The sequence below is a fragment of the Thermopirellula anaerolimosa genome (assembly GCF_054657335.1).
The window spans coordinates 2,306,861-2,422,203 of the sequence record NZ_BAAHYX010000006.1; the positions used below are offsets into that span (position 1 = coordinate 2,306,861).

81 protein-coding genes, 1 tRNA gene and 1 other RNA gene (2 of these 83 running past the window's edge) are annotated in these 115,343 nt (G+C 62.4%); 39 read left to right on the top strand and 44 right to left on the bottom strand.

Going from position 1 to position 115,343, the window contains the following annotated elements:
• Positions 1 to 1,209: the 3' portion of a type I restriction-modification system subunit M gene (locus ACYQ6J_RS14325; protein ID WP_460184869.1), read on the top strand. 423 nt of this gene lie to the left of the window's left edge; the window shows 1,209 of its 1,632 coding nt (coding positions 424-1,632); the start codon falls outside the window, past its left edge; its stop codon occupies positions 1,207 to 1,209.
• A gap of 341 nt (positions 1,210 to 1,550) precedes the next feature.
• On the opposite strand, the gene ssrA is transcribed toward ACYQ6J_RS14325, so the two are convergent.
• Positions 1,551 to 1,912: a transfer-messenger RNA gene (gene ssrA / locus ACYQ6J_RS14330) on the bottom strand.
• A gap of 426 nt (positions 1,913 to 2,338) precedes the next feature.
• Here ssrA and ACYQ6J_RS14335 point away from each other — a divergent pair.
• The 5 genes from ACYQ6J_RS14335 to ACYQ6J_RS14355 all read left to right on the top strand — a co-directional run bounded on the left by ACYQ6J_RS14335 (position 2,339) and on the right by ACYQ6J_RS14355 (position 6,373).
• Positions 2,339 to 2,662, top strand: coding sequence for a hypothetical protein (locus ACYQ6J_RS14335; protein WP_460184870.1), 324 nt, complete (start codon positions 2,339 to 2,341; stop codon positions 2,660 to 2,662).
• A gap of 485 nt (positions 2,663 to 3,147) precedes the next feature.
• Positions 3,148 to 3,220 (top strand) — tRNA-Gly (locus ACYQ6J_RS14340).
• A gap of 42 nt (positions 3,221 to 3,262) precedes the next feature.
• Entirely contained in the window at positions 3,263 to 4,840 is a 1,578-nt protein-coding gene (gene tig / locus ACYQ6J_RS14345; protein WP_460184871.1) for a trigger factor, read from the top strand.
• Between the two features lie 212 nt (positions 4,841 to 5,052).
• The gene (locus tag ACYQ6J_RS14350) at positions 5,053 to 5,688 is read left to right on the top strand and encodes a ClpP family protease (RefSeq protein WP_460184872.1); all 636 of its coding nucleotides are present in this window, start codon (positions 5,053 to 5,055) and stop codon (positions 5,686 to 5,688) included.
• 79 nt (positions 5,689 to 5,767) lie between these two features.
• Complete coding sequence (locus ACYQ6J_RS14355) at positions 5,768 to 6,373, top strand: ATP-dependent Clp protease proteolytic subunit (RefSeq protein ID WP_460184873.1); 606 nt, start codon at positions 5,768 to 5,770, stop codon at positions 6,371 to 6,373.
• Between the two features lie 43 nt (positions 6,374 to 6,416).
• On the opposite strand, the gene ACYQ6J_RS14360 is transcribed toward ACYQ6J_RS14355, so the two are convergent.
• Together ACYQ6J_RS14360 and ACYQ6J_RS14365 are read right to left on the bottom strand one after the other, a co-directional pair.
• A complete protein-coding gene (locus tag ACYQ6J_RS14360; protein ID WP_460184874.1) occupies positions 6,417 to 7,358 on the bottom strand; it encodes an AAA family ATPase in 942 nt (313 codons plus the stop codon).
• Positions 7,359 to 7,763: 405 nt separating this feature from the next.
• Positions 7,764 to 8,102, bottom strand: coding sequence for a HesB/IscA family protein (locus ACYQ6J_RS14365; RefSeq protein ID WP_460184875.1), 339 nt, complete (start codon positions 8,100 to 8,102; stop codon positions 7,764 to 7,766).
• Positions 8,103 to 8,405: 303 nt separating this feature from the next.
• Between ACYQ6J_RS14365 and ygfZ the strand changes: the two genes are divergently transcribed.
• The 3 genes from ygfZ to ACYQ6J_RS14380 all read left to right on the top strand — a co-directional run bounded on the left by ygfZ (position 8,406) and on the right by ACYQ6J_RS14380 (position 10,455).
• A complete protein-coding gene (ygfZ, locus tag ACYQ6J_RS14370) occupies positions 8,406 to 9,440 on the top strand; it encodes a CAF17-like 4Fe-4S cluster assembly/insertion protein YgfZ (protein WP_460184876.1) in 1,035 nt (344 codons plus the stop codon).
• A gap of 246 nt (positions 9,441 to 9,686) precedes the next feature.
• Complete coding sequence (locus tag ACYQ6J_RS14375; protein WP_460184877.1) at positions 9,687 to 10,115, top strand: type II toxin-antitoxin system RelE/ParE family toxin; 429 nt, start codon at positions 9,687 to 9,689, stop codon at positions 10,113 to 10,115.
• A complete protein-coding gene (locus ACYQ6J_RS14380) occupies positions 10,087 to 10,455 on the top strand; it encodes an XRE family transcriptional regulator (protein ID WP_460184878.1) in 369 nt (122 codons plus the stop codon). The genes ACYQ6J_RS14375 and ACYQ6J_RS14380 overlap by 29 nt, the downstream gene beginning before the upstream one ends.
• Before the next feature lie 174 nt (positions 10,456 to 10,629).
• Here the strand turns inward: ACYQ6J_RS14380 and ACYQ6J_RS14385 are convergent, their stop codons facing one another.
• Positions 10,630 to 11,127, bottom strand: coding sequence for a carboxypeptidase-like regulatory domain-containing protein (locus ACYQ6J_RS14385; protein WP_460184879.1), 498 nt, complete (start codon positions 11,125 to 11,127; stop codon positions 10,630 to 10,632).
• A 718-nt stretch (positions 11,128 to 11,845) separates the two neighbouring features.
• On the opposite strand from ACYQ6J_RS14385, the gene ACYQ6J_RS14390 reads away from it, so the two are divergent.
• On the top strand, positions 11,846 to 13,183 hold the full coding sequence (locus ACYQ6J_RS14390; protein WP_460184880.1) for a glycosyltransferase: 1,338 nt from the start codon (positions 11,846 to 11,848) through the stop codon (positions 13,181 to 13,183).
• 409 nt (positions 13,184 to 13,592) lie between these two features.
• On the opposite strand, the gene ACYQ6J_RS14395 is transcribed toward ACYQ6J_RS14390, so the two are convergent.
• The 3 genes from ACYQ6J_RS14395 to ACYQ6J_RS14405 all read right to left on the bottom strand — a co-directional run bounded on the left by ACYQ6J_RS14395 (position 13,593) and on the right by ACYQ6J_RS14405 (position 17,739).
• Positions 13,593 to 15,185, bottom strand: a complete 1,593-nt coding sequence (locus ACYQ6J_RS14395) for a sigma-70 family RNA polymerase sigma factor (RefSeq protein ID WP_460184881.1) — start codon at positions 15,183 to 15,185, stop codon at positions 13,593 to 13,595.
• Positions 15,186 to 16,154: 969 nt separating this feature from the next.
• Positions 16,155 to 16,601 (bottom strand): hypothetical protein, encoded by a 447-nt coding sequence (locus ACYQ6J_RS14400; protein ID WP_460184882.1) that lies wholly within the window; start codon positions 16,599 to 16,601, stop codon positions 16,155 to 16,157.
• A gap of 67 nt (positions 16,602 to 16,668) precedes the next feature.
• Positions 16,669 to 17,739, bottom strand: a complete 1,071-nt coding sequence (locus ACYQ6J_RS14405; protein ID WP_460184883.1) for a DUF1559 domain-containing protein — start codon at positions 17,737 to 17,739, stop codon at positions 16,669 to 16,671.
• A 460-nt stretch (positions 17,740 to 18,199) separates the two neighbouring features.
• Between ACYQ6J_RS14405 and ACYQ6J_RS14410 the strand changes: the two genes are divergently transcribed.
• On the top strand, positions 18,200 to 18,616 hold the full coding sequence (locus ACYQ6J_RS14410; RefSeq protein ID WP_460184884.1) for a cupin domain-containing protein: 417 nt from the start codon (positions 18,200 to 18,202) through the stop codon (positions 18,614 to 18,616).
• A gap of 20 nt (positions 18,617 to 18,636) precedes the next feature.
• Here ACYQ6J_RS14410 and ACYQ6J_RS14415 read toward each other — a convergent pair whose 3' ends face one another.
• Together ACYQ6J_RS14415 and ACYQ6J_RS14420 are read right to left on the bottom strand one after the other, a co-directional pair.
• Complete coding sequence (locus tag ACYQ6J_RS14415) at positions 18,637 to 20,166, bottom strand: BBP7 family outer membrane beta-barrel protein (RefSeq protein ID WP_460184885.1); 1,530 nt, start codon at positions 20,164 to 20,166, stop codon at positions 18,637 to 18,639.
• A gap of 324 nt (positions 20,167 to 20,490) precedes the next feature.
• Entirely contained in the window at positions 20,491 to 23,742 is a 3,252-nt protein-coding gene (locus ACYQ6J_RS14420; protein WP_460184886.1) for an SBBP repeat-containing protein, read from the bottom strand.
• Between the two features lie 1,073 nt (positions 23,743 to 24,815).
• On the opposite strand from ACYQ6J_RS14420, the gene ACYQ6J_RS14425 reads away from it, so the two are divergent.
• Both ACYQ6J_RS14425 and ACYQ6J_RS14430 read left to right on the top strand, forming a co-directional pair.
• Entirely contained in the window at positions 24,816 to 25,478 is a 663-nt protein-coding gene (locus ACYQ6J_RS14425; RefSeq protein ID WP_460184887.1) for an RNA polymerase sigma factor, read from the top strand.
• A gap of 96 nt (positions 25,479 to 25,574) precedes the next feature.
• Positions 25,575 to 27,284: an anti-sigma factor family protein gene (locus ACYQ6J_RS14430; protein WP_460184888.1), complete on the top strand. Its 1,710-nt coding sequence runs from the start codon at positions 25,575 to 25,577 to the stop codon at positions 27,282 to 27,284.
• A gap of 78 nt (positions 27,285 to 27,362) precedes the next feature.
• Here the strand turns inward: ACYQ6J_RS14430 and ACYQ6J_RS14435 are convergent, their stop codons facing one another.
• The 6 genes from ACYQ6J_RS14435 to recO form a co-directional block, all read right to left on the bottom strand.
• Entirely contained in the window at positions 27,363 to 28,778 is a 1,416-nt protein-coding gene (locus ACYQ6J_RS14435) for an ArnT family glycosyltransferase (RefSeq protein ID WP_460184889.1), read from the bottom strand.
• 45 nt (positions 28,779 to 28,823) lie between these two features.
• Positions 28,824 to 30,080, bottom strand: a complete 1,257-nt coding sequence (locus ACYQ6J_RS14440; protein ID WP_460184890.1) for a hypothetical protein — start codon at positions 30,078 to 30,080, stop codon at positions 28,824 to 28,826.
• Between the two features lie 1,225 nt (positions 30,081 to 31,305).
• The gene (gene folP, locus ACYQ6J_RS14445; RefSeq protein ID WP_460184891.1) at positions 31,306 to 32,136 is read right to left on the bottom strand and encodes a dihydropteroate synthase; all 831 of its coding nucleotides are present in this window, start codon (positions 32,134 to 32,136) and stop codon (positions 31,306 to 31,308) included.
• A gap of 88 nt (positions 32,137 to 32,224) precedes the next feature.
• Complete coding sequence (gene lptE, locus ACYQ6J_RS14450) at positions 32,225 to 32,749, bottom strand: LPS assembly lipoprotein LptE (RefSeq protein ID WP_460184892.1); 525 nt, start codon at positions 32,747 to 32,749, stop codon at positions 32,225 to 32,227.
• Positions 32,750 to 32,838: 89 nt separating this feature from the next.
• The gene (locus ACYQ6J_RS14455) at positions 32,839 to 34,236 is read right to left on the bottom strand and encodes a tetratricopeptide repeat protein (RefSeq protein WP_460184893.1); all 1,398 of its coding nucleotides are present in this window, start codon (positions 34,234 to 34,236) and stop codon (positions 32,839 to 32,841) included.
• Complete coding sequence (gene recO, locus ACYQ6J_RS14460) at positions 34,208 to 34,969, bottom strand: DNA repair protein RecO (RefSeq protein ID WP_460184894.1); 762 nt, start codon at positions 34,967 to 34,969, stop codon at positions 34,208 to 34,210. Before recO ends, ACYQ6J_RS14455 begins: the two co-directional genes overlap by 29 nt.
• Before the next feature lie 429 nt (positions 34,970 to 35,398).
• Here recO and ACYQ6J_RS14465 point away from each other — a divergent pair, with 429 nt between their 5' ends.
• From ACYQ6J_RS14465 to ACYQ6J_RS14485, 5 genes are all read left to right on the top strand, one after another.
• Positions 35,399 to 35,911: a carboxypeptidase regulatory-like domain-containing protein gene (locus ACYQ6J_RS14465; protein WP_460184895.1), complete on the top strand. Its 513-nt coding sequence runs from the start codon at positions 35,399 to 35,401 to the stop codon at positions 35,909 to 35,911.
• 367 nt (positions 35,912 to 36,278) lie between these two features.
• The gene (locus ACYQ6J_RS14470; RefSeq protein ID WP_460184896.1) at positions 36,279 to 37,373 is read left to right on the top strand and encodes a DUF1559 domain-containing protein; all 1,095 of its coding nucleotides are present in this window, start codon (positions 36,279 to 36,281) and stop codon (positions 37,371 to 37,373) included.
• Positions 37,374 to 37,696: 323 nt separating this feature from the next.
• A complete protein-coding gene (locus tag ACYQ6J_RS14475) occupies positions 37,697 to 39,370 on the top strand; it encodes a CRTAC1 family protein (RefSeq protein WP_460184897.1) in 1,674 nt (557 codons plus the stop codon).
• 31 nt (positions 39,371 to 39,401) lie between these two features.
• Positions 39,402 to 40,982 (top strand): tetratricopeptide repeat protein, encoded by a 1,581-nt coding sequence (locus ACYQ6J_RS14480; protein WP_460184898.1) that lies wholly within the window; start codon positions 39,402 to 39,404, stop codon positions 40,980 to 40,982.
• A 469-nt stretch (positions 40,983 to 41,451) separates the two neighbouring features.
• Positions 41,452 to 42,795: a PQQ-binding-like beta-propeller repeat protein gene (locus ACYQ6J_RS14485; RefSeq protein WP_460184899.1), complete on the top strand. Its 1,344-nt coding sequence runs from the start codon at positions 41,452 to 41,454 to the stop codon at positions 42,793 to 42,795.
• Between the two features lie 392 nt (positions 42,796 to 43,187).
• On the opposite strand, the gene frr is transcribed toward ACYQ6J_RS14485, so the two are convergent.
• The 5 genes from frr to ACYQ6J_RS14510 all read right to left on the bottom strand — a co-directional run bounded on the left by frr (position 43,188) and on the right by ACYQ6J_RS14510 (position 47,061).
• Positions 43,188 to 43,748: a ribosome recycling factor gene (frr, locus tag ACYQ6J_RS14490; protein ID WP_460184900.1), complete on the bottom strand. Its 561-nt coding sequence runs from the start codon at positions 43,746 to 43,748 to the stop codon at positions 43,188 to 43,190.
• A gap of 100 nt (positions 43,749 to 43,848) precedes the next feature.
• Positions 43,849 to 44,622 carry a UMP kinase gene (gene pyrH, locus ACYQ6J_RS14495; RefSeq protein WP_460184901.1) on the bottom strand — a complete coding sequence of 258 codons (774 nt, stop codon included), beginning with the start codon at positions 44,620 to 44,622 and terminating at the stop codon, positions 43,849 to 43,851.
• A 7-nt stretch (positions 44,623 to 44,629) separates the two neighbouring features.
• Positions 44,630 to 45,460 carry a translation elongation factor Ts gene (gene tsf, locus ACYQ6J_RS14500; RefSeq protein WP_460184902.1) on the bottom strand — a complete coding sequence of 277 codons (831 nt, stop codon included), beginning with the start codon at positions 45,458 to 45,460 and terminating at the stop codon, positions 44,630 to 44,632.
• 140 nt (positions 45,461 to 45,600) lie between these two features.
• Positions 45,601 to 46,383, bottom strand: coding sequence for a 30S ribosomal protein S2 (gene rpsB, locus ACYQ6J_RS14505; RefSeq protein ID WP_460184903.1), 783 nt, complete (start codon positions 46,381 to 46,383; stop codon positions 45,601 to 45,603).
• A 393-nt stretch (positions 46,384 to 46,776) separates the two neighbouring features.
• A complete protein-coding gene (locus ACYQ6J_RS14510; RefSeq protein ID WP_460184904.1) occupies positions 46,777 to 47,061 on the bottom strand; it encodes a transcriptional regulator in 285 nt (94 codons plus the stop codon).
• A 367-nt stretch (positions 47,062 to 47,428) separates the two neighbouring features.
• Between ACYQ6J_RS14510 and ACYQ6J_RS14515 the strand changes: the two genes are divergently transcribed.
• On the top strand, positions 47,429 to 50,449 hold the full coding sequence (locus ACYQ6J_RS14515; RefSeq protein WP_460184905.1) for a hypothetical protein: 3,021 nt from the start codon (positions 47,429 to 47,431) through the stop codon (positions 50,447 to 50,449).
• A gap of 75 nt (positions 50,450 to 50,524) precedes the next feature.
• Here ACYQ6J_RS14515 and ACYQ6J_RS14520 read toward each other — a convergent pair whose 3' ends face one another.
• Positions 50,525 to 52,972 carry a beta-L-arabinofuranosidase domain-containing protein gene (locus ACYQ6J_RS14520; RefSeq protein WP_460184906.1) on the bottom strand — a complete coding sequence of 816 codons (2,448 nt, stop codon included), beginning with the start codon at positions 52,970 to 52,972 and terminating at the stop codon, positions 50,525 to 50,527.
• Between the two features lie 376 nt (positions 52,973 to 53,348).
• Positions 53,349 to 53,675: a hypothetical protein gene (locus tag ACYQ6J_RS14525; protein ID WP_460184907.1), complete on the bottom strand. Its 327-nt coding sequence runs from the start codon at positions 53,673 to 53,675 to the stop codon at positions 53,349 to 53,351.
• Positions 53,676 to 53,831: 156 nt separating this feature from the next.
• Between ACYQ6J_RS14525 and ACYQ6J_RS14530 the strand changes: the two genes are divergently transcribed.
• Positions 53,832 to 54,329: a DUF6790 family protein gene (locus tag ACYQ6J_RS14530; RefSeq protein WP_460184908.1), complete on the top strand. Its 498-nt coding sequence runs from the start codon at positions 53,832 to 53,834 to the stop codon at positions 54,327 to 54,329.
• A gap of 11 nt (positions 54,330 to 54,340) precedes the next feature.
• Here ACYQ6J_RS14530 and tnpC read toward each other — a convergent pair whose 3' ends face one another.
• The 4 genes from tnpC to ACYQ6J_RS14550 all read right to left on the bottom strand — a co-directional run bounded on the left by tnpC (position 54,341) and on the right by ACYQ6J_RS14550 (position 60,634).
• The gene (gene tnpC, locus ACYQ6J_RS14535; RefSeq protein ID WP_460182980.1) at positions 54,341 to 55,804 is read right to left on the bottom strand and encodes an IS66 family transposase; all 1,464 of its coding nucleotides are present in this window, start codon (positions 55,802 to 55,804) and stop codon (positions 54,341 to 54,343) included.
• A gap of 728 nt (positions 55,805 to 56,532) precedes the next feature.
• Positions 56,533 to 57,558, bottom strand: coding sequence for a hypothetical protein (locus ACYQ6J_RS14540; protein ID WP_460184909.1), 1,026 nt, complete (start codon positions 57,556 to 57,558; stop codon positions 56,533 to 56,535).
• Between the two features lie 362 nt (positions 57,559 to 57,920).
• The gene (locus ACYQ6J_RS14545) at positions 57,921 to 59,498 is read right to left on the bottom strand and encodes a serine/threonine-protein kinase (protein ID WP_460184910.1); all 1,578 of its coding nucleotides are present in this window, start codon (positions 59,496 to 59,498) and stop codon (positions 57,921 to 57,923) included.
• 143 nt (positions 59,499 to 59,641) lie between these two features.
• On the bottom strand, positions 59,642 to 60,634 hold the full coding sequence (locus ACYQ6J_RS14550; protein ID WP_460184911.1) for a GTPase: 993 nt from the start codon (positions 60,632 to 60,634) through the stop codon (positions 59,642 to 59,644).
• A gap of 1,259 nt (positions 60,635 to 61,893) precedes the next feature.
• Between ACYQ6J_RS14550 and ACYQ6J_RS14555 the strand changes: the two genes are divergently transcribed.
• The 14 genes from ACYQ6J_RS14555 to ACYQ6J_RS14620 are packed head-to-tail and all read left to right on the top strand — an operon-like array spanning position 61,894 to position 82,845.
• Positions 61,894 to 62,646 carry a vWA domain-containing protein gene (locus ACYQ6J_RS14555; RefSeq protein WP_460184912.1) on the top strand — a complete coding sequence of 251 codons (753 nt, stop codon included), beginning with the start codon at positions 61,894 to 61,896 and terminating at the stop codon, positions 62,644 to 62,646.
• The gene (locus ACYQ6J_RS14560) at positions 62,625 to 63,422 is read left to right on the top strand and encodes a vWA domain-containing protein (protein WP_460184913.1); all 798 of its coding nucleotides are present in this window, start codon (positions 62,625 to 62,627) and stop codon (positions 63,420 to 63,422) included. Before ACYQ6J_RS14555 ends, ACYQ6J_RS14560 begins: the two co-directional genes overlap by 22 nt.
• Complete coding sequence (locus ACYQ6J_RS14565) at positions 63,422 to 63,691, top strand: WXG100 family type VII secretion target (protein WP_460184914.1); 270 nt, start codon at positions 63,422 to 63,424, stop codon at positions 63,689 to 63,691. Before ACYQ6J_RS14560 ends, ACYQ6J_RS14565 begins: the two co-directional genes overlap by 1 nt.
• A 14-nt stretch (positions 63,692 to 63,705) precedes the next feature.
• Complete coding sequence (locus ACYQ6J_RS14570) at positions 63,706 to 65,016, top strand: hypothetical protein (RefSeq protein ID WP_460184915.1); 1,311 nt, start codon at positions 63,706 to 63,708, stop codon at positions 65,014 to 65,016.
• The gene (locus tag ACYQ6J_RS14575) at positions 65,013 to 65,354 is read left to right on the top strand and encodes a hypothetical protein (RefSeq protein ID WP_460184916.1); all 342 of its coding nucleotides are present in this window, start codon (positions 65,013 to 65,015) and stop codon (positions 65,352 to 65,354) included. The genes ACYQ6J_RS14570 and ACYQ6J_RS14575 overlap by 4 nt, the downstream gene beginning before the upstream one ends.
• Entirely contained in the window at positions 65,335 to 65,559 is a 225-nt protein-coding gene (locus ACYQ6J_RS14580) for a hypothetical protein (RefSeq protein ID WP_460184917.1), read from the top strand. Before ACYQ6J_RS14575 ends, ACYQ6J_RS14580 begins: the two co-directional genes overlap by 20 nt.
• Positions 65,560 to 65,573: 14 nt before the next feature.
• Entirely contained in the window at positions 65,574 to 68,762 is a 3,189-nt protein-coding gene (locus tag ACYQ6J_RS14585) for an FtsK/SpoIIIE domain-containing protein (RefSeq protein WP_460184918.1), read from the top strand.
• Positions 68,756 to 69,223, top strand: a complete 468-nt coding sequence (locus ACYQ6J_RS14590) for a hypothetical protein (RefSeq protein WP_460184919.1) — start codon at positions 68,756 to 68,758, stop codon at positions 69,221 to 69,223. The genes ACYQ6J_RS14585 and ACYQ6J_RS14590 overlap by 7 nt, the downstream gene beginning before the upstream one ends.
• Positions 69,220 to 69,942, top strand: a complete 723-nt coding sequence (locus ACYQ6J_RS14595) for a PP2C family serine/threonine-protein phosphatase (protein ID WP_460184920.1) — start codon at positions 69,220 to 69,222, stop codon at positions 69,940 to 69,942. Before ACYQ6J_RS14590 ends, ACYQ6J_RS14595 begins: the two co-directional genes overlap by 4 nt.
• A complete protein-coding gene (locus ACYQ6J_RS14600; RefSeq protein ID WP_460184921.1) occupies positions 69,935 to 71,275 on the top strand; it encodes a protein kinase domain-containing protein in 1,341 nt (446 codons plus the stop codon). The genes ACYQ6J_RS14595 and ACYQ6J_RS14600 overlap by 8 nt, the downstream gene beginning before the upstream one ends.
• Positions 71,272 to 74,703 (top strand): DEAD/DEAH box helicase, encoded by a 3,432-nt coding sequence (locus ACYQ6J_RS14605; protein WP_460184922.1) that lies wholly within the window; start codon positions 71,272 to 71,274, stop codon positions 74,701 to 74,703. The genes ACYQ6J_RS14600 and ACYQ6J_RS14605 overlap by 4 nt, the downstream gene beginning before the upstream one ends.
• Positions 74,694 to 76,658 (top strand): hypothetical protein, encoded by a 1,965-nt coding sequence (locus ACYQ6J_RS14610; RefSeq protein WP_460184923.1) that lies wholly within the window; start codon positions 74,694 to 74,696, stop codon positions 76,656 to 76,658. The genes ACYQ6J_RS14605 and ACYQ6J_RS14610 overlap by 10 nt, the downstream gene beginning before the upstream one ends.
• A complete protein-coding gene (locus ACYQ6J_RS14615) occupies positions 76,658 to 79,540 on the top strand; it encodes a hypothetical protein (RefSeq protein ID WP_460184924.1) in 2,883 nt (960 codons plus the stop codon). Before ACYQ6J_RS14610 ends, ACYQ6J_RS14615 begins: the two co-directional genes overlap by 1 nt.
• Before the next feature lie 8 nt (positions 79,541 to 79,548).
• Positions 79,549 to 82,845, top strand: a complete 3,297-nt coding sequence (locus ACYQ6J_RS14620; protein ID WP_460184925.1) for a hypothetical protein — start codon at positions 79,549 to 79,551, stop codon at positions 82,843 to 82,845.
• Positions 82,846 to 83,506: 661 nt separating this feature from the next.
• Here ACYQ6J_RS14620 and ACYQ6J_RS14625 read toward each other — a convergent pair.
• The 3 genes from ACYQ6J_RS14625 to ACYQ6J_RS14635 all read right to left on the bottom strand — a co-directional run bounded on the left by ACYQ6J_RS14625 (position 83,507) and on the right by ACYQ6J_RS14635 (position 90,349).
• Positions 83,507 to 85,669 (bottom strand): glycoside hydrolase family 88 protein, encoded by a 2,163-nt coding sequence (locus tag ACYQ6J_RS14625; RefSeq protein WP_460184926.1) that lies wholly within the window; start codon positions 85,667 to 85,669, stop codon positions 83,507 to 83,509.
• 288 nt (positions 85,670 to 85,957) lie between these two features.
• Positions 85,958 to 88,693: a right-handed parallel beta-helix repeat-containing protein gene (locus tag ACYQ6J_RS14630; RefSeq protein WP_460184927.1), complete on the bottom strand. Its 2,736-nt coding sequence runs from the start codon at positions 88,691 to 88,693 to the stop codon at positions 85,958 to 85,960.
• Positions 88,694 to 88,768: 75 nt separating this feature from the next.
• The gene (locus tag ACYQ6J_RS14635; RefSeq protein ID WP_460184928.1) at positions 88,769 to 90,349 is read right to left on the bottom strand and encodes a YifB family Mg chelatase-like AAA ATPase; all 1,581 of its coding nucleotides are present in this window, start codon (positions 90,347 to 90,349) and stop codon (positions 88,769 to 88,771) included.
• Between the two features lie 218 nt (positions 90,350 to 90,567).
• Between ACYQ6J_RS14635 and ACYQ6J_RS14640 the strand changes: the two genes are divergently transcribed.
• From ACYQ6J_RS14640 to ACYQ6J_RS14655, 4 genes are all read left to right on the top strand, one after another.
• Positions 90,568 to 91,278, top strand: a complete 711-nt coding sequence (locus ACYQ6J_RS14640) for a DUF502 domain-containing protein (protein ID WP_460184929.1) — start codon at positions 90,568 to 90,570, stop codon at positions 91,276 to 91,278.
• A 112-nt stretch (positions 91,279 to 91,390) separates the two neighbouring features.
• Entirely contained in the window at positions 91,391 to 92,776 is a 1,386-nt protein-coding gene (locus ACYQ6J_RS14645; RefSeq protein ID WP_460184930.1) for an alpha-L-fucosidase, read from the top strand.
• Between the two features lie 659 nt (positions 92,777 to 93,435).
• The gene (locus ACYQ6J_RS14650; protein ID WP_460184931.1) at positions 93,436 to 97,818 is read left to right on the top strand and encodes an FHA domain-containing protein; all 4,383 of its coding nucleotides are present in this window, start codon (positions 93,436 to 93,438) and stop codon (positions 97,816 to 97,818) included.
• Positions 97,815 to 98,882, top strand: a complete 1,068-nt coding sequence (locus ACYQ6J_RS14655) for an SDR family oxidoreductase (protein ID WP_460184932.1) — start codon at positions 97,815 to 97,817, stop codon at positions 98,880 to 98,882. The genes ACYQ6J_RS14650 and ACYQ6J_RS14655 overlap by 4 nt, the downstream gene beginning before the upstream one ends.
• A gap of 251 nt (positions 98,883 to 99,133) precedes the next feature.
• Here the strand turns inward: ACYQ6J_RS14655 and ACYQ6J_RS14660 are convergent, their stop codons facing one another.
• Positions 99,134 to 100,861, bottom strand: a complete 1,728-nt coding sequence (locus tag ACYQ6J_RS14660) for a thioredoxin domain-containing protein (protein WP_460184933.1) — start codon at positions 100,859 to 100,861, stop codon at positions 99,134 to 99,136.
• A gap of 1,014 nt (positions 100,862 to 101,875) precedes the next feature.
• Here ACYQ6J_RS14660 and rho point away from each other — a divergent pair.
• Positions 101,876 to 103,165: a transcription termination factor Rho gene (gene rho / locus ACYQ6J_RS14665; RefSeq protein WP_460184934.1), complete on the top strand. Its 1,290-nt coding sequence runs from the start codon at positions 101,876 to 101,878 to the stop codon at positions 103,163 to 103,165.
• A gap of 548 nt (positions 103,166 to 103,713) precedes the next feature.
• Here the strand turns inward: rho and ACYQ6J_RS14670 are convergent.
• The 14 genes from ACYQ6J_RS14670 to ACYQ6J_RS14735 all read right to left on the bottom strand — a co-directional run.
• A complete protein-coding gene (locus tag ACYQ6J_RS14670; protein WP_460184935.1) occupies positions 103,714 to 104,556 on the bottom strand; it encodes a hypothetical protein in 843 nt (280 codons plus the stop codon).
• Between the two features lie 101 nt (positions 104,557 to 104,657).
• Positions 104,658 to 105,167, bottom strand: a complete 510-nt coding sequence (locus ACYQ6J_RS14675) for a hypothetical protein (protein ID WP_460184936.1) — start codon at positions 105,165 to 105,167, stop codon at positions 104,658 to 104,660.
• Positions 105,168 to 105,238: 71 nt separating this feature from the next.
• On the bottom strand, positions 105,239 to 105,637 hold the full coding sequence (locus ACYQ6J_RS14680; protein WP_460184937.1) for a hypothetical protein: 399 nt from the start codon (positions 105,635 to 105,637) through the stop codon (positions 105,239 to 105,241).
• Positions 105,638 to 105,839: 202 nt separating this feature from the next.
• Positions 105,840 to 106,493 (bottom strand): hypothetical protein, encoded by a 654-nt coding sequence (locus ACYQ6J_RS14685; RefSeq protein ID WP_460184938.1) that lies wholly within the window; start codon positions 106,491 to 106,493, stop codon positions 105,840 to 105,842.
• Between the two features lie 64 nt (positions 106,494 to 106,557).
• Positions 106,558 to 106,782, bottom strand: a complete 225-nt coding sequence (locus tag ACYQ6J_RS14690) for a hypothetical protein (RefSeq protein ID WP_460184939.1) — start codon at positions 106,780 to 106,782, stop codon at positions 106,558 to 106,560.
• Between the two features lie 57 nt (positions 106,783 to 106,839).
• Entirely contained in the window at positions 106,840 to 107,238 is a 399-nt protein-coding gene (locus ACYQ6J_RS14695; protein ID WP_460184940.1) for a hypothetical protein, read from the bottom strand.
• Between the two features lie 42 nt (positions 107,239 to 107,280).
• Entirely contained in the window at positions 107,281 to 108,114 is an 834-nt protein-coding gene (locus ACYQ6J_RS14700; protein ID WP_460184941.1) for a LamG-like jellyroll fold domain-containing protein, read from the bottom strand.
• A gap of 49 nt (positions 108,115 to 108,163) precedes the next feature.
• Entirely contained in the window at positions 108,164 to 109,333 is a 1,170-nt protein-coding gene (locus ACYQ6J_RS14705) for a phage major capsid protein (RefSeq protein WP_460184942.1), read from the bottom strand.
• 82 nt (positions 109,334 to 109,415) lie between these two features.
• Positions 109,416 to 109,928, bottom strand: coding sequence for a capsid cement protein (locus ACYQ6J_RS14710; protein WP_460184943.1), 513 nt, complete (start codon positions 109,926 to 109,928; stop codon positions 109,416 to 109,418).
• Positions 109,929 to 110,006: 78 nt separating this feature from the next.
• Positions 110,007 to 110,969, bottom strand: coding sequence for a hypothetical protein (locus tag ACYQ6J_RS14715; protein WP_460184944.1), 963 nt, complete (start codon positions 110,967 to 110,969; stop codon positions 110,007 to 110,009).
• Positions 110,970 to 111,027: 58 nt separating this feature from the next.
• Positions 111,028 to 112,383, bottom strand: a complete 1,356-nt coding sequence (locus tag ACYQ6J_RS14720; RefSeq protein ID WP_460184945.1) for a phage portal protein — start codon at positions 112,381 to 112,383, stop codon at positions 111,028 to 111,030.
• Between the two features lie 93 nt (positions 112,384 to 112,476).
• Positions 112,477 to 114,072, bottom strand: coding sequence for a phage terminase large subunit (gene terL / locus ACYQ6J_RS14725; RefSeq protein WP_460184946.1), 1,596 nt, complete (start codon positions 114,070 to 114,072; stop codon positions 112,477 to 112,479).
• Positions 114,073 to 114,115: 43 nt separating this feature from the next.
• Complete coding sequence (locus ACYQ6J_RS14730) at positions 114,116 to 114,649, bottom strand: hypothetical protein (RefSeq protein WP_460184947.1); 534 nt, start codon at positions 114,647 to 114,649, stop codon at positions 114,116 to 114,118.
• A 105-nt stretch (positions 114,650 to 114,754) separates the two neighbouring features.
• Positions 114,755 to 115,343: the end of a GNAT family N-acetyltransferase gene (locus tag ACYQ6J_RS14735; protein ID WP_460184948.1), read on the bottom strand. Its footprint extends 620 nt past the window's final position; 589 of the gene's 1,209 nt are visible here — the last part of the coding sequence; the start codon falls outside the window, past its right edge — the gene reads right to left on this strand; it ends in the stop codon at positions 114,755 to 114,757.

Below are 115,343 nucleotides of genomic sequence, written 5' to 3' on the forward strand. Positions count from 1 at the left end.
GAGATCAACCTGGATTCGGAAAAGCTCGGGAAGAGCTACAAGCAGCGCAACTCACGGCTTTGCACCATCATCACGACGATCGACAAGGGGCTTTCTGAGTTTCCCAGGGAGCGGGATCTCTTGGGGGACGCCTACGAGTACCTCATCGGGCAATTCGCCGCAGGCAGCGGCAAGAAGGCGGGCGAATTCTACACCCCGCAGGGCATCTCCAGCATCCTCTCCGGCATCGTCTCGCTGGATGCCCAGGACCCGGCCGCCGGCAAACGGGAAAGACTCCGCAACGTGCTCGATTTCGCCTGCGGCTCGGGTTCGTTGCTCCTCAATGTGCGCCAGCGCATGGGCAGGGACGGCGTGGGCAAGCTCCACGGCCAAGAGAAGAACATCACCACCTACAACCTGGCCCGTATGAATATGCTGCTGCACGGCCTCAAGGACACCGAATTCGAGATATTCCACGGCGATTCTCTCCTCAACGAGTGGCCGCTTTTGCGCGAGGAGAACCCGGCGGAAAAGATCGAGTTCGACGCGGTGGTGGCCAATCCACCATTCAGCTTCCGCTGGGAGCCTAGCGAGGCGCTGGCCGAGGATTTCCGCTTCAAGGACTACGGGCTGGCCCCGAAATCCGCCGCCGATTTTGCTTTCCTGCTGCATGGCTTCCACTTCTTGCACAAGGAAGGCACGATGGCGATCATCCTGCCGCACGGCGTGCTCTTCCGCGGCAACACGGAGGCGAAGATCCGCAGAAAGCTGCTGCTCGACGACAACATCGACACGGTGATCGGCCTGGCGCCGAACCTGTTCTACTCCACCGGCATCCCGGTGTGCATCTTGGTGCTGAAAAAGTGCAAGAAGTTCGACGACGTTCTCTTCATCAACGCGGCCGAGCTCTACGAGAAGGGCAAGCGGCAGAATCGGCTACTGCCGGAGCACATCGACAAGATCGTTGAGACGTACCAGTACCGGCGAGAGGTGAACGAGGAGCTTCCGAATGGAGCGCTTTTCGTTTCCCGCCGGGTGAGCATGAAGGAGATCGAGGAAAACGACTTCAACCTCAACATCACCCGCTACGTGAGCACGGCGCGACCGGAACCGGAGATCGACCTGGCGCAGGCGCACGGCGAGATCACGCAGATCAGCCGCAAGCTGGTCGAGGCCCGCAAGCGGCACAATGCCTTTTTGAAAGAACTGGGGTTGCCGGAACTTCCCTGAGCCGACGGTCCGGCTCGCCCCGTCGGCGCGCGACGCGCAACTTCGGCTTTTTTTGATCGAGTATGGCAAACCGTGCCCCCTGCCGAGCGGATCGCAACCGCGAAGAATCCGGCCGGTCGGGATTGTCCCCGGTTGGGAGCGTGCCGCCTCGGGCCAAGACAAGACTTGGGGCAAAACAAGGTGGGGCACCATGGGATGGGTTACCCCGGGCCAAGGCGAAAATGGAACACCCCGGGCCGGATCAAGACAAGAACGGAACACTCTGCGCCAAGTCAAGACGAGAATGGATACCCTGGGCCAAGAAACGGCAAGGGTGACGGCGTTCGGCCGTCACCCGGGCAGAGTGGAGGCGGCGGGAATCGAACCCGCGTCCCGTGACATTTCGGCACCAGCTTCTACGTGCGTAGCCGATTTTTTGGGTTCTCGTCGGTCCGGTCGCCAATCGGCAGGCTACCATCTCGACCAGTCGAGGACGGGGATCTCGTCTCGGGCGTTCTCGACGTGACCCGAGACCAGTCGGATTTGGCGGCCGACTTTCAGGCCCCTCCGACGGGAGCCATCAGTCGGGGCTGCGCGTTTTAGGCAGCCAAGGCCAAGCTGTGGTTGGCACTTATTGTTGTGACCGGCTTTTTACGTGGGCCACCGATCAACCACGGCACGCCGCTGGAACCTCAACCTGTCCGGTCGAAGCCAGTTCGCCCCCGAAGTGCTCGAATGTTCTACTTCTATCTTATCGACCCGCCGCCCCAAAGACCACAACCGCAGCGAGTTTTTCCCCAGTTTCCCGGTCGGGCAGTCCGTCGGACAAGGCAAGCCGCCCTTTTCCGCCCCTCCATGCTATGTTTCCATCGAGGCCGCGCGTGTTGCCTTGGGGGACGATTTTCCGCACGAGCGACCGCCGACCGCGCTTCACCGCCGGGCTTTCGTGCCGTGGTCCTTGCGGCAGCCGTGGTCGGAGACGGACGCCGCGCCCGTCATCAACATATACGTTGCGGACGCGACGCCGGTATCGAGAAACCCGACCGGGACGCCGCGTGCAACGCCGCCCGACCGCCCGAGGAATGACGCCGATTCCCCGCGCGGCCGATGACTCGCCGGGGCGCTAGTTCGCTGGGAGGAATGCCGCATCATGAACCAAGCGATTGCCGGTACGTTGCAGGAACCGTCGCGTGCCGCCGGTGACCATTGGGGCGAATTCTTCTCCCGGTGGCCGAGCGGGATACCCAAGCGGGGAATCTTGGTGACGCTATTCGGGGAGCAAGTCCCGTTCTCGGCCTTTTTGTACCGCGACGGCATCCTATTCGTGGAACGGACGACTCCCGACCAATTGGGGGGACGCGCCCTGCTGATCCCATTCGAGCAGATCGCCGCCGTCAAGTTTTTGGACGTAGTCAAGACGAAGAGTTTGGAGCTGAGCGGCTTCCGGCAGTCGGAATCGAAAGCGGAGGGCTAGCCGGTGCCGGGCAATCGTGCGAAGAATCGCATCGGAAACGAAAAAGCGGACGAGCGGATCGCGCCGTAGAAGAGACTGCGCGTCCGCTCGTCCAACGAAGCGGGGGTTGTGCCCAAATGGAATCTAAGGAGCAAGGCCCCCTAGAGGAAGGAGAAACCCGCCGGGCAGGCGATTCGGCTTTGCGGTTTGCTTTCGGCCGCGAAGTCCGTGGCTCGCCGATCATCACGTCGGTTCTCGATCCGCCTCCCCCTTGGTGGGATTCACCCATCGAGGGGCCGACGAGAAGAACGTTCGCCCTTGCGGACATCTCGACCTATTCATTGCGCCTCGTGGAGAGGGCGCACGCGGTGAGATCGCTCGATCGGGCAAATTGCGGAGAGGTTTCGCCGATCCGCCGCCAGGGGACTTGACGTGGGGCGGCCGTAAACTACAAAATGAGAAGCGTCGATGATGCGTTGGCATCCAAACGCCGTCGGCTGAAGATCGCGGGTGTAGCTCAGGTGGTAGAGCACGACGTTGCCAACGTCGTTGTCGTGGGTTCGAGTCCCATCACCCGCTCTTTTAGGTGACAATCGTTTTTTTGCACTGCCGGGTCGCTCCATGACTTTTTCCAACCCCTCCGAATTCGACGATTCTCTGTCGTCTTCTTCCGGCGATCAACCGGTTTCCGATGTCTCGGGTGAATCCGCGAGCGAACCTCAGAGCGACTTGGAGCAAGGCGTAGCGGTTGCCGCACAGGCGGAAGGGGAAGAGGACGCCGAGGCCCCTCAACCGCCTTTGGAGTACGAGCACGCCATCGAGGAAGTGGACGCTTGCAAGCGCCGCGTGCTGGTGACGGTTCCGAAGCGGGAAGTGCAGCGGTTCTTCGCCGACGAGTTGAGCGAAATCAAGGACACCGCTGCGGTTCCGGGTTTTCGACCGGGCCACGTTCCCCGAAAACTGTTGGAAAAGCGCTACTGGGTCGAATTGAAGGATTCGCTGAAGGCCAAATTGATGCTGGCGGCCTTCGAGGATCTGTCCGAGAAAAAGGCCTTTTCGCCGATTTCCGACCCGGATTTGGACCTCGACAGCGTGGAATTGCCGGATGACGGCGATTTCGTGTTCGAATTCAGCATCGAGGTGCGTCCGGAGTTCACGGTCGAGAATTGGAAGGGCCTGAAGGTGAAGCGGCCCATCTATCGGATTTCGGAAGAGCACCGCAACCGGCAGGCGCGTCGCAGTCTGGAAAAGATGGCCGAGCTGGAGGAAATCGACGACGCCGCCGAGATGGGCGATTACATCGTCGCCGACGTGACGCTGCGGTTGGATGACCGGGTCGTCAATTCCTCCGAGAATGAGACGATCCGAATTCGGCCTACCCTCAGCTTCCTGGACGCCGTGGCGGAGAGCTTCGGCGAGACCATGGCGGGGGTTCGGGCGGGTGAAACGCGGACCTGCCCCGTGGTCGTGTCCCAGGAATGCCGGGACCCCGAGTTGGCCGGCAAGACCGTCGAGGCGGTTTTCAAGGTGCGTGCCGTGAAGCGGCCCAACATCGCCGCAGTCCTCGCCGAACAAGGCAAGACCGAGGAACAATTCCTGAATGAGTGGCGAGAGGAAGCCGAGCGGTATATCGATTCCTGGCTAGAGAGCAACCAGGCGAGAGTGATTCGGCAAAGCGTGCTCAACCAATTGATCGACCAAGTCCGCTTCGACCTGCCGCGCGATTTGGTGAAGAAGCAGACGGTGCGGGAAGTTCGCCGGATGGCCTTGGAGTTGCAGTCGCAGGGCTATACCAAGGAGGAGATCCAGGCGCGGCTCAATCAATTGCAGCGGGAGGCGGCGGAGCGGGTCGATCGTCTGCTGCGGGAGCACTTCTTGCTCGAGCAATTGGCCGAGCAGGAAGGAATCGACGCCTCGGAGGAGGATCTGGAACGCGAAGTGATCCGCATTGCGGAGCAGGCGGGCGAAAGCCCTCGGCGCGTCCGCGCCCAAATCGAGCAGGAAAACGCGTGGGACGTGCTTCGCAACCAGGTGATCGAGCGCAAGGTCATCGAGCGGGTCCTGGAGTTCGCGGAGGTCGAAGACGAGGCCAAGGACCTGGAATGGCCGGACGAGGATGTCGAGTTCGCGCTGTCCGAAAGCGTGGCCCGGTCCCGGTCCGAAGAGGCCGCAGACCAGGCGCAAGGCGAATCGGCGTGAGTTGCGAGATCGTTTCCCGCTCGCGAAGAGTCTCCGAACATGACGCAGAACCGCGCGGATCGACGCGGTTCTTTTTTTGGGGCTATGCTTGAAAAGTCGCGGAGCCTTCGCCGCCCGGTGCGAGGCGGAGAACCGTAGGCCGACGCGGCGGCGCGGCGCTCGTGCCGAATTTGGTCCGAAAGGACGTCAGCGAAGAACGATAGGAACCGACCATGGACGATCCCCTCCTTTCCTTGCGTCCCCTGATGGACCCCGTCGCGAGCTATCGCGATTACCAGCGGCAGCGGCAGTTGACCTTGGGCGATTTGCTGCTGGAAAACCGGATCATCCTGCTGCAAGGCGTGATCCACGACGGGAACGCCAGCGAAGTGATCATGAAGCTGCTGTATCTCCAAAGCGAGAACCGGCGGAAGGAGATTCACTTCTACATCAATTCGCCGGGCGGCAGCGTGAGCGCCACGCTGGCGATCTACGACACGATGCAGATGGTCAGTTGTCCGGTCGCCACGTACTGCGTGGGGCTTGCCGCCAGCGGCGCCGCCGTACTGCTGGCCGGCGGGACCAAGGGACGACGCCTGGCCTTGCCGCACTCCAAGGTGATGATCCACCAGCCCTACGGCCAAGTGGGCGGGCAAGTCTCCGACATCGAGATCCAGGCTCAAGAAATCCTCCGCACGCGAGACTTGCTCAACGAGATTCTGGCGCAGCACACCGGGCAGCCGCTGGAACGCATCGCCAAGGACACCGACCGCGACTTTTACATGACCGCCGAAGAGGCCAAGAATTACGGTGTCGTGGACGACATCCTGAGAAAGCAGGCGGTGGAAGAAGAGGAACAGAACGCTTGATCGAACCGGCGCCGAGCGACCGCCGCAAGGCCGGTTTCGGCAGTCCGCTTTTCGCGCACTGGCCAGGGAGACGGACCCCATGACACTGATACCCTTCGTGATCGAACGGACGGGCCGAGAAGAGCGGGCGATGGATATTTACAGTCGCCTGCTCAAGGACCGCATCGTCTTCATCGGATCGCCCATCACCGACGAGCTTTCCAACGCCGTGGTGGCCCAACTCTTGTTCCTCCAATCCGAGAACCCCAAGGCCGACGTGCATCTCTACATCAATTCGCCGGGCGGCAGCGTGACGGCGGGATTGGCCATCTACGACACCATGCAGTTCATCCGCTGCGATGTGGCCACGTATTGCATCGGCCAGTGCGCATCGATGGCCGCCGTGCTCCTGGCGGCGGGGACCAAGAACAAACGCTTCGCCCTGCCCAATTCGCGGATCATGATCCACCAGCCGATGGCCGGCATGGAAGGTTCGGCCGCCGATATCCTGATCCACGCCAAGGAATTCAGCGCCGTCAAGAAGCGGCTCAATTCGATCCTGCTGAAGCATACGGGCCGACCGCTGGAGGAAATCGAGCGCGACACCGATCGCGATCGGTTCATGTCGGCGGAGGAAGCCCGGGACTACGGCCTGATCGACCAGGTCATCGAACGCGCCCCGGAGACGGAACCCGCGGGAACGTGACACCCTCCGCCCTCAGTCGCGCCAATCCCGGCGTCCAAGCGGTTCACGCCGGGACGGGGACCTCTTGAACGAGCCGCGCGACGAGCGATTCCACGGCCTCCCGCTGATTGCCGTGCAGATACCCCTGCGGCACGACGCGATGCGCCAAGACGGGCACGGCCAAGGACTGCACATCGTCGGGGACTACGTAATCTCGACCCGCCAAAAAGGCCGACGCCTGGGCCGCCCGATACAGCATCAGCGTGCCCCGGACGCTGACTCCCACCCGAAGCTCGGAACAGCGCCGGGTGGCGTGGACCAACTCCAAAAGATAGCCGTCGATTTCCCGCGTCGTACGGACCGTGCGGACCGCCGCTTGCAGCGACAGAATCTCCTCGGCGGACGCCACCGGTTCCAGGCGATCGACCGGTTCGCCGTTTTGGTGTTGCGCCAAGAGTTGCAGTTCCCACTCCCGCTCGGGATAGCCCAACGAGATCCGCAGCAGGAAACGATCCATCTGACTCTCGGGCAGCGGATAGGTGCCCTCGAACTCGATGGGGTTCTGCGTGGCGATGACGATGAAGGGCTTGGGCAGCGGATAGGTACGGTTGTCCACCGTGACCTGAAACTCGTTCATGGCCTCGAGGAGGGCGCTTTGCGTGCGGGGCGTGGTCCGATTGATCTCGTCGGCCAGCAGGACGTTGGCGAACACCGGTCCGGGATAGAACACGAACTCCCGTTTCTCCGGTTGGAACAGATTGCTGCCCGTAATGTCGCTCGGCGTCAGGTCCGGCGTGAACTGGATGCGTTGGAACACGCCGTCGATACTGCGGGCCAGGGCCTTGCCCAAGAGCGTCTTGCCCACCCCCGGCACGTCCTCCAGCAGGATATGCTCGCCGGCGAAAAGGGCCGTCAGACAAAGGCGGATGACCTCGTCTTTACCCAGCAGTACCCGGCTGATATTGGCGTGCAATCGCCGAACAACCTCGGGGGATCGGTCGAGCATGATCAGGTCCAAAGATGACGGAATTCGATCGCGACGGCGGCGCTTCCGCGGCGACGGGCCGAAAGGCACCGACCGACTGCGCCCCCGCCGGTCCGCGCGCCCGGCAAATCAGGTGGAAGAACAACCTGTTCCCCCTACAGGAAGAACCCCGCCGCGCCGCTTTCGGTATCTCCTTATTTTAGCGGAGCCTGCGGCGAGAGCGATATCGGCGAAGAAGAGCGGATGGGCGGTTCCCTCGCATCAAGAAAAAACTCGCCGCCGTATGCGGTCACTTCGCGGGCGAGGAGGGGGAATTTCGTCGGTAGCTACCCGCGAAACATACGGCGGCGTGTACGATGCCGGCGAATCACCGGCGGCCCCTGGTGCGAAACGGAGGTTGCAGCGGGGGGCTCCCGGTCGGTCGCTTCACGAGACGGCGAACGATGTCCCGCACCCGCACGTCTTGACGGCCAAGGGGTTATTGAAAACAAATCCCTTTTGCATCAGGGAATCGTGAAAATCGATCGTCGTACCCTGCAAGAATCGCACGCTGGCGCGATCCACCACCACGCGGACGCCCTGGCTGTCGCCGACGACGTCGTCCTCCGAAGCCGGAGACGTATCGAAGTCGAGCCGATACTCGAAACCGCTGCATCCGCCGCCCACCACGGCAACCCGAAGCGCCGTTTCCGGGGACATGCCGTTTTCCGCGAGAACTCGCTTGACCTCTTGCGCGGCTTTCTCAGTTAACGTGACGGGCACCATCGTTGCTACTTCGCTCCTTTCCTAAAATGAGACTTTTGAATCGTGGATAGCCGTTTCACCAACCGATGGTCGGTACAATTTCAACCTACGGGGACCCCGGTCTCTTCCCAAAGCACGCTCGAATCAGAAGATAGGAAGCGTCATCCCCATGCCAACCCGGGAACTCACATCGGGCGGTCTCCTAATCTTACGCGCCGGGTATAATAACGTCAATTGCGGTAGAATATATTGCGACAAATAGCCCGATCAGTGCGGCAGTCGAAAACTCGGGCGGGAGATAGAGATATCGGATCGAGGAATCGCATGGCAACCGAGTTCGGTGTAACCGATTTGCAATTGTTTGTACCCACCCTCCAGGAGGGTCGGTGTTTGGTGGAAATCGCTGACGCGACGGAAATCTCGGTCCGCGGTCGGGATGCGGGAGATTTTTTGCACCGTCTGTGTTCGGCCGACCTTCGGACCATCCAACCGGGGGAAGGGTTGCCAGCCTTCTTCCTGGACGCCCGGGGGCGGGCGGTGGCCCTGGTGGACATCTACCGCCTTGCCGACGGTTTCGAGATCGCCTCCGCGCCAGGCCAAAGCGGCCCGATCTTATCGCACCTCCAGCGCTACCGAATTCGGGAAGCGGTGACGTTCGAGGATCTGTCCGATCGACGACGCCACTACCGCCTCTTCGGCCGAGGTGCGGCCTCGCAATTGCAGACGTTATTCGACCCATCCCCGGCGGAAGGCGATGCAGTTGCCGGGGAGCACCTGCTCCGAAACGGCGGTCGCTCCGGGGATCACGGCACGCTTTCCGTCGGGGGACGCCTCGTGACCCTCCGCTGCATTCTTCGCGGAGAATTGGAGGCCTTTGCTCTTGTCTGCGACGCCGCGGACGGAGACGCCGTCCTTCGCTGGATGACGGAACGCGGAGTCGTCCCGGGTCCGGCGCCGCTATGGGACGCCGTCCGCATCGAACTGGGGTTGCCGGACTTCGGACGGGACATCGGCCCGGATTGCCTGGGTCCGGAGGTCTCGCCGGATCCCCGCGCCATTTCCACCACCAAAGGCTGCTATTTGGGGCAAGAGACGGTGGCGCGGCTGGATGCCCACGGGCATTTGAATCGCAGGCTTCGCGGACTGCGCGTGCGGGGCGAGATTCCCCCGCCGGGTACCGAGTTGCTGCTCAGAGACAAACCGGTCGGTCGCGTGACGTCGGCGGCCTATTCTCCCCTCCGGGGCGAGGGCGTGGCCCTGGCCATGATCCGCCGCGAGGCATGGGAACCCGGCACCGTGGTAACCTGGGAGAAGGGCGAAGCCGTCGTTACGGATCTGCCCATGGTGGACTCTCAATGACGCAACAATACGCCAACCCGCCCAGGCTGGAGCCCGGCACAGTCACGCAACCAATACCACCGTTTGCCGTCGAGCCTGCGAACCCCGCCGCTATTGCAGCGTGATGTCGTAGGTGTTGGACTTGGCTTGGTCCGACTTCGCGTCTCTTGTCGCACGGCAACACCTACGCACCGAATGGGGATTCTCCGCAATTGACGATATATCGTATTTGATATATAATTCACCGCACCGTAGGAGGTGCGAGGCATGGCAAGGGCACAATCGCCGGATGGGGGCGCGCCGGATCTGAGGCCTTTGGTTTGGCTGCACGGCGAGGTCAAAACGCCTCCTTTCTCGGCGGAAGCTCGGTTGGAGGCCGGGGTACTTCTCCGCCTGCTACAGCAAGGTCGGCGATTGGAAATGCCGCAGTCGGAATGGCTGCCTGCCGTCGGCAAGCGGTGCGGGGCGCTACGGATTCGCGATAGGCAACACAACTGGCGGATCGTGTACCGCGTCGATCACGATGCCGTCTTGATTTTGGAAGTCTACGCCAAGAAGACCCGTGCGATCCCGAAAGAGATCATCGACCGATGTCGAGACCGACTCAAGCGGTATGACGAGGCGGTCCAAGCCGCCCAAAAGCAACCGAGCAAGCGAGGACAAGGTGATGGACGCGGCAAAACGCGAGGCAATTGAAGCAGCGGGTTGGAAGGTCGGCGACGCGGCGGATTTCCTCGGGATGAGCGAAGAGGAACGCCAACTACTCGAGATGCGTCTCGAACTGGCCCGGGCGATTCGCCGTCAGCGCGAGGCACGCAAACTCTCGCAAAAACAGTTGGGGCTGATTCTCAAGACGAGCCAGCCTCGCATCGCCAAAATCGAGCAGGCGGCGCCCGACGTTTCCCTCGACCAATTGGTCCGCGCCTTCACGGCGGCGGGAGGCGTGATGGTCATAAAAAAGGCGAAGACGACGAAGAAAGAAAATCTCGCCGGACGCCGTGAAAGACTCGTCCTGGAGTTGACGACGCCTGAATAGTCCGATCGCCAAGTAACGCCCCCTTTCACGTGCCGCGGTAGCGTCGGCCGACGCCACCTGTCCACACCGGAGGCTCCTTAACGCAAGGGCCACCGCTTGCCGCGCCGAGAATAGAACCCGGCACAGTCACGCAACCAATACCACCGTTTGCCGTCGAGCCTGCGAACCCCGCCGCTATTGCAGCGTGATGTCGTAGGTGTTGGACTTGGCTTCGACTTTGAAGCTCAGGCCCGAGGTATTTGGGTTGGCATACTGCGCCGGCAAGACGTTCTTGGGTACAGGGGCTTCCTGGCCGGGGACGGGAGGCGTGTATTCTTCCTCCGATCCGCTGCCGCCGCCGGTCGGACCGGCCCCCTCGTACTTCGTCACGGAGACGAGGTATTCGCCGGGCAACGCCCCGTCACCCTTGGCGAAGGTCCCGATCTGATACTTTCCCTCGTTATCGGTAACCGCGCTGGCTGCCAGCGGCCCTTCTTGGCCCGGCGCGGCCGGTTCCTTCGGCGTGAACGTCACCGTGGCGCCGGGGACGGGCTGACCATTCATGGTGACGGTCCCCGTGACGGGATAAGTCTTCGGTTTGTCCGATCCACGATTGCATGCCCCACCCAAGACGATCGCCGCCAGCGCCGCGCCGGCGAGCATCACCGTCAGCCTCGACATGTACCTTTGCATAGCACGAGACTCCCAGAAAAAGAACCTCAACCTCTAACGAAAGAACTCCACCCTACGGCACGCCTCAAGACACCTGCCCCATCAAGACCGGACGGCGGCCCGTGCGCGGAACCAAAGGAAACTCGGATCGATGAGCCTGCACGTTGACTAACGAGGGGTGCCCTCACCCTCGATCGCCGACAAAACACCCCTAATTTCGCAATCAACTTATCACAACGTGCCCCGGATGTAAAGTCTTGTGCCGGAAAAAAGCGCAAGGTGATTCGCGTCCGGTTTGGTCGGTCACCACCGGCTTACGCTCGTGGCTCGCAAAGTATTTCGCCACATTTCACCACCAGCTTACGCTGGTGGCTCTAGTTTCGTCACCATCGGCTCACGCTGGTGGCTCTGGGCTTCCAACAATGGCACATGGAGCCTCCAAGATGGAGCCTCCAGCGTGAGCTGGAGGTGTTTCAACGCCGCCCAACGTGAGCTGAAGGTGTTTCAACGCCGCCCAACGGAGGCCACCCCACCGTAGTAGTGTTGTTCGAGCTCAGCCTAGGCGTTATCCTGCGGTTACGTTTCGCCGTGCACGGCCTCACAGGAAGAACACTACCAACAGGGGGCCGTTGCCGGTGATCGGCCGCATTTCGGTGCCGTCGCTGGGACGCACTAACCGCCCACGACGCCGAGTCGCCCGGCTTCACCTCCGTTTCCCAGCTTCTCTTTGTCGGAAATCATGGCCCGACCCGACGTCTCGATCATCATTTCCACCTACCAGCGGCCTCGCAACTTGCGGTTGTGCCTGCTCGCCGTGACCGCACAGCGGGACTTTCCCTACAAGACCGAACTGATCGTCGCGGATGACGGTTCGCAAGACGAGACCGCGGAAATCGTGGAGCGATTCCAGTCCGAGACGGGAACGCCCGTGAAGTTCCGCACGCATCCCCACGACGGTTTTCGCGCCGCCTTGACGCGCAACGAGGGGTTCGCGGTTTCCACGGCGCCGTACGTTTTGTTCTTGGACGGCGATTGCCTCATCCCGCCGGACCATTTGGCCGTCCACTTCCGCCTGCGGCGCCCCGGTTTGGCCCTGACCACGGACGCGGTCCGCTGGGATCGCGAGGTGAGCGCGGCGTGCGGCGAGAACCACGTCGTGAGCGGTGAGTTCACGCGGCACGTGCCCCGGGCGGAGCGACGGCGACTCCGCATCGCCCATTGGAAGGCCGTGCTCTATCACCGCTTGCGGCACCCCAACAAGCCGCGACTGTTGGGCGGCAATTTCTCGGTCTGGCGACAAGATCTCGAAGCGATCAACGGTTTCGACGAGAACTATAACGGTTGGGGTTGCGAGGACGACGATGTGGGCATCCGGTTGCATCAATTGGGCGTCCGCGTCTATTCCATTCGGCGACATACGCACACGTTTCACCTTTGGCACCCGCCCGTCGATTCCGTGCCCGACAAGATCCGAGAAGGGAGCAACTTTCGCTACTTTCAGCGTCGCGGACGATTGACGCGCTGTCGCAACGGCCTGAAAAAACGGGAGGCGAGCGATTTGCACGTGGTTCTTTCCGGGGTGGAGCGGAGGGATCCTTGGCTGGGGCGATTGCAAGAGTTGGGGATGCGCCCGATTGCGATCCCCTCGCCGGAGGCGATCTTGTCCCGGCCCGAACCTTCGCCCGGTCCCGCTTGCTGGATGGCAGGCCCCGGGGACCGAATTGCACAGCACGAGCGACCTCGGATCGGACCGAGCGACGCTCCCGCCCCCCGATTTCGCCCGGACCAAGCGCACGTCGGCACAGCCGCCGCGGTCGCGACCGAATCCCCGCCCTGCGAATCGGCGGACCCGGAAATCGAGATCGCGGTTTGGCCCCGGGTGACGGCTTTCCACGGTCGAGCGGACTGCCGCGTGCTGCTGATCGCCGAGAACAGCGTGCCTCACCGCCGTCTGTCCGCGGAGGCCGACATCATCTTGGGACCGTGGGAATCCCCTCCCGGCGCCCTCCGCCTCGTCCGCGGCGCCCGATACTTCCCGCTCTCTCAGTTGGAAGAGGCCGCGGCGGCCATTCAATGAGGGAACGCCCGGCCGCGCCGAACCCCGCCGGTGCACACCGCCGGCTTTTACACCACCGGCTTACGCCGGTGGCTCTAGTTTGGTCACCACCAGCTTACGCTGGTGGCTCTTGGTTTTTGTATCAACATGCGATGGCACATGGAGCCTCCAGCGTAAGCTGGAGGTGTCTTACCACCACGTTGCGAGCGTCAATACGATCGTTTGCCCCTTCACCACCAGCTTACGCTGGTGGCTCTGGGTGTTTCGCTGATTCATGATTGCACATGGAGCCTCCAGCGTGAGCTGGAGGTGTTTCAACGCCGCTTAGCGTGAGCTGGAGGTGTCTCGGCGGCGCCGAAAAGCTCGCCGCCGGCATAAGCCGGCGGCGGAGAGGGCGAACAATCGCGACCAACGGGGAAACGCGATCCCGTCAGTCGAGGAAACCGACCAGGTCTTGGCTGCGGCACGGTTGCTGGAGCTTACGGACCGCCTTGGCCTCGATCTGGCGAATGCGTTCTCGGGTCACTTTGAAGATGTGCCCGACCTCTTCCAGGGTGTAGCAGTAACCGTCCCCCAGGCCGTAGCGCAACTTGATGATCTCGCGCTCGCGGTAGCTCAAGGTCTTGAGGACCTTGTTGAGCTTTTCGCGGAGCATCTCATTGGTGGCGCCGATGGCCGGGCTTTCGGCCCCGCGATCGGGCAACAGGTCGCCGAAGTGGCTGTCCTCGCTGTTTCCCACCGGTCGATCCAAGCTGATGGGATAGCGGTTCATGGTCAGCACGCGCTGCGCATCGTCGGCCGAGGTCTCGACGGCGGCGGCGGTCTCCTCCAAGGTAGGCTCGTGCCCCAACTCTTGGAACAACTGCCGCGAGGCGTTCCTCACCCGCGTCATCGTCTCGGACATGTGGACCGGGATGCGGATGGTGCGGCTTTGGTCGGCTACGGCGCGGGTAATGGCCTGGCGAATCCACCAGGTGGCGTAGGTGCAGAACTTGAACCCGCGGCGATATTCGAATTTATCCACCGCCCGCATCAAGCCCGCATTCCCTTCCTGGATCAGATCCAAGAAGCTTAACCCGCGATTGCGATACTTCTTGGCGATGGAGACGACCAGGCGGAGGTTGCCCTCGGAAAGGGCCCGTTTGGCGGCCTGATACTCTTCGTAAACTCGCTTGACGTAGCGGACGCGATTGCGAAGGCTGGTGGGCGTCTCCTGCGTTAGACGCAAGATGTCGCGGCACTCCTTGATCCAGGGCTTGCGCTCCGCGGCGGGCCTACCCGATCGGGCATGCTCCTCGATCCGGGCCTTCAACTCATCCACCCGACCGCTGAACTCCTCCAGCACGCGGATCATCGGTTCCAGCCGCTGGGTCCGCAGCCCCAATTCCTCGGCCAGACGAACGGCGCGGCGCCGGGATCGCCCCAAACGCTTCCAGGCCGCCCTCCGCTGCTCGATAGGCCGGGACTTGCTCAGGGCGACCCAATAGTCCCGCCGATTCCGCTTCACGATCGACTGCAAGGTCTTCAGATTGTGCGGCAACCGGCCGAGAATCTGGTCCTTCTCCAAGTGGTCGCTGACGGAGACCTGAACCGTGCGATCAAAGGGGAGTTTGCCCTCGTCCACGCGACTAAGCGTGCGGACGGCCTGCTGCATGACGTAGTCGCACTCCAGCAGTTTGCGGCGGAATTTGGCCCGGGTCACCTCGATCGTCTTGGCCAGGGCGATTTCCTGTTGCCGCGTGAGCAAGGGGATTTCGCCCATTTGGGTCAAATACATCCGCACGGGATCGTCGGACCAAGACTCCTCCTCATCGCCGGTCACGGCGATTTCGTCCTCGTCCTCGGCCTCTCGGTAGGCTTCCTCGCTTAGTTCGTCGGCCACGTCGAGGTCATCGACGGCGTCCTCCTCCAGGATATCGTCCCTCATCTCCAGCAGGCTTCGGCCCTGGAGTTCGTCCTCGTCCTCATCGCCCGGTCGCAAATCAAGATCGTCGTACAAAGCATCGGATTCGTACAAAGCCATTCCTCCTCTATGCAGCGACTTCGCCAGGCCAACCCGCTACCCGACACGCCAAACCGCCGCCGCCATCACGATACCGCGATTCCCAACGCTCCAACTGCCGGTTCGAAAAACGGAGACGAAGCGAGACATCCGGCGAAACATCGTGAAATCGGGCGGAGAACTTCGGCGGAACTCATCAAGCGGGGACGCGGAGCGATGGTCGAAACTTGCCCCCCGGGGCTTCCCTGCGAATGTCGAAAGACACCGGTGAGCGCAACACGACCCCGTCAACAAAGCGCGGATTGCGTTCTAAACCGGTACAATCGCCCTCGGACAAGAGGGGCAACGATGCCTCTCCACGGAACGGCTACGAATTCGCCCGACGCCACGCACGACTTGCTGAGTCCGCACGGAACGGCCGCGCCCCAGATGTGATTTAAGGCGGGATAGGTAAAGCTTTCTCACCCGCGCGCCTCTTTACCGAGGCTGGGTTGCATGGGGCCCGTCGTTCAATTTTACACAAAAATCGGCCCGAGTCCAATTCGATTTTCCGGAATTTCTCACACGCCGGAAAACTCGATGAAGATGCGCAAAACCTGTGTAGCATTGGGTAATCTACGTAGAATCGGGCGTCACCGCGGGTGCACATCACCGACCATCACCACCAGCTCACGCTGGTGGCTCTACTTACGACGTTAAGAGTGCACACCACCGGCTAACGCCGGCGGCTCTTGGTTTTTGTATCAACATGCGAGAGCGCATGGAGCCTCCAGCGTAAGCTGGAGGTGTCTTACCCCTACCCAGGATTCACCACCAGCTTACGCTGGTTACGACGTTAAGAGTGCACACCGCCGGCTCACGCCGGCGGCTCCACGCTTTTCTCACCACCAGCTTACGCGGGTGGCTCTAGTTGCAGCACGAAAATCGAAGCCACCGGTTGACGCCGGCGGCTTCGATTGGGACGACGGGGGCCAGGGACTCAACCCAGCGTCATCGCGGCATGGGCACCAACTCGATGGTCAGTTCATTGCCGCCGGGCTTGATCTCGACCTCCTGCTCCTTCGGCGTCAGGCCGACGTAGGGCGACGGCGTGGGACGATCCTCATAGCTCTCCGCGCCCGCGGCCTTGGGCATGAACGTGACCCGATGCTTGCCGATGACGGCGCCGTCGCCGGTCTGGTAGGTGGAGAGCACGAAGGTACCGTCGCTCTGAATCTCGCCCGTGGCGGGGCGACCGGTCTTGTTCTCCGCCGCTCCCGCAACCTCCTTGGGCTGGAGGCTGATGATGCCGGCAGTCACCGGTCGTCCCTGGTACACGACCTTGCCTTTGGCCGGGGCGGTCTTGTACTCCGCGCCCTTGTTTCCCCCGCAGCCTAACGTAACCACCGCCAGGAAGGCCAAGGCAAACCACATCCGCAACAGGCCGAACGCCTTCATGATCGTTTCCTCGCTCATCAGGACTTGGGCCGAAACCCTTTGGGCAGCCGCCGCGCCGCGAGTTGCCTTACGGCACCGTCACCGCGTTGCCGTCGTTGATGCTGCCCAGGTAGGCGTACAAGGTGGTATCGATGGTCTCCGAGAGGAAATGCACCGACCCGTCGCCGAAGAGGAAATTGGCTCCGCCGGGATGCCGACTGCCGAAGCTATAGTCGGAGGGGCTGAGGTTGTTGATGTAGTTGTTGACCTCGCGATTGTTGATATAGGTGTAGGGGCCGACCAGACGAGCCCAGGAGCAGATGCGCCACTGCCCGGCCCAATCGTTGTTGCCTCCCGCCCACAGCGGAAACACGCGATCGATCTGATTGATCTGCACGTTGGCCGACAAACTGACCTCGCCCAAGGCGATGACGTTGCTGGTGCCGTCCGTGATGTCGGCGAAGGTGGTGACGTAGTGGTAGTCGTTGGTTTGGGCCAACCGGAACACGCCGTCTTGCAGCGTCCCGCTGGGCTGCGACCAACTCGTGGCGCCGTTGGTCAAGATGTAATTCACCCAAGGGACCTCGCTGCCCAAACAGGCCGCGTAATTCGATTTGCCGTAGCCGTTGTTGTCGTACTTGGGCAGGGTATCGCTGGGGCAGATGAAGGCCGGGATGATCGACTTGGCTCCGATATCGCGCGTGCCGGCGGGATTCCCGTGGTTATTGCGGACCTGCGTCCACCAGTTGTAGGAATCGGTATTCGAGACGGGGTGACCGGCGGGCAAAGCCGGGCTGACGCCGACAAGCTCCTGAATCGACCCGTGAACGCGGAGATTGCTACCGCCCGGTATGTAAACGATGGCCGCCCCGCCTGAAGTCAATAGATCGTGCATCGACTTCTGTTCCATGAAGGGCAGAATGTAGGCGCCCCAGGCGTAGTTGTCGTTGTCGTCGTCCGGTTGACCGACGGGAAACGTCCCATACACATCGTGGAAATTGTGAAGGGCCAAGCCGAGCTGCTTGAGATTGTTCGTACACTGCGAGCGTCGGGCGGCTTCGCGCGCGGCCTGAACCGCCGGCAATGGCAAGGCGATTAATATGCCGATAATCGCAATCACCACCAATAGCTCGACCAAAGTGAATCCGCGGCGTTTCATGGCGAGACCTCCTCGCATGGAAAAGAAAAACAACACCATCCCCCGCTCAGCCGGCACGTTCACCCGACGGTGCTTGCACGATCGCGACAAGAGCGGACGTGCGCCGGCTCTACCACAAAAAACGCCGCGGTAAGGCGGGAGTTTCGAGATAAAAGCGGAATTGATTCAATACGGCTCACGCAAGAAAATGTGCGACTAATTGCGATAAAAGATGCGAACTGCAACGAATTAAAACGGACATAAATACTGATATTGAAAATTGCACCGCCGGCTAACGCCGGCGGCTCCAGGTTGTTGCATCAACATGCGAGAGCGCATGGAGCCTCCAGCGTAAGCTGGAGGTGTTTTACCACTACCCAGGATTCACCACCAGCTAACGCTGGTGGCTCCAGTGGAACGCCAAGAGTGGCAACGCCGGGGCGCGCGCCGGTATGATGGTCCGCGGAGGAACGATCCCATCATGACGCCCGACGATTTACGCCTCGGCATCATCCATCGCCCCAGCGGCGTCCCGGAGCGGACGCAGCGACTGGGTCCGTACCTGCTGGAATCGTTGATCGAACCCGACGAGGAGGGGGCGGCCACGTTCTACCGCGTTCGCGTGGAACCGCACGGCCGCACCGCGGTGAGCTTCCATCGGATCGCGGAAGAGTTCTACTACGTGCTGAGCGGGCGAGGCACGGCGATTCTGAACGGTCGACCGTATTCCCTGAAGGCGGGCGACTTCCTCCGCCTCCCGCCCGGCACCACGCACGCCTTCGTCACCGAAGACGAACCGCTGGAAATGCTGGACATCCACGTGCCCGGTTCCCGACCGAATCGGGACGTGTATTTCATCGATACACGTCCCGACGGTTTTTCGGCCGAGGGCGGATGACGGGCAAGCGGCGGTCCGGCTTAGAACCGGAACTCTCCGCCCGCGAACGCCCCGTGCAAGATCAAGCCTGCATTGTCGTCGATGGCCAAGATGGCATCCTGGATATCCACGACGTAGAACGGGAATTGGTGATCGGCCAAGGCGATGCCGGTCGCCGCCACCACGCGATAACCGACGAAGGCGGTCCAGCGGGGCGCGAATTGCCAATCCAATCGAATATCCGCCTCGGTCAGAAAGGCCACCGTATTCTTGCTGGAAACGGCGGGAAAGCTTCCCGGCACCGGATCGCCCACGGGCGGGTTCGGGTTCGGCCCGAACAATTCACCGTCGCCGCGATAGGCGTCGAAGCGGTTGTGAATATGGTTGTTGTAGATGCCGAACTTGGGCACGCAAGAGAGCGTCACCGTGGGGCACACCCGCCACGACATATCGAATCCCAATTGCGCACCGATCAGGTTGTTTTCCGCGCGGTCCGAAAGGAAGCCTTCCTCGACGGGGTTGTCTCCCCAGGCCCCCGCGTGCGCCCGCGACGAAAACCGCAGGCTCTCGTCGAAGCGGAAGTATCGCACGCCCACCAGCCAGTCCAAACGCAGCGGGTCGTCCTCCAAGGTGGGGCGGTAGTGGAAGAGGTTGACCTCCACGTTATGCACCTCGTTGCGGCGATCGAGGCGTTGCTCGTACACGCCGAAGAAGAGATCGGCGGGCAGGCCTGGAACGGCGGGATTGGCGTACACCACGTCCGTGAAATCGAGCGTGGTGCTGACGAAATCGGGATGCGTGACGGAGTCGTCGCCCCGCATGTCGGTGAAACCCCAGTACGTGCCCTCCAAGGCCCACGTGCCGCAGGGGTCGCGGCGTCCGATGGTCACCTGCCAACCGCCCTGCCAATCGGCCTGAGCGTCCTGGCCGTTCATCAACTCGTTGGCGTTGTTGTTGGATTGATAGCTGAACCACACGCGGTTGGGTTGGTTGCGGCCCATGATCAACCCCGCCGCCCGGGCATACCACAACCGGTTGCAGGCCGGATCGCAGAGCCATTGGCAGCCCGCCGATTCCGCCGCGTTCGCCCCGCAAGCCGCCTGCTCCGACAACATCATGCCCATTAACGAGGAATTCTCCGCCGGGAGATCGGCTTGGGATGAGGAAGCCGCTTCGCCTTGCGGCACGGGCAGGGCCAAGTCGGCCTCGGGCAAACTCGGACCGCTGACGAAGGTCGTTCGCGGCGCCGCGGCGGGCGAGGACTGCCATACGGCGGTCCCGTTCCAGGGCCCGCTCCCGCCGCCCGTCGCATCCGCCGACGACGAATAGCCCGACGGTCCGAGCGCCGCCCCGTCCAAGCCTGAAAGCGGCGCCGGTGCCGTTGCCGGAGACGCCGCCGGCAGGGGTTTGATCCGCGGCGTCTCGGCGGCGGGGGCCGTCAAGGACCGAGGTCGTGCCGCAAGCGGCAGCAGGTCCGGAGCCGCCGTCAAGCCGTATTGGGCCGAAACGTCGCTCGCCGACCAGCCCAACATCCCGAAAAGCAACATCACCGGCATCATTCTCATCTTCATCGGTACCTACCCTTGATCGACGATGGTTGCGGGGTGCAAACCCGCCTCTGGGGTCTTGTCGCTCCGATTCTCAGCAAAGTGCCGAGTTGCGCCGCCGTGCGCAAGTTGCACTTGGAATCGGCGATTCCTGATTAGAAGATCGTCCGCGGCGAAGCGACTGCAACGGCCGAAGCGGGGCAAAAACACCGGATTTGCGAGGAAAGCCGGCGACTGATTCGGCAGGTCCGCTTTCTTTGCTAGGTCCGTTTCGGTAGGCCGGTTCGCGACAACCCGAAAAACCGGCGCCGCTCTTGCAACCGAATCTCGACCTCAGGGGTAAACCTATCAGAGCACGAGCCAGCCCGCCCCCACCGAAACCTCGCTCACGTCGGGCAATTCGACATATTCGATACGATCATCGCCGCCCGAGCTATCGCGCAGCTTTGCCAACTCGAAAAGCTCGACCTGATGCGTGAGAAGGCGAGCGCCCGATGAGGCAACGCGATAAAGCCGAAGGATGTCGCCCGTCACTTGGGCCAGGTCGTCGCCGGGGGTGTCCCACAAGGCGGCCTTGTCCGCGCCACCCGGGGAGGAAGTATCCCAGCCCTCGCCGGCGCGGGCGAAGACCTGATCGAAATAGCGGGCCGTAATGCGATAGCGTCCGCCCGCCGTCGCTTGATCGAAGATCTCGCTCTTGGCCGCCTTCCCCTGAAACTCATCCTTGAGCGGCGAATCGTAAAGAAAGGCCTGGTCGCTGCCGCCAGAAGACGCATCCGCCGAGACGAAAGCGAAATCGCGGAGGGTCACGTCGAAGTCCGGTCCCGAGAAGCGGGTTTGCCCCATCCGCGCCTCCAGGCGATCGTCGCCGGGCGAACCGAAGAGGACCGCCCGGTCGTTCCCGCCGGAACCGAAGGCACGCACTTCGTCGAAAAACTTCACACGGTGATAGACGCCGGGCCCCATCATCTTGGCGTGATGGTATTGCGGTTCGGACTTGAACTTCACGGCGCGTTCTCCATCGCCGTCCGGTCGAACGTCGTGCAACTCCGCCGCATCGCGACCGCCCGCCGAGGCATACACGTGAATCTCGGCGAAATCCTCGCAAATCACGTCGGGGAGCACGCCGCTGAACCACTCGGCGTGGGCGGGAAAGAGACGCACGGCGTCGTCCGCCGGACCGTCGCGGAGGATGACGACGTCGCGCCCCGACCCGCCCTCGAAACGCACGGTCGCGATTTCGCCCCAATCCGGCGCATCGTAGCGGACGCCTTGGATCGCCAACTTTCGACCGGCGGCATCGGCTTCGAACAGGTCGTCACCGGAGGTCCCGAAGACGACCCACGTACTTGCCTCCTTGGTCAGTAGGTCGGTTACACGCAGATCGAAACCTGCTGTGTCGCCGCGGAGATGCAGGAAGTATTCCGCGCCGCCGCGGACATCGTAGTCCAGCCGCGCGGCGTCACTCGGAGCGTGCAACTCGGCCAAGACCGCCGCCTGGGAATCGGTCAACGGGTTGCGATCGTAAAGGAGTACGTCCAACCGCCGATCGCCGGGCACGCCCAGGGCTTCCACGGTCAAAACACCGTCGCGGACGGGAAGAAAGCGGAAGAAGCGGTGCCCTGTATCCGGCAACGTCAAACCCGACCACACGGCGAAGTCTGTCACTCCGCGATCTTCCACCTCTACCAGCACGAATTCCGAGATCGCGACTCCGCTCAATTCGCCGCGATCGTCCTCGGCCTGCGCGAGCAGCGTGTATCGACCGGGCGGCAGCGCCGTGGTATCCACCGTCCACATCCAACCGTCGTCCGGCGACTCGTCCCGACCCAGCAGCGGGTCGAGCGCGGGATTCGCTGCGCCGTCGCCGTCGGCATCCAGGTAAAACGCGACGCGGACGACCCGTCCATCCGAGTCGGTTACGCCCGTCGCGGTCGCCGTCAACGGCAGGCCCGGCGACGTGATTTCGGGCTGGACCACCAGGGCTGCGATCTCCGGCGGCATGTTGGCCGCGGGCGGCGGATCCCAGCGCAAAAGAAAACCGTCCCGCACGCCCAGGAAGGTTTCGGTCGGATCCAGAAACGGCCAATCGGTTGAGGTAGTCCCGCCGACGATCACAAAAGAACCTGAGTCGCCGTCGATGACCGCCCGGGCGGAGTCGAAGTCGCCGCCGCCCAAGTAGCTCGACCAGGCGACGGCGCCGGAGGCATCGAGTCGGGCAAGGAACCCGTCGGTGGCGCCGTCCAAGCGGTCGTCGAGACCGCCGGAGCACCAGTCGGGCGAATAGGTGGTTCCCACCACATAACCTCCGCCCTCGCCGTCCGCAACGAGTCGGCCGCTCTGTTCATTCAAGCTTCCGCCCAACAGCGCGGTCCAGGCAGCGGAACCGCCGTCGTCGGCCAGGGCGGTGACGAAGACGTCCTTGCCGCCGCCGAGGGCGCCGGACGTGATGCCCGCGGGCCAAACGGCGGAATCGGTTTCGCCGGCGATCAGGATTCGTCCGGTGAGGGCGATGGAGACGGAGACGCCCGCGTCCTCGCCCGATCCGCCGAGATAGGTGGACCACGATCGCTGTCCGTCGGCGGTCGCCTTGAGCGCATAGGCATCGAAGGCGCCTCCGAGATAGCCCGTTTGCATGCCCCCGGATATCCAGGCGGAGGAGGAAGTTTTTCCCACCACCACGACGCCGCCGTCGGGAGCCGGGGCCAAGCCCGTCGCCGTGTCCCAAAGTCCGCCGCCCACATAGCTCGCCCACAACCGGGCGCCATTCGGCGAGAGCTTGGCGAGAAAGCCGTCGAACGTCCCGCCGTTGTAGCCGGAGTCGAAACCGCGGTAACCCCAACCGGAGGACCCGGTGGTACCTGCGACGTAAACGTTGCCCGCGGCGTCGCAGACCACGGCCTCGGCGCCGTCGTAGGCCGATCCGCCGAGATAGGTGGACCAAACGTGCTCGCCTTGCGGGGATATCTTGACGACGAAGGCGTCGCCGTAACCGCCGTAGGAGAGGTCGTACCCGCCCGAAACCCAACCAGCGGAGCGCGTATATCCCGCCGCGAGGATGTACCCCTGTTCGTCGACGGCCACGCTTCGCGCGCCGTCATCACCGTCCCCGCCCAAGTATGTCGCCCAAAGAAACGCGCCCGACGGATCCAGCTTGGCGACGAAACCGTCTCCGCTGCCCCCCCAGGTCGCGTCGAAACCTCCGATGGCCCAGTCCGGCGAATAGGTCTGACCGCAGACAATGATATTCCCTTGGGCGTCGCGCGCCACGGCAGTGATTTCGTCCCAATCCGCGCCGCCCAACAGTCGGCTCAGCCCAACCGACCACTCTCCGCCCGAGAACGCGGATGCTGCGCCGGCGGTGAGGACCGCGGCGGTCGGGTCGAGGCTTGCGGGCGACGGGGCGATCATCGAAGTCGGCCCGACCTGCGCCGACAAGAGGCAACGGGATTCCAGCACCTCGCAGGCGGAGCGGAATCGGCCGGACCGCGGAGAACGGTTCGACCGTTCGGCGGCGCGCCCTCGACGTCGGCGACTCCCCACAACGATTCGTCGGCGCCGGGAAAAGATGCCCGCAGCGATGGTTCGCACCAGCCCCATGCGTGATTCCCCCTCCGGCGAATCCGCGGCGACCGGCGGAACGGACGCCTCTGCCTCGCGCCGGGTATAACCGAGAATTCGCGGTCGATCCCTTGGGACGTCAATCGCAATGCCGCCCAGTATAGTCGCGTCGCTATCGTTGTGAATATGCGGCGGCAAGCCTCGGGCGTCAGCCCGAGGTGGAGCACGAATCGAGATCCCGACTTTGACGCATGGGTAAATGGAGCCTCCAGCGTTAGCTGGAGGTGCTTTGCCACCACCCTGCGGGCGTCAATGCGATCGTTTGCTTCTTCACCACCAGCTTACGCTGGTGGCTCTGGGTATCACAACCAACTCACGCTGGTGGCTCTAGGTTCACGACTGGCTTACGCCGGCGGAGCGCGATGTATTTCTCTAGGTTTTTCCACCAAATCGCGATTACACATGGAGCCTCCAGCGTTAGCTGGAGGTGCTTTGCCACCACCCTGCGGGCGTCAATGCGATCGTTTGCTTCTTCACCACCAGCTTACGCTGGTGGCTCCAATTTGATCACCGCCGGCTTACGCTGGTGGCTCTAACTCTGCTACCGGCTTACGCGGGTGGCTCTAGGTTCACGACTGGCTTACGCTAGTGGGTCGGATTCGCCGTGTCGAGGGCGTACCTCGCGGGAGGGGCGACGATGTAGGGAGAGAAACTTCCGCCGCCGGGCGCGGTTTATTCTCTTGATGAGTCGCGGCGATCGGCCGAGCACACCGAAACGCTTGGCCGAAGAAGCGCCGCCTCGCCCTGAAAGACAGCGGATGCGTCCCTGGGACGAGTCCGGCGATGCAAAGTTGGAGACCGTGGAGCCGATCGTGGGGAGGCGGGTCGGGCGTTTTGGGTAAGGGAAGTCGGCCGTTTCGGCGACTGCTAGCCCGACGCCGACGCATGGAGTACAGTAGAGGAGGAACGTCTCGCATTGAGAGAATCTTCGTGATCGAGGGACGGTTCCATCTTGCCTTTCCCGTGGTAGGTCCACGCGACGGGGAACCGCTTTGGCTGTCAGTGAATCCTCCATCCAACGGTCGGCCCTCCGCGACCCGGACGTGCGCCTCATGTTGGAGGTGCGTTCGGGAAACGCGGCGGCCTTCGAAGAGCTGGTGCAACGGTACCAAGTTCGCGTGCTGGCCGTCTTGGAGCATTTGGTGGGAAATCGCCACCAGGCCGAGGATTTGGCCCAAGAGGTCTTCCTGCGCATCTATCGTGCCCGAAATACCTATCAGCCCAACGCGAAATTCGCGACCTGGCTGTTCAAGATCGTCAACAACCTGGCGTTGAACCAGTTGCGCAATTGCTCGCGGCGGCGCGAGATGTCCACCGATTTTCGGCCGGACGGCTCGCAATTCCGCGAGGCCTTCGCAGAAGCCGTGCAGGTGTCCAGCGGACAGATGCCCGCCCGGCGACTCGACAAGATGGAAATGCGCGACATCATCCGCCTGGCCTTGGAATCGCTGAACGAGCGTCAACGACTGGCGATCCTGCTGTGCAAATTCGAGGGGATGAGCTACGCCGACATCGCGACGGCTATGGATATGTCGCCCAAAGCCGTCAAGTCGCTGCTCTCCCGCGCCCGAGTAAGACTGAAGGACATCCTGGAACCGTACATCGAGACCGGCAAGATGCCGATCTCCCTGGCGGAAGCGGAAGCGACGATGGATTGGGGCAAAGACGCCGACGACTCCGGAGAACACGCGGAAACGCCGCGGGACGAAGACTGACGCTCGGTCGCGGCGATGCCGCGCCCGCCGGCGGCGACCGGACGCGAACGATGCTCTCGCCGTCGGCGACGCAAGGGTAAGGGCCGTTTCGAAGCCATGAACGACTCGATGACGCACAACGAGGATCCGTCGCGGCTGGAATCGCTGCGGGAGGAACTCGTCGCCTATCTCGACGGGGAACTCTCCCCGGATGAGTCTGCGCGCATCGAGGAACGGATCGCGCGCGACCCGCGACTCCGTCGGGAATTGGATTACCTGGCCAAGACCTGGGACTGGCTGGACGCCCTGGAACGCCCGACCGTGGACGAGGAGTTCACGCGGACGACGATCGAGATGGTGGCCGCCTCGGCCATGAATGAGGCCGAACAAATCCGCCGCGAGGCCCCGCGGCGAGCGGCTCTGGAGTGGGTCTTCGGCGGCTTGGCGGCGGCCCTCTTGGCCGCGGTCGGTTGGCTCACCGCCTCCGCCTTGTGGACCAACCCCAATCAATGGCTGCTGGAGAATTACTCGCTCATTCAGAACCAGGACCTCTACCGCCGCGGCGAGTCCCTGGCCTACGTGGAGTTGCTCGATCAATCGGGGGTGTTCGATTCGGCCGATGCATTCGAGGCCGACGCGCCGGGCGATTCTCCGCCGACGGCGGAGTCCGGTTCGGACGGACCGTCGCCGCCGCCTTCGGCGTCGCCGGTCGCGGCAACCCATCCGGTCGGCGACTCCGGAGCGGACGAGCAGGGGAACTCGCACGATTCCCTCCGCGTGGTGCCGCCCATGACTTCGGACGCCGCGCGACGTGAGATCGAGGCCCTGTCCTCCGCCCAGCGCCAGGAATTGCAGCAGAAGTTGGTCCGCTTCTCGCGACTCACCGAGGCCGAGCAAGATCGTCTGCGGCGATTCCACGAGGAGTTGTGGCGCCATCCCAAGGCGGAACACTTGGCCCGGGTTTTGGCGCTCTATTGCCGCTGGTACGCCATGCTGATGCCGCACCAACGCCTGGAGTTGGAGACCCTGCCGGACGAGCAGCGGATCGCATGGATTCGCGAACGGCAGCAGGAGTTACTGTCGGAGGCGATGCGGAACGCGCTGTTCAACTTCCCGCCCGATCGCCTGCGGAGCATCCTCTCCAGTACGCGCTCCTTGAATGCGGGCGAACCGCTGCCGCGCGAGGACTGGGGCGCGCTGTTCAAGTTCTTCGAGAGTCTCGCCGCCGGTCGTGCCCGGATGATGTTGGACGGCGGTGCCTGGCCGCCCGCTCGACGCGAGGAAATCCTGCGGAACCTGAATCGCTTCAAGGATGACGACCGGAAGCGGGAATACCTGGCCATGCTGTGGCTCCAGAACCAACTGGACCACCCGGACGCCGATCCGCCCATCACGGCGGAGGACGTGGCGGCCCTCCGCGCCGAACTCTCCCCGCAAACGCGGCAACGTTTGGAGTCGTTGCCGACCGATGCGCAAATCCGCCTAGTGTGGAATTGGGCCAGGGCGGGGGTCATCTTCCGCTACATCGCCCCCCGCGTGATGTGGGACTTCCGCCGGCCTATGAGCGAACAAGAGTTGAGCAAATTCGTGGAGGAGCAGCTTTCCAAGGAGGATCGGGAGCGTTTGTTGGCCTTGCCGCCCGAGGAAATGCGGCGCGAAGTGATTCGGCTGTACCTGCGCCAGAACTTTCCGGGAATGGGTGAATGGGGTCGCGGTCGGGGGCGCGGCGGACCGGGCGGCGCTCCGCCCAAGGGCCTGGAAGGCCCGCCTCCACAGCAGGAACCGCCCTACCCTCCTCCTCCGCCTCCGCCGCCGGATGCGTCTTGAGCATCTTCTCACCGGCCGGATCGTTTTACAGGCCGGATCGTTCCGCGGGGCGGTCCCGCCGATTGAACGCCTTCGGGTTTACGCCTCGCACTGAGACGCCCGCCGCCATGCGCCGAGTAGCAGACGCCGCATCGTCGCCCCACCCGCCGCGGCGAACACCGCAACCAGCGGCATGATCGGCGCCCGCATCCGCAGATTCGTCCAATAAAAGAGGTGCACGAGCGTCAGGACGACCGCCGCACTCACGATCCAACTGAGGGCGACGCTGCGCCCCCAGTGCCCGCCCGGTCCTTGGGCAAGGGCGTCGGAGTCGATTTCCAGTCGATCGACGTTCCGTCCTCGCAACAATACCCAAGCTCCCGCCGCGGCGGCCAACAATTCCGCGGCGTAAAGTCCGCCCGCGGCATACCGCCCCCATCGACGGAGGACGGACTCGCCCTCGCCCGCGCTGGGCAGAACACCCCAAAACGACGCCAATCGCCCCAAACAGGCGCGTGCGAACGTGCCGGGCTGGGAGGCGATGGTGCGTCGCGCCAATCGGTAGGCCAGGCGGTCGGCGGCGGGTTCGTCCTGCACGCCCGCGGCGCGAAGTTCCGCCTCCCAACGGCGGTTGAATTCCGCGGCATCCCACACGCCCCGACGGTCGGCGTCTTGCAGGTAGGCGTAATAGTCGGGATTGTTCGCCAGGTAGAGCGTGTATCCGCCGTGGGTGGTACCGAAGACGAGCGAGCCGAACAGGGCCGCGTTTCGCGCTCCCCAGGGCAATAGCACGACGACCGAACCGAGGATTGTCAGGCCGGCCCTTCGCCATGCCCGCGGGTCGGTCCGATCGCCCCGCCGCCGAGTACCTTTCTTCCGATCGAAGCGATCGGTCGGCTCGGGCGTTCGCGGACCGGCGAGCAGGAGCATCGCCGCGGCAACGGGAATCCAGGCCAAGAACGTCGGTCGAGCAAGGGCATTCAACCCCAACAAGCCTCCCGCGCAAAGCCATGCGGCGGCGGTGTCTCTTCGTGCGGCCTCGGTCGCAAACCACGCGGTCGCCGCCAGCAGCGCGGCGCTGAGCGTCTCGGTCATCAGCAGCCTGGAATGGAAGAGCAACAGCGGATCGCAGGCGGTCAGCACTCCGGCCGGCCAGGCTTCCCGGCCAAGACCCAGTCGTCGGGCCAGCGACATGGCAAGGGCGACCGTAGCCAAGCCTAAGACGAGGTGCAGGATTCCGGCGCCCCAAATCCACGGAAGCCCCGTCGCACGCACGCAGGCCAAGAGCACGGGGTACAGCGGCGGGCGAAAGGCCGTGGCGCGCTCGCCGTAGCCGAAGACGCCGTGCTGCACGAGGTTGTCGGCCACGGCGGCGTAGCCGTCGATATCCTCCGCGAATCCGCCCGGTACCCCCCAAATCACCCCCGCCCGAATCGCCAAGGCCGCGATCAGCACGATCGCGGCCGACGAGCGGAGAGGACCGCTGAGGCGATTCTTGAAGGGATTGGGCGGCATGGCCGGATCACGCGGGGACCGAACCGGGGGTAATCCCACCGGGCGTTACCACACGACTTGTCCGCCCAGCGACACCCCCTGGAAAAAGATGCCGCCATTATCGTTCACCTGGGCGGGGGTGGACAAGGCGAAGTCGATCTGCTCGGCCGCCAAGGCCACGCCCTCGAACCACATCAGATCGTACCCGCCGAAGACCGTTACCCGCGGCAGAACTTGATAGCTGGCGAAGAAGTTGAGTTCGCCCATGAAGGCCGCGTCCGTATCCTTGGCAAAGCGGAGGATTGGGCTGGGATCGTTCAGCAGGTCCATCCGCGTGGTTTGTTCGGACCAATTGAGCATGGGAGCGACCTTGATCCGAGCGCCCCAATCGAAGCGGTGCCGCCGAAAGAGCAGTTCCGCCCCGACTTGAACGCCGAAGGTGTCGCTCTGGCTCCAGATCGATTGCCGTCCCCACAGCGTGGTCGTGCCGCTGCCGTTCACGATCTCGCCGCGACTGTCGAGAGTGAATCCCTCGTCCAGCGAGATGCCCCGCAACCCAAGCAAAAAGCTCCAGAACGTGCCCGTCTGGCACTGTCGCTGCCAGCGTCCGTTGGGGAGCAGCGCCAAGCGATCGGCGCGATGCCGCGGCCGGAACCACCAGTTCAGCTCGAAGTTGTTGATCTCCGAGTGATACTCGGCCTGCTGCCAATCGGCGAAATCGAAGTCGGTCAGATTGAAGGGGCTGAACAGCGACCCGGCGGTGAAGTCGCCTGAGCCTGACGTGTAGTTCGTCCGCGTGCCGGATACCGACGCGCTGTCGGACCACTCGTTCAATCCCCAATAAACGAATTCCAGGAACTCGTCGCGATTCTCCTTGTCGCGGCCCAAGTAGTAGGTAACCCGGGTCTCGTAGCCGCCGGCGATGTCGTCGTTGAGATCGTAGACATCCATTAAGGAATTGCCCAGGATGTCTTGCGTGACGGACTTGGAGCGAGGTCGGGACCGACTGAGAATCTTGGCCCCGTTGTACCAGGTCCAGAGGTGTGGGCAATCGTAACCGGCGCCGCAGATTTCGCAGCAACCGGCCGTCGCTTGGAGCGACATGGACTTGCCGGATGCGGCCCGGTCCCAGGCTCCCTCCAATGAGGTACCCTCGGCGTTCTCCACGCCGATATCGGCCGACGGGTCGGGGGCGCTCATGATTTCGCCGGGAAAGGAATGCGCGGGGCCGAACTGCTGCGCCCGGGCGTCGGGACCGCCCGGCAATCCCGCCCGACAAAGGGAAAAAACTAGCACTAGGCCGACAATACGACTGGCTTTCACGCGGTCGTCCTCCGTGGCAGCACGATCGCTCCCCAATCTCAGGGAGCACAAGGATCGTGGACCGAAATACTCGCACAACCCTAATCGGCAATCCGTCGCCCGAAGAACAAGAATATTCCGTAAAATCGCTCCAGTCGCTACAACCTGCGCAGGCGAAACAACCCCCCCGGTGAGCCACGTGCGTGGAAAAACATACTGGAGCCGCCGGCGTGAGCCGGCGGTGAAAGATTCGCGCGATACATCGGCGTAAGCCGGCGGTGGGTTTCGCGCTACCCAGCGTGCATCCACAACAATGGGGCAAATACCACGACCACCACCACCAGCTTACGCTGGTGGCTCCAGCGTTTGCGCGACGGCGCAAGAGAAACTGGAGCGCAATCGCGAATTCGGAAAAAGCTATGGGAGCCGCCGGCGCGGAAAAACATATTGGAGCCGCCGGCGTGAGCCGGCGGTGAAAGATTCGCGCGATACATCGGCGTAAGCCGGCGGTGGGTTTCGCGCTACCCAGCGTGCATCCACAACAATGGGGCGAATACCACGACCACCACCACCAGCTTACGCTGGTGGCTCCAGCGTTTGCGCGACGGCGCAAGAGAAACTGGAGCGCAATCGCGAATTCGGAAAAAGCTACTGGAGCCGGCGGTGGAGAATCAACCCAAGATCACTACCACGAAAACTGGAGCCGCCGGCGTGAGCCGGCGGTGAAAGATTCGCGCGATACATCGGCGTAAGCCGGCGGTGGGTTTCGCGCTACCCAGCGTGCATCCACAACAATGGGGCGAATACCACGACCACCACCACCAGCTTACGCTGGTGGCTCTAACGTTTGCGCGACGGCGCAAGAGAAAATGGAGCGCAATCGCGAATTCGGAAAAAGCTACTGGAGCCGGCGGTGGAGAATCAACCCAAGATCACTACCACGAAAACTGGAGCCGCCGGCGTGAGCCGGCGGTGGAAGATTCGCGCGATACATCGGCGTAAGCCGGCGGTGGGTTTCGCGCTACCCAGCGTGCATCCACAACAATGGGGCGAATACCACGACCACCACCAGCTTACGCTGGTGGCTCCAGCGTTTGCGCGACGGCGCAAGAGAAAATGGAGCGCAATCGCGAATTCGGAAAAAGCTACTGGAGCCGGCGGTGGAGAATCAACCCAAGATCACTACCACGAAAACTGGAGCCGCCGGCGTGAGCCGGCGGTGGAAGAAACGCCGAGCGTCCGGGTGTTACGCGGGCGGAATGGAGAGCGCTCGGCGGACCAGGCCCACGTCGTGGACGCGAAGGATGCGGACACCCGCGGCGGCCAGCAGCATCGCCAACCCCGCCGTCGCCCGACCGAGCGCCGCCGGATCGCCGCCCACCATCTCGCGGAGAAACCGTTTGCGTGAATGGCCGACCAGGATCGGACGACCCAACTCGCGAAAACGGCTGATCCGGGCGACGAGTTGCCAGTTGTGCTCGGGGGTCTTGGCGAAGCCCAGGCCGGGATCGACGACCACGGCCTCGGCGTCGATTCCCGCCGTTTCGGCGGCCTTCAAGCCCCCGCGCAGTTCGGCCAGGACCTCCTCGACAACGTCGCGATAATCGGCGAGCGACTGCATGGTTTGCGGGTTGCCGCGGATGTGCATGAGACACAGGCCCGCCCGATATTCGCGGACCGTCGCCGCCATCTCGGGATCGGCGCAGAGACCCGAGACGTCGTTCACGATGACGGCCCCGGCCTCGAGCGCTGCACGGGCGACCGCCGCCTTGGTGGTGTCGATGGAGATCGGCAACGCGACCCGTTCGGCCAAGGTCTCGATCACCGGCAGCACGCGGCGAAGTTCCTCGTCGACGGGCACCGGTTCCGCGCCGGGGCGGGTGCTTTCGCCGCCGATGTCCAGGATGTCGGCCCCATCCTCGGCCAGACGGAGGGCGTGGTCCACGGCGGCCTCGGGATCCAGGAATCGCCCCCCGTCGGAAAAGCTGTCCGGCGTGACGTTGACGATGCCCATCAACAGGGGATGGTCGCCCCAGGTCAGGACTCCGCCGCGAATACGCCAACGAGATTCGATCATGGTATCGTCGTCGATCGGGAACGTCCGCTTCCGCCGCCGTTCCCCTTCGTCCGGCGGCGTCCGCGCTGAGAGCGCGAGGCTCGCGCGGCTACCAAGGCGTCTCCAGCATGCCCACGATCTGCCGCGCCAATTGCTCGATGGCGGTCTGATGGGCGGTGGCGACGGACTGACCGACCTCGGGCACCAGCGTGGCTTCGGCGGCGATGCGGGCCAAGTCGGGCGGCAACGGGACGGACTGCATGGGCATCAATTCCCGACCCCGTTGGTCCACCCATTGCACCTCCACCTGCAATTGGACGGCGGTCTCTCGGGGATCGTCGTAGCGGTTCTCCACCACCGTCCGCTTGGTCTCGCTGACGATCCGACCGGAGAGGATGCTGTCGGCCTTTTCCATCGAACCGACGACCTTGTAGGGCGTCCGCAATTCGATCTCCTTGACGACGGCTTCGGTCAACCGTTCGCCCAGGCCGGGCCGAAAACTCGCGGACTGAAACATGGGCACGTAGATGGTTTGGATATCCGGCCGGAAGAGGGTGGCGTTGCCCACGAAATAGCCCGCACAACCGGTCGCCAAAAGCAGCGGCACGGCAGCGGCCCAGAGCAAGCCACCCAATGCGAATCCGCCCGCGGTACGGGCCGCGCGTCGCCTTGGCCCGGGCCGAGACGCATCCGCCTTCGCATCGTCGGTCGGCGCCGCCGGCGTTAATCGTCTTTGGATTCGAACCATCGCGTCAGCCACGGGAAGCGATCGGGGGGTTTGTCCGGCAGACCGTCGATTTGGCGGATCCTCTGCGCCGCCATGACCGCCGCCTTGCTGTCCGGAAAATCCTGGAGGACCAAGCGGTAATAGTATCGGGCCGCGCCGTAATACTTGCGGGCATCGTAGTATTGTCCGATCGCATAGTCCCGCATCGCCTTTTCTTCGTAGATGCGGTTCTTTTCTTCGATCAATTTGATCCGATCGTCGCCCAACTCCGTGGAGTAAAGGGCCAGGACTTCATCGGAGATTTCCTCGGCCTTTTCCAAGGGGGTGCCGTCGTAGGTCGGTCCTTGGTAGGAAAGGGTGTACGACTTGATGCCCAAGAGCGAGGCCGGAATGACGTACTCGCTCCGCGGATGGTCTTTGCGGATGAGGTCGTAGTGGAACGCGGCCTCCTCGTAGCGCCCCTTGAGGAAGTAGGCGTTGCCCGTGGCCAAGAGACTGTCGTCCGCCAAGGGACCCGTGGGATCGTACAGGCGGACGCTTTGATAGGCCTTCAGCGCGCGGCCCCAGGTGTCGAACTTGGGCCGCGTGGGGTCGCTGAACTGGACCAAGCCGAGGAAGGAGGGCCGAGCGGCCTCGACCTGCTCCCAGTATCGCCCGATGGCGAATTGCCGCCGCACCGCCGTATCCAGATAGCGGGTGAACTCGTATTTCTTCAGCAATTGGTCGTAGGCTTCGTTGGCCTTGGCGTAGCGGTCGAGGAAGTAGTACGATTCGCCCAAATAGAAGAGGGCGTCTTCCTGCAAGGGCGAGTCGGGCCAGTGGGCAGCGGCCTTCTTGAACCGCGCCGCGGCGGTGACGTAGTCTTTTTGGCGATACGCCTCGACGCCTTCCCCGAATAAACGACGAGCCAGGGCTTCGTCCCGTTTCGGCTTGAACAAGCCGACAAACCGCTCCGGCAAATCGAGCAGTCCCCAGGTCTCCTCCTCGACGGGAACGTCGCTGGTGGAAAGGACCAAGGCATCCTCGTCCGCCGGAATTGCTTCCGCCCCGCTCGCGGCGGGGGAAGCTTGCCGGTCCGGCGTTCGCGCGGTCGAGCGATCGTCGGCAACCGCGGTCGTTCCGGTCCGCGATTTGGGCTCGTCCGCGGCGGACTGTTGACCCGTCAGACGGCGAAACAGCCAGCCTCCCTCGTCGTCTTGGGTCGAGGTTTGATAGCCGGAATCGCGGGCGGAGGCGGGCAACTCCAACATGCTGCGGCACCCGACGAGCAGCGGCGCCAGAAGGCACGCCAGTCCGCTCAGCGCGATCAGTCTTCGTCGCGGAGTGCGGCGGGCGCGGCAACCGGGCGTGCCGGCACACTCGGGATCACCAAGGAAGCATCGCCAGGTATTCATGCATCCGCGGCCTTTGGCCCAACAAGTGACAGATCAACTGATTCAACACGCCGCGCAACTCGCCTCGCGTCGCCGGCGGAATCTCGCGGTCCTCCGTCGTCTCCGCGTCGGGAGCGGACAACGCCCGCATCGCGCCCCAGGTCTCCGCCGTCAACGAGACTACGTTGCGCCGACCGGGCCGACAGCGAGGGCAAACGCCGCCGCCGTCTTGCAGTCCGAAATACAGGCGCCCCCGCTGCCCCTGCTCGATGCTTTCCCCGCAGCCAACGCACTGCTCCAGGCTGGGACCGTGCCCCAGCAGGTCGAGCAGTCGCCACTCGAAACGCGCCACGCGCCGCGCCGGATGCAGCTTGCTCTGTAGCTCCGCGATGGTCTCTACGGCCAAATCGAACAAGGGCGGGTTCGGGTCGTAGTCGTGAGTCAACGCGTGAAGCAACTCCACCACGTAATACGCCCCGTACAGCCCCGGCAGGTTGTCGCGATCCACGCGAAACCGCCGCAGCAGCTTGGCTTCGGTCAGCAAGTCCAGTCCTTCGGTCGATTTGCGGAGGAAGACTATTCGACAAAGGGCCAACAGGTCAAGAGCGAAGTCGAAGGGGTTCTTGGGTCGCTTTGCCCCTTTAGCTAGAACGCGTATCTTGCCGAATTCCCGGGTATAGAGATGCGCGACCACGCTGCTCTCGCTGAAGTCGTGGGTTCGCAGGACCAGGGCGACGGCCTTTTCGGTGCTCATCGTGATTGGAAAAAAGCCTCTTCCATCCGTCGGAGGGAGCCTATGTTTCGACCAGACTTGCGGTGAGACACGCGACCGAGACGCCGCGTCACCGACCATGCGGTTCATGATAACGCTTCGCCGGGGAAAGAGGAAAAGCACGGCAAGTCGGGCGAAGGTGACGGCGTGCGCGCGTGCCGCCGCGCCGCCGCATCCGCACTCCCGCGCTTTGCCCGTCGGCAGCTTGACGGCTTATAACGCGATTGCGCATAATGAGCGCGGTCGCCAAAACCGTTTGCCGCCGCTTGTTTTCCGCGAGGTGCGGTGCGGCGACTTGTCGTCCGCGAATCGGACGGCCGCGCGGAGAATGCCGGAACGGCAGCGCGTGCAGTCGCGAGACGCCCATTCCAAGAGTTCGTTGCGACTTCTTTCCTTTCGCGGAGGTGTGCCATGTTGCGCGTCGGCCTGGGTTTGTTATGCGTGGTGGGTTTGATGGCAACCGCGGGTTGTCCGGGCGGCGGGGGAGCCAAGCTGAATACCGTCAAGGTGACCGGCACGGTGACGTTGGACGGGACGCCGTTGCCGGGTGCTACGGTGACGTTCTCGCCCAAGTCGGAGGGCGCCCGGGCCGCCTTTGGAACCACGGATGAAAACGGCCGCTTCACCCTGACCACGCTGAACCCCGGCGACGGAGCGATTCCGGGTTCCTATGCCGTCGCCGTTTCCAAGCCGGTGGCGAGCGCTTCGTCGTCACCGTCTCAAGACCCGCGGGCGTTCAGCGGCAGCATCAGCCCCGAAGAGGCGGCCCGAATCAAGGCCCAGGCTCAAGGCGGCGGTGCTGCGGCGGCAGCGGCGGCCAACGTCGTGCCCGCCAAGTACGCCTCCGCCGATACCTCCGGATTGACCGCCGAAGTGAAGGCCGGCGGCGACAACAACTTCCCGTTCGAGCTTTCCAGCCGCTAGAGCAGCCCTCAACAAGCCGCGATTTTCGCTCGAAAAAACATTCCGCGGAAAGTTGGCGCAAGCGTGCTTGCCTGAATTTTCCGCGGATTTCGTTTTTTTCGGTCCTCCAGCAATTAATCGGTGTTAGTATGGGTAGAGAAGGCTCGCGCCGGTGCGCCGCGAGCGGGTGGGTTTCAAGGGCTTCCCACCTCCCGTCGATCGTCCTATCCGTTGGCTTTGGCGGCTTTTCGATCGCAAATGCGCCGCATTCGCATTGGTTCGCCGGTCTTGTGACCTATAGTTCCTTTGGAAGAGCCGTATTGCGCTCGGCGGTCTCCCGACCGTCGGTGTGATGAATCCTTCAGTTTTTAGGAAGTGAGGTGTTGTCGTGGTCCGCAAAAGGTCGTGGCGAAAGTGGATCAGGGGTTTTACCCTGGTGGAACTGTTGGTGGTGATTGCCATCATCGGGATCCTAATTGCTTTGTTGCTGCCGGCGGTGCAGGCCGCCCGTGAGGCCGCTCGCAGGTCGCAGTGCACCAACGCCCTCAAGCAAATCGGTTTGGCCCTGCACAACTATCACGATGCGCACAACGTATTCCCCAGCCTCAGCCAAGGCACGCAAACCGGCAACGAGCAGACCTGCACGTACGGGGGCTTGAGCGCTTTCGTGATGTTGCTGCCGTATCTGGAACAAACCTCGCTGTACAATCAATGGGCCTCGCCGCAGGCCAGTCCCGCCTACAATGCCTGGGGTCCGGTGCCCTGGTACGGGTGGAACTTCCAACCGCACCACGTCCAGGTGCCGTCGATTCTGTGTCCATCCGACGGAGCGGCGGGCAAGATCCGTGACGACGGGCGGCCCTACTGGTGGCAGGGCGACAACTCGTACGTCTTCTGCTGGGGCGACGACATCAACACCAACTGGCGGGGCAAGACCAATCCGCGCGGTATCTTCGGGGCCGATAGCTTCATCGGCTTTTCCGGCATCAAAGACGGGTCGAGCAATACGATCGCCGTCAGCGAAATCGTCGTTTCCACGCGATTCGACGTCCGCGAGACGCACGGGAATTACGTCGAGAACGTCGGCGAAGGAACCCTGCGGGCCAACCCCGGTGCTTGCTTGGCGTACAAGGGAACCAACAACACTATCACCGCCGCCGCTCCTGGAATCGGCGAGATCCGCGGCGTCCACTACGGTTGGGGTGCTTGCGTGGCGACCGGTTTCAGCACGATCCTGCCGCCCAACTCGATCGGTTGCAAAGGCGCGTCTTCCGAGTGGGGTGAAGACCACGTGATGCCGCCGGACAGCTATCACCCGGGCGGCGTGAACGCCGGTTTGGCGGACGGTTCGGTCCGCTTCATCAGCGACACCATCGACACCGGCAACCTGGCGGCGCCGGAAGTCGGCGGCGGTCCCAGCCCCTACGGCGTGTGGGGCGCCTTGGGCACCCGCTCCAGCGGCGAGACGCTCAATAACTTCTGATCCTTCCGCCGCTCATTTCCCCGAATCCAAACCGCCCCGATCCCTCGCCGGATCGGGGTTTTCTTTTGGGCTTCCGGCTACAATAACCGAAAAGGGATTCGGTCGGTTCGGCCGCCGGTTCCCGGCGCGGGAAAGCGGTTGGTCCGCCGCCCTCGGTATTCGCGTTGCCACCTCATCGATCTTGCTGTGCCATGAGAGCCATCCGCCACGACGCCCGAAACCGGGATTCCAATGAACCTCGACCAACCTCTTCCAACCCTTGCCCGGCGCGACGGCCGCCCTCCGGCGGGGCGCTGCGATACCTCGCCACGGATGCACTCCTGGTGCTCTTTCTCGCCGCAAGCGTGCTCTCGGTCGATCCGGCGAAGGCGGCGGATCGGGTCCTGTTTCGCAACGTCACCGCCGCCTCGGGAATCGACTTCGTGCATACCGACGGCAGCGGCGGGCGGCATTATATCGTGGAAACCGTGGCCTCCGGCACGGCCTCCTTCGACTTCGATAACGACGGCCTGATCGATGTCTATTTCCTCAACGGCGCGCCCCTGCCCGGCACCGTCGCCGACGAAACGCCGCGCAATCGCCTGTACAAGAACCTGGGGGGCTTCCGCTTCCGCGACGTGACGAACGAAGCCGGGGTGGGCGACCCGGGCTACGGCTTGGGGGTAGCCGTGGGCGACTACGACGCCGACGGTTGGCAGGACCTCTATGTCTCCAATTACGGACCCAACGTCTTCTACCGCAACAACGGCGACGGCACGTTCAGCGACGTCACCGAACGGACGGGCACAGGGTTGGCCGATCCTCAAAAGGCCGGGGCGGGCGTCTGCTTCCTCGACGCCGACGGCGACGGTCGCCTCGACCTCTACGTGGCGAACTACCTCGCCTTTTCTCCCGACATGAACGTGACCGCCAGTTGGAAGGGCCTGCAAATCTACCCCGACCCCTCCCGCTTCCGCCATTGGCCCGACAACCTCTTTCGCAACAACGGCGACGGCACCTTTACCGACGTCAGCGAGGAATCCGGCGTCAACCGGCACCAAGGCCGGGGCATGGGCATCGTCGCCGCCGACTACGACAACGACGGCGATACCGACGTGCTCGTCCTCAGCGACGGTCCGCCCGGCAATTCCCTCCTCAAAAACGACGGCACGGGCAAGTTCGAGGACGTCGGCCTGTTGGCGGGCGTGGCCTTCGATTCGGCCGGATTGGCCCACGGCGCCATGGGCACCGACTGCGGTGACTTCGACAACGACGGCCTCCTCGACTTCTTCGTCACTTCCTACCAAGGGCAGTGGGCCACGCTTTACAAGAACCTCGGCGACGACTTGTTCGACGACGTGACCCAGCAGACCGGGGCGGGGACCGCCTCCTTCAATCACGTCACCTGGGGGTGCGCCCTGGTGGACGTCAACAACGACGGTTTCAAGGACATTTTCTACGTCCGCGGACACTTGATCGACAACATCGAATTGCTGGACGACACCACCGCGCTGGCCGCTCCGCCCGCCCTACTCCTCAATCAAGGCAACGGCAGGTTCATCGACGTTTCGAGCGAGGCCGGCGACGCCTTCCAAACCAAGAGCGTCGGGCGCGGGGCGGTCTTCGACGACTTCGACAACGACGGGCGAGTCGATGCGATCATTCTCAACTCGCGGCGACCGGCGACCGTCCTCCGCAACGAGTCCGTCAATTCCAACCATTGGCTGCAAATCCGCTTGGTCGGCAAGCGCGCCAATCGCGACGGCGTGGGGTCCCATGTCATCGTGACGGCGGGCGACCTGCGGCAACTCGACGAAGTCCACGCCGGTCGCGGTTACCAAGGTCACTTCGGGACACGCTTGCACTTCGGCCTGGGATCGCACGACCGCGTGGATCGACTGGAAATCCGTTGGCTGGGCGGCGGCGTGGACGTGCTGGAAGACTTGCCCGTCGATCGACGACTCACCATCGAGGAGGGCGGCAAGATTCTGGCCGACGAACCGGGGACCGCCCGTTGATGATTCGAGAATCTCCGGAGACACACTGCCGATGACGCAACGGCAAGACACGGCGAAGGACAACTCTCCGCACCGCTCCCTTGTCCGGCGGTTCGAGCGGATGGTCGAACGCGAGGGTTTTCCGGCGGGCATCCTGCTGATCCTTCTCGCGCTGCCGGTGATGATTGGTTGCCCGCGGGGTGAGAACGCGCCGAGTCCTCCCGCCGCGACGCAGGCCGAAACGCCGCCCGTTCCGGCGCCGGCAAGCGATCGGACCGCTGCGGACCTGCCGCTCCCCGCCCCGGCCCAAGCGCCCGGCGACACGCCCGCGACCGAACCTCCCCCGCCTTCTCCCGTCGTCGATGTTTCCCCGGCGCCCGCCGAGGAATCGTTGCCCCAATCCACCGCCGAATTGATCGCGGAGGTCCGCGCCGTGATCGAGGAGTTGGTGCAGTGGGGACCGGACAACCTCGACTGCATGGAAATGAAGGCCCGATTCCTCGATTGGTTGGGCAAGTCGGACGAGGCCGAGCAGATCTGGCGGCAATGCCTGGAACGGGAACCGCGGTACGTCCACGCCTACGTGGGATTGGCGTCCGTGGCGGCCAAACGCGGGCGGCACGCCGAGGCGATCGAGCACGCCCGCAAGGCCGTCGATGCCGATCCCTACTCCTTTCGCGCCCGAGACATCTTGGCCGAGGCCCTCGTCAACGAGAACCGCCCGCAAGAGGCCGTCGATGCCCTGGCCGAGTTTCTGAAGCTCGACCCTCGATCGCACGGATTCTTCTTGTTGGGGAGAGCCTACACGCTGCTGGAAGACCTGCCGAACGCCCGCAAGGCCTACGAAGACGCCCTCCGCGTCTATCCCGACTATGCCGAGGCGTGCTACGCCCTGGCCCGAGTCTGCCTGCGACTGGGCGACCGCGCGGCTTCGCAAGAGTACCTCGCCCGCTACCAAAAGCTGATGAAGCGCCGCGACCCGCACGAACAGGGCATCGAGATGGGGCGGGACGATTTCAAAGAGATGAAGATCAATGCGGCCATCATCTACACGGACGCCGGGCGCATCTACTTGTCCCGCGGCCTGCCGCGCATCGCAGAACGCTTGTGGCGTCGCGCGGCGGCGCTGGATCCCGGCAGCGTTCCCGCCCGAGAGTTGGCCGCGAGCCTGATGATGGATGAAGGACGCTGGTCCGAAGCCCTGACGCTGTTCGAGGAATTGCTCCGCGTGGATCCCTCCAATCCCCGATGGATGGTAGCGCAGGCCCAAGCCTACGCCTTCGCCAAGCGCCCGGAAGATGCCAAGAACACCTTGGCCGAGGCATGTCGCCGCTGGCCCGATCGTCCCGAAGTGCACGCCGCCCGAGCACGGTTCCTGGCGGCGTTGGGCGAGGACCTGGACGAGGCCGTGCAATCCGCCCAAGCGGTCGTCGAACGCAGGCCCAGCGGACTCAATTACGCCTTGCTGGCCTGGACGAAGTTCCGAAAAGGCGATGCGGCGGGCGCCGACGAGGCCCTCCGCAAGGCCCTGGAGTTGGACCCGGACAATCCCGAAATCCGGCGCGTGTCGGCGACCATTCGCGGGGACGCGCCGTCGGCGCCTTCGCCCGGCGGCGCGCCGTCCGGTCGATGATCGCGCCGGGCGCCGGCCCTTGCCCGGTCGTTGCGACGTGTTCGCCCCGCGAGCACCGCCGGCTCACGCCGGCGGCTCCAAGATTGCCATTCACGCAACCCGCCGCCGCTATCGAACGATCACTAGAGCCGCTAGCGTAAGCTAGCGGTGCCGGGGCCGCTCGCGTAATCAAACAATCATTAGAGCCGCTAGCGTCAGCTAGCGGTGTTTGGACCGGCTCGCTTAATCGCAAGAAAACTAGAGCCGCTAGCGTAAGCTAGCGGTGGCGGGGCCGCTAGCGTAATCAAACAATCACCAGAGCCGCTAGCGTCAGCTAGCGGTGATCGGAGCCTCCGGCAGCCCAACGCCCGCATCGGCAGCGGTTGCAATGCGATGTCCTTCCCGGCACAATGCGTAATCAAGCCCGCCTGCGAAATGGGCGGCGGAAGTCGTCCTCCCAGCCTTTTACCCGTCTCCAGAGTCCGCTCCCATGCTGCGCGTATCCACTCACCTGGTTCGGCCGAACGCGTCCCCAGTGCTCATCACGGCGATCGTGGTCGCTTGGGTATGCCTTGTCTTCCCGGTCCGGGCCGATGATTGGCCGCAATGGCGAGGTCCGAATCGCGACGGCACGTGGAACGAAACCGGAATCGTTGAGCGGTTCTCGGGAAACTCTTTGAAGATTCGCTGGCGTGCACCGATTTCCGGCGGTTATAGCGGGCCGACGGTCGCCGACGGTCGCGTCTTCGTCACCGACCGCGTGACGCAACCCGACGAAAAAGAACGCATTCACTGCTTCCACTGGCAAGACGGCCGTGTGCTGTGGACTTACGAGTACGCCTGCCCCTACCGCAACATGACGTACCGCACCGGCCCTCGCGCTTCCGTGACCGTTCACGACGGCTTGGTGTACGCCCTGGGAACCATGGGGCATTTGCACTGCTTGCGGGCCGAGGACGGTAGCCTGGTGTGGCGCAAGGCGCCGGGCGAGGATTATCAGCCCGAGGTGCCCACCTGGGGCGTCGCCGCGGCACCTTTGGTGGAAGGGAATCTGCTCATCGTCCAAGTCGGCGAAGCCGACGGATGCCTGCAAGCCTTCGATCGTAAGACGGGAAAACTCATCTGGAAGACCCTCGAAGACCCCGCCTCGTATTCCGCTCCCATCGTGGTCGATCAGGCCGGGAAGCGGGTCGTGATCTGCTGGACCGGCACCCGCGTGACGGGAGTCGATGCCGCGGACGGACGCCTGCTGTGGTCCATCCCCTTTGCGCAGCGCCGCTGGATCGACGCGATTATCTCGCCGCTCTTCCATCCCGAAACGAACGAACTGTTCGTAAGCTGCTTCGAGGACGGCGCCTTGATGATGCGTCTCGACCCGGCGCAACCCCGGGCGGAGGAGGTATGGCGGCGAGCAGGCCCGAATGAAGTGAAGACCGACGCCTTGCACATCCTGATGGGCAGCCCCGTTCGCGACGGCGACTATTTGTACGGCGTGGACAGTCACGGGCAATTCCGTTGCTTGGACGCGCGCACGGGCGATCGCCTTTGGGAGGATACGTCGTTGACTTCGCAACTCCGCTGGGGAACCCTACACATGGTCCGCAACGGCGAGCGCGTGTGGATGTTCAACGACCAAGGCGAATTGCTGATTACGCGGTTGTCGGCGCGGGGGGTGGAAGTCATCAGTCGCGCGACCCTGCTCAAGCCGACCAAAGGGCAGTTGGGTCGCGGCGACGGCGTCACATGGTCGCATCCCGCCTTCGCGTATCGCCACGTATTCAATCGCAACGACGAAGAGCTTGTGTGCGCGGATTTGAGCGCCGGCGCCCAATGAGCTTGCCCACCGCGGACGCCGGGCGATGTGCCGTCCGGTCGATGATCGCGCCGGGCGCCGGCCCTTGCCCGGTCGTTGCGACGTGTTCGCCCCGCGAGCACCGCCGGCTCACGCCGGCGGCTCCAGGATTGCCATTCACGCAACCCGCCGCCGCAATCGAACGATCACTAGAGCCGCTAGCGTAAGCTAGCGGTGCCGGGGCCGCTCGCGTAATCAAACAATCATTAGAGCCGCTAGCGTCAGCTAGCGGTGTTTGGACCGGCTCGCTTAATCGCAAGAAAACTAGAGCCGCTAGCGTAAGCTAGCGGTGGCGGGGCCGCTAACGTGATCAAACATTGACTGGAGCCGCTAGCGGTGAGCGGTGATTGGTGCCCGCGGGCAACCGCCGGAAGTCACCCCTCCATGACGTCCTTTTCCCGCTTTTGGGCCAATTCGTTGGCCTTTTCCTCGTACTCCTTGGTCAACTCCTGGATCCGCTCCTTGATGCGGTCGCGGTCGTCCTCCGTGATCTCCTTGTCCTTTTCCGCCTGGTCGGCCCATTTGTTGCCTTCGCGGCGGATATTCCGCACCGCGATTTTGGCCTCCTCGCACAACTCTTTGATTCGGGCGACCATTTTGCGGCGGACTTCGGTGGACAGCGGCGGGATGTTGATGCGGACGACGCGACCGTCGTTTTGCGGATTGAACCCCAGGTCGCTGGCCTGGATCGCCTTCTCGATGTCCTTGAGCGTACCCGGATCGTAGGGGCGGATGACGATCTGCTGCGGCTCGGGGGCGGCCACGGAAGCCAATTGCTTGAGCGGGACCGGCGCGCCGTAGGCCTCCACGCGGAGACTTTCCACCAAGCCGGGGTTGGCCCGGCCCGTGCGAATACCGGCCAGATTCTCCCGCAGCACGGAGACGGCCTTCTCCATCTTCTCTTCCACGGTCAGCAGGATTTCATCTTCGGTCATGGCGCGAATCTCCTGGGCAAACGGCACCGCGAACCTCGCTTGCGCGGCGCGGCGAGGCGGAGGTCGCGGCGGGGCGAAGCCCCCCCTCGGCCCGGTCGTTTCAGACGATGGGCGAGGACGCAGTCGGCTCCCCGTCGCCGATCCGCGTGCCTACCGACTCCGCGCGAATCGCCCGCTCGATGTTCCCCTTCTTGTGAAAATTGAAGACCAGAATCGGCATCCCGTGCTCCGCGCACTTGGTGACGGCCTCTTTATCGAGCACGCGAAGATTTTGAGCCAAATAGTCGGCGTACGTCAGGCGACCGTACAGCACGGCGTGGGGATTGCGAACGGGATCATCGCTGAAAACGCCGTCCACTTTGGTGGCCTTGAGCAGAATGTCGGCGTTGAACTCCAAAGCGGCCTGGGCGGCGGCGGTGTCGGTGGTGACGAACGGTCGGCCCGTCCCCGCCGCCACGATCACCACGCGGCCTTTCTCCAAGTGCCGGTCGATACGGCGGCGGATGTAAGGCTCGGCCACGTTCTCCATGCGGATCGCCGAAGCCAATCGCGTCTCGACGCCCAGCGACTCCAAGGCGTCTTGCAGGGCCAGGCCGTTGATGACGGTGGCCAACATGCCCATGTAGTGGGCGGTAGCCTCTTGAATGGCCGCGCTCCCCGCCTTGAATTGCGCCCCGCGAAGGATGTTGCCGCCGCCGGGAACGACGACGATGCGGACGCCGCTGCGAGACGCGCGGGCGATCTGCTCGGCCAAATCCACGACGCAACTCATCGCGATCCCGCGCTGACCTCCCACGGCGAAGCCTTCGCCGGAGATCTTCAGAACCACGCGGCGATACTTGCCCGCCTCCGCGGCGGTTTCTCCTTCCGTCATCGGCGTATCACTCCTTGCCGACTTCCCAATATACAAAGCGTACGAGCTTCATACCGTGGTCGCCGGCGAATTGCTGGACGGACTTGCCCGGTTCCTTGACGAACGGTTGATCGACCAGGCAGTTCTGAGCGTAAAAGTCCTTCATGCGGCCCTCGACGATCTTGGGAATGATGTTCTCGGGCTTGCCGGACTGCCGCGTCATCTCGGTCAAAATCTCTCGCTCCTTGGTCACCAGGGCGGGATCGAGTTCGTCGCGGGTCATGGCCTTGGGCCGCATGGCCACCACGTGCATGCAGATCTCCTTGGCCAACTCGGCGTCGCCGCCTTCGACCTCGACCAGGGCGGCCTTGCTGCCGTCGTGGTGCAGATACGCCCCGCACGAACCGTCCAGACGCAGGATTCGCCCCACGCGGAAACTCTCGCGGATGCGATTCACGACTTCGGTCAGGCGATCCTTCAACGTCTTGCCAGGCTCCTTGGCGGAGGGCTGGGTCAACAGTTCCTCGGCCGATTGGGCACCGGGACCCTGCGCTAATTGTCGCACCATATCCTCGGCCAAGTCGATGAAGTCGGGGCTCTTGGTGACCGGCGCGCTTTCGCAAAGCAGTTCGACCATGGCGGCCTTCTTGCCGTCGAAGTCTTGATAGATCGCGATCCGCCCGAAGGCTGTCTCGCGGTCGGCCCGCTTCTCCATGACCTTTTGGCCGGCCTTGCGAAGGATTTCGATCGCCTTTTCGGCGTCGCCTGCCGCCTCTTCCAAGGCCCGCTTGCAATCCATCATGGGCAGCCCGGTACGCTCACGCAACGCCTTCACCACGGCGGCGGAAATTTGCGACATGACTCGATCTCCCATCTAGGTTGTACGAAGGATCGCCGAGTTGCCACTGCGGACGCGATTCGCCCGGCGGTCGGTCGGCGGGAATTGTCGTTAGCTCACCCCGTCGCGGGACCTAGACCGCGGCGGTTCCGCGGCGACGCTCACTCCACGGGGTTGGGGTATGGAGCAGGCTGCGGAGCGGCTTCCGGTTCGGCGGGCTTCTCCGCCGCCGGCGCGACCGGGCCTTCCTTCAGCAGTCCGGCGGAGGCCCGACCCGCTATCACCGCGTCCGCCAGCACCGTCAACACCACTTCGATGGAACGCATGCTGTCGTCGTTACCCGGGATGGGCAGGTCCACGTCGTCCGGGTCGCAATCCGTATCGATCAAAGCCACCGTGGTGATGCCCAACTTGCGTGCCTCGCGCACGGCGTTCTTTTCCTTGTTGGGATCGACGATCACCAGGCATTCCGGCAATCGCTCCATCGTCCGCAAACCGTGCAAGTTACGGTAGATTTTGCGGTACTCTCGGTTGAGGGCCGATTGCATCTTTTTCGAATAGGTGTGAATCGCGTCGCTGTGGATGAGACTTTCCAGCTCCTCCAAACGCGCGAATCGACTGCGAATCGTGGCGTAATTGGTGAGGGTGCCGCCCAGCCAGCGATCGCTGACAAAGGGCATGCCGCAGCGCTTCGCCTGTTCGGCGATGATGTCCGCCGCCTGCCGCTTGGTGCCCACGAACAGAATCAACGACCCCTTGGACGCGACGTTCTGAAGATATTTCCTTGCCCGCAAGAGACCGCGGAGGGTCTCCCGCACGTCGATGATGTGAATCTCGTTCCTGCGTCCGTAGATGTACGGGCGCATCTTGGGATTCCAACGACTGGCGCGATGGCCGAAGTGGACGCCCGCCTCAATCAGATCCTTCACCAGAATGGTAGCCACGGATTGCTCCTAACTAGGGCACACCGACGTGTTTTCCCTGCAACGAGGGGTCGGCGTTAACAAAAGAATCACCCGGTCTGTTTGCGATTCCCCCTACGCGGACCGCTCGCGCAGGGTAGAACCCTAAGAATAGTGTCCACGACCGGTCGGGTCAACTAGAGCCGCGATGTGGGGGGGATGCGGGCAAAAAACGGATCGACGAAGCGAGTCGGGCGCAATTCCCGGGGAATGAGGGTTTCTTGCCATCAAGAAAGCAGGAAAAGCCCGTCTCGTGAAAGACAGGCTTTTCTCAAAACACGGGAGGAGGAGGTGCTTCGTACCCCAGATCAGACCGGCGCCGCAGCCGCGTCGGGGGGCGTCTTTGCCGGCATAAAACTATTTCATCGACCTATATTACTTATTCTGCTCAAGCTTTCTGCGATACTCGTCGCGTTCGCGACGCGTGGCGTCCAGATCGAAGAGCAGGTATTTCATGTCCAATCGCAGTTCGCCCAAAGCGTCTTGCACCAAATTGAGGATTTGCCGGCGGCGGCGAGCGTTATCCACCACCCTTCCGAGCGGTCCCTGCAACCGATTCCGGTAGGGGTCCGGGAGAGAACCAATGGCCTGCACCAACTCCTGTAATTCGGGGGGGATGGTCGCCTGTTCTTCTTGCTTTCCGAATCGGGGCTGCGTCATGGGTGTCGTCTCTTCAGTTGTTCCGCCGGGTCGCCAACGATGTCCGTCTTGCTTCGGGAGAAGAAACAGGCAGCTTTGATTCCAAGGCCGCCGGGGAGCAAAAAAACGAACCAAAGTCTCGATATTGTAAGACTTTAAGACGACGTTGCATGTTTGCGACGGATTTGGGCGCGTTGCCTTGCGTCAACAGTTGATCTGGTCCAAAGCAACAAATCGTGGTAAAAGCGGGACTTACGCGGCCGAATCTCGGCGCCTCAGGAGGAGGCGTCTCGCGCCGGCGTTGGATTGCCGCCGCCCGTCCGCCATGCCCCGACCCGTCGTCACAACCATCGCCCAATGTGCCAACGATCGCGAGCCTCGGCTTGCCGTGGCAGCAGTCCGCGCAGGGGCGGCCTTTTGCCGCGACGGTCGCCGCGCGGATTGGGGTACGTTTCGGGGACCGCCCTCGGAGCATTCCGCAAACCGAAAACGCTTACGGCGTTTTCTCCATCCTATCCGCAGTCCCCTGCTCGCCGCGATTACCCTGCTGATCGTTGCCCTGATTGCGACCCCGGCACGGTGCCAGTTGACCGATCCTGCCGTGGGGAATCCATCCGACGGGGCCTCGAGTTCGTTTCGCTGGAGTTATGCGGGCGGCGACGCAGCGGCTCAAGAGACGCTCCATCGCATCGAGATGATTGGGCCGGGACAACCGGTCGAACGCATCGCGATCTCTGCCGGAGTCGGCACCGCCGTCTATTATTTCCACCCCATTTCCCCGGCGGCGGTCATCGAGGAATCGGCCTGCAAAGTGATGGTCCGCGCTGCCCGACCCGGCGTTCAGGTCTTCTTTTCCGTTGCCTTGCCTCGGACCCTGGATCGCCGGACGGGAAACCCGCTGGCCCTGCTGGTGCCGGGCGAAGTCCTTCGCGTGGCGGGCGCCTGGACCGATCTCCGCGTTACCGAGGTCCCCCTCGGACTGGAACGCGAGATCCGTCCCTTGCGGCTGCAATTGGGCGGGCTGTCCATCGATCCCCGGGGCGCCGTCATCAACGGTATTGTGCTGAACGTTTACGGCGGACCCGGCGAAAACGAGGTCTGGATCGGCGACGTTTCCCTGAGCGGACGAGTCGCGCCGCCGGCGATCGGCGATGCGGAAGGCCCCCCTCCACCCGCGCCTCCGGTCGGCATCGCCGCTCCGAACGGGTCTCCCGGAGCGTTTGCGCCGCGCGATCCGTTCACCTCGCCGCCGAGCGATGGCAACGTCCTGCCCGCGGCGGGTTGGTCCAACACGCCCTTCGCCGAGGAAACGCCGCCCCTCACGACGGTGATTCGCGGCGATTCGGCGGGCAGCGCGGACGCTGCGTCCCCGCGGGCGCGGATCGCCTTGGAGGGGTCGTTGTTGCGGATCGACGGGCAACCGTTCTTCGTCCGCGGCGTCGAACATCGGGGAGAACCGCTCGACTTTCTGCAACGCTTGGGCTTCAACGCCGTTTGGACGCAGCAGGCGAGCGAGTCCCTGCTGCGAGAGGCGAGGGATCGGGGGATGTGGGTCATCACCCGACCCGACCCCGCCTTTTTGTCCGCGACGGGAACGCCGGGGTTCGAGCGCACCCCCGGTCCGCTGTTGGAGCCGATCCTGGCCTGGGACCTGGGAGAGCAGAATTCCGCGGCGGACGTGACCGCCTTGCGTCAGGCGGCGGATGAGTTGCGGCGGCGCGACGGGACGTCAGGGCGACTCCTGGCGGCACGTCCGCAAACCGATCTTCGCACGGTCGGTCGCGCCGTGGATATCCTCGTTTTCGGACGCGAACCCGCCTACACGGCCCTGACGTTTCGCGACTACGCCGACTGGCTTCGAGGACGCCTGCTGCTGCCTCGACCCGGCACGCCCGCTTGGGTGACCGTCCAGACGCAACCGGACCCCGCTTTGGTCGATCAATGGCGGGCAGCAGGTATCGATACGACCGACATCGACGGTTTGGAACCGGAGCAGATTCGAATCTTGACGTATCTATCGTTGACCGCGGGAGCGCGGGGCCTGATTTACCGCTCGCGCTCGCCCTTGGATTCCGCCGATCGAGCCGCGCGCCTCCGCGCGGCGGCGATGGAACTGGCGAATCGCGAGTTGGCGCTCGTGGAACCCTTCCTGTCCGGCGGGCAATTCGTGGGCATGGTGGAAAGCAATCGGCCCGAGATCACCGCCGCCCTCTTCCGCACCGATCGCGCGCGGCTCTTGATCCCGCTTTGGATCGGCCCCGGTTCGCAGCTTGTCCCCGGACAATCGGCCTCGCAAGACGTCGCCTTCGTGGTGCCGGGCGTGCCGGACGCCTATTCCGCGTACTTTCTACTGCCCGGCAATATGGCCCCGCTCGATGCCGAACGGGTGACGGGGGGGATGCGCGTGCGACTGAGCGAGTGCGGGCCCGCGTCGCTGGTCGTCCTGACGCAAGATTCCTTGGTGTTGCACCATCTGTCCCAGCGCGGTTCGGTCTCGGCGACGCGCGTGGCCGAATTGTGGAAGGAGATCGCGTCCGATACCCTGCGGCAAGTCCGCGCCGTGTACGAGCAGACGGCGCGAAGCGGCAATCCCCCGGCCAACGCCGAGGCGTGGTTCCGCATGTCGGCGGATAGCCTGCAAGCGGGCGACGCGGCGCAGCGGCGGGGAGACGCCGCGGACGCCATCCGGCAATATCAGCGCGCCATCCGCCCCCCGGCCTTGCTCCGCCGGGTACTGTGGGAATCGGTACTCGATCCCGCCGCCGACCCCACGACCGACCCGTTGGCCCTATCCTTCCAGACGCTGCCTTGGTACTTGGCTTGGCGTGATCGTTGCGCCGCTGCGGCCTGGGGCGACAATCTTCTGCCCGGCGGCGACATGGAAAGCGCCGAGGCTTGGTCTTCGACGGGTTGGCAGGTCTATCAGTATCCCGTGCCGGGCGCGGAATCGCGTGCCCGTCTGTCGGCCTCGGCGGCGAGGTCCGGAAACCTGGGCCTGTGCCTGTCGGCCCTGCCGAGCGATCCCCAGCGCCCGGCGGTCAACGTCGAGTCTCCGCCTATCTGGTGCGAGTCGCCGCCCGTCGCCGTGCAAGCCGGCGACCTGGTGCGGATCGAAGGCTGGGTCTACATTTCGCGGCCCATGTCGGGCAGTCCCGACGGCCTCGTCATTCAGGATTCCATCGGCGGAGACGCCTTGGCTGCCCGCATCCCTCGCACGGTGGGCTGGCGACCGTTCCGCCTGGATCGCGCGGCGACGCAATCGGGCGAGTTGCGCCTGCGCATTCTGATGACCGGCTTGGGCGAAGCATGCTTGGACGATCTGGTGATCCGGACGGCGAAGCCGCTGGGACCGCTGGCCGGGCGACCCGCCGTTCGGTCGGTCGCGCAAACGGCGCCCGCCGGGGAATGACCGTCGCTTGCCCGCGAAACATCGAGATCGCCGCAACCACTGCGCCCGCCGCCCGATCCTCGCCGCCGCCGGCCTTCACTCCACTCGCCACTCCAGGATTCCGCCCGAGTAGCCCTGTTGCAGCTTGACGTACAGCCGAACGCGGGTGGTCTCGACGGGGTCGAACTCCAGCCGATTGAAGCGGTCCTTTTCGGTCCCGAGGCCGGACTGCGGTGCGACCTCCCGCCAATCGTTTCCGTCCCACCATTGCACGCGGCAGGCCTCGGGGACGCGACAACCGCCCCCGCCCGTGTCGTCGAACCAATAGACCTCCACGGCGGACACCTTCTTCGCCGCGTCGAAGCGGTACGTGATCCACTCCCAGCTTCCCTTGTGCGGCCACCACGTGAATCGGGGCAGGCCTTGATCGCCGGAGTTCCGCGGCACGACCCCGTCGTTCACCGCCGCCACCGTATCGTTATCAAAACAGTGCGAGGCCTCAATCGGCGGGACCTCCGGCGGTTTCCAGCGGTTGGCATCCGCACCGAAGCCGATGACCGGAAAGGCCGAGATTCGCAGTCGCGCGCAGCCCATCGGAATCAACAGCACCTCCTCCGTCGGCTCTTCGGATAGCACCGGCGAAGCCTGCAACGGGGCAGCCAACCCGTACGCATCGAGTTGCCACTCCGGTATCTTGCGGGCCTTGGTCTTGAGCGCGACGGGCGCCGCATCCGGGGTGAACGGCTGACCGACGCCGTCCCAATCGCGGCGGATCGGCTCGAAGCCGCTCTCGGGCGGATCGCTCAGCACCAAGCCGTAGTTCCAATCCGTGGTGGGGTAAATCTCCCAGGAAGGCCATTTCTCAGTGCGATCGTACTTGACGTAGCGCTCGCCGATTTTCAGCGAGTACGTGAGCGGTCCGCGGTCCACGGAAACGCTGTTGTGATTCGCTTCCCACACGCGGAGGCGAATCGACATCGGCAGCGTCAACGCCAATTCGTCGCCGTCGCGCCAGGTCCGCTCCACGACCAACCAACCGCCCGCCGCGGCTTTCGGGGTCGGCAATTCACCGCCATTCAGGCGGAGCGTCGGCTTCGAACACCAGTTCGGTATCCGCAGGTACAAAGGGAAGGCGACGGGTGCATCCGCGGCCAACGTGAAGACGACGCTTTCATCGAACGGATACTGCGTCTTCTCGGTGATGACGACTTCCCGGCCTTCCGCTCCCACCTTGGCGCGGACCGAACTCGGCGCGTACAGCACGGCGGCCAAACCATCCCCCGCCGCGGCCATCCACAGGTGTTCCGCGAAGTACGGCCAACCGTGCGAAACGTTGTGCTGGCAGCAGCGGTGATCGTAGGGGTCCATGCAGAACATGGGACCGCCGTTTTGCACGCCCGGCGCCTTGTTCTTGGCGTCCGAGACCGCCAGATTGGGCGACGTGAGGTAGCGCAGGGCCTTGAGGTCGGGGGTCATCGAGGCGGGCAGGGAGTTGAACGCGACGTCCTCGCAGACGTCGGCCCATCGCACGTCGCCGGACAAGGCCGCCAGCATCTCGCAGGAGAGCATCATCTCGACCATGGCACAGGTCTCGGCGGCCTGGCGGGGATCGACGTAGCCCGGCCTGCAATTCTCATCCGCTCCGTACAAACCGCCCGGCACCTGTCCGTAGGCCCGCCGCATGTCCTCGTAGTTCAGCCATGCCCGGTCCAGCAGGGCAAGATCACCCTTCTGCTGATAGAAGATGCCCGGCGCACGGAAGCACTGCGCCATGTTCACGCCGTGCCAATTGGCCACGCCCTGGTCCCATCGAGCCATCCGCCGGAATATCTTCTCTCCCAATTCCAAAAGCCACGGGTCGCCCGTGCGATTGTACAGCCAATAAACGCTCGCCAAATTGTCGCTTGCCCGCTGGTTCTGCCAGTACGGCAAAAGGAAATCCTCTTCCGGCAACTCCAACTCCCAGCGGAAGTAGCGCCGCATCAACTCCAGCACGCGCGGATCGCCCGTGTATTCGTGATACGATTGCAGCACGTTGAGCATGACCATGTTCGGCCAGACGTCGGGCTTCAGGCCGTGCGGCGAACCGATCACCCGCAGGTTGCGTCGCGGACCGAAATAGCCGTCCTCGCGTTGGCTTTGAATCACCGGTTCGATCCATCGCTTCGTCTCGGCGATCATCTCCGGCCTTTCCAGCAGGTAGGCCAAATCGCCGTAGCCCTTCAGCCAGTAGGGCACCTCTTCCCAATGGCTGGTCTCGCCTTCGCCGGCGGGGCTGAGCCAGGCGTTTCCCTCGGGATCGAGGAAGCGACTGACCTCGTGCAAGTGCCCAACGAAACCGTCGGCCTGCAATTCCAATTGCGTGTGCAACCAGTCCCGGGCGCGGACCGCCCCGACCGGCAGTTTGGCCAGCGGACTGGGCACCAAGGGCGGACGATTGGCCGCATAGTGGCGGATTCCTCGCGCACCGTCCGGGGTCTTCACCGCGCGGACCGTCGCCTCGCCCGAACGCTCCTCGCCTCCGGCCAACGATTGGAAGCCCATCCACGCGACTCCTAACATTACCAAACCGATACACGCCCGTTTTCGGGTGCGTGAGGACACCATGTTCCCGTAGCGCATGCAGCGTTCTCCTTCTTCTTGCGGCGGAGCCTGCGGAGGATGATCGCGGGGACGTCGCCGTACCGCCGCCCGAGGCCTTTCTAGTGCGAATATAGCGGACCGACAAACGCCCGGAAAGCGTTCGGCTGCGCCAAGCGTCCGCGATGCCAAGCCCACCGGTTTCGCCGCGGGTCCAGACGATTGGGAAACGCTCCGGGCAAGTCCTGTCGGAAACATTACTCGGCGCCGCCGCGCGCGGGAAGAAGAGCGGTGGAACCCTCCGTGACCGTTCCAGCGACGCCTCGCCGGGGTCGGTCTATCACACCCGAATGAAAATGACCCCTTGCGACGTGAATAGCAATGTCTCTGTTAATTGTCCGCACAGCTTGGAATGCAGCGGCGGGTTTGGAATGTAGCGGTAAATTTGGAGTGCGGCAGCGGGCTTGGAGTGCGGCAGCAAAGCCGCCGCTTTGAAAAGCGGCGGCGAGCCACCGCAGTCCATAGTCAGCGGCAAGCCGCAGTCCACGGCGCCGCGGCGATCCCGAGTCGCTCCTCGCACCGTCCACTTCGCCGCCCGATTCAGCAGTTCCATGAACCCCCAGCGGGGGACATTTCCATTCGTGGCGAACACGCCCAGCTTCTGCATACTTGCCACTTGCGGTAACGACTGCCGCCGGCTATACTCGCACCCCGGGAAATCGTGACATAAGGTAAGTTAGCGGGAAGCCAACAGCTTTGGTAGACAAACGTGAAACAGAGATAGTCTGTTTCTCTGGAGACTGCTTAATTTGGGAGGACATGGATGATCTTCATTATTATTTTCCTCGTCACTGTTGTCGGGGCCGGCGCTCACCTCTATATCTTCCAATCCGTCCCTCGTACCAAGGAACGTATCGTCGAGGTGTTCCTCCTCTATTTCCTTTGCGTTGAGTGGGGATTTGGAGCTGTCGTGACCTCGATACCACACATTCTCATACCTGATCGTATTGCGAACTACATAGGATGGCAAACGGGTTCCCCTTTTCAGATTGAACTAGGATTTGCGTCGTTAGGTATCGCAATTCTGGGAATCTTATCGATTTGGCTGCGAGGTTGGTTCTGGGTCGCTCCAGCTATAAGCCATTCTGTGTTTCTATTCGGTGCTGCCTTTGTGCACATTCGCGAAATAATTGGCCGGGGCAACTTCAATCCTGGGAACGCGGGTCCTATATTGTTTTTTGATATTGCTGTCCCGCTTCTCGTTCTGGGATTACTTCTGGCACATATTCGTATGGGCGGCATGGCAAAGGAGAAGCTATGAAGTGAGCCGTATCAGTTTACCGCCCTGTTCGTGGTGTAGAGCGGGAGCGGGGTGGGTGAGCAGAGGGTCTGGCGGAGGAACTCGTAGGGTTCACGGCCCAATTTGCGGCAGGTGCGGGTGATCGAGGGGAGCGTCTGCTGGGCCAGCCGGCCGGCCTCGGAGCGGTTGCCGCCGCTGAGCTTTCGGGCGATCACGTTGAACCGCAGTTCGAATTCGCTCTCGTTGTTCGTCGCCGGGATGTCCGCGGGAGCGGTCAGGAAGCGAAACACGTCAGGTCGATGTTTTTCCAGGAACGCCGCCAGCCGTTCGTTGCCGGCATGACGCTTGACCGGCGTCACCAACCGTTCGAGCGCCGCGGTCAGCCGGCCGCGCAGCGACGACAGCCCCGCCGGGGTCAGATGCCCGGCGAGGAACCGGTCCCGCACCGACAGGCTCCGCTGGAGCAGCTTCTTCACGGCGCGCGGGAACCGCACCGCGCCGGCGGTCGCCGTCTCCAGCAACTCGCGGCAGCGCTTCAGGAGGTGCGCCAGGCACTGCTGATGGCGGGCCCGCCGGAACTGGCCGTAGCTCGCCAGGCCGTCGTGGATCAATGTGCCGGCGTAGTCGAGACCGATGATCTCGGCCAGCACCTCGTGTCCGCGGCGACGATCGATGCGGTACAGCACCGCGTCGTCACTCACCACCACATGCAGCCAGTGCAGCACCCCGCCCAGCTTCCAGCCGGTCTCGTCGCTCTTGATGACCGGCGAGCCGCGGACTTTGGCTTCGATCCGGGCGTAGGCGGGCTGACACTTCGCCGCTGTTCTGAGGATCGAGCGACACGACGTCGAGCGGTTGAGCGTGATGCCGAACAGGAGCTGCATCAGCCGGGCAATCTTGGCGTGCGAGAGGCCGAGTTCCTTGTTGAGGATCGCTTTCGCCGCGTGCACGTGCGGACCGAGCTGACTCGCGGCCGCACCGAGGGCGTCGGACGTCTGCAGGGCGTGTCGCCCCTGCACCCGCGCGCCGCAGTCGGCACAGTGGCCGCAGTGAATGTCGAACCGCCGCACGATGGGCCGGGTCGGCAGGTCGGTCTGCCACTGCGGCTGCGTGGTCTCGTCCACCAGCTGCCTCGAATGGCACTTCGGACACTGCGGCGGGAGCGGCACGTCGTAGACCTCGTCGGGCGGCTGTTCGGGGATCGCGCGGCGATGGTGCTGTCCGTAGTCATCGCCGGGCTTGCGACCAGGCGGCTTCGGGTCCGGCTTCGGCGGCCCCTTCGAGAACGGCGCGGCCTGCCGCTTGCCGCCACGCTCCTTCTCTTCCAGCCGCTGGAGAAGTTCCGCCTGCCGCTTGAGCAGCGACTCGACCTGCGCGGTCAGCCGGGCGACCTGACGTTCGAGTTCGGCATTCCGCGCCTCCAGTTCGGCGACCCGCTCCTGGAGCGCCGCGTTCTCCGCCAGCAACTCGTCGTAGGTGGGGCGTCGACCATCCATGGCCCCAACAGCTTGACTCACCGCCGCTCACAGGGCAAGATCAATTCGCAGGGCGGTAAACTGGTACAGTGAGCCAAGCTCGCGTCCATCGGTTGGGATACTGACGTTGTGGATTACGTTTTGTCAGTCCCTTTACCAACAGAAGGAGCTTGGCCGTAAACTATTGTGGCATCGACTTGGGTGGCGTGTCCAGTTACGTGTACATAACCACAGAGCGTGGGCGGAAGTTATGGTCCGGCCCGGTGGAGACGACGAAAGAGGCGTTTGAAGCGCGTTTGCAACGATTTTGCAGAAATGGCCTGAGCGTGGCGATCGAGGCGAATATCTACCTTCACCGCCTGCCGATCCCTCGGAGCATGACCTTGCCCGGCGAGGGATAGAGCGCTGATAGTGCGCGCTCACGAGGCGACGGCCCGATAAACCGGGCGACATAGAAAACATATAGCCCTTACAAACCCCCGCTCATCCGCCCTTTAAGGCCGAAAACAAAACCGAGATACTCGAGCCGCCGAAGTCGCGGAGGATTGTTGAGGGGTTTCTAAAGGTTGTGTAGTTTCCACGCGACATCGAGTATTGCGACTCCTGCCCGGTATGGAACGCTTGCCGTATTCGCTCTTTATATCCGATTGCTCGACTACTCGGCTATAAGGGGAGGCCGTAGGGCGGCGCCGAACTCTTCGCCTGAGCGGCGACACGCGGCGGCGCAACGCCTGACCATGAAAAAGGTGCTACGGTTTCGCCTCGTTGCCGCTAGCGCGAGGCGTCGCTCTTTCCTTCCATCGGCCTGTCAAAGGGTCGGGGATGTGTTCGTTTGGGATTTCAAACGGGAGGGTGTCGACGGGAGGGACTTTCAGGTCAACAGGCGCAGTAGCTCCCCATTCCCGTCGCGTTTCTATCGTTCCTTTACAAGTTTGCGAGACCGTGCCATCGGCATGGAGCGTAAGCCGAATCTCGTAATTCATCACGCACGAATCGGTGCGCTCGTACGCCGGTATGTTGGACTCGGGGACAGGCGCGAAATGCATCTTGTAGGGTAATATCTCGATGTCCCACTTACCGACAATTACGTTGCCTTCGATCCGCCCGGTGAATGTTCCTTTATGAGGCAGCGGGTCACACGTGATTCCTCGGCCGTACTTGGGAGGCTCCACAAGCTGGTCCATCGTGCCGCTGACCTTCTCTCGGCGAACGACATAGGTCGCCTTGAGTTTGGGGTTGTAATCGTTAATCGGCCCGCTCAACCACGTTTCGACGTCGATGATCCGATCGCCCGCTCGAGCCTGCGGGTCGGGCGGACTCGGCCGGTCAGCCGGCGACGTCAAGCGGTAGGTCAACGTGCCGACCGCCCCCGGTTGTCCGCCGACGACCAACTTGTACTTGCCCGGCGGAAGCACGGCGTTGGGGTCGTCTTTCAGTTCCGACATATAGCGCCGCTGCGTGATGGAATAGACCGTGGTCGCGGTAAGCCGGTCGCTCGTGCGGCCCGTTTTCGGGTCGGCCCAGCGATAACGGAATCGACCGGCCGAGTAGCCTTCGGGAACCGTGAACTCGCCTGGCGACAGCGCGGCCTGCTTGCCCGCCGCCCGTTCCGTCGAATACTCGACCGAAGCCGTCACCGTGTGCATGGTGCCGGAGTCGGCAGGCCGCTTCGACTGGGCTTCCGCGCCCCGGGCAATCTCCGACGGCGTGAGCACCGCGGCGAAGACCACCATCACCGCGAACACCCTGGACGCAGAGCGACTTTGGCTCGACATTTTACTACTCCTTAATTGGATTCTATTTTCTATCGTTCCATTCCTTCGACGCAGTTCATCTATAGCGGACTAAGGAAGTCTAGCTGATACCGGTCGCTCACCCGGGGATATTGCCGATTATTTGGAAAGAATCGCTTCATTTCGCCCAGGCCGCCGCCGCTCCTTCCGTCACAACCGTCGTTTTCGCTTCAATCGACCGCAGTTGTTTGTCCCACGGAATCCGCGACGGGCGGCTTCTTCGTGGACGGTTGCGGAACCGTCGCTCGCCGGGAATGGAAGAGCGTCGCAAAGGTCGGAGAGGACTTTGCGGGATTGTGCCGGAATGCGTGAAGCCAGGGCGCCCCGGCATTCGGCCGCGCGTGCTATTGCGGCATGCCGTTTTCGCCGGCGCGAGACTGCGACTTGAGCCACTCGTCCCACTGCTGCACGCCCATCGGCCCCAGGCGCTCGCGGATGGTGCGGATGGAGAAATCCAACATCCGCTGCATCAAGGGATCGCGGACGTGATCGCGGATCGGCCAAAGGAGGTTGAGGGCCTCGGAGGCTTGGCGGTAGCGGTTTTTGAGCGTCAGCACGCCTACTCGGCCGGCCAGCCCGAAGGCCTTTTGCTCGATCTCGCTGTCGTCGGAGGCGGCCAAGTCGTCGAATACCGCCAGGGCGTCGTCGAGACGGTCTTCGCGGAGGTAGATCTGCGCCAGTCGCATCTTGGCCTGGGAGGTCCAGAAGGACTTCTCGGGAAAGTACTCGATGACGGCCCGCCAGGCCTTCTCCGTGCCGACCTGATTGGCGTAGAGGAGTTGCCCCAACACGGTTTCCTGCCGCGGCACATCGAGGGAGGAGGATTGGACCTGGGCCAAGAGGGGCGATTCGTGGGTCCGCCAGTAGCCCGCCAGCAACCCCGCCGCCAAGGCCGCCGCCCAGATCGGCGACCAAATCAGCAGAAAGCGTCGCCGCCGCCGCGACGTCTGACGCATCGCTTGATCCAGTTCTCCCAGGGCCTTCGTCGAGGCGACGGTCGCGTACTCGGCGGTCTCGAGTTCGGGCAGGGTGCCGGGCCAATCGTCCGCCACGTGCTCGGCGTAGATACGCCGCAACTGCGAGAGTACCGCTTTGGGAGAAGCGAATCGCTGTTCGGGCGTCTTGCCCATCATTTGGTGCACGGTGCGGCACAACACCGGCGGCAGGTCGGGGCGATGATTCTCCAGCGGGTCGGGGTTCTTCTTGAGGTGCTGCACCGCCACCGCCAGCGGTGAATCGCCCCGAAACGGCGGTTCGCCCGCCAGCATGTGATAGCAGGTCACGCCCAGCGAATAGATGTCGCTCCGCGCATCGAGGGGCCGGCCCTCGATCTGTTCGGGGCTCATGTAGAGCGGCGTGCCCATCGTCATTCCCACCCGCGTCAACTCGACGCCTTCCTCGCCGGTTCGAAGGCGTGCTAGGCCGAAGTCCGCCACCTTGACCTCCAAGGCGTGCGTGATAAGGATGTTCTCCGGCTTGATGTCGCGGTGGACGATGCCGTGCTCCTCGGCCTTGGCCAGCGCCGCGGCGGCCTGACGCATGATGATCAGGGCGGTGCGGAGGTCCGGCGGACCGTACTTTTGCAGCCACTGCCGCAGGTTCAGCCCCGGCACGTATTCCACCGCGATGTAGTGCAGGTCGTCCCGATTGCCGACCTCGAAAATCTGGACGATGTTGGGGTGCACCAAGCGGGCCACGGCCTGGGCCTCGCGCCGGAATCGCCGCACGTAGGTGGGATCGCGCGCCAATTCCGGCCGCAGTATCTTCAGCGCCACCTGCCGCTTGAGCGACAGCTGCTCGGCCTGATAGACCTCGGCCATGGCGCCTGCCCCGATGCGGCGCAGGATGTCGAAGTCCCCGATTCGCCGCCCGGCCAGATCGGGCATGCCGCCGAATTCGCCGACGTCACCGTCTTTCGCCATGAACCCACCGCTTGCTGAACGCGACCGCCCACCGTTACCCATCGACCGGTCGACCCCGAGAATCGCGGCGCCGGTCCGGGCCGCACGCCCAATTGTAAGTCTAGTCGCGAATCGGTGGGAAAGCCACCGCCGACGCCCCGGCGTTACACGTGCAACTCCACGATGTCCTTATCTTGCAGCACGTAATCGCCCTTGACGACGGTGCCGTCGTGCACGGCGGTGCCCCACACTCGGGCGAATTTCAGGTTCTGGGCCAACTCCTTGTGGACCTCCTCGGCCATGTCCAAGACCGTGCTCCCGCGGCGGAACGTGAAGGGCCGTTCCAAATCCGGTTGCTTGGCCGTCGGCAGCTTGGAATATACCCGGACCACATCCAGACTGTGGTAGATCGCATCCCGCAAGGCCTCCAAACCGATCCCTTTTTCGGCCGATATGGAATACTCCGGGAAATCGAGCGGCACCAACTCGTGCAATAGTTCCAAGCGAATCGGGGCATCCTCCAAGTCCATCTTGTTGGGGACCAAGAACGCCCGAGTATACGACAGGCCCACGTCGTCCTCGTCCAGATAAGATTGGGCGCTGAGACGCGTCTTGGTCTTGCTCAGCTTTTCCAGCACGGCCTGACAGTCCTCGATCCCCTCGTCGCTCCCCAGGTCCACCAGCAGCAAGGCCAGATCGGCACTGCGGATCAGCCCGTGCATGTAGGGTTCGAAATAGTCGGCGGTGACGGGCGGGGTGTCGATGAGTTGCACGAAGACGTCTTCCCAAGGCATCATGCCGGGGATGGGAGTTTTGGTGGTAAAGGGGTAGGGGGCGACCTCGGGCGTGGCCCGGGTCAACGCCCGCAGCAACGCACTCTTGCCCGCGTTCGGCCCCCCCAGCAAAATCGCCGTACCCGCCCCTTGTCGCGGAATGCGAATGCCGCGAGCCTTGCGCCCCGTGCTCCGCTCGCTTTGAAGCTGCTTCTTGACCTCGCTGATCTTCCGCTTCAGTTCGGCCTGGAGCTTGTCGGTCCCCTTATGCTTGGGGATCTCCTGAAGCATGATCTGGAGCCATTTCAGCTCCTCTTCCGGCGTACCGGCGCGTCGGTATTCCTCCTCCGCTTTCAGGTACTGGGGCGTGAGATTGGCCGGCATGGTCTTCGGTGAAACGATCTCCAAATCAGTGAACGGCGGGTAAGGCAGGGCGAACAGTCCCTTAGAACCCCAGTTTACCGCCCGCCGCGGGGCGCAACCAGCCCGCGCTCAACCCGCCTCCGCGACTCCTCCTGACCTATCCAGTTTCGCCCTCTTAACTCGCTCTCCCGCCAAAAAGTTTACAACGCAAACGGCTCCAACTCGCCCGGAGAGCCTCTCCGCCACGACCCGCTAAAGTCGCCTGTGTCACGGTCGTCCCGCGGAGGTGCCGGATGCCCGACGTGTCCCCAGGGACCGTCGAGCGCGGCACTCGACTCGGCGGGACACAACGACGTCGCAGGGGGATGATTCACAAGCCCGATTTGAACCGCGGCGGTGGGCCGGTACGCAGCCGGGCCGATGCCTTGGTCCGGCGTCCCGAGGTTTGTTACGCGGGGGCGGCCTATAACGTACAAACAAGCGTGACAATTGAGCGACCGGCAGCTAGAATTCGACTTACTGTAGCTAATCGCCTATGCGTTAGGCCGGACACTTGCGGCATGCAGCTAATGCCGGAAAACTTCTTGCAACCAGGTTCAACAATGGAGGCAAACGACATGACCAAACAGCTCACATGGCGTAAAGCCATCGAGAAAGTCCTCAGCGAAGCGTCCGGCGCGATGCATTACAGGGATATCACGCAGAGAATCATCGAGGCAACCTCTGCACGCCACACGTCTGATAAGTAACCTCTGCACAACCACCGTCCGGCAGTAGTATTCAGCCATAATTGGGAACTAAGATAGAGGCGCATCGACATTAGGACGGAGATCATGGCGAGGAGGGACGATTCATCGCAGCGGGCGGCGGCGACGGGCGTTTCGACGTGATGCGGAAACGCCGCGGCGGCAGGGGGGCCTTCGGATGATGCGCATGGTCGCGGTTTCGGCGGAGTATTCAAGAACCTCCGGTATGCGTTGGGGGCGGCGAGCGCCGTGAATAGATACCTTCACCGTCATGCGATTCTGCGGACTATAACCCTGGCCGGCACGGGATAGAGCGCTGACAGTGCGCGCTCACGCGGCGACGAACCGACACACCAGGGAACATGGGAAGCATATATATCCTATACATTTCACTTGTCCATGGATTGACGTGGAGAATAAAATCGAAATACCGGAGCCGCCGAAGTTGCGGACGTTGTTCGGTGGTTCTAAATGTGAATGGTCTAATGAGGCTGTAATACGCGATCAAGTATTTTCAAGAGGAGGAAAACTCAAGTGACGTCCTTCGATCCATCCAAGTTCACGGTGCCGGAGGCAAAGCCATTGCCTGTAATCCTGTTGCTTGACGTCAGCGGCAGCATGAGTGGCGAGAAAATTCGAAATCTCAACGAGGCCGTCCAAGACATGCTGGAAACATTTCGTGACCAGGAAAGCGGCGAGATCGAAATCCATGTCGCCATCATTACGTTTGGCGCGGAGGTGAGGCTGCATCAGAAGCTTTCCCGGGCCGGCGATGTTAGGTGGCAAGACTTGACCGCGCGAGGCATGACACCGCTGGGTGCGGCACTGAGAATGGCGAAGGCGATGATTGAGGACAAAGGGGTCATTCCTTCTCGCGCATACAGGCCGACCGTGGTCTTGGTCTCGGACGGCCAACCAAATGATGACTGGGAAAAACCACTGGTCGATTTCGTCAGTCATGGGCGATCCTCCAAATGTGACCGCATGGCGATGGCCATCGGCGCGGACGCAGATGAAGGTGTGTTGGGCAAGTTTATCGAAGGTACGACATATCCGCTGTTCTATGCTGAGAACGCGAAGCAGCTTCGAGACTTCTTTAGATTCGTCACTATGTCGGTCACTAGCCGAACAAGATCACAGACGCCCAACGTCACGCCTGATCTGAGCGTCATGGATGTTAAGCCGGCCACCATTGAGTCCCGGACGGAGAGGCCGCGAAGCTCCACGAAAAGCCATTCCGATGGTACCGAAAAGAACGAGGAAGCATGCAACGAGGGGTATTGGTGATGTTTGACCCAAGCAAATTCACGGCACCGAAAGCGAAGCCGCTACCGGTTTTGCTGCTGCTGGACGTCAGTGACTCGATGAACGCGGTCATTGACCCCGAGAATGTCCGCCGTACTGGAAGAACATGTGTGGCTGATGGCCGGACATGGGAACTGGTCGAAGGCGGAACAGCAAGGATCCAGGTCTTAAACGACGCCGTCCGCCGAATGATCGGATCATTCGCTGCGGAGGAGCGGATGGAAACGGAATTTTCGGTTTCGGTCATTACCTTCGGGGACCAGGCCGTTTCGCATCTTATAGCGGGAGCTGCGTCGTCGGTGAACTGGACCGACATGGAAGCAGCCGGCAGCACGGCGATGGGGGCGGCATTTTTATTGGCGAAACGCCTGATTGAGGATAAAGATGTCATTCCCTCACGTGCTTATCGCCCAACGGTGGTGTTGGTTTCGGACGGACAACCGACGGACAACTGGGAGGGACCTTTGGAGGCACTGATCACCGAGGGACGATCGTCGAAGTGCTTTTTCATGGCCATGGGAATCGGCGAGGATCCCGGAATGCAGGTTCTCGAGCGATTCATTTCCAGGACGCCCGTGTTAGCGGAAGTCAACGGCGAGTCGGTTCGTAATACCGTATTCCACGCGAAGGATGCGGATAAGATTCACGAGTTTTTCCGAAAGGTCACGATGTCGGTAACCATGCGGAGCAAGTCAGTAAACCCTAACTCGGTGCCCACATCCCGTTCTGAAAATGAAGAGGAAGGAGGATATTGGTGATGACTCAGGCGATCGGAGACCCCGAAGAACTTGAGCGATTCGCGCTCTCTTTGCAGCAGTTCATAGATTCGCTAAACGACGCCGTGGCACACCTTAACGGGGCGTTCGCCTCGCTTGGCGACACTTGGCGGGATGAGAAGCGGATGCAGTTCGAGGAAGAGTACAACTCGCTTGTCCAACAATTGCATCAGTTCAACGCGAGCGCGGCGGAACAGGTTCCGTACTTAATCGCGCTTGCATCGCGTTTGCGCGATTATCTGCAAAGCTAGGACCCGGAGTTGCCATGGCACAAGTTTCCGTGGGGCGAGTCGAGAACTTGGAGGATCTGACGCGTGGGTTGCTATCGGTGCGCGAGGCACTGGAGCCCGCCTGCCGAGAACAGACTGCGGCGGCGGAGAGAAATTATCAAGAAGCTCACGAAGAGGCGCAGAACAGCGATCGTCTGTTGGAACGCGCCATCGAACAGGAGCAACAAGCACAACAGGCGTTCCAGGACGCCAATCAGGATCTAGAAAGCTGCCTGAATGCCTTGAGTGATGCGTACTCCGCGCTGGCGCGTTGCGAGGCTCAGGGAAAGGATGAGGAAGGATATCCTCCTAATTGTTCCAGGGAAGAATCGGATGTCGCAGAGGCGGTGACGGCCGTCGCGGAAGCAGAAGCCAAACTGCAGCAAGCGCAAGAAGCCGTTGAAACCGCGCAAGAGAATCGTCAAGCGATGGAGCGTCGAGTCGAATACGCGAGACAAGCTCGGTTGCTGGCGGAGCGGGTCCTCGAGCAAGCCCGCGCGGAATGCACACTGAGGCTACATGCCGTATCCCAATCGATCGACTTGGCGAAGGCGAGGCTCAATACCGCGCAACAGGCACTAAACACCTATCTCGCGGCCAGCCCGCCTGCAGCGAAGTTTTTCGATTGGCTTAAGTGGAATCCAACGAAACACGGCGGAGCCGTCACGCCGGATACCCTCCGAGACCGGATGAACCTCTCCCACGAGCAACAGCTTTTGCTTCACGAGTACCTCTATGAACGAAATGCTGCATATCGCGGACTGGTTGACAAGTATCGTGGCGAGTGGGCGGCGGCGAGAGGCGACGTCGAACGTAACATCGTGGCACGAAAAATACGAATACACCTGAGTGGCGAGTTTGCCGAACAAATGGCACGCCATGCGCTCGCACCATTGGGCGGAAAGACTGAGACGCAGGGACGCACATATGTTAAAGATGACGGACGCTACACCAAGACCGATCTGTTGGTGACCGATTTACGGGTGCCCGTCATCTTGGGCCGAGGCGCAAAAAAGGGCGTTCCTATCGGCGGTTCAATGGCGTTCGAAGTGAAGTGCGGCAAGGCGGATTACCTCCGCTCCCAGAAGGATCATATGATATTTCAGGCAGAAGGGCACAAAAAGGCTGATGCGCACTGCACTCTTGTCTCGCGTGACATCCGAGATTTGCCGCAGGAGAAGGAAAAGGAATTGCGGGACAGGCTGCGGGAAGCCGGTTCCCCGCTTTTAGGAATGTTGCCAAGGAAGAATGAAATTGACCGGACGTGCATTAGCTTCGTCTGCCGGGAAGTCGAGGAGAAGCGATGAAGATTCGCCTAGCAATCGTCACTCCTGATCTGCTCCCACACATCCGAGGGGAGGTTGAAATCCTGCGGAATTCCGTCGATGCAGGTGACATGGACGCGGTGGATGCGGCTACAGCCAGACTCTTGTCTTTGACCGCGGAATGCCCCGCGATTGAAATGTCCCAGGAAGAATGGCGGCATTTTGCGGCGAGCATCAAGAGCAAGAAGCCCCACTTCGAAGCCCGCTATTTATTGCCGAGTGAGGTTTTTACAGCTATTCTGCCAACCATCACCGCCAACGACACCGTCCTTGAACTTCCAATCGACGGAGAAGCTGACAATGGAATTCTCGCTCTTTGACGATGTCCGTGGAATCGCCGTGCAGTGTGCCGAAGAATTTTGCAGCGGGGTGCGGGATGCGTTTGGGGCATCTATGATACGTGATATACTCGATCCGATCCTTAAGGAAATCGACGCGCTCCGCACGTTCAACGAGGAGTTCCAGCGTCACTCGGTCAGCATCGCTACTTTACTCGAAGAAGCGAGAAGCATTCGGGTTACATGACGTAAATAGACGATATGACTGGAATACTCGAATTTTATCGAGAAGCGATTGCCAAAATACGGCATGCCGTGGAGGCTTATCGTCAAGGTCTTGCACGCATCGACCGTGAATACGCCGCCGCCTCCGATCGCATAGCTCGGTCCGTTGCAAGCTTGCATGAAGATTCCGCACGACACGGTACCGCCTCGGTCGGTGCGCAACGGGAAGAAGCACGTCTGCGCCGGCAGTTGCGCACGGTCGAACAGGAAATCGCAAAGACCGACGACGACATCAAAACAGCGCTTCAAGGGATCGCCGCGGTCGAATCGAACATCCGAGCCCTTGGTGACGAGAAGTGCGATCTTGAACAGCAAATCAGCAACCGTTGCCTCGTGGTCAAGCTCTACCATTTCTTTTTTGAGGAGAGTGACGATGCGCGAAAACAGTGTCAGGAGCTGCAAAGGAAATTGGATTCCGAAGTAACTCGCAAATCTGCGCTGGAAGAGGCAAGGCGAAGATTTGAGTTACAGCGGCAGCAATCGGACGCAAAGAAAGCAGCACTCGAGGAGGAATTGAACGACATCCGTAGCAAACTCACCAGGTATAAAGTCGCGAGAGGCCGGACCGCAGAACAGGAGACACGTTTCAATGCCGAGAACCAGAAGGCGGCGGCCAATCGGAGAAGCCGAAAAGAGAACTGGCTGTCGAGTTGTGCCAATCAATGGAAGATCCTCGCCGCGGAAATCAATCAGGCTGCGGCAAGACTTCGGCGGTGGCAGCCTGCTTTGGTGGAGCTTGGCCCGAACCACCTTCCGGCGGCTTCAGATACGCCCGATGGTCTTTTTCTCGGTTCGCAGAAAATTACCTTCGAAGATTTCACCTGCGTCGTCCCCTACCCGATCCCGTTTCCCTGTCCCCGAGCCCTTGTTTTACCCGAAAACAACGAGGACCGGAAGCGTTGGGCGCATCACCTCTTACTTCGATTGTTGTCGTCTGTGCCGCCGGGAGAGATGGAAGTCACAATCGTTGATCCTTTAGCCCTGGGACATTCAGTGAAACCATTCCTCCCGCTTCTGAAAGTGGAACAAGTGGTACCGCACCAGCGCGTGCTGACTCGCTCGGACGAAATCGAGACTGCGCTCGACAGGCTGACGAACGAGGTCGAATATCTGATACAACGCGGATTCAGCAACAGGATCTCCAACTGGTCGGAATACAATGCAAGCCATGCCGACACTCCGCTACGCTACAAGGTATTATTGCTCTTCGATGTTCCGGAGCAACTTACGGATAAGAGCCTGTGGTATCTTGAACGGCTTTGTGAAAACGGGCCGCGTTGCGGTGTCTTGCCCATCATCGCCGTCGACGAAAAACGTATGCAAGATAGACGATATGACAAGTGCCGCGCAGCAATCGAATCCTCGGCCGTGCGGATTGACTCTCTTGTAGGTAACAGCGACGTGAGCTGCGACGGGCTGGTCATTGAGTACCAACCGGAGCAGTGGCCTCCCCAGGAGGCATTGGATCAGTTCTTGTCGACATTCGCCCACCGTTGTGCTGGGAAGGCACGCTTCAGCAAAACACTGGCTGACCTGTGGTCGGGCTACTCCAAAGGCGCAACAACAATCAACGGATTTGATATTCTAATCGGGTGGACCCCATCCGGTGAATCCGTATCACTTACATTAGGGGCCACTACTTCCCAACATCACGCTTTGCTTGCCGGGAAAACGGGATCGGGAAAGTCCAACTTGTTGCACGTGATGATCCATTCGCTTTGCGAAGCGTACGCACCTACCGAGGTTGATCTTTACTTACTGGACTACAAGGAATCAACGGAGTTTACGGTGTATGCGAATCCGCCTTTACCGCATGCGCGGTTAATCGCGACGGAAAGCGACCCCGAATTCGGGGTAACCGTCTTGCAGCATCTTGTCGCCGAACTGGAACAGCGGGCTCGTATTTTCAAGGAAGCAGGCGTACGCGATTTTGTAGAATACCGCAAAGCGACCAGCCAACAGTTGCGGCGAATCCTGCTTGTCATTGACGAATTCCAAATGCTCTTTTTAGATACGAGCCAGGTCGCCGAGGCTTCAGAGCAGCTCATGGCGAGACTCTTGAAACAGGGGCGTTCCTTCGGTATCCATGTCCTTTTGGCGACCCAGACGTTGAACGGCATCAAAGCCTTTTCGGTCGGCGAATTAATCTCGCAATTGGGGTGCCGCATCGCACTTGCCTGCAGTCAGGAAGACTCTGCGAGGATTCTCGCCGGTAATAACTGGGCTGCGGCCGATCTGAAAAGTCCGCCCGAGGGCATTATCAACAATGCCAACGGCGCGAATTCCGCAAATATCAAATTTCTCATCCCGCTCGCGGACAGCGAGTTTTGCCGCCGGCACATCGCCAAACTGTCGGAGCGTGCGGCAAAGCGGGGATTCGAAGTCAAGGCACGCGTTTTCAACGGAGCGATGCTACCGCGAAGGCCGGGCATGAAGATTTTTCAACAGCATTGTCGCCAGCGGAACTCACTTCTCTTGGGTGAAAAACTTACCTTCTTCAGCGACCTACAGGATGTCCCGCTTATCACGCGACCCGCATTCAATGTGCTCTTTAGCGGTTACAGCGATTGCATCCACGACGGACTGCTTTCGTCGGTTCTCACTAGCCTGGCCGTTTTAGCCGATTTTGACCAAATCCTGTACTTCAACGGGCGCGGAATTGTACCGGGGGGGGACTTTAGTCGTGCCTCATCAGTGTGCGGGCCGAGATTCCAATCGTATACTGACATCGAAGCATTTCCGTTGCAGGTTATTGCGGACAATATCGGCAAACAGCGCGTTGCTGTCATTATCGACGGGCTGGACGCAGAGAAGGCTTTGCATCCGGCCCAGAGATTCGGTGTATCGAGACCCTGCGAACCGATTCCTCCAGCGGAATTACTTAAACAGATCGCCGAGGAAGGGCCGCGAAAAGGAACGTTCGTTTTCGTGTTTATCGACAACTGGCGCCGTTGTGCAGGTCCGTGCAAAGATCTAATCAATCTGTTTGAGTTGCGAATCGGATTTTGCATGAGCGAGGATGATGCGGCGGCACTCGTCAGCGGCGGGATCGGCAAGTTCAGAGGGATCGAAAAACCGAACCGGGCGGTGTTCGTCAATCGCATGACAAACGAGATTCATTGGTTCCGCCCGTATGTCGCAAGATCGGAGGATGCAACATGCTGATCCAGTTGGTTTGGGACAGGTCCGGCAGTATGGCAGAATGCGGAAAGCAGTTGATCGCGCGTGGGATTGCGCGAGCAATTGAGCAATACGTTCGGTTGGGATACGTGAGTGCCGATTTACGGTTGATCGCCTGGGGCAACGACGCCCGAGTCATCAATTGGCAACCGGATCAAGAGTTTCCTGAGGAACTGCTGCTGTCGGAAGGTTCGTCGAGCATGCAGGCTTTAGTCTCTCTTCTTGGGACGAATCCCGATGGCAGGGTCTTGATTATTACAGATGGATTTTGGTCACCGATGGACCGGAAAGTGCTGAAACGGTGGAAGGAGGGCCTCCGGCCAGACACCGTTCGCTTCATAAAGGTTGGTGCTGACGCCAATCCGCATATGACGGGGAGGAATGTTTTCTCGGCAGAGGACGTATTCGCCGTCCTGGATGGTTGGCTGGAGGAGGGCACGGAGTGATTGCGTGGCGAAGCTTCGGCGCGAGTGTGATCGGGCCAGGGCATATCGCATCCAGACTGCCGAATCAGGATGCGTGGATTGCATTTCATGATGTACGGGCCGACGGCATTGCGGTCTCAGACGGTCTTGGCTCGAAGCCGTTTTCCGATTTAGGCAGTTGTGCCGCCTGTCGTGCGGTCGCTCTTGCCGTCCGTGCCGCGAGCCGTGCGTCGTACGCAGACACAGACAAGGCCAAGCTCATAGATTGTATCGTAAACAAATGGATAGCACTCCTGTCGCCGCTTCCTCCTCAGGATTGCGCCGCCACCTGCCTGTTTGGGGTTCGCATACGAGATTCGATTCTGGTGGGAATGCTAGGCGATGGCCTTGCCGCGGCCATCAAGACGGATGGCTCTATCGAGTTGCTGACGGACAAGAAGGAACACGGGTTTTCCAACCTAACAGCCGCTCTTTCGCCGAAAACAACGGCGGTTGTCTGGCAATGGTTAGAGTGTGGGGCCGAAGAGTGCCATGCGATCGTACTCTGTACGGATGGCGTCGCTGATGATTTGGACGACTGCACCGGCTTTGTCAAAGAGTTTTTTGCGGCGCACCGAAACCTCGCATCAGTATCGGCATCTCGTCGGACCCGCAAGATGTTAGAAAGATGGCCTACACCCAAGCATAGTGACGACAAGACTATCGCCTGCCTCTGCCGTGAGGAGGCGTCATATGAATAGGCGTGACAACGATTCACAAGAAAAGCCATTGGTCGACGAATACGGCAACATCCACTATCGCGCTGAAGAACTCGCCCGAGGGGGCCAAGGAGCAGTTTTTCGAACCAGAGATGCGGATCTGGCGATCAAGCAGCCGCTCGATGCTACCGGCTGGCCGGATGCAAACGCCAAATTGCGCGACCGATTTCGCAATGTCCGCCTACTGCCCATTCCAGCCCGCATTCCGATTTCCCTTCCGCTAACTATGCTACGCGATCAGCCCGGGTATGTGATGCGTCTCCTGAACGGGATGAAACCGTTTTCTGTTTTCGACCTGGCCGGCAAAGCACGACAGGAACTGGAAAAGCAGGAGCTTCCCAAATGGCTTGCGAAGATTCCAGACAGGGAGATGGCACTTCGACTTTTTCATTACGCCCAAACCGGTTCCACTCGGCGCCGGCTGTTCGCTCTGGCGAGATGCGCTTCCATTCTAGCCAGGCTTCATGCCGCAGGAATCGTCTATGGTGACGTTTCACCGAACAATGCATTTATCGAAGCGGCGTCTTCACTCGCAGTCTGGCTGATTGATGCAGACAATCTGCGATTTGAGTTGCCGAGTGGCGGTGCCACGGTCTACACGCCAGGCTATGGCGCGCCCGAGATTGTTCAAGAGCAGGATCAAGCCCGTCCCCGCACGGACTGCTGGGCATTCGCGGTGATGGCATTTAAGATGCTCGCGCTCTGTCACCCCTTTATCGGAAAAAGGGTCTTGGAAGCTGATGAAGAGGAGGGTGGTTGGGATGCAGACCCGACGAGCGCCGATTCACCCAAGGATTCGAATGAACAGGCATACGCCGGCTATTTTCCTTTCATCGATGATGTGGACGACGATTCGAATCGTTTCAGTGGTGGGCTACCCCGCGATTTAGTGGCAACACCGGAACTTCAGATTCTTTTTCAGGAAACGTTTGGTGCAGGAAGGACGCAACCGCATCGACGCCCCGCAATGATATTCTGGGCCCTGGAATGCGCTAGGGCATTCGATCTTTCACTGGATTGCCGTGAATGCAAAATGAGTTACTTCGCTAATGACAACATGAATTGCCCCTATTGTAGTGCGCCGCGTCCGGCATACATCCGCGCAAGAACCCCGCGTTGGGAGGCCCTAATTCCGATTGATATCACGGAGTTTGCGCTCCCGCACCGTATGTTCCACCCGTTTTCGTTCGAGCATAACGACGACCCGGAATGCGAGGCGGTTCCCGATTTCGTGGCAAAGACCGTGGTCCCCGTCCGGGGAACGAAACCTTTTCCTGACAACTTGGCATTCGAGTTCGTCGAGGCGGAACAATGAACTTTCAGGACATACCCGCCGACATCCTGACCATCCGTGTTAAGCGGACTGACGGTTCGGCGGAAGCGTTAACCGAGCAACCGGTCCTTTCCGTTGGCGTCTGTCATAATCGCCCCGACGAAATTGAGATCCGGCTGAAGGACTCCATCGCCTTTGTCCGTCCAGTCGCTAATGCTGATGTCCGGCGCCTTAATTCTGAACTCGCCCCCGGCCATGCTTTTCTTTCGCAACTCGCCAATCCGGGTGCCGATGGGAGCATTGAACTTCAGATAGCCATTTTCACCGGCGAATGTCTGGAGATGGGGCAAATCGAAATAGGGATCGATGAATACCTGGAAAACGCTGTAGCACGAATTGACTCGCTCAAAGGACGTCCATCGAAAGACCGCATTAGCTATCTTCTCGACCAGCGTTGCTGCTTCCGCCAGGGTGACCGCGAGTATTTTTTCCTGTTTGCCGGCTCTGCGCTTGCCGGTACATTACCTGACCAGCCAATAACAGACGAAGACGACATCGGGGGCACGAAGGCGCGAGAAGATCAGGATGAGATGGATTTAGCGGACAAGCCGCACAATAATCTCGGCTCCGAAACGCCGTTGCTCAAACCTCAACCGACGGCAACGAATTCGTTCTGTCTCGTGGGCGACGGAATTCGTTTTGTCGTTACCGAGTGCCCGTTACCCGATGGCAAGTCTATATTCACGGTTACCCGTTTTACTAAGGCAAAGAAACAGCAAGACCGCGCTATTCGCCTGGCGAGAGGGAGGCTTGGATTCGTTGACTGGACTAAGACGGGAGAGGTGCAAGTTCTCGCCAAGGCGCAGTTGAGCGCGCTTATCAAGAACGAAGGCAGTTATCTAAAGAAGTGGGATGAGTTCGGCAACCTTGAAGGTGAATTGCTGCTAAAGCACGCTCGGGAAGTCGGATGTCTCAAGTATTGCGACCTGAAGCAGAACCGGGACGGAACGGTTTCAGTACGGATCGTGCAAGCCTCACAGTCCGCATGGCAAGCACTGAGGGCGGGTCGAGTGCCCGAAGTCGAGGTCGTTGATCAACTCCCGGACTACTTAAAAAATCAAGGCCTGACGTTCGGAGAGTTCGTCAGCGGCGTTGAAACGGAAGAGATGGAATCACACGGTGATCGCCGGCTGTCAAGCCGGTATTTCACGGTATCGGAGTTCGATAGCGATTCGAAGACGCTAACTCTTGCAACCGAGAAATTGCCGAGCGAATCCGGAACGCTCATTCTTTCACTTGTCGGTGAGATCATTCAAATCAAACGCCGCATGAAGGCGCGACGCTTGATTCTTGAAGGCCGCTCAGCCAACCCCCAGCTTGGCCTTTTGATTGAAGAGAACGGCAAGCTCGTACCGACCCGTCAATCGACACGGGTGCGACCGCTGACGGCTTTTGTTCGCGAAAAAGTCTTCCGCTCTTCTCCCACGCTCATGCAGGAAAAGGCAATCGAAGTTGCCCTCAATACGCCGGATATGGCGGTTATTCAAGGTCCACCTGGAACCGGAAAAACCACAGTAATAGCTGCGATCCTGGAACGCCTGAACGAGATGTCAGACAAACGCGGCGCGAGCGCCAAGGGCCGGGTGCTGCTCACTGGTTTCCAGCACGATGCAGTTGAAAACATGATCGATCGTCTCTCGATCAACAGCACTCCCGTTCCGAAATTCGGAAAACGATCCGGTAGTGATGACGATGATTATGGCCTCTTTGAAAGAAGGCTTGAAGAATGGTGTTCTACGATTGCCGCACGATTACGGGAACGGAATCCTCAGATTACCGAAATCGAGCAGGAAACGGAAATCAGGAATCTATGTTTGCAGTACACACAGGTGCCAACGCGTGCGCTAGCGAAACATCTCGCCGACACAATCGCTTCACTCGGTGTTGCCATCCTTGGTGAAACTCTAGCACGACGGGCGGCAGAACTCGCAATGAGCCTTTCCTGCGAAGAGCACCTTAACGAAAACATCAATCAGCTGGCCCATGCCGTCCGCAGTCTACGGGTTCGACCCGAAAGTTTTGCCGACGACGGACCGGAACGGGCGGCGGATGCTTTGGATTATTTGGGAGATCTCCTCGAGGAAGACGAGCGTGACTTGCTGAGCAAGGCAAGTCTGTGGCACGATGATGATAATCGATTGCCGTTTTTAGATGAATTAGCCCGACTTAAGAAAAAACTACTCGTGCGCCTTTCCACTCCTCCGATCTTCCGCGTGGAAAAGCACAATGATCAAGTCATTTCCATGGCGGAGCTTGCTCTCAGACGGCTTCGGGAAGAAGGTCACTCGACCAAGGACGCAAAGTCCGCCGCATTGGCCGAGTTTCTGGGCGAACTCGAAAACAACCCGTATGGGATGATTGATGCTGTATCTGACTACAGTTTCGCATTCGCAGCGACCTGCCAGCAAAGCGTCAACCGGATCATGCAAATACAGAAAGGAGCCATCGGGGACGACCAAGACACAAGGCTCGAGTACGAGTATGTGATTGTTGACGAGGCTGCGCGTGTGTCGCCGCGAGACCTCATGATTCCGCTGGCGCAAGGTAAGCGCATCATCTTGGTTGGGGATCACCGACAATTGCCCCACCTTATTGACGACGAGATAGCACGCCATATGGAGGAGGGCGAGACGGGAGAGGAAGAATCGCACTGGCTGAAAAAGTCGATGTTCCAGTATCTGTTTTCCGAGCGTCTTAAGGCACTCGAAGAAGCCGACGGCATCTGTCGCCGCGTCACGTTGGACAAGCAATACCGGATGCATCCGCTTCTCGGCGACTTTGTAAGTCGCAACTTCTATGAGCGATTCGATGTCGCGGAAAAGTTTGAGTCCGGACGGCCGGCAAGCGATTTTGCTCATAACCTGCCAGGCACGGATCGCAAGTGCGCTATTTGGCTCGACGTGGCAGCGGACAAGGGCCTACAGCAACGAAGCGGCACGAGTTGGACTCGTCCCGTCGAGGCAGTCGCCATTATTCGCCAATTAAAGAAGTGGCTGGAATCCGCGGCAGGCAGGGATCTTTCTTTCGGTGTGATCTCGTTTTACAAGGCACAGGCCGAGCTCATCAAGAGGCAACTCGACATCGTTAACGACGACAAGAAACTCCGCATCGGCACGGTGGATTCGTTTCAGGGAATGGAATTTGATGTCGTGTTCCTGTCAATAGTCCGAACACTGCCGCGCAACTGGAAGCCGCGAAGCGACGATAAAACGAAACAGGCAAGGGGTCTATTTGGCCACCTGTGTCTCTACAACCGCCTCAATGTGTCGATGAGTCGTCAAAAAAAGCTGTTGGTAGTGGCAGGTGACTCCCGGCTAGTGCAAAATGACCTGGCCAAGGAGTTCATTCCGGGTCTTGTTGATTTCCTGGATATCTGCCGTAGCCAAGGGAGGATTGTGCAATGCCAATAAACCTACTGGATTATGGCATTCCGAATCCCTTCGGTGAGACGATCGGTAGGCCGAGATATCTCGCATGGCCGGTCAACGTCTATCGGGTTACCTTGCCAAAAGCAATGGAGGATAGTGAGGGAGGGAATCCGTTCGAGAGAGTTGTCCTGAAACTCCTCAGTGCTGTTGGTCGCATGGATGCACGCGAACTAGCTGACGAAACCTGTATCCCATTTGATCTGGTCAAGTACGTACTGCTACGCTTGCGAGACAAAGGTTTCATTGACGACCATAACGCCGTCTCCAAGCAAAAAGGGGGCGGCTTCCATAACCACGAGGCAAGAGAGTCAGTGTTCGTTACAGCAATCCTCTTTCGCGAGCTCGCCACCGGAAGAATCCTTCCCTTTCTGCACGTTGTGAATGACGGCAATCCATTGCGGAAGCGCAACGACGATAGATTCGTCACGATTGTCAGTTCAAATGATGTACACAGCCGAACGATTCCTGTACCGCGTGATGTCATCACCGCTCTGCGAGCAATGAAACGGAGGGCGGCCTCATTGGGCAGGAATGACGCAATGCCTGCTGTCCGGCAAATCACCATCCTTCCTCAGCCCGACCGATACTACCTCTTCTGCCCCATAGCCATCCAGAAAAGTGACGGCGAATTTCGAATTGCCGATCCATTCGGTTACGGATTCTCTCTCGTTCTCGAGAGTGCATTTCTGGAATTGCTTGAACAGAATGCTCAGCTGAACGCGTGGTTGCAGGAGTGGAAGGAAGCGTTGAGCAATCCCCGATCGCAGCAATTGCCCTTAAAAGAGGAGCCGAAGGAGCCGTTCGAGAACGAGGCCAATTGCCGGCGATATCCGGAACTTATTGCCAATCTGCGTCTATCGCGGAGAGCGTCGTTCCGCTCTATCTCACAAATTCATGCATCCATTGAGTGGGCGTTATTCTATGTCAGCTCCGCCCGGCCGTTTGAGGAGGCCATAGCTCAACTCACATTCACCAAGCAACAAGAACACCCCAGATTGCTCGACGACGCGGCACGACGCGTGGGTCTGAAATCGCCCAAGTACGGCTTTCGGCCAATTCCGGAGGGCAAACTCAGAGTCTTCCGAGAGGGGCAGGCAGAGTTGGGAACCGTCGTCGCAATCGCTCTTCTCCAGGCGGTAAAGGACGGCTCGCACCCTCTAAGACGCGTTGCATTAACCTACACGGACTTCATCGATCGACTCTTCGAGATCAAGAGGAGACGCGACGAGAAAGAACACGGCACGGGGCGTGCGGACGTGCCGGAGACGGAATTGCCTGACGACCGGCTAATGCGCGAGTGTATCCAGTTGCTGCTCCCGGATATTCGTTTCGCCGACCGGCCCGTCCCGGGCCCCAACAAGGATACTCGGGGTGACTTGCTTCTGGATGCCCGAGCCGGTATTCAAAGTGAATTTGGCTTCAAGCTATTCAATCGACTCGGCCCGAACCTACAGGAACGTCTGGTACACGCAGAGACATTCTGGCTAACCTGTAGGGACGGTGATGACGCCCTTGTATTGGTGTGTGATCTTTATGCGGCTGTTCAAAGTTCGCTCGAGAATAAAATACTCGGAGCGTTGCCTCCGGCCATCGAAGACTTCGAACTTATCGAACGGGCTGAGGAAAAGGCAGTGCAAGCCGGACTCTGCAAGGCGTTACCGGCATGCCTGCGTACGGTTAAGCGCTTGGCTATTCGCCGGACTTTGCAAGGTAACGCACAGACGCTCGGGTCCTGCGCGATCGCTTTTCTCCTTGTGTCAGACTCGGACACACTGGACGTGATCGCCGCTTTTCAGCCGCCCTTCCTTGACGACATCGCGAATATCATTTCCAAACGGGGCCACGCCAATGAGCCCCTCCCATTGACAAAAGCTGACATCAAAGCACTTCGCAAATCGGCTTACCGAACGATCAAGACGCTATTTGAGGTGACATAATGGGTTGGTTTGGCAAATCGGAAGCAGAGTTGAACACAATCGCCGCCCAATTGGAAAAGCGCAGAATCGAATTGGATAACCGCGCGAGTGATATCCAAGCCAAAGAAGCTAACCTGGCCCATGAGCGCGAATTGTTCAACATGCAAAAGGAGGAATTTGAGGCGGAGCGCTCACGCCACGCCAGTGAGTTGAGACGTAACGCTGAGGCGATTGCAGCTGAAAAGAAAGACCTGGAAAAGCGCCGCTCCGAGCTCACCCTGCTGGAAGCAAAAGCTAAGGCAGGTTTTGCCGATGCCCAACGTCAGGCATTCAAAGAGGTGATCGAAAAACGCCAAGCTGATCTTGACGCACGACAAAGAGACTTGGACGCGCTTGCCAACGATATCGCTGAGAGGCTGGCGTCCCTCCACGAGAAGGAAAGTGAGCTCGCCAGGCGCGAGCTGGACGTGACGCAGCGCGAGCAGAAAGCCGATGCCGGGTTCGCCGACAAAGTAAAGGCACTGGCGGACGAGACAGCCAGGCAACGTCAGGCGAATCAGGCGGAGGCGAAACGACTGGAACAACTCGTGTCCCAACTCGCTGCTGAACGCGAAGCTTTCGAGGAGGAAGTCGCGGCGCTGCGCCAACGCGAGAGAGAAGTCAAATTGGCCGAACAAAAGCGAGATAACGGGTTTGCCGAGGAACGAACTGTTTTGGACGATGAACTACGCGATAAGCGTGCCAAGATGGAAACAGCAATCGCAATAGCCCGTGAGGAGAAACTCGCTGCGTTGGAAGAGGAAATAGCCAAACTCAAAACCGCACGATTGGCGGCGATTTCAAACGCTGAGGCTTTCGAGCGAAATCGCATACGCGGCGAAATCGCCAAGGAACGAGAGGAATGGACCAAACAGCAGGAATCCGCTCGCAAGCAATTGGAAGCCGAACGGGCCGAACTCGAAAAGAGAAAGGGGATGCTTTCTGCTCAGCAAGCCGAATTCGAGGGCCGCATGACGGAACTTGAAGCAAATGAGCGCATACTCGAACGGAAGGCGCAACGCCTGGAACAGCGATGGGAAGAGAAACACAACGACTTACAAGATCTGATCGCATCTCAGCTCGCAGAGGAACGTCGCTCCCTTGATTCGGAAAGAGAAACACTCAGGGCGGAGAATGATCGCTTAAGAGACAGCCTCCGCGTCCAAGTGGAGCTCTTAGGCGCATTTGACCAGCTCAAGCGGCAGCTCGGTGGAAAAGACCCGGTTGATATCGTCCGTCAGTTAAACTCCAAAACGGATGAACTCACCCGCCTGCGAGAAGAACTGGCCACTCGCCCGACGGAAGAGATGCGGGAGAAATACCAAAGGCTGGAGACCAAAACTCGACGTCTTGAGGCTCGGTGCGAAGAACTCAGCAAGCAAATCGAGGCCAACGCAACTGCGGTTGCAGCAGCCAAAGAACTCCGCCGAAGGAACAGTGAACTGGAGGCGGACAACAAGATGTTGGCTCAAAAGGCCGAAAGGTTCGAATTGGCCGCAAACGAAGCCCAGGCTGAACTTCACCGTCTTCGTGCTGCATATGAGCGACCTGCCGAAGTTTCCGCCCGTTACAAGGAAATTGAGCTGCCTAGAATCCCCGCGGACGCAATCAGTCGGCCAATTTTCGATGACAATATCGATGAGCTGACGTGGCTCGACAACATCCGGAGCGCATGCGACAACTACGGCCTGCGTTTTCACCCTCGGATTCTGAAGGCATTCCACACCGCGCTGAAAACGGCTGAATGGTCACCGCTCACCATCCTCGCGGGGGTCTCTGGTACGGGAAAATCCGAACTGCCTCGTCTGTACTCCCACTTCGGGGGAATTGTTTTCGAACCGCTTTCCGTCCAACCGAACTGGGATTCGCAAGAATCGATGCTCGGCTTCTTCAATTCGATTGATAATAAGTTTGACGCGCAACCGGTTCTCAGGTTTCTTGCGCAAAGCCAGAAGCAGTGGATCGAACGAAGGGGCGACAAAGAAGGCTATCCCGGCCTTCAGGACGCGGTGTGCCTAATTCTACTCGATGAGATGAACTTGGCGCACCCGGAACTCTATTTCGCGGATTTCCTTAGCAAACTTGAACTTCGCCGAGGAATGAAAGGGACGGATGTGCCGTACTTGTCGGTGAAAATCGGTGCCGGCCTCCCTCCTTATCAATTACCCCTTGGCCGCAACGTTCTGTGGACCGGTACGATGAATCAGGATGAAACGACCAAATCCCTCTCGGATAAAGTGCTTGACCGCTCCATCATCGTCTTCTTTCCACGACCGACGAAACTAAAACGACGGCTTGAACTTACACCACTGGATGAGAAAAACCGAGGAGCTCTCTTACACAAGAGAGTCTGGCAATCATGGTTGGCGAAAGGAACTTCCTTCTCTCCCGAAGATGTGAAGCCGTTCATGTCCTTTATGGAGGAGCTAAACAAAGCACTGGGAGTTGTCGGGCGGGCTCTTGGCCACCGGGTCTGGCAATCCATTGAATACTATATGGCCAACTATCCCGACGTCCGTGCCGCACAGAAGACAAAGGACAAGGACGAGTTAGCCGGTGCGCTTCATACAGCGTATGAAGACCAACTCGTTCAAAAGGTTATGCCCAAACTGCGCGGTATTGATACCCGCGGAACGAGCCGAACCGACTGCCTCGACAAAATACTGGCCCTGATCAATACGGGTATTGGAGGTAATCCGTTCAATCTCGCTGAAGATTTTCGTCTCGCGTGCGAACTCGGTTACGGCCAGTTTATCTGGCAGTCGGCGAACTACCTCAAGGATGAGCAGGGCCGGGACACGGTTGGAGATGCGACTGAAGAGGCGGTGGCAGACAGCCAGCGATCCCACAAGGTCAACAGGTAAGGCGAACAATGACATTGATCGAACTATATCGAGGGTTCGCACGACAGGAAGTGAAGGCGTGTCGGCTCATCGACCAGATGCACTGGTTTGCGGTCAATGCCGAATTCGATCCACGGACCGGTGAAGCACTTCCACAGATGTTGACGGGTTTTCTCGCGCGGGTCGCAAGTGAAAAACAGCGAGGCCGACGGCAAGACCGTCTTCAACGTATCATTGAACACTCTCGCTTGGCTGTGGGGCGACTGTTTCGCACTTTGAACGAGCGTCCGCGGCGCGAGCATTCGCTCTTGCCGGTTCGTTCGGTTCGGGAATTGGATGCTGCATGTTTTGTCAAGCTGAGCACGCGTCCCGGACGCAATATTCGGGAAAAGCTAGCCGGCAGACCCTATCTTCAGGCCGTTCGTCGATATCAATCCGTCGATCTTCTCGAGAATCGTCTGCTGAAAGCGTATGTCGCCTTAATAGCCGAGTTGCTCGAATTGCGTAACGGTTTTCTGTGTGAGCCGGAGGACGATTTACTTGTGACGATTCGCCGGTGGCTCACTTCCGACGAAGCACGGTCCATCGGTGAGTGGCAAAGTGTCCCGCCGAACAACACGCTTCTTACCCACCGTGACTATCGCCGGGTATGGGATTCCTGGCGGCGGCTACAAACAATCGATGACGACATTGCACGGGATTTGTCGAGACTGGAAGAACGACAGGCCACTGTCGACCGCTGGAGGGAGTATGCGCGCATCTATTGTCAGGGGACGCACCGTTTCGCTGAGATGCCCGTCCTTTTCAACTACGAAGAGTTCACGATACGAACATGGGATTCGAAACCGTTGTTTCGCATAAGTAGAGACGTGCTCAGGAGAACAAGCGACAAGAAACAGGTTCCAGAGTTGGCGTGCGTTGATCTTGCTGCGATTCGCCCCCGCTTTGCGGTAAAAGCAACCAAATCCTGGATTATGACGGACACTTACGTCTGGCAACAATGGAGGAGGGATACCGAAACTGTTGACATCACGTTATTCACCTCCGATGCCGTGTACCTTCATCGCGACGCGACTACGATTGCGCTTCCTGAGCTTTTGCTTGCGAGCGATGAGGCAGGCGAACACGGCGTTCGTGCGGCCCAAGCCTTCGCAGCTCGTTTGCGTGAGACGTTCACGAGCGATGCCCTTATCTGGCTTGTGCCGGACGGCCTGAACGACTTTGAATTGGACATTATTAGGCGCAACCTAAATGCTTACTTTCCCAACGCCGAACCACTTCCCCGCAGTATCGCAGCGGTTTTCGAGGAGGTTGACTGGGCCGCAATCACAAACGACGGCTATTCAGTCGCGGTTGTCGACAACATCAGTGGCGAGACGTGCGTCACGAAACTAGTCGCCCGATACGATCCGGAGTTGCAGCGGCTTGTACCCGAAACCAAGGGGTATTACTGGGAACGTCAGCCTCCGGTGTTGCTCTCAAAGGTCAACCGGGACCACGTCGCACAGAACGAGTGGCGAGCCAAGCTGACGACCGTTGACGACAACGACCGGTGGCATGATGCAGCTTCAACGGAACCGCTGCCATTCGTCGACCCAAGAAAGTTAAAGGACGATCCCCGCATCGGAATCTTCGATTTTCGGATTAACCTGTCGGAGAGCCCGGTCCGAGGCGGCATACGCCTTCACGAAATGCAGGAGCGAGCTGGGGGCATCCCGCTGTGGCGAGATCAGATACCGGAACTGTCCATCAGAGTCATGAAAGACGGACGTTATCAGCGATTCACCCTTGTCGCACGTGGGACCACGATCAAGCCGATACGCGGTCAGGCGATCCGCATTCCGATTAATGAATCGTTTACCCTTCCGCCCGGAAAGCGGTTTTACCAATTTCCGCTTTACCAGGGAGCCGATGCTGATGAGCTCAAGTATTCCGCTCGGCTTGATTCACCGGCATTCCCGTTGAAATCGGCCGTCGATTGCGAACTCACGCTCACTTTTCAGTACGGTGCCGACGAACCCTACGCACTGCTCTTTGTGCCGCGGGACAAGTCCCTTTCACCCGTCCGCGCCACTTGGCAGCGAACCCAGGAGATCCTCGTCACCGACGCCCCTTCGCCGGAATATCCCAAGCCGATGTCATGGGAAGACCTGCGCCGCGTGCCGAAACCGGGCGGTAAAGATACGAGTGACTTGTTGGGATGGGTGCGGGATGCTACTACACGGTTCCACCGCAGCCTTTTTCGAGAGGTTGGCCAAATAACATCTCTTTGGCGTAAAGACAAGCATGATCGGCATTATGCCTTTGCCCGCCTTAATGACGGCACTACAGATGTGTTTATTCACGAATCCTCCCTTGCCGAAGGCTTTTCCTATCGAGACTTTCAGACAGGTAGCACGGTGTCGCTTGAGCTGTGCGAGCAAGGCGGCAAGTATGCTGCCCAACGGGTTGCCACTGCGGACTTCCGCGAGCCCACGCACAGTGTCGTCGAAAGAATCCGCAAAGGTCTTTACTTTCCGGTGATTCAGATTTGGCGCGACGGGAGATCCATTAGCGATCCAGACTGCCCGCCGGAATTTGCGAATTTCATGCGATGCATTATTCCATACTTCACACGCCTGCTACAAGACACCGGTATTTCTGATCAGATTCAACGCGAATTACTATTCTTGTTAGCGTGCATGCACAAGGACATGCCGGATGAGACCATTCACCGGATAACGGATCAAGTGGAACGTGGCGTTATGCGTGATCCACGAATGATTGGCTTTGCACTTGGTGATGTCTCGGAAATGTGGCAACAGCATCTATTCCGGACACTTGCCTCAAAGCCGAATCAAATGGCAATCAGCGCGTTCGCCTACGCCATCTGGCGAGAACAGCACCTTGTTGAGCATTTTACGCTGAGTGAACTCAATGCCCTGTTAAATGCACTGCTACGACGACTACGCAAAATCCCGTCTCCAATGACACAGACATCCGCACACAACAATAGGGGCATGAGTTTGAGGCCTCGCGACATTGCCGAAGGCCTGGAGTTGCTGTTGGGGCTCCTGCGTACTCGCGCATCGAACGATAAAGACATAAGGATGCTTCTTCAGCCCCATCAACGAATCACACAGCTACTCGCGAAACAAGTGGATCGAGTGGACGATATCCTTGCGGAGTCACGTATTACGCTGTTGTCCCGGGTGCAAATCGACCTTCAAAAGCCCGAGGGAGTTCGGACGCCGGATTTGCTTTACGCCTTACGTTTGTATCTCACCGGCGATGACGGCGCAAATACCATTCATGTAGCCGGTATTTCGGACAATGACGACAATTGAGCGCATAAGAAAGCATCGTCTTCTTGCCTGGTACGGAATCACAGATCTGCGGGGAGCCCATGGTTTCGAAGAACTTCATGAGCCGGTGCTCGGTGCGGTAAAAACACGACGCTATACCGGCGGGATCGTCCCAGCGTACACCACAGCAACCTCTGCACCACAACCGTCTGACAATAGGAACCCCTGAACACCCGACTCGACGTCAACGACATAGGGAACCCCTGAACAACGCCCGCGACTTCGCCGGATCGAGTATCTCGGTCTTGTTTTCGGTTCTAACGGGCGGATGAACGGGGTTTACAAGGTCTATATGTTGTCTATGTCGCCCGGTTTATCGGGCCGTCACCTCGTGAGCGCGCACTATCAGCGCTCTATCCCGCGCCGGGCAAGGCCATACTCCGCAGTATCGCCTAGCGGCGAAGGTAGATATTCACGGCGCTCACCGCTCGAAAGCCGAATACGTGAAAGCAAATAAAACGCAGCAGAATTACTCTGGGGCTCACGAGCAAGGGCTCCGCGTGGTGCGACCCAACGTCGGGAGACTCGCACCGGGGGGCTTTCATGTGCAGTTTCTTCACCACGCCGCCCTCACCCTAACCCGCTGCCGGAGGGCGAGGGTATTTGTGCGGTCCGATTGGAAAACTCGCTCTAAGAGAGCCTGTCACTGGGCCGCGTGTTTGGTCACGATCAATCGCACCTCTTGCCCGGCGGGGACGCGGACGGCGTAGCCCTCCCAGGATTGCGGGCCGGTCAAGATCGACGATCCGCCCGACGCTTCCCGAATCTCCACGCTTTCCTCCGGGCCGACGGTGAGCCATTCGGGGAACTGATTGATGCGGGGATAGTCGAGCGGCAGATGGAAATATAGTCGGTGGCGGGGTCGATCGAAGATCAACTTGCCTTGCCAATCCTCTTTCGCCCAAAGAGAGACGTAGTACGTTTCGCCGAGGCGGACGGTACCGAGGCACAGGTCGGGACGCCAGGGCGCGACACGAAGTCCCTGCGTCTTCCAGAAGGCGTACATGACGGCGGTGCGCGCCACGTTGCCATCGCCGTGCCAACCCTCGATGATGCCGTCCGGCCCTTGCCCTTGCCACATGTCGCCGATTTCACCGTCGATCCACGCGGCGGCCTCCTCGACGGGTTCGCGATTGTACAGGTTCAGCGCCCCTTCGATCGAATCGGCGTACTCGTCGGCCACGCCGCCCCAGTCGTAGTCCTTCAATTCCGGCAAACGGCGGAGCGTGAACCGGACGGCCTCGCGATATTCCGGGACGTCGTCAATCAAAGCGACCGTATAGATGCCGTTATAGTTGTACCCCCAAGTATCGCAGATGCCGGGGTCGTGTTCGCCGGTCTTGGGATCGATGAAGTTGTAGAGCATTCCCCGCTCGTCCCGCCCCACGGCCAGGACGCGGTCGCACATTTCGCGGATGGGGGCCTGGTACTGGGCCTTTTTGTCGGGTCGGGCGAAGGCCGTCGCCGCGTACAACTCGCAGAGGCCCGACAGGATCTCGCAACCGTGGTCGCGAAGGTGCAAGCGATCGAAATCGCGCGTGGGATGGTGATTGCCCAGCAGATAATAGTCGCCCAGTCGCACCGCATAGTCTAAGTAACGTTCGTCGCCGGTCATCCAGTAGAGGCGGGAAAGGACTTGAAGCTGCTCGCCGTTGACTTCCACGTTGTCCGAGGGAATGGGACCGTTCGGGGTCGCCGTCGCCGCCGCCTCCCACACGCCGTTTTCCAATTCCAACAGACGGTCCGCCCAGGGGCTGGGGCCGAGATACTCGGTCAACGGCAGGAGTCCGTCCTTGGCATACTCCGATGCCCCGAAGATGATGCGTCCCACATCGGCCTCGGGGCGGAGAAAGGCCCGGCGCGAGAACGACCAGGCGTCGGGCAGGCGTCCCAATCGGGCCGTCAATCGCGACTCGGTCTCCAGGATGGCTTTCATCGGGCCGTCAAATACGGCGGGATCGGTGAGGTAGGCGGTGAGCACCATGAACGGATAGTTGTCCGCCGCCGAGTCCTCCGCGTTCCAATAGTCGCGCGATTCGCGGAGATTACGGGGAATCAGGCCCGTCGCCGGGTCCGCCTGCTCCAACCACCCGTGCAGGTAGGCGGAACAGCGGAAGAACTGTTCATTGACGCGCAGGCCGTTCTTTCGGGCAAGGCGAAAGGCGGCCTCTTGCGGATCGGCGTCGTTGGGTTCGGGCAGGGGGGTGGTCCACAGGGCCTTCATCTCGGGATAGGCGTCGGCCAGGCCGCCGCGCCCGCTTTTCGGCGACTGCCGGGAGGACAGCGTGACCCGGACCTGCGGCAACTTGTCGTCGAGGATGGGCTGATCGCCCGCCGCCAACACCCGGTAGCCCGCAAAAAACGCCGCCCTTTCGCCGATGGGCTTGATGCGGATGTCGTAGGTCTCGACGCCTCCGGGCAGGCGAGCGTCGAAGTCCACGAATCCCGGCGGACCGGTGTAGGAAACGGCGGACGGTTGCCCGTTGATCTCCAACAGGGCCGTTCGTTGGTCGCCCTTGCACCCCGCCTTCAGACGCAGAATCACTCCCTCGGCTGGAACCGGCCGAATCTCTAACCGAATTTCGTAGCGTTCCAACCAGACGTACGGAGTGTCCTGATAAACCTGGGACGGATCGGCCGGGTCGCGGAACGCGCCCTCCGCCAAGACCCGCTGCTCGCCCTCGATCGCCGCGGCGGGGCACGGCACGCAAGGGCTTACCGCAAGGACGATCAGCCAAGCCAAACCGAGGTCGAGATATCGCCGACCCGTTCTCGACCACGCCGTCACGCCAACACTCGCTGCCATGGCCGTTCCTCCCGATTCGTATTGCATTCGGTGGCCAGGACGGTCGATCCCCCGCCGGTCCGGGAGTCGCGCCGCCCTTCGCCCAAGAACATAACAGCTTGCGAACGGGATGCAAGCCGCCGGCGAAAGAAACCGCGCCCGGCACCGCCGGCTCACGCCGGCGGCTCCCATCGATGCGATGCCGGTTGGAGTCGGCGGCTCCCATCGATGCGATGCCGGTTGGAGTCGGCGGCTCCCATCGATGCCATGCCGGTTCACGTGGGCGGCGGTCCACGCCGGCGCCTCGCTTCAGCGCCGATTTTGCAACACGCAGCGATCCAGGTAGAACACGCTGTCCTTCTCCGCCGTGCTGCACCAACCCAACCAATTGAATTCCTTGAACCCGGCGCTCATGGGGAGGTCGTCGAACTCCAGCGTCTTGCCGCCCGCCGGGGTGACGCGCAACCGCCATTTTCCGGTTACGTCCTCGCCCACCGCGCACACCAGTTCGAAGGTGACCCAGCTTTCCTCGGGCAACTCGGCCAACTTTTTACCGCCCACCGTCAATCGCCCTTCGCGGACCCAAAGCGACGGTCCCACCTGATACGGTCCGGTGTCCCAGGTCCGCCATTCGTGAAAGAGCACGGCGCCTTTGCCCAACCAGGCATCGAAGCGGAGCGTGGTGGTGCCCGCGGTGTGATTGGGGCGAATCACCCAATGGGGATTGAAGCTGTGGGCCAACCCCGGCGCGTCCTGAAACTTGAGGGATTTCGCTCCGTCCGATGCCCGCTCTTTGCTCACCACCAAGGCGTCGCCGCGTCCTTCGACGTTGACTTGCCCCTCTTGCGGCGGTTTGTCCGGGACCATGAACTCGAACGACTCGTCCATCGCCAGCGGCGGGGCGGGCGGAGGCGGCGGGGCGAATTCCACGTCGGGGTATTCGAAACTCGCCGGAATCTTCCGCCACTCGGCGTCCCCTTCCAGACCCGCCTGCGTATAGTCGAAGGGTTCGAAGCCGATTTTCAAGGCGGGCGAGTCGGGACGCAATCGGAAGTCCCCGTTCTCCGCATCCACGAAACCGGGATCGGCGATGATGGAGCCTCGATCCCAGCCTTGGGCCTGCCGCTGCTCCAACGTCATTCCCTGGAAGTCGATCGGTTCCCCGCCGCCGTTCCAATACAGGTTGGAGGCGAATCGGACCAGATCGTCGTTGATCTTTCCGGCGACAACGAGCGGTCCGCCCTTCCATAGAACGATATTCCGCTCGAAAAAGAACGAGACATGCTCTTCCACGCGGGAGCGCTGGATTTGCCCGTCCATGCTGAAGGCGAAGATATTGTTCTCGACGCGGTTTTCGCGACCGTAGTGTTGGTGATAATTGCCGGTCTTGGTTCTATAGACGAGATTATTCTTTAAGACGATATTCGAGCTGCCTTCGTCGTTGTACAATCCCCAACCGCCGCGACCGTAAAGGTCGTAGGAATATACGTCGTGAATGACGTTGTGGCTGACGCTGGTGCCCGGCGATACGCCCAGCGTGTACACGCCGCCCATATCGCTGAGAACGCCCCAGCCGAGGTGGTGAATATGGTTGAATTCGATGCGATTATGATGTGCGAGCGATTCGCGATATCCCCACACCCAACCCACCGAAATACCCGTGTAATAGAAATCGCTAATATCGTTGTGCACCACCTCGTTATAACCGCTGTGTCCGATCCACACGCCGATGGCGCCGTGATGGATGCGTCCGCCGGCGTGGATGATACTGTTGCGGCAAACGATATGGTCGGTGCGTCCCTCCGGGCGGGTCAAATCCGTCCCGTGGCCTTCACCGATCTTGACGCCGCCTCCGCCCAGGTCCTCCAGCAGGCATTGCTCTAAACGACAATCCCGGCAACCGCGGCGGAACCACACGCCCGAGATGCCCACGTGCCGGATGTCGCAGCGTTCCAGGGCGACATTCCGGGCGCCGTCCAACATCACAACCGCCGGAATGGTCACCTCCGCCTGACCGTCGGCGTGACCTTGCGGCGGAAGGACGTATTGCCCGTATTCGAACGCCAGTCCGCGGAGCGTGACATGCTCGACCCATTGCTTTTCGTCGGGCTTGCCCGCCACGACGACGAACTCCGACACCACCGGGGCGGTGACCTCGGCGGTCGCCATGTCCTCGCCGGGGCGGGGATAGTAATACAGCGTCCCGTCGCGATCGAGAAACCACTCGCCCGGTTCATCCAAGGCCGCGCGGAAGTTTTCCAAGCGATAGCGGCAATTGGGTCCCCAGTACGCGAATCCCCAGGGGATCGGGGCGGTCACGGAGACGATGTTTTGGGCGCGATCGAAGGCGGAAATCCGCGAGCGCGAGGCCTCCCAGGAGTGATACGTGACCAGCGTGACGTCGTTCAACGCTTGCCCCGAAAGATTGCCCAGCGGGGCGACATCCTCCGGCCTCGCCTGGAACGCGCGGTTGACCGTCTCCGCGACCCGTCCCGACGAGTCCGTGAAATGGTCGATCTTGCGCAATACGTAGTAATAGAATTTGTTCGGGCTTGCGGCGCGGACGGCGCGTTCGCCGTTGACCCAAAGTTGCTCGAAATACCAGGTTCCCTCGGCGACCTCGGGGATGCGGGCGGTCCACAAGCCATCCGCCTGCCGGGTCCAACCGGTGATTTGCCGTCCGCCGAAAAACCGCGGTTTCTCCGGACCGGCGGCCTCGTAGATGACAGGGGCATCGACCGTACCGCCGTCTTGCGGTTCCAAGACCAGCGGTCCTTGGAGGCGATATTCGCCGGGAGCGACTTTGACGCGGAATGGGCCGCTGCGACCGGCGGCCTTCAACCGACGAATTGCGTCGCGCGCTCCCGTCAGGCTCGCCAAGGGACCGTCCGTGCCATCCGCGCTGGGCGTCTCCAAACCGCCGGACCAGCGATCATCGCCGCGAGGATGAACGTGCAGCACCGTCTCCTCCGCCCGGGCGAAGGCCGTGCTCAGCGCGAGCACAACAACGGCAAATAGGGTAAAGACTCTCAAACCGTGCGACATGGCGGGACTCCCGGCAGGCTGGGACAGGGTGTGCTAACGAAGCTTTCAGACGCTTGGTCTCGTTCGTTCGGTGAATCAAATGACGAAGCGGACGGCTTTGTGAATGTGCGGCGGTTCGATGGAATCGGAGCCTTCCAAGTCGGCCACCGTGCGGGCGACCTTGGCGAGGCGGTCGGTGGTGCGAGTCGAGATCGAGCTTTCCGCCACAGCGCGCTTATAGGCCTCGAAGCCCTCCGAGGAGAATCGGCACAACTCTCGAATGCGCCCGGCGGGGATCGCCGCATTGAAGGGGATTTCCAAACCGGCAAAGCGCTCCATCTGACGTTTTCTGGCGTTGAGAACGACCGTTCGCAGTTCCTTGGTGCCGGGAACGGACTGGTCCGAGAACCGTTCGTCTGCGGTAAGACGCTCCATCTCCACTTTCATGTCGATCCGATCGAGGAGCGGACCGCTGATGCGTTCCTGGTAGGCGGCGACTTCGCGCGGTGAGCAGTTGCACTGCGGCGTGCCGTAATAGCCGCAAGGGCACGGATTCATGGCCGCGATCAGCGTGAAGCGGGCCGGAAAGGTCGCCCGCGCTTTGACTCGTGTCACCGTTACCACCCCGTCTTCCATGGGCTGGCGCAGGGATTCGAGGGAATCGCGTCGGAATTCGGGCAACTCATCCAGGAACAGAATCCCCAGATGGGCAAGGGTGATCTCGCCCGGTTGAAGCGCATAGGACCCACCCCCGACCAACGACTGTTTGGAGGCCGTGTGATGCACGGCGCGAAAGGGGCGGCGATTGACGACGGTCCCGTCCTTGTCGAGGGCGCCGGCCGCGGAATAGATGCGCGTCAATTCCACGATCTCATCGGGTTCGAGGGGCGGCAGGATTCCCGCCGTCGCGTGCGCCAGTAACGATTTGCCCTCTCCCGGCGGGCCGATGAGAAGCAGGTTGTGCCCCCCGGCCGCTGCGATGACGGCAGCCTCCTTGGCTTGCTGCTGCCCCTTGATAATGGCGAAGTCCGGAGCGCGCGGGATCGCCGCATTGACCGTCGGTCGCTGATTGATGACGTTTTCCAACCGCGACTTTCCGGCGAAGAAGTCCACGACCTCTTGCAGCGTTCCTACGGCGGCGACCTGACAACGCTTGCGATTCTCCTTCAAGCTGACGATGGCGCACTCCCTTTCGTTGCCTATCGGGACGATCAACGTTTGATGGGGACTGGCCGCTTCCGCGATGGAAAGCACGCCGCGGACGCGCCGCAACTCGGCGTGCAGCCCCACTTCTCCCACCAGCACGTATTCTCCTTCGACCGTCTCCGGCAAGTCCGGCAGGTAGCCCGACGCCTGGAGCATGACGATGGCGATCGCCAAATCCAAGCTGGAACTGTCCTTGGGCACGTCGGCCGGGACCAGGTTGATCAGAATCTCGACCTGGGGATACGGTACTCCCAACTTCTGGAAGGCCCCCTGAAGTCGCGTGACGGCCTCGCCGGCGGCACCGCGAGCCAACCCGGTGATCCTCACCGCCGTTTCCCACGAAATGGGTTCCTTCGTCACCGAGACCGCTCGCCCTTGGACTTCGATGATACTCCCTTGCAATCCCTGCACCACGCCCGCGTTCAACGTGTGATCGCGCCTCAAGAGATCCTGAAGGTTTGATCTCAACATTCGTCCGGCGGAGTATCGCATCTTGGTCCCCTTCGCCGCAAAGCGCCGTGTTTGGCCGCGATTAGATTCCCCGCTATTATACTTGCAGCGGACGGCGATTCACCCCGTGCAACGGACCCCGCGGAGAGGGCGGCGAGGAGGCTGTTTGCCCGTGCTCGCGCGCCGCCGCGACCGCCTTTTCCAACCGGGAGAAGCCTTATTTTGGAAAGGAACACCTCATGCGCACGATTCTACGCTGGCTGTGGCAACGAGGCGTCATCGGGAACTTTCTGTCCGGCTTGGTCGTGATCCTACCCTTGTTGATCACGATCCTGGCCATCAATTGGGTGGCGTCGTTCCTGCTGCGGTTGTTGGCCGCCGACGCCCCGCTGGGCAAGACGCTACGGGCGATCGGACTGAATTTCGTCACCCATGAGGCCTCCGCCGTCGCCGCCGGGTTGATCGTCGTGGCGGTCGGGATTTGGGCGATCGGGCTGTTTTCGCGATCCCGCGCGCAAATGGCCGCGGCGCGCTGGGTGGAAGCCATGACGAGTCGCATCCCCTTGGTGGGCAGCGTCTATTCGACTGCCGCCCAAATGGTCAAGATGCTTCAGCCCGACCAAAAGGCCGAAATGTCCGCCATGAGCGTCGTTTTCTGCACGTTCGGCGAGACGCAATCGTGCGGACTGCTGGCCCTGCTGGCCTCGCCCGATCGCCTCCGCATCGGCGATCGCGAGTACTGCGTGGTGTACATTCCCACCTCGCCGGTGCCGATGTCCGGCGGCGTGCTGCTGGTGCCCGCCGAACAGGTGCAGCAAGTTCCCATGAGCGTTGAACGCCTGATGCAAATCTACCTGTCGATGGGGGTAATGACCTCGAGCGCCGTTCCGCCCGAACTTGTGGTGCAATCGCCCTCGCCCGGCGATACACTGAAGAAACCATCCGCGTAGCACGGGGACCTTGACCCGTGCCGCGGCCACCGTGCGTTTCAGGCGCTCGCGTGACGACGGACCCTTTCGCCGCGTCGTTCCGTTCGTTTCAACCTTGCTGGGAGTTTCCGACATGAGATCGCGACCTTGGTTTTGCCTGCTGTTGGTGTTGTTCGCGTGGTGTTCGGTCTTGCCCGTCGGTCGCGCCGAAGGGCCTGCCATCCCCGCCGAAACGCCCGAGCAGCGCGACGCCCGAATGCAGTGGTGGCGCGAAGCCCGATTCGGCATGTTCATCCACTGGGGCGTCTACTCCGTGGCGGGCGGCGTGTGGAATGGCCAACCCGTCGGAGGCGCCGGCGAATGGATCATGAACTCCGCCAACATCCCCGTGGCCGAGTACGAAACACTCGCCCCCAAGTTCAACCCCGTCAAGTACGATCCGGCGGAATGGGTGCGCATCGCCAAGGACGCCGGCATGCGGTACATCGTGATCACCTCCAAACACCACGACGGTTTCTGCTTGTTCGATTCCAAGGTCACCGACTGGGACGTGGTGGACGCCACCCCGTGGGGCAAGGACCTCTTGAAGCCCCTGGCCGATGAGTGCCGCAAGCAAGGGCTTCACTTCTGCACCTACTACTCGATCATGGATTGGCACCATCCCGCTCAGTATCGGGGTAGCGATCGGGCCTACAATCCCACGCGCATCCATCCCGAGCGCAAACGCGAATACATGGATTACATGAAGGCCCAACTCCGCGAACTCCTGGAAAGCTGCGACCCCGAGGTCCTTTGGTTCGACGGCGAGTGGCCCGACTGGTACACCGAAGCCGACGGTCGCGAAATCTACGCCTACCTCCGCGAACTGAAGCCCACGCTGATCATCAACAATCGCGTGGGCAAGGGGCGCAAGGGCATGGAAGGAATGAATCGAGGCGATCAAGAGTACGTGGGCGACTTCGGCACGCCCGAGCAGCAGATTCCCGCCACCGGTCTGCCCGGCGTGGACTGGGAATCGTGCATGACCATGAACCGCACCTGGGGATACAGCAGTCACGATCACCGGTGGAAGAGCGCCGAAACGCTGATCCGCAACGTGATCGACACGGCCTCCAAGGGCGGCAACTACCTGCTGAACGTGGGCCCCACGGGAGAGGGCGAGATTCCCGCGGCCTCCGTCGAGCGGTTGGCGGCCATCGGTCGCTGGATGAAGGTCAACGGCGAGTCGATTTACGGCACGCAAGCCGGTCCGCTGCCGTCCACGCCCTGGGGGCGCTGCACCTCCAAGCGGCTTGCCGACGGCACGTTGCGGCTTTACCTGCACGTCTTCCAGTGGCCGGAAAACGGGCGGTTGACGGTGGAGTCCGCGCCGGGTCGCCCCAAGGCGGCGGTTCTCCTCGCCGACGGTTCGGCGCTCACGGCCAAGGCGGAGGGCGGAAAGATCATCATCGACCTGCCCGGCAAGGCCCCGGACGCCGTAGCGAGCGTGATTCGCCTGGACCTGGACGCCGCCCGGTAGGCAAACTCGCTCGTTTGTCGCCTCACCACGGCGCGATTCTCCACCTCCAGCTTACGCTGGAGGCTCACGTGCGATTGGGCATTGCCACACCAATTCTAGAGCCACCAGCGTAAGCCGGTAGTGCTCGCGCACGACGGCGCGCTAAACTACCGCGCGCGGAACCACGGCGCGATTCTCCACCTCCAGCTTACGCTGGAGGCTCACGTTTGGCTGGAGGCTCACGTGCGATTGGGCATTGCCACACCAATTCTAGAGCCACCAGCGTAAGCCGGTGGTGTGTATGCGCACTTGGAGCCACCAGCGTAAGCTGGTGGTGGAATCTTGGGCAGCGCCGAGACACCTCGGGCTTACGCCCGAGGCTCCAGTACGATTCGCAGCGCAACAACACCTCGGGCTTACGCCCGAGGCTCGCTTGGGGGCTTATCGGCGCGCCCCCCAACCGGCCCAAGCGATTGCCTTTGGGCCGGTTTTCGATCAAAGTGAATGCTGAGAGACCTACCGCGCGCACCGTGCGGTCGACTCACGGAAGGGATCGCGCGAACGCAGGGCCGCCGCGGCGTCCGCCGCCTTCAGGCAGGGTGCGGAGCGGACCGTCGCCCCGTCTCGCCCACCGAGATCGACCGGCGATCCGCGGGGCAAAAACTCGCCGAAAACGCATCATGGCTTCATCCGGCAAATCGATTCAGACAACGGAGTGGTGGTGTCGAGGAGACCTCACGGCGATCCTCGAATCCCCCCGCGGTCGCCAAGAATTGACGTTCACGCGACCGTACGTCTTGATCGGCTCCGGAGAGGCTGCCGACGTGCGTCTCTCAGGGCCGGGCATCCCCCGCCGCCTGCTCTACGTGCATGCCGCGCAAACCGGCCTGTTCGCCGTCCCGCTGGTCGATCCGTCCCAGTTCCACCCCTTGCCTCAGGGATGGCTGCTCGACCGCGTACCCCTGCAACTGGGACCGTACCGCATCACTTTTCATTGGCAACCGGAAGGCGGCATCCGCGAAGGTCCCCGCGAAGGCGATCTCTGTCGCCGGGGATCGCTGCCGGGCCTGGGCTGGGACGTCGAGGTCCGCTCCGACGACCAAGCCCTGGCGTTGATCGACGTCCGGCGACGGTTGACGTTGATCGGTCGGCGCAAACCGTGCGCCGTGCAGTTCGCCCATCCCACCGTGTCGGCCTGCCACTGCATGGTCATCGCGGAAGGCGAGCGGCTCTGGGTGGCCGACCTGGGCAGCGCCAACGGCACCCTTTTGAACGGGGAAGCGGTGACGGTCGCCGCGTGGCCGGAGCACGTCCCGCTCTCCATCGGTCGCTTGGACCTGATTCCGCGTCTGCGACAAGCCGAAGGGAATGCCGAAAGGGAGGCGCCTTTCGCGGGCGACGAATCGACCCCCGTCCCGCCCGACTTCGACGCCGGCGACGACCGCGTGCCGACCGGCCCGAGTGACCGCGACGCCGCGCCCCCGCAACTCGAGCGGTCGGAACGTCGACTCCGGCACACCGGCGGCCATCCTGGATTTCCCCCGCCCCATATTGCCCTTCCGATTGATTCACCCCAGAATAGTCCGATCATAGCGGACGCGTCTGACAAGGAGACGGCGGAGGGCGATCAGCCGCGTCGAAGCGGGCGGAGCGGCGATGAAGCCTCCCCGACGGCAGGACCGGCCAACGAACTTGCCGCCGAGGACGCGATCCCGGCGCCTTCCGAACCGGGCGACGTGCGACCGGCAACGGAGCGGTCGGACGACGCCGAGGGGTTCCTGCCCTGGGAACACGACCTCATCCGAATTGCGACGGACGGCGAGGCGCCCTGGGACACCGAAGCTTTTCTCGTCGTGCCGCCTTCCGCGGATGCGGGGCAATGGATTTCGCAACAACCGGCAGGGTTTGCCATGCAGGATGACCGCAGCGCGGCGTTGGTGAAGGATCTCGTGCTGTCTCTGCTCGCCGAGGAAGCCGAAACGCAAGACGACGCGGGGTCGGCTTCGCGCATCTCTTGGAGCGAGACGATCGTCGCAAGCCCCGACTTGGATGCCTGCCGCGCGGCGCCCGGCATCCTCACCCCGGAGGATCGCGCGGAATGCCTGGCACGGCGCGAGGCGGAGTTGGCCGCCCGCGAAACCTTCCTCCACGAATTCGCCAAGACGCTGGAGGAGATGTCGGCCGAGCTGCTGCACTTTCAAGATTCCCTGCTGGCCGAAGACGACCGCATTCAGCAGGAGAAGAAGCTGCTGGAGGATGTCCGCGCTCGTTTGGGCGAGGATCGGGAGGCCCTCTGCCGCGAGCAGGACGCCGCCATGACGGAATTGCGTCGCGTTCGCGAGGCGATTCACCTCGAGGAGCGACGACTGGCCGAAACGCGGGAAGAGGTCGAGGCGGCCTTGGCCCGGCAGATCGAGGACAAGAAGGCCATCGAGGAACTCCGCTCGCAGGTGGAGCGGGAACGCGCCGCCTTGCAGGAGGAACGCCTCCGCTGGGAGGAATTCCGCCGTGCCGCGGAAGAAGAGCACCGCCGGTTGCAGCGCGAACGGGAAGAGTGGCAGGCGCGTCACCAGGCCGATCTGGCCGCCTGGTCCGAACAGTCCGCCGCGCTGGAGACCGCTCGATCTTCACTGGCCGAGCGGGAGGCTCAATGGGAGGTTCGCCGCGCCGAATTGGAAGAAGCGGAGCGCGCGCTTCAGCGGCGGGATGCCGAATCGCTCGCCCGCGCCGAGGCGCTCGCCCGGGAGCAGGAGGCCCTGGACCGGCGGCAAACCGAAGTCCAAACCGCCTTGGACGCCTTGGCACGGCGCGAACAGGCCCTCCGCGAGCGCGAGCAGACCCTGGCATCCGAGGCGCAGCGCTTGGCCGAGCAAGCCGAGTCGCAGCAGGATCGCGAAACCCGACTGGCGGCGGAGAGGAACGCCCTCCGCGAGCGAGAAGTCGAACTCGATCAGCAACACGAAGCGTGGCGGCGGCGCATCGAGGAATGGGAACGCCGGGCCGAGACGGAGCGGCACGAGCGGATCGATCAGGCCAACCTTCAAGCGGAGATCGAACGCCTTCAGGCCGAATGCACGCGACTGTCGCTCGCCCTGGAAGCCCGCGACGCGGATTCAGCCCAATTGCACTCCAAGTGGCAGGCCGAAACGTCGCGACTTCAGGCCGAGCTTGTCCGGGCGGCGGAGGAGCGCGATCGCCTTCTGGAAGACGTTCGCCGCCGCGACGAAGAGCGCCGTCGTTGGGAACAGGATCGGGAAGCCCGGCAGGCGCAGCACGCCGCCTTGTCGGCCGAGGCCGACCGATTGCTGACCGAAAGGCGGCAGTGGGAGCAGGATCGCGAACACTGGCGTCGCACGCTAACGGACTGGGAGTCCCAACGCACCGCCTGGGTAGCCGAGCGGCAAGAACTTCAGTCGCGTCTTGCGGAATGGGAAGCGGAGCGCCGGGCATGGGAAGCGCGGTGCGCCGAACTCGAGGACCGACTCTCCCGCCGACAAGCCGAAGAACCCGCCGCGACGGAGCCCACGACGAAAGGCCCGCCGACCGTCGAGGATCGTCCCGAGATTCGCACGCCCGAGGACGTCGAACCGCCGCGGGAGCCTGCCGATCAACCGCGTGATTATCGCCGCTATATCTCCAAGCAAACGAAACCGGACCCGCTGCTGATCCCGCGTTTGCCGCCGCGGCGGCGCGGCGTCGCGACGCGCTGGTTGGCTGCCGCCGCCGTGTTGGCCGGGATCGCCGCCGCCGTGACGTGGTATCGTCTGCCGCGACCGGCCATGACGACGGCGACGTTGGACTTTTCGCAGGCCGCCAAGCTGATGCACGCCCGCGACGGCACGCTCCCCGCGGGCGTGGACCCCGGCGATTTGCCTTTCGTGGAGCCGTTCCTGCCCGATGACGAAGAGGTCGTCGCCGAACTCTTGCAGGGGGAGGGCATCCGCGACAACGCCGTGGCGGCGTCGCTGGCCGAACCGGAGCGGCAACTGCCCGGCCTGCTGTTCATCAGTCGCTCAGAGGACGTGCCGTTCATGCACCTGCGGTTGCGGACGGCGGAGCCGAAGGACGCGGAGGCCTTGCTGCGACGCTGGGCCGACGTCTACACCGCGGCGCTGCGGCGCCGGACCGAAACCGCCGGTCGCGCCGCGCTGCAACGGGTGGAGGCCGAACGCCACGACGTCTCCGCGAAGATCGCGCGGTGGACCGTGCAGAGAAAGGAAACCGAAGGCCGATTGGGCACCGGTCGCCCGGTGGAATTGGAGGCGCGTCACCTTCAAGCCGTTCACATGGCCTCGGTGGGCGAGCAGGAGTTGGCGCAACTGGATCGCCAGATCGCGGACTTGACACAGCGTCGGGACGCGGCGGCAACCGCCGCCGCCATGGAGGCTCCACCGGTCGAGACCGCCGAACTGAACGCGGCCCTGGAAACCGACCCGGAGGCCCTGGAACTCCGCGCCAAGCTGACGGCCTTGGAGTCGCCGCAAGCCTCCGGTCCGGAGGCCGCCGCCGCGTCGGCCCAGGAGCAGGTCGCCGACCTCCGGGCCCGATGGGATGCCCTTCAAGCCAAGCATCGAGAGCGGCTTGCGCGGCAGAAGAAAGAGGCGGCCCAACTGACCGTGGAGACCTTGTCCGGAGAATTGCAGGCGCTGGAGGCACGGCGGAACGAGGTAACCGCGGAGATCGCCGAACAGCAAAAGATCGCCGCCGACTGCGCGTCCGCCGCCGAGACGCTCCGCCGCGCGGAGCAGGAACTGCCGGAATTGGAAAGCCGGGCGGTGCGACTGGCGGCCAAAGCGGAACAATTGCAAGCGGCCTTGGCCGACGCGACCGGCAAGGGACCCGAGATCTCGCTGCAAAGCCAAAACCTGCACGAACCCGCCGAGTTTTTTCTGCCGCTCTTGTCGGCCTTCGCGGCGGCCTTGTCCGTGTTGGCCGTGTGGGGCGGATCGGCCCTGCTGATCGCCCGGCGAGAGCCGATCCGCTATTTCGTCGAGCAAGGCGCCGCGCCGGAATCGCCTGCGCCGCGACCCGGTCGGACGGGCCTGGAGAGGGCGTCGTCGTGATCGGTCCGTCTCGTCCGTTCGCCGCCTACCCCGAGGCCGCGCCCGGTCTATCGTTCGAGGACCTGTTGCGGCCGCGCACGTCCTTCCCGCGAACGAGCGTCCGCCCCAACCCTTTTGCCAAGCCTTGGGGAGCCATGCCGCTGCCGGTATTGGTGACCGGACTGGCGGGCGTGGCGGGCTATCACGCCTTTGAGTGGCTGACGCGACGCTATCCGGGCGACGTTTGGGGCATTCGCCCCCGCAATAACCCGCATGTCCGCGGCGACAACGTCCTGGCCTGCAACATCGAGGACCGCGCCGCCCTGGAGCGTCTGTTCCGACGGTACCGCTTCGCCGCCGTGCTGGACGCGGTGGGCAACTGCGCTCTCAAGCCCTGCGAATTGGCGCCCTCTCTGGCGCGGACCATCAATGTGGAAGGGCTGCGAAACGTGTTGGAGGCCGCCGGTCGGGAACGGCCCCGCATCGTCCGACTCTCCGTGGACTTGGTTTTCTCGGGAAATAAGGGCGGCGATTACGTCGAGACCGATCCGCCCGATCCCGTCACCGTGTACGGCAAGACGATGGTCCAGGCCGAGGAACTGCTGATGGATCGCGTGCCTGCCGCGTGCATCCTCCGCATATCCCTGCCGATGGGCCGCAGTCCCAACGGACACGCGGGGGCGGTCGATTGGATCGAATCCCGGTTCCGCGGCGGTCGGCCCGCCACGCTCTACGTGGACGAGATCCGCACGCCCACCTACGTCGATTGCCTCAGCGCGGTATGCGAGGAGGTATTGCGGTCGGACCTGGCGGGGATTTACCACGCGGGCGGACCGCGACGCCTGAGCCTGTATCAGATCGGCCAGATCATCAATCGGCTGGGCGGTTACGACCCCGACCTCTTGCACGGCATCCCGCGCCGCATGGCGGGACCGATCCCGCCTCGGGCAGGTAACGTGGCCATGGACAGCGGCAAATTGGCCGCCGCCCTGGGACGTCCGCCGTTCCTGCCCTGGCCCCTGGAAGACGCCTGCGTGCCGACCGACCCCCACTGGCACCGCCGCCGAGAACTGGTATTGACCTAGAGCCGCCGGCGTAAGCTGGTGGTGAAGTGAACAATTCACTCACATACTAGAGCCACCAGCGTAAGCTGGTGGTGGGTTATTACTTGGAGCCACCGGCGTAAGCTGGTGGTGTTCGCAGTGGTGGACGCTGGGTGGTGTGAAAACACCTCGGGCTTACGCCCGAGGCTCCAAGGCGATCGTGCGCAGCGCAGCAACACCTCGGGCTTACGCCCGAGGCTCCAAGCTCCATAAACCCGCGTGTGGCTCCCGCTTCAGAAACGCTCCAATCCCGGCCCGGCATAGCCGTTGACGCCGGGAGCCGCATAGCTATTCGCAGCGGGTGCCTGGAATCCATTCGTACCGGGTACCGCATAGCCATTGGCCGCAGGCGCGGCATAGCCCGCGGGCAGATTCCCGACGCTCGCCGTCGCGGTGGGTCCGCTCCAGGGGTTGGCAGGCCCTTGCGGACGACCGTATCCGCCGTATCCGCCGCCGTATTCCGGCCCGACGGGCAATTGGTAGCTCGCACCGGGTACGGGCGAGGCCGCCGCCTCCACGGGCCCGGCGTTGTTCGGCCCCTGACGCGCGGGACCGCCCAACATCGGAGGCTGCGCGTTCACCGGAATCCCTTGCCCCTGCCGCCACGACGCCTGCAACTGCTCCCAGGCGCGAACGTAGCGTTCCGGGTCGGCGCTGAACTTTCGGTAGGAATCTTCACTGTCGAAGAGATACACGCGACCGGCGAACCAACCGCCGTAATCGCGCCGACCGTCCGTCAGTTGGCCCGTCTCCACGATTTTCACGACGTCTCGGCCTCCGAACACGGGTGCATAGCGTTCGGGATCCGCCAAGAATTTCTGCTGCTCTTCCGGTCCGGCGAAGAGATAAGTTCGCCCTTCGTGGCGTGCTCCCCAGCGGCGATTGCCGAGCACCCAGCGTTCCTTTTCCATCAGACTGACCGGGCAATAGCCTTCCATCGCCAAAGGCGGATTGCCGGGGGGAATCTCCAAAGCGGGATTGCCGCCCGCGGGAGCGGTCGCGGCACCCATCGGACTCCCCATCCCCGCCAAGGCCGCCCGCGAACCGACCGGCGGTTGCGGCGGAATCGGTTGCGGATTGAAGACCGGTTGGGTTTGCGTGGGCAAAGCCGGCGCCCCGTACGGCGATTGTGCGATCTGCTCGCTCGCGGGTGAAACCGGCGGCGTCGCCCAGGGCGATGCGGCGGGCTGACCGGCGGGCGCACCCGCCCACGCCGTATCCGCGGGATTCGGCCGATCATTCGTGCCGGCGAAAGGCCCCGACTCGGCCGGACGCGCCGGAGGCGGCGCAACGGCGGGGGACGTATTCCAATTCGGGGTCGGCGTGTCGGGCGGACTCTGCGCAAACTGCGGCAACGGTTGTTTGGGCATGGGGATGTTGAGGCTCATGCCGGGGGGAGCGGGCTGATCGGCGGGAAGCGCTGCCCGCGGAGGCTGGGCGGTCGAGGCTGCCAGGCGGGGTGAGGCCGAGAACGGCCCGCCCATCGGCCCGCCGCTAGGCGTCGCCGCCATCAGCGTCTGTTGCTGCTGTCGCCAGGTCCATGCCACGCGACCCAAGCGCTCCACGTACCGCTCGGCCGTGTTGGCGCCCACCGATTTCTCTACGATCTCGCCCCGCGGCGTCAGCACCACGTCCGTGGGCACGGCATCCACGCCGAAACGCCCGGCCAAACCAGGCTCGCGATCTCGGTCGATCTTCACCAACACGTAATTCCCCTGAAGGGCCGAAATGACCTCCGGGCGAGAAAGGACGTCCGCCTCCATTTGGCGACAGGGACGACACCACGAGGCCCAAAAGTGGACCAGCACCAAGCGGTTGGTTTGCGCGGCAGTCTGGAGACCGGCATTGAAATCCGTCAGCCAAGCGGCATCTTGAGCCTGCACCGGCGTGAGGACGGCACCCACCGCCCAAAGGAGCACGACCGCCGGCAAGAGTTTTCGATAAGCCATCGGGCGAAACATTGCCGCATCCTCGCAGTAACCACAGAATCGAACGCGCAAGCCTGCGCGCCTTGATGGATTTCCGCCGTTACCTTATCGGAGTGAAAGGGCACCCAAGTTTTGGGAAATTTGACGGATCGTGCCGGTTTTTCTGAAAATCGAGGTAATCGCGAAAGCAGGGGCCCCCCCTCGGAACGGCGGCATGAATTGGAGAGGCATGGCCTCTCGGCGCGGTGATGCCACAGTCGGGATAGGCCGGCGACGCGGGTCGGATGCCCGACGCAACATGAAAAGGTTGACAAAATCCGCTTGAAAAGTCTCGCGGATTAAGCTATATAGGAAGTGTGTCGTGTGAATCATCTTGGCGGAAAAAGACACAGCCGCCGCCCAAGGCGCCGCTCGACGCGCGAAGCGAAGAGGGCTTTCCCAGCTTGCCGCCGGTCTTCGGCGGAACACCGGGGCTGGAATCCCGGGGATAGGCACGGCCGCAAGACCGGATCGGAATGTCTCGGCGGAACAGGCGGGCGGCTTGACACTCGTGCTCGCACGGATACGATTATTGGGGTGACCGATCTCGTCGGTCCAATCAGCCGTTAGCAATTCGGGGACTCTCGAACCTTCCCTCTGCTGTGGGTGAGAAGCGCCGCGGCCGTCATTGCCGCGGGTTCTCCGGTTCGCAAACGTTCGCGTTCACGCTCCGGAATTCGACTGATCCGTTGCTTTGGGTCGTGCGTGAACGGAAGGCAGGAAGCAACGCTTGCCGGCGTATCGGCTACGGCTCACAAGGAACAGGTTTTTAGGCGTTCAGGACGGTTGTCAACGTCACAGCTCTGAAGTCGCGTCCGAATCCTCGCGGATCTTGAGCATCGGGCAGGCTCCAAGGAAGCGGCCTCGCCCAACCAACAGGTGCTTGCGGCGCCGCGAGAGCAAACGGCCGGTCCACACCGCGACGCGGGCGCATCAGCGTCTTTCAGGCCGTGCCGCGAAGTTGCACGCCGCAACTCTTTAGGTATCCGATTCTCTCGGTGTTTTCTCATGAGCAAAAAACGAACGAACGGTTCCAATCGCCCACGCGGACAGAGGAACCAAGGCTCCGACCGAAACAATCACAATCGGCGGAACCATCCGCGTAATCCGCGTCCCAACTCGCATACCCAAGACAGCGCCGCGAGCGTGGAAACCCTGGATGCCCCCGGCGCCGAGTTGTACGAATGCGGCGGCGTGTTGGAACTGCACCCCAGCGGATACGGGTTCCTGCGGAGTCCCGAGGCCAATTACGAACGGCGTTTGACCGATCCCTTCGTGCCGGGAAGCATGATCGAGCGGTATCGGCTCCGCGAGGGGGTGGGGATTCGGGGAATGGCTCAGCCCGGTCGCAAAGGGCAAGGCCCGCGCCTGCGCGAAATCCTGGATGTCGACGGCATGCCGCCCCAGGACTACGTCAACGTCAAGCTCTTCGACGAAAAGACGCCCATCAACCCCGAGCAATGGTTGCAATTGGAGACGGGCAGCGAGCCTATCACCACCCGCGTCATGGACCTGCTGACGCCCATCGGCAAAGGGCAACGGGCGCTGATCGTGGCCCCGCCGCGAACCGGCAAGACCGTGCTCTTGCAGCACATCAGCCACGCCATCGCCACCAACTACCCCGAGATGAAGCTGATCATCCTTTTGGTGGACGAGCGGCCCGAGGAAGTGACCGATTTCCGCCGCGTCTGCAAGAACGCCGAAGTGGTGGCCAGCAGCCTGGATTGCGAAATCGAGAGCCACGTCCGGTTGTCGCAACTGATCGTGGAGCGCTGCCGTCGCTTGGCCGAGATGGGTAAGGACGTGTTCCTGTTGATGGACTCCATCACCCGGTTGGCCCGGGCGTTCAACAAATGGGTGGGCAACACCGGGCGGACCATGACCGGCGGGATCGACGTCAAGGCCATGGACGTCCCCAAGAAGCTCTTCGCCACCGCCCGCGCGTTCGAGGAAGGCGGCTCGTTGACCATCGTCGCCACCGCCCTGATCGACACGGGCAGTCGGATGGACGAACTGATCTTCCAGGAGTTCAAGGGTACCGGCAACATGGAGCTGGTGCTCGATCGCCGCCTCTCCGACCGCCGCATTTGGCCCGCCATCGACATCAGCCAGTCCGGCACGCGACGCGAGGAGAAACTGTTGCCTCCCGACATGCTGCGAGCGGTGACGATCCTCCGCCGCATGTTGTCGAACATGAACCCGGTGGACGCCATGGAGCAGTTGACGACTAAATTGGCCAAATACCGCTCCAACCGCGAATTCATCGAGTTGATCACTGCGGCCCAGGTGGCGTCGTAGACGGGAATCTTGGGTAGCGCCGGAACACCGCCGGCTTACGCCGGCGGCTCCATGACGCGCCAAAGGTTCCATCACGCGCTGGATACTCTATCACGCGCTGTAGGCTCCATGAAAACGAATTCGCAATCGAATCTTGGAGCCACCAGCGTTAGCTGGTGATGAGTCAAATTGGAGCCACCAGCGTTAGCTGGTGGTGGAATCTTGGGTAGCGCCGGAACACCGCCGGCTTACGCCGGCGGCTCCATGACGCGCCGGAGACTCCATCACGCGCTGGATACTCTATCACGCGCTGTAGGCTCCATGAAAACGAATTCGCAATCGAATCTTGGAGCCACCAGCGTTAGCTGGTGATGAGTTGCTTGGAGCCACCAGCGTTAGCTGGTGGTGAGTCAAATTGGAGCCACCAGCGTTAGCTGGTGGTGGAATCTTGGGTAGCGCCGGAACACCGCCGGCTTACGCCGGCGGCTCCATGACGCGCCGGCGGCTCCAAAGAATGCTGGAGGCTCTCTCGCGCTGGAGGCTCCATCGCGTGCCGGAGGTGCCGGGAATCACTCTTCGCGAAACAGCGGCGCGAAATCCGCCGACTCGAATAGCGGCCCGTCATCGTCTTCCGGCACGGCGAAACCCGGCGGATCGCCGCGATACCGGTGATTCCAGCCGAACACCTGCCCGCCGTGCTTGATCGCCCGTTCGCGAAAGCGATAGGTCAACTCCCAGCAAAAGGGAGCGACGTCGCCGGCGCCGCGGAATAACTTGGCCGCCGTCGCGCCCAGGAACAACACGGTGCCGGGCGGGCATTCCAGAAAGGTCTCGGCGTTGATCTTGCCCTGCAATGCGCGGACGGCCTGCCAGGGCGGACCGACGACTTGCCGCCACGTGAGGATGTGATCCGTCTGCGGCAGGAGCGGGTCCAAGACGGCGTCGCCGGGCAGGCTTTGCTGGGGCAGGTCCGACCAGCGCCAACCGGAACCCGTCAGGGGAAGCACCTCCCAAACAGGCTCCATGCGGTAGCTCAACTGCGTGCCGCGGGAGGGTTGAGGGCCGTCCGGGCGATCCTGCGGCGACATGCCGCGATACTCCACTTTGGCCACGACCGGCGTCCCCGAGTAGTCGGCCAGCAAAGCGGATGGGTCGTCGCCTTGCCCCGCCAACAGCGTCCGCAGCGCGGCCGGGTCGGAGGGTTCAAAAGTCACCGCCGCGGCATACACGTCGCTTTTGCCGGGATAGCGACTGCCGGGTCGCGGGGCGTCGCCGCCGCCTCGGCCCAGCACCTCGGCCGCAAAGGCCTCGCGATCCTCCCATGCGACCAGGAATCGCCGCACGGCGCGAAAACCGTCCGGTCCGTGCCGTTCGCGAGGCGATCCCGCCAATTCCTGAAAAAAGACGCCCATCCTAGCTCCCTCGCGTTTGCATTCCCACCTGCCGACCGGCGAATCGCCGACTCCGCACAACGCCTCTCGCGCGGCGTCTTTCACGCGGCGTCCGCCGCAAATCATCCGGACGTGCCGATCAGGGCCAGATCGTAGGTGACCGGTCCGCCTTCGGCCGTCAAGCGGAGATTGGCGGCCTGAGCGCTCACGGGCCAGCCCGCGCCCGGGTGACTGAGCAGCAAGGCTCCGCCGGGCGGAAGGCGGAGCGTCTGGTCCGCCGCCCCCAGCGGCGCCCACCACGGCGACTGCGAATCGCCGCCCATCACCAGGACGCCCTCGCTCTCGGCCCGAGGAAGGAGCAGCAGGGCCTTGATCGCCGTAAACGATTGCGTGATTTGCCCGCCGAAGACGTTTCGCGGCAGGGCGGTCAGTGTCCAGCGGCGCGCGGCGTTCTCGGCCAAGGCGTCGCCCGAGGCGTACCATACCGCGTCCGCCTGACCCGCCGCGCTGCCGGATAAGAGCGTCGGGCGATACTCCAGCCGATTGTCGTCGGCCAACAGGGCGAAATCCTGTTCGTCGCGCCAATTCCAACTCAATTGGGCCGACACCACGCTACGCAGCGTTCGAGACATGAGGGTTCCTCCTTTCCTTGCGCCGAGAGACGCAAACCGCCGGGCCGGTGGGCACCGCGCGACGGGCGCGGCTAATCCGCGATCCGCAGCAAGACCGACCACTCGCTGACCTGCCGCCACAGGCGTTGGGATCGAGCGACGATCGGACCTCGCCGCAGGCATGCCATCCTCGCGACGGCGGAGGCGTCGCCCCATTCCCAGGCCGCGCGATCAAAGACACCCATCAAACGATCCGCCACGGTCGTCATCCGACCGTAGTCGTCGTCCTCGACGGTGATGCGGAGGGTTCGTTCCTCCCAACGCACCGGACCGGAGGCGATCCGGAACGGTTGCGCGGCAACTACGGCGATGACCGCACGGGGCGGCGCGATCTCGGCCGATTTCGCCGTGAACACGCGGTCGGGGGCGATCAGGGCCGCCAGCGCGGCATCCGCCGCCCAACGGTCTTGCAGGCTCTGTTCGAAGGTCATGGCGATTGTTCCGAGGGGGAGCATCAACTGGAGCCACCAGCGTAAGCCGGTGGTGAATTGCTTGGAGCCACCAGCGTGAGCTGGTGGTGGAATCTTGGGTAGCGCCGGAACACCGCCGGCTTACGCCGGCGGCTCCATGAAAACGAATTCGCAATCGAATCTTAGAGCCACCAGCGTGAGCTGGTGGTGAATACACAAGAATTCACAACGTCGAAGGGGCGGCGACGGCATCGGCCTGCGTCCAGGGGACGACCTCGATCTCGGCGGGTTCGGTCCAACCGCCGGAGTGCACGATCTTGCGGACGGCGAACATCCGGCCGAGGCGATCCCGCACGCGATAGGTTCCGTGGGGAAGCCGGATGTCGGCCCTCCACCGCACCGGCCCCGCGGGGTCGTCGGCTGCGCCGGAAGGCTCTTCCCGACGGCAAGGCACGCCCGCCGCGAACAATCGCCAGACGGGCACCGGTTCGCCGTAGTCTCCTTTACGGAATTGGGCGATCTGAATATCGACGGCATCGCCCTCCGCGAAGCCCGCCAAAGTATCGCGGCACCAGGCGGCCAGCCTTTCGGCGGGAGCGAGGGAGACCGCCAGCACCACCCATCGCCGACCGTCCGCGTCCCGCAGCACGTCCCCGGACCGCACGCCGCCCGGCACCGCCCAGCGGGAAAAGGTCCACACCGCCTCCACGCGAACGAGGGCGTCCACACGGTCTGCGCGGACCGGCGGCACGGCGCGGCGAAACGCCCAACCGATGGTCACGCCGGGTTCGCGGCCCTCCCGCAGCCAGGTCACGCTCTCGCCCCCGTCGGCGATCAGAGGCGGATCATCCTGGGGTGAAAACCTCGGTCCGCTCATGGCTTGCTCCCGCGTTGTCAGACCGCTCTGCCGATAGGAACCGCCGCCGGCGCGGGGCGATCCCCTACGTCACCGCCCGCGATCGCGATTCGAAAGGCTCGGCCTCCGCCAGCTTGACGTCGCACCACTCAACGACGTCCTTCAAGCGTCCCAGATACTCGCTCCATGAGACGGCTTGCCCCTCCAGTTGGTAGCTGGGCTTGGGTTGCAGCGTCAATTCGGCGATCAAGGCCAAGCACTGCGATCGGATCACGCGCAGCGCTTGCACGTCCGGAATGTCTTGGCTCATCGTGCGTTCCTCCTCAGGTCGAAGCGATACGGCGACGTGCGTACCGGGGATTTCGCCCTAAACGGCCCAAAGGCGGAATCGTGCCGTGATTTTTTGCCCGGCGACGGGCGTCAGGCGGTACTCCACCAGGTAATGCCGACCGGGCGTGGGAAAGGCGGGTTGTTGCGAGACGTCTACGGCGTGGCGAAAGTTGTAGCCCTCGTCGTCCACGTCCCAAAGGGCGTCCCGTTGCAGGGCGGAAAAGAGGACGTCGCCGGGCGGCACGACGGCGTCCTGGTGGCCCGCCACGGGAGTCCGCAGGAACGGATCGCTCGGGTCGAGCACGTACACGCCGTATCGGACGTCGGAGACGGCGGCGGGCGTGAGGGGCAGGCCGTCGTTGCCCACCACCCGCGCCAAAAGCGTCGCCGAGGCGTTGGCGAAGACGACGCCCGGAATCTCAACGGCTTCACCCATGGCCGGTCGTTCCTTTCGATGCTGTGCGGGAAACGGTCGAAGTCATGCGAAGGTTCGGGCCAAGCCCGCCACATTGCCCGATACGTGGATGCCCGCGGCGAGGACGTGCCGGGCGACGCGACCGGCGGCGACCCCGGGGCACCATGCTCGGCCCGCCGTGACGGCAAAGCGGGGAACCGGCACGGCCGATGCGACCGGGGGAGGCGGCGGTTCCGGTTGGGGATAACGGATGGGCGGATGCGTCGTCCAACCGGGTCCGCCCTCCGCCGTCAGATCGTTCCCCAGTCCCGACTGATCCGCGTCGTTCTCGCCGAACTCGCCGCCCAGCGGCCAATAACCGCGGAGGTTTTCGGGGCGGACCAAGAGCGGGCTGTCTCCCTGGGCCAAGGCGAGGATCTCCGCGTCGGTGAGGGCCGCGTCCCAAACCGCCGCCTCCGCCGCATCGCCCGCAAAATATGCCGTCACCCCGCCCGACGATTCCCATGCCGCCAGCGTGGTCCGGTTCAATCCGCCGGGCGTCTTGGCGACGGTATCCTCGGCGCCGGGCTGACCGTCGCAATACACCCTGCGGCGATCCGCGGCGGAGAACACTCCCGCCACGTGCTGCCACCGGTCGAGGGTATAGGCCCCGGCGCTACGGGCGATCGCGAAGGTGCCCTGCTGGGCCGTGACGGCGGCGGCGCGGACGCCGTCGGGCCCCCGCAATTGCAGAAAATAGCCCGAGTGGTTTTGGGTCGTGTTGCTCAGCCCCACGACGTCCTCGTAGGCCGAGGCGCGACTGGGACGGACCCACACCGCCAAGGTCAGGGGCGGTTGCAAGACCGGGGCCGATTCTCCCCGCAAGCGTTGCGAAGTCCCGTTGAACGTCCGCGCCATCCGTCTCCCCCCTTTCCGCGATTCGGTTCCCGCCGGACCAGGCCGGAGATCAACTCGCCGAGCAACGGACCACGGCGCGCGGTTCCAAAACGGCGGGCGTCCCGCGTTCGCCGGCCTTGAACCGGACCACGATGTCCTGGTTGAAGTCGGCTTCGCTGCCGGGCGGAGACTGCGTGACGGTGATGGGCCAATTCTCCATGTAAGCAAAGGCGCGAGCGAAATCGCCTAGGAACCACCACGTCTTGGCCTGCTCCTCCGGCGTGCCCGCCGCCGCAATCCGCGACGCCAGCAACCGGCTTTCGTGAACGCGGTAGTCGGCCAGGGGATTGGGCGAGGCGGTTGCCGTCCCGCCGCCGCTGTCAAACGTCACCTGCTGCGCGGTGAAGATCCGCCGCGCGGTGTGCCGCAGGGAAGAGGGCACCAGCACCGTGTTCGGCCGCATCAAAATCGGCTCGCCGGAACCGGGGTCCGTCATGGCGGCGAAGAGTTGCTCCGCTCGATCCACGCTCGTCCAATCGACGAGCGGATTGTCGGCCAGCAGGTTGACCCAGGGACCGCCCCCGCCCGCCGCGTAATACGTGTCGTAAGCCGTGCCGTTGTGCTTGTAGCTGGAGACGGCCCCCAGAATCGTATCCAGAATCCGCTTTTCCCGGTTCAGCCCGAGGATTTCGCCGACCTCCGCCGCCCGGCTGAGAACCACGTGCGTGCGGTCGAAGAAGATCGCCTCGCGGGTGACGGGGACGATCAAGCCGCGCTTGGCCGTCCGCGGCGTTTCGATGTAATCCTCGCCGAAGCCGACGTGGGGATAGGGCATTCCGGGATGGACCTCGGTCGCGGCATCCGGCAGGCGCGAAGCCCCGGGAATCCGCTCACCGTCCAATCGCGTGGGGATCACGCGGACCAAGCGCGAGGCGGTGAAGGCCTCGTGGCGATAGCCCTCCAAGATCTTCGCTTGGACGACTTGGCCGGTGACTTGGAGGAAGGCCGTCGCGTCCACTCCTTCCGCTTCGAGTAGCGGCACCGCGTCGCCCCGGCGCGGATCGAGACTTTGCACCCAGTGCCGTCCCTCGGGGATGAGGGTCTCGGCCAGGTCGCGGAGACTGAAATCCTCCGGTCGCAGATCGCCGCGGCGGAGGGCCTCGCCGATGTGCTCGACCACCGCTTGCGAACCGTCCAACTCCCATCGCCGCCGCAACTCCCGACAACAAATCGTGGGCATCTTTTAAGCTCCTTTCCCGCGGATTGCCAGTACGAAGACTCGCGCATTCCGGTCGCCGGGTTCGGCGCCGGATCGGTTTCGTTCAGGAGGCGGCGGTGGTACCTTTCACGCCGCCGGTCATGACGGTGGAGCAGATTTCCACCCAAACGGTGCCGCCGGGTTGAGGGGCGCGTTTGGCCGCGCGGCCGACCGCCAAGGCCGCCTGCGTCACCTTGGTCACGCGCTGATTCTCCAGTCGGGTCCCGTCGTCGGCCTCGTCCGCGCCGATCCAATCGCCCAACTCGAAGCTCTCGGCGGGACAGACGAACTCGAAGACGCCGGTCGCCGCCACGCGAATCGGGCGGTCGTCGCCGACGGGGCTTCGCTGCATGGCCACGCCCAGGAACCGCCCCGCAAAAAGCTGTTGATTGGCCGCCTCGTTCCCTTGGTCGGCCTGGGTGGAGGCCGATCGCGCGACCCCGTTTTCCAGATAGACCAAGTCGCCGATTTCGATCAGTTCCTGGGGATTGACCGCCGCGACCACCGATCGCGTGTCCCCGAACCGCCAACGCATGCGATCCGCCATCATCGTGTGCTCCTCTGTCAGAACGGTCATGTCATTCATGGGATCGTAATTACCGATTTCGGCCGAAAACGGGATCTTCCGGCCTTCCGCGACGAAAACTCCGCCGATTCAGCGGCGCAGCACGGCGCGGACGAATTCGGCCGTGGCATCGCCGACGGGAGATCGCAGGGGGTCGCGTGCCGCGGGCCGTTCGATCGGCGACTCCCCGGCCATCCAGGGCGGCGTGCCGTTGGCGCCGGCGGTGCGGGCCAGCAATGCGGCTTCGCGGAGGATATCGCGGGCCGCTCGGGCGTCCTCGATCGAGACCAAGAGGTCCCAGAGACGACCGCCCAACCGCGGCCCGATCGCTCGTCGGGGAGCGTGCGGCGGCAGCAGTCCGCACTCGGCCGCCGCCTCCGTCAGCGCGCACGCCCGCTGAAGCCGAGCCAATTCCCGCCGCGTCTCCGCCAGGGCCTCCTGAAGCGACGCGGACGAAGACGACGGGGCAGGTCGCGTGCGGACCGGTCGGGCGGTCTCGCTCGGCAAGGCCGGATCGTCACCCGAACCGCGGCCCAATTCCTCCCCCTTCGCCGCCTCGTCCGGCCCTTGCGACTCGAAGAGACCCTGGGTGCCGGCCGGATCGGCCACGACGTCCACGCTCAGAACCTGCTCGATTTCCTCCACCACGGTCCGGGCGCCCTCGCGCCGAACCTTGGCCAGAACGTTGTGCGAAAGGCCCAGGTTCCGCGGCGCGTGCTCGGCGTCCCAGACCAGTCGCTGCGCCAACTCGTGCTTGGGATTGAACCGCAAATCGGCGAACAGGCCGGAACCCTCCTGGAACCGCACGCCGCAGATCTCGCCCAACCGGTCGCGGTAGTCGCGCGGCTCGCCCGGTCGCGACGGATGGTTGATGTTGACCCGGGCGTTCTCGTACAGCGGGACCGCCCGGCGGAGCGTGTCGGGCGGATACTCGCGCCCGTTCTTCGAATAGAACCCCAGCACTTTGACGCCGCGAATCAACCCCGCGTCGATATCCACCCGCGGCGGCGATTCCGGCCAGGCCGTGAACTCTTGCAGCGATTCCCTCGGCATGGGTACCTCCTATGGATTGGGATTTGCCGAACATTCCTCCGGATTCTCGGGCGCCGACTTACGCCGGCGCTTCCCAGGCATCGGGCGACGGGCTTTCGCGGCGGGGGTCCAATCCGTGACGCAAGGCCAGCGTCTCGCGCGACATGGCACCGCAGCGGAACAGCACCTCGTCGGCCTGCGCCTCCTTCAATCGATCCCGAACCGCCAGGGGCGGCGGCACCGCCTCGACCGTTACCCGACGCAGCACGTCTTCCGGCAGGCGTCCCGCCCGCGCCGCCGCCCTCAATGCCCGCCGCATCACCCGCAAGTCGTCCTCGATCATTTCCTGCTGCAATCGTTGGAACATCCGCACGGCAGGCCCCTCGGCGACCAAGGTGGAGGCGTAATTGGCGTTGGAGGCGTCGCTGGTGAGCATGAACTCGGGCATGACCAGGCGACTGGCGATGGCCCGCAACTCGGCCTGAAGCAACGTCACGTATCGCGCGGCGTCGATGGCGGAGGCGGGGAATTCGTATTCGGTGCCCGCCGCCGCGTCCAACACCGTGCCGGGGGCGAAGACCAGGCGGGGGAGGGCGCCGGGGGCTTGCGGGCGATCGTCGGCGGTCTCGGCGGCGAAGCGTTCCACCGCCGCCCTGCTCGCCCGGGAATGCTTGCGGATCAAGGCCACCGCCGATTGCACGCCGGCAACCACGCTCATGTTCCGCAACAGCTTTTCGGCGCGACGGAGGTTCTTGCGGACGGGATAAAACAGCGGCAGGCCCCGCTTGATGTTCACATCGACGTTGGCCTTGCGGTGCTGGACGGCACCCGACTCCACCCAGCGCCCGCCGATCCAATAGCCCAGCACCCGCTCCACGTCGCGGGGATCGGTTTGCACGCCGAAGGTCGCGCCGGGATCGCGGCGGTCGGTCGGGCAGGCCACCTCCTCCGGTTCCACGAAACGGACCTGAAGCCTCCCCGCCCCATCGGAGAAAAACCGCAGAAAGACCTCGCCGTCGCGGTCGTAGCGCCGCAGGATCTCCTGTTGTCGGCGATGCCAGCGGTTCTCGTCGAGGAATTCGTCCAGCACCTCCTGGGCGGCGACCCGATCGGCATCGGCGCCGCCGATCGCCTCCGCTTGGATTCCCGCCGTGCGGGGCACCACGCGATAGCGATGGCCCGTCCCCACAACGTAGCTCACGCGGTTCTCGTGACCGTTCACGGCGAATTCGTTTTCGGCGGCCAAGGCCCGGCACGCCCGGCGAATCTCCGCCAGTTCGGCCTCATTGCGGAAGGGCACGGTGCAATCGCCCCAGCAACGCGGCGCCGCCCGCGGATCGTCGCTCCAAGGGTCGTCGAAATCGGGGTCCACCCAGGGCGAAGTCCCGCCCAGCCATTCTCGCAACCACGGCATGAACCCCCGTCCGCGCGCCATTGCCGATTCCTCCGCTTGGTTCGATATGATTGCCGTTCCCCGGAATCGCCGTGATCGCCGCCGGCCAACGCATCGAGGCGTCCGACGGCGGGGCTACCAACCGATGCGTCCCACGATCCGCTCGCCGGGATGCGGTCGCGTCCATTCCTCGGCCAGGCGGAGCGCCATTTCCAGGGCATCGGGACCGTCGTCGTGCTCCGCCAAGGGGAACATCCGCAGTTGCTCCACCAGCAGTCGCGTGCCGGGGGAATCGCGGCGAAACCGCAAGCGGCGTGCGGCCAACAGCGGTCCCAAGCGGCGAATGCGGACCTGCTTGGGAATGTGGTTGCGGATCAACCACGGGGCGCAACTCACCAAGCCCCGCGCGCGAAACGCCCGCATCAATGGCTCCGCCAGCAACTCCTGGAATTGATTGGCCTCCACGCCGAAGGCCTGCACGCCGTGTTTGGAACACCAATCGGCGGCGTCCTCGACCATTTGGGCCACGCTCCGCCGCGCCAGGTCGGCCTCCACGTACAGCGCGCCGTCGGGCGTTTCCGCGGCCAGGACCAGGGCCGAGTAATCACCTCGCCGTCCTTCGCTCCCTTTGCTTGGATCCAAGGCCGCCACGCGCCACAGCGCCCGGCCGGGAGGTGTTTCGCACCACACATGGTCGGCGAAGTAGTCGTCGGGCCACTCGCAATATTCGGGCGAGACGGGCGAGTTCTGCTTTTCTCGGGCGAAGGCCGCCGCGCCGATCTCCGCCCGCAGGCACATCAAGGCGTACAGGTCCTCCCGCTGCGGCCACAAAACGCTCGCCCCGGCGTCCATGGCCTCGCGATGCTCGAGGTAGAATCGCCTCGCTTCACGGACCGCCTCCCGGCGACCCGGTTGATGATAGATTCGTTCCCACTCGGCCCACAGCGCGCTTGCTTGAGGCGGGCGCTCCAAGGCGCGAAACACCCACGATCGCCAACCCGGCGCTCGCGTCAGTTCCATCCCCAAGGCCTCGCCGTGCAGGGCCGTGGCCAAGTGCACGAAGTTGGTCTCGGGCGTGCCCGCCGCCGACAACGTGCCGTGAAACCACAACCGCGTCCTTTCCCGCAATCGAGGCGAGAGCATGTGCCGTTCGCTTTGCAGGTCGTCGGCCACGATCAGCGTGGGGCGGTGCATGCGTCTCCTTTTGCCGCGCATGGCCTGGCCCGTGCCGAAGGCCTCCCAAGTCGCGCCGTCCTCCAGCGTCACGCGATCGGCGCGGCGGCACAGCAGGCGGCGAATTCGGGGATATTCGCGCCGCAGGGCGCGGTTCTCCTCCAACTCGGCCGCGATGTTCTCCAGGTGCGCTCGGGCCTGACGCCGCCCGTCGGAGACCAGCCAGACGTAGCGTTCCCCGCCCTCCAGCACGGCCCAAAGGGGATAGCCGAGCGAGGCCAGGGTGGACTTGGCGGAGCCGCGCGGGGCCAGGACGTTCAGTTTTCCGCCCCGCCGCCGCGACATCGCAACCAGTTCCGCGGCCACGACTTGGTGCATGCGGGAAGGCGGCAGACGGAAATGCTCGGGCAGGAATCGCCGGCACCACGCCAGCAGGTCGGCGCGCTCGGTTGCGGTCGCCTGCATGCGTCGCGCCCGACCGTGCCGCTGCGCGATTTCGCGATAGAGCGTCTCCGCCCAAACCTCCGCCCCGTTCACCGCGTTCGCCTCCACTCCCATGGCACCCGATGCCGTTCCCGCCCGGCGTCGCACGTCGCGGGCCTTATTCCCCGTTCTCGTCCGATTCGTCGGACCGATCCGAACGCTCTGCTTCGCTCCGATCGTCGTTCTCGTCGTCGGCGTCGCGCTCCCGCGGATGGGGCCCGGCGTTCAGGTTCCGGCCCAGCGTCCGCAGACGCCGCAGGATGTTCTTGCGGTACTTGGCGGCGGGGACCTCCTCCACGATCAGGGCGGCGAATTCGGCGAGCAATTCGCGGACCTGATCGGCGGTTAGCAGGTCGGCCTTGCGCGGCGCGAACTCCTCGGGGTTGAGTCGTTCCAAGGCCCATGCCGCCGCCCGCCAGTAAGGCTCCTTCCGCGCCGCCGCGGCGATGTTCTTCATGAACAGGATTTGGGCCTTCAGTTCCGCCTTGCGGAGTTCGTCGGCGAAGGCGGCGTCGCGCTGCGCTGTCCGCTGGATGGTGGAAGGCGAGCAACCGACGTAGCGTGCCGCCGTGCGTCGACTGCACCCCACGCTGAGGATCGCCAGGACCTCGCGTTTGCGGTATTCGTCCAAGCCTTTGGCCGTGCTTGCCATGCTCGCCGCGTTGCTCCCAGGGTTATCGACAGGCGCGCGGGGCGCCGCGTTTGGATGCGTTGTCGGCCTTGCCGCGAGGCCGGTCGCGCCTCGACCGAAGACGTTTCACGCCGTATAGCGAAAGGAGACGACGGCCCGACCCCACGAACCGGCATAGCCCGGCAGGCCGCCGGGACGTGAACCGAGCTTTCGCACCGCCGTGGTCTTCCAGCGGGTGGAACGTCGGCAATGGCTGATGACGGCGGGATGGGCGGCGGTGATGGTCACGCGTTTTCCCCCGCGCGCCGTCCATTCCGCCACGGCGTCCAGGAAAGCCCCGCCGATGCCCATGCCCTGATACTCCGGCAGGACCACGAGTCGGCTGATGCGTCGCGTGCCGGCGCGACCGGGCATGGGCGCCGTGGCGCAGAACCCCGCCGCTTCGCCCTCCCACACGGCCAAGTAACACCGCACCACCGCCGGCAGGGATCCGCTCAAATAGTGATGACGCCGATAGGCCCGCCAAGCCTCACGTCGGCAAGGAACGATCTCCACGCGGATCGGCGGTCGTGGAAGACGCCTCCCGGCGAATCGCTTGACCGCCATATCCACGACCCAATCCGGGGCCAGCCAATCCGTCACATCGTAATGGCAGGTCACGGCGACGAACCGGCAGGGGAGTCGTCCTTCGCGAATCCGCCGCGCCGTCCCCGCC

Bases quoted from the DNA above. Each gene is read 5' to 3' on its own strand.
- ACYQ6J_RS14580 (WP_460184917.1), top strand. From the start codon at position 65,335: ATGGAATTCTCGCTCTTTGACGATGTCCGTGGAATCGCCGTGCAGTGT.
- ACYQ6J_RS14530 (WP_460184908.1), top strand. From the start codon at position 53,832: ATGATCTTCATTATTATTTTCCTCGTCACTGTTGTCGGGGCCGGCGCT.
- terL (WP_460184946.1), bottom strand. From the start codon at position 114,072: ATGGGAGTGGAGGCGAACGCGGTGAACGGGGCGGAGGTTTGGGCGGAG.
- ACYQ6J_RS14650 (WP_460184931.1), top strand. From the start codon at position 93,436: ATGGCTTCATCCGGCAAATCGATTCAGACAACGGAGTGGTGGTGTCGA.
- ACYQ6J_RS14700 (WP_460184941.1), bottom strand. From the start codon at position 108,114: ATGGCGCGGACGTTCAACGGGACTTCGCAACGCTTGCGGGGAGAATCG.
- recO (WP_460184894.1), bottom strand. From the start codon at position 34,969: ATGAGCACCGAAAAGGCCGTCGCCCTGGTCCTGCGAACCCACGACTTC.
- ACYQ6J_RS14710 (WP_460184943.1), bottom strand. From the start codon at position 109,928: ATGACCGTTCTGACAGAGGAGCACACGATGATGGCGGATCGCATGCGT.
- tnpC (WP_460182980.1), bottom strand. From the start codon at position 55,804: ATGGATGGTCGACGCCCCACCTACGACGAGTTGCTGGCGGAGAACGCG.
- ACYQ6J_RS14540 (WP_460184909.1), bottom strand. From the start codon at position 57,558: ATGTCGAGCCAAAGTCGCTCTGCGTCCAGGGTGTTCGCGGTGATGGTG.
- tsf (WP_460184902.1), bottom strand. From the start codon at position 45,460: ATGTCGCAAATTTCCGCCGCCGTGGTGAAGGCGTTGCGTGAGCGTACC.
- ACYQ6J_RS14630 (WP_460184927.1), bottom strand. From the start codon at position 88,693: ATGTCGCACGGTTTGAGAGTCTTTACCCTATTTGCCGTTGTTGTGCTC.
- ACYQ6J_RS14550 (WP_460184911.1), bottom strand. From the start codon at position 60,634: ATGCCGGCCAATCTCACGCCCCAGTACCTGAAAGCGGAGGAGGAATAC.
- ACYQ6J_RS14480 (WP_460184898.1), top strand. From the start codon at position 39,402: ATGACGCAACGGCAAGACACGGCGAAGGACAACTCTCCGCACCGCTCC.
- ACYQ6J_RS14430 (WP_460184888.1), top strand. From the start codon at position 25,575: ATGAACGACTCGATGACGCACAACGAGGATCCGTCGCGGCTGGAATCG.
- ACYQ6J_RS14350 (WP_460184872.1), top strand. From the start codon at position 5,053: ATGGACGATCCCCTCCTTTCCTTGCGTCCCCTGATGGACCCCGTCGCG.
- ACYQ6J_RS14600 (WP_460184921.1), top strand. From the start codon at position 69,935: ATGAATAGGCGTGACAACGATTCACAAGAAAAGCCATTGGTCGACGAA.
- pyrH (WP_460184901.1), bottom strand. From the start codon at position 44,622: ATGACGGAAGGAGAAACCGCCGCGGAGGCGGGCAAGTATCGCCGCGTG.
- ACYQ6J_RS14355 (WP_460184873.1), top strand. From the start codon at position 5,768: ATGACACTGATACCCTTCGTGATCGAACGGACGGGCCGAGAAGAGCGG.
- ACYQ6J_RS14435 (WP_460184889.1), bottom strand. From the start codon at position 28,778: ATGCCGCCCAATCCCTTCAAGAATCGCCTCAGCGGTCCTCTCCGCTCG.
- ACYQ6J_RS14520 (WP_460184906.1), bottom strand. From the start codon at position 52,972: ATGGGCTTCCAATCGTTGGCCGGAGGCGAGGAGCGTTCGGGCGAGGCG.
- ACYQ6J_RS14380 (WP_460184878.1), top strand. From the start codon at position 10,087: ATGGACGCGGCAAAACGCGAGGCAATTGAAGCAGCGGGTTGGAAGGTC.
- ACYQ6J_RS14385 (WP_460184879.1), bottom strand. From the start codon at position 11,127: ATGCAAAGGTACATGTCGAGGCTGACGGTGATGCTCGCCGGCGCGGCG.
- folP (WP_460184891.1), bottom strand. From the start codon at position 32,136: ATGATCGAATCTCGTTGGCGTATTCGCGGCGGAGTCCTGACCTGGGGC.
- ACYQ6J_RS14585 (WP_460184918.1), top strand. From the start codon at position 65,574: ATGACTGGAATACTCGAATTTTATCGAGAAGCGATTGCCAAAATACGG.
- ACYQ6J_RS14525 (WP_460184907.1), bottom strand. From the start codon at position 53,675: ATGCAGAAGCTGGGCGTGTTCGCCACGAATGGAAATGTCCCCCGCTGG.
- ACYQ6J_RS14375 (WP_460184877.1), top strand. From the start codon at position 9,687: ATGGCAAGGGCACAATCGCCGGATGGGGGCGCGCCGGATCTGAGGCCT.
- ACYQ6J_RS14415 (WP_460184885.1), bottom strand. From the start codon at position 20,166: ATGAAGATGAGAATGATGCCGGTGATGTTGCTTTTCGGGATGTTGGGC.
- ACYQ6J_RS14575 (WP_460184916.1), top strand. From the start codon at position 65,013: ATGAAGATTCGCCTAGCAATCGTCACTCCTGATCTGCTCCCACACATC.
- ACYQ6J_RS14420 (WP_460184886.1), bottom strand. From the start codon at position 23,742: ATGGGGCTGGTGCGAACCATCGCTGCGGGCATCTTTTCCCGGCGCCGA.
- ACYQ6J_RS14675 (WP_460184936.1), bottom strand. From the start codon at position 105,167: ATGTCTCGAACGCTGCGTAGCGTGGTGTCGGCCCAATTGAGTTGGAAT.
- ACYQ6J_RS14405 (WP_460184883.1), bottom strand. From the start codon at position 17,739: ATGAAACGCCGCGGATTCACTTTGGTCGAGCTATTGGTGGTGATTGCG.
- ACYQ6J_RS14720 (WP_460184945.1), bottom strand. From the start codon at position 112,383: ATGGCGCGCGGACGGGGGTTCATGCCGTGGTTGCGAGAATGGCTGGGC.
- ACYQ6J_RS14510 (WP_460184904.1), bottom strand. From the start codon at position 47,061: ATGACGCAGCCCCGATTCGGAAAGCAAGAAGAACAGGCGACCATCCCC.
- ACYQ6J_RS14590 (WP_460184919.1), top strand. From the start codon at position 68,756: ATGCTGATCCAGTTGGTTTGGGACAGGTCCGGCAGTATGGCAGAATGC.
- ACYQ6J_RS14730 (WP_460184947.1), bottom strand. From the start codon at position 114,649: ATGGCAAGCACGGCCAAAGGCTTGGACGAATACCGCAAACGCGAGGTC.
- ACYQ6J_RS14395 (WP_460184881.1), bottom strand. From the start codon at position 15,185: ATGGCTTTGTACGAATCCGATGCTTTGTACGACGATCTTGATTTGCGA.
- ACYQ6J_RS14605 (WP_460184922.1), top strand. From the start codon at position 71,272: ATGAACTTTCAGGACATACCCGCCGACATCCTGACCATCCGTGTTAAG.
- ACYQ6J_RS14620 (WP_460184925.1), top strand. From the start codon at position 79,549: ATGACATTGATCGAACTATATCGAGGGTTCGCACGACAGGAAGTGAAG.
- ACYQ6J_RS14455 (WP_460184893.1), bottom strand. From the start codon at position 34,236: ATGAATACCTGGCGATGCTTCCTTGGTGATCCCGAGTGTGCCGGCACG.
- ACYQ6J_RS14690 (WP_460184939.1), bottom strand. From the start codon at position 106,782: ATGAGCCAAGACATTCCGGACGTGCAAGCGCTGCGCGTGATCCGATCG.
- ACYQ6J_RS14610 (WP_460184923.1), top strand. From the start codon at position 74,694: ATGCCAATAAACCTACTGGATTATGGCATTCCGAATCCCTTCGGTGAG.
- ygfZ (WP_460184876.1), top strand. From the start codon at position 8,406: ATGGCAACCGAGTTCGGTGTAACCGATTTGCAATTGTTTGTACCCACC.
- ACYQ6J_RS14360 (WP_460184874.1), bottom strand. From the start codon at position 7,358: ATGCTCGACCGATCCCCCGAGGTTGTTCGGCGATTGCACGCCAATATC.
- ACYQ6J_RS14335 (WP_460184870.1), top strand. From the start codon at position 2,339: ATGAACCAAGCGATTGCCGGTACGTTGCAGGAACCGTCGCGTGCCGCC.
- ACYQ6J_RS14680 (WP_460184937.1), bottom strand. From the start codon at position 105,637: ATGACCTTCGAACAGAGCCTGCAAGACCGTTGGGCGGCGGATGCCGCG.
- ACYQ6J_RS14625 (WP_460184926.1), bottom strand. From the start codon at position 85,669: ATGGCAGCGAGTGTTGGCGTGACGGCGTGGTCGAGAACGGGTCGGCGA.
- ACYQ6J_RS14660 (WP_460184933.1), bottom strand. From the start codon at position 100,861: ATGTTTCGCCCGATGGCTTATCGAAAACTCTTGCCGGCGGTCGTGCTC.
- ACYQ6J_RS14465 (WP_460184895.1), top strand. From the start codon at position 35,399: ATGTTGCGCGTCGGCCTGGGTTTGTTATGCGTGGTGGGTTTGATGGCA.
- ACYQ6J_RS14390 (WP_460184880.1), top strand. From the start codon at position 11,846: ATGGCCCGACCCGACGTCTCGATCATCATTTCCACCTACCAGCGGCCT.
- ACYQ6J_RS14400 (WP_460184882.1), bottom strand. From the start codon at position 16,601: ATGAAGGCGTTCGGCCTGTTGCGGATGTGGTTTGCCTTGGCCTTCCTG.
- ACYQ6J_RS14565 (WP_460184914.1), top strand. From the start codon at position 63,422: ATGACTCAGGCGATCGGAGACCCCGAAGAACTTGAGCGATTCGCGCTC.
- ACYQ6J_RS14670 (WP_460184935.1), bottom strand. From the start codon at position 104,556: ATGGGCGTCTTTTTTCAGGAATTGGCGGGATCGCCTCGCGAACGGCAC.
- ACYQ6J_RS14485 (WP_460184899.1), top strand. From the start codon at position 41,452: ATGCTGCGCGTATCCACTCACCTGGTTCGGCCGAACGCGTCCCCAGTG.
- ACYQ6J_RS14645 (WP_460184930.1), top strand. From the start codon at position 91,391: ATGAGATCGCGACCTTGGTTTTGCCTGCTGTTGGTGTTGTTCGCGTGG.
- ACYQ6J_RS14365 (WP_460184875.1), bottom strand. From the start codon at position 8,102: ATGGTGCCCGTCACGTTAACTGAGAAAGCCGCGCAAGAGGTCAAGCGA.
- ACYQ6J_RS14635 (WP_460184928.1), bottom strand. From the start codon at position 90,349: ATGTTGAGATCAAACCTTCAGGATCTCTTGAGGCGCGATCACACGTTG.
- rho (WP_460184934.1), top strand. From the start codon at position 101,876: ATGAGCAAAAAACGAACGAACGGTTCCAATCGCCCACGCGGACAGAGG.
- ACYQ6J_RS14545 (WP_460184910.1), bottom strand. From the start codon at position 59,498: ATGGCGAAAGACGGTGACGTCGGCGAATTCGGCGGCATGCCCGATCTG.
- ACYQ6J_RS14715 (WP_460184944.1), bottom strand. From the start codon at position 110,969: ATGCCGAGGGAATCGCTGCAAGAGTTCACGGCCTGGCCGGAATCGCCG.
- ACYQ6J_RS14705 (WP_460184942.1), bottom strand. From the start codon at position 109,333: ATGCCCACGATTTGTTGTCGGGAGTTGCGGCGGCGATGGGAGTTGGAC.
- ACYQ6J_RS14425 (WP_460184887.1), top strand. From the start codon at position 24,816: ATGTTGGAGGTGCGTTCGGGAAACGCGGCGGCCTTCGAAGAGCTGGTG.
- ACYQ6J_RS14410 (WP_460184884.1), top strand. From the start codon at position 18,200: ATGACGCCCGACGATTTACGCCTCGGCATCATCCATCGCCCCAGCGGC.
- ACYQ6J_RS14695 (WP_460184940.1), bottom strand. From the start codon at position 107,238: ATGGGTGAAGCCGTTGAGATTCCGGGCGTCGTCTTCGCCAACGCCTCG.
- ACYQ6J_RS14685 (WP_460184938.1), bottom strand. From the start codon at position 106,493: ATGAGCGGACCGAGGTTTTCACCCCAGGATGATCCGCCTCTGATCGCC.
- ACYQ6J_RS14615 (WP_460184924.1), top strand. From the start codon at position 76,658: ATGGGTTGGTTTGGCAAATCGGAAGCAGAGTTGAACACAATCGCCGCC.
- frr (WP_460184900.1), bottom strand. From the start codon at position 43,748: ATGACCGAAGATGAAATCCTGCTGACCGTGGAAGAGAAGATGGAGAAG.
- ACYQ6J_RS14640 (WP_460184929.1), top strand. From the start codon at position 90,568: ATGCGCACGATTCTACGCTGGCTGTGGCAACGAGGCGTCATCGGGAAC.
- tig (WP_460184871.1), top strand. From the start codon at position 3,263: ATGACTTTTTCCAACCCCTCCGAATTCGACGATTCTCTGTCGTCTTCT.
- ACYQ6J_RS14560 (WP_460184913.1), top strand. From the start codon at position 62,625: ATGCAACGAGGGGTATTGGTGATGTTTGACCCAAGCAAATTCACGGCA.
- ACYQ6J_RS14570 (WP_460184915.1), top strand. From the start codon at position 63,706: ATGGCACAAGTTTCCGTGGGGCGAGTCGAGAACTTGGAGGATCTGACG.